General features: G+C 47.0%; 76 protein-coding genes, 2 tRNA genes and 4 pseudogenes. 42 read left to right on the forward strand and 40 right to left on the reverse strand.

Going from position 1 to position 88,106, the window contains the following annotated elements:
• Nucleotides 1–318, forward strand: a 318-nt coding sequence (locus tag BM082_RS15295) for an integrase core domain-containing protein (protein ID WP_139218797.1), incomplete at its 5' end; no start/stop codon positions are given.
• A 17-nt stretch (nt 319–335) separates the two neighbouring features.
• Here BM082_RS15295 and BM082_RS15300 read toward each other — a convergent pair.
• From BM082_RS15300 to BM082_RS15310, 3 genes are all read right to left on the reverse strand, one after another.
• Entirely contained in the window at nt 336–887 is a 552-nt protein-coding gene (locus BM082_RS15300; protein WP_017011271.1) for a glutathione peroxidase, read from the reverse strand.
• Between the two features lie 107 nt (nt 888–994).
• Nucleotides 995–2,872, reverse strand: a complete 1,878-nt coding sequence (locus tag BM082_RS15305) for a sensor domain-containing diguanylate cyclase (protein ID WP_074927586.1) — start codon at nt 2,870–2,872, stop codon at nt 995–997.
• Nucleotides 2,873–3,021: 149 nt separating this feature from the next.
• Nucleotides 3,022–5,202: a lipoxygenase family protein gene (locus BM082_RS15310; protein ID WP_074927588.1), complete on the reverse strand. Its 2,181-nt coding sequence runs from the start codon at nt 5,200–5,202 to the stop codon at nt 3,022–3,024.
• 499 nt (nt 5,203–5,701) lie between these two features.
• Here BM082_RS15310 and BM082_RS15315 point away from each other — a divergent pair, with 499 nt between their 5' ends.
• Nucleotides 5,702–6,283 carry a beta-class carbonic anhydrase gene (locus BM082_RS15315; RefSeq protein ID WP_017011268.1) on the forward strand — a complete coding sequence of 194 codons (582 nt, stop codon included), beginning with the start codon at nt 5,702–5,704 and terminating at the stop codon, nt 6,281–6,283.
• A gap of 228 nt (nt 6,284–6,511) precedes the next feature.
• On the opposite strand, the gene BM082_RS15320 is transcribed toward BM082_RS15315, so the two are convergent.
• Both BM082_RS15320 and ohr read right to left on the reverse strand, forming a co-directional pair.
• Nucleotides 6,512–6,898 (reverse strand): DoxX family protein, encoded by a 387-nt coding sequence (locus tag BM082_RS15320; RefSeq protein WP_017011267.1) that lies wholly within the window; start codon nt 6,896–6,898, stop codon nt 6,512–6,514.
• Between the two features lie 103 nt (nt 6,899–7,001).
• Entirely contained in the window at nt 7,002–7,424 is a 423-nt protein-coding gene (ohr, locus tag BM082_RS15325; protein WP_074927589.1) for an organic hydroperoxide reductase Ohr, read from the reverse strand.
• Between the two features lie 147 nt (nt 7,425–7,571).
• On the opposite strand from ohr, the gene ohrR reads away from it, so the two are divergent.
• Nucleotides 7,572–8,039 (forward strand): transcriptional regulator OhrR, encoded by a 468-nt coding sequence (ohrR, locus tag BM082_RS15330; RefSeq protein WP_017014534.1) that lies wholly within the window; start codon nt 7,572–7,574, stop codon nt 8,037–8,039.
• 105 nt (nt 8,040–8,144) lie between these two features.
• On the opposite strand, the gene BM082_RS15335 is transcribed toward ohrR, so the two are convergent.
• Complete coding sequence (locus tag BM082_RS15335) at nt 8,145–8,708, reverse strand: cysteine hydrolase family protein (RefSeq protein WP_074927591.1); 564 nt, start codon at nt 8,706–8,708, stop codon at nt 8,145–8,147.
• A 101-nt stretch (nt 8,709–8,809) separates the two neighbouring features.
• Between BM082_RS15335 and BM082_RS15340 the strand changes: the two genes are divergently transcribed.
• The 4 genes from BM082_RS15340 to BM082_RS15355 all read left to right on the forward strand — a co-directional run bounded on the left by BM082_RS15340 (nt 8,810) and on the right by BM082_RS15355 (nt 12,866).
• Nucleotides 8,810–9,733, forward strand: a complete 924-nt coding sequence (locus BM082_RS15340) for a GlxA family transcriptional regulator (protein ID WP_074927593.1) — start codon at nt 8,810–8,812, stop codon at nt 9,731–9,733.
• A gap of 235 nt (nt 9,734–9,968) precedes the next feature.
• On the forward strand, nt 9,969–10,898 hold the full coding sequence (locus BM082_RS15345) for a GGDEF domain-containing protein (RefSeq protein WP_074927595.1): 930 nt from the start codon (nt 9,969–9,971) through the stop codon (nt 10,896–10,898).
• A 1-nt stretch (nt 10,899) separates the two neighbouring features.
• Nucleotides 10,900–12,090 (forward strand): pepsin-like aspartic protease, encoded by a 1,191-nt coding sequence (locus BM082_RS15350; protein WP_074927596.1) that lies wholly within the window; start codon nt 10,900–10,902, stop codon nt 12,088–12,090.
• Nucleotides 12,090–12,866 (forward strand): avidin/streptavidin family protein, encoded by a 777-nt coding sequence (locus BM082_RS15355; RefSeq protein ID WP_074927598.1) that lies wholly within the window; start codon nt 12,090–12,092, stop codon nt 12,864–12,866. The genes BM082_RS15350 and BM082_RS15355 overlap by 1 nt, the downstream gene beginning before the upstream one ends.
• A 41-nt stretch (nt 12,867–12,907) precedes the next feature.
• Here the strand turns inward: BM082_RS15355 and BM082_RS15360 are convergent, their stop codons facing one another.
• Nucleotides 12,908–13,372, reverse strand: coding sequence for a MarR family winged helix-turn-helix transcriptional regulator (locus BM082_RS15360; protein ID WP_074927600.1), 465 nt, complete (start codon nt 13,370–13,372; stop codon nt 12,908–12,910).
• Between the two features lie 83 nt (nt 13,373–13,455).
• On the opposite strand from BM082_RS15360, the gene BM082_RS15365 reads away from it, so the two are divergent.
• On the forward strand, nt 13,456–14,607 hold the full coding sequence (locus tag BM082_RS15365) for an Acg family FMN-binding oxidoreductase (RefSeq protein ID WP_244276026.1): 1,152 nt from the start codon (nt 13,456–13,458) through the stop codon (nt 14,605–14,607).
• Nucleotides 14,608–14,759: 152 nt separating this feature from the next.
• Nucleotides 14,760–14,849, forward strand: a pseudogene (locus BM082_RS25345) (transposase); the annotation flags it as partial.
• A 154-nt stretch (nt 14,850–15,003) separates the two neighbouring features.
• Here BM082_RS25345 and BM082_RS15375 read toward each other — a convergent pair.
• On the reverse strand, nt 15,004–15,237 hold the full coding sequence (locus BM082_RS15375; protein ID WP_017016574.1) for a hypothetical protein: 234 nt from the start codon (nt 15,235–15,237) through the stop codon (nt 15,004–15,006).
• Complete coding sequence (locus BM082_RS15380) at nt 15,237–15,845, reverse strand: hypothetical protein (protein ID WP_017011256.1); 609 nt, start codon at nt 15,843–15,845, stop codon at nt 15,237–15,239. The genes BM082_RS15375 and BM082_RS15380 overlap by 1 nt, the downstream gene beginning before the upstream one ends.
• 312 nt (nt 15,846–16,157) lie before the next feature.
• On the opposite strand from BM082_RS15380, the pseudogene BM082_RS15385 reads away from it, so the two are divergent.
• A pseudogene (locus BM082_RS15385) lies at nt 16,158–16,607 on the forward strand (alpha-amylase family glycosyl hydrolase); the annotation flags it as partial.
• A gap of 202 nt (nt 16,608–16,809) precedes the next feature.
• Nucleotides 16,810–17,397: a cytochrome c oxidase assembly factor Coa1 family protein gene (locus tag BM082_RS15390; protein WP_074927604.1), complete on the forward strand. Its 588-nt coding sequence runs from the start codon at nt 16,810–16,812 to the stop codon at nt 17,395–17,397.
• A 58-nt stretch (nt 17,398–17,455) separates the two neighbouring features.
• Here BM082_RS15390 and BM082_RS15395 read toward each other — a convergent pair whose 3' ends face one another.
• Entirely contained in the window at nt 17,456–17,677 is a 222-nt protein-coding gene (locus BM082_RS15395) for a DUF7683 domain-containing protein (protein WP_074927606.1), read from the reverse strand.
• A 129-nt stretch (nt 17,678–17,806) separates the two neighbouring features.
• Between BM082_RS15395 and BM082_RS15400 the strand changes: the two are divergent.
• Nucleotides 17,807–18,130 (forward strand): annotated as a pseudogene (locus tag BM082_RS15400) (tyrosine-type recombinase/integrase); the annotation flags it as partial.
• An 11-nt stretch (nt 18,131–18,141) separates the two neighbouring features.
• On the opposite strand, the gene BM082_RS15405 reads toward BM082_RS15400, so the two are convergent.
• The 4 genes from BM082_RS15405 to BM082_RS15420 all read right to left on the reverse strand — a co-directional run bounded on the left by BM082_RS15405 (nt 18,142) and on the right by BM082_RS15420 (nt 22,547).
• Nucleotides 18,142–18,981: a hypothetical protein gene (locus BM082_RS15405; protein WP_139218798.1), complete on the reverse strand. Its 840-nt coding sequence runs from the start codon at nt 18,979–18,981 to the stop codon at nt 18,142–18,144.
• A gap of 158 nt (nt 18,982–19,139) precedes the next feature.
• Nucleotides 19,140–19,976 (reverse strand): hypothetical protein, encoded by an 837-nt coding sequence (locus BM082_RS15410; RefSeq protein ID WP_074927611.1) that lies wholly within the window; start codon nt 19,974–19,976, stop codon nt 19,140–19,142.
• 10 nt (nt 19,977–19,986) lie between these two features.
• On the reverse strand, nt 19,987–21,864 hold the full coding sequence (locus BM082_RS15415) for an ATP-binding protein (RefSeq protein ID WP_074927613.1): 1,878 nt from the start codon (nt 21,862–21,864) through the stop codon (nt 19,987–19,989).
• A gap of 503 nt (nt 21,865–22,367) precedes the next feature.
• Complete coding sequence (locus BM082_RS15420) at nt 22,368–22,547, reverse strand: hypothetical protein (protein ID WP_074927615.1); 180 nt, start codon at nt 22,545–22,547, stop codon at nt 22,368–22,370.
• Between the two features lie 903 nt (nt 22,548–23,450).
• Between BM082_RS15420 and BM082_RS15425 the strand changes: the two genes are divergently transcribed.
• The 6 genes from BM082_RS15425 to BM082_RS15450 all read left to right on the forward strand — a co-directional run bounded on the left by BM082_RS15425 (nt 23,451) and on the right by BM082_RS15450 (nt 28,639).
• Nucleotides 23,451–24,368 carry a hypothetical protein gene (locus BM082_RS15425; protein WP_074927617.1) on the forward strand — a complete coding sequence of 306 codons (918 nt, stop codon included), beginning with the start codon at nt 23,451–23,453 and terminating at the stop codon, nt 24,366–24,368.
• Nucleotides 24,369–24,455: 87 nt separating this feature from the next.
• On the forward strand, nt 24,456–24,698 hold the full coding sequence (locus tag BM082_RS15430) for a helix-turn-helix transcriptional regulator (protein ID WP_074927619.1): 243 nt from the start codon (nt 24,456–24,458) through the stop codon (nt 24,696–24,698).
• Nucleotides 24,691–24,954, forward strand: coding sequence for a hypothetical protein (locus BM082_RS15435; protein ID WP_074927621.1), 264 nt, complete (start codon nt 24,691–24,693; stop codon nt 24,952–24,954). The genes BM082_RS15430 and BM082_RS15435 overlap by 8 nt, the downstream gene beginning before the upstream one ends.
• Nucleotides 24,938–26,476, forward strand: a complete 1,539-nt coding sequence (locus BM082_RS15440) for a replication endonuclease (protein WP_074927623.1) — start codon at nt 24,938–24,940, stop codon at nt 26,474–26,476. The genes BM082_RS15435 and BM082_RS15440 overlap by 17 nt, the downstream gene beginning before the upstream one ends.
• Nucleotides 26,477–26,766: 290 nt before the next feature.
• Entirely contained in the window at nt 26,767–27,894 is a 1,128-nt protein-coding gene (locus tag BM082_RS15445; RefSeq protein ID WP_074927625.1) for an AAA family ATPase, read from the forward strand.
• Nucleotide 27,895: 1 nt separating this feature from the next.
• Nucleotides 27,896–28,639 carry a hypothetical protein gene (locus BM082_RS15450; protein WP_074927627.1) on the forward strand — a complete coding sequence of 248 codons (744 nt, stop codon included), beginning with the start codon at nt 27,896–27,898 and terminating at the stop codon, nt 28,637–28,639.
• A gap of 107 nt (nt 28,640–28,746) precedes the next feature.
• On the opposite strand, the gene BM082_RS15455 is transcribed toward BM082_RS15450, so the two are convergent.
• The 5 genes and pseudogenes from BM082_RS15455 to rpsU all read right to left on the reverse strand — a co-directional run bounded on the left by BM082_RS15455 (nt 28,747) and on the right by rpsU (nt 33,481).
• Nucleotides 28,747–28,822: transfer RNA gene (locus BM082_RS15455), tRNA-Ile, on the reverse strand.
• A 153-nt stretch (nt 28,823–28,975) separates the two neighbouring features.
• A pseudogene (gene rpoD, locus BM082_RS15460) lies at nt 28,976–30,817 on the reverse strand (RNA polymerase sigma factor RpoD); the annotation flags it as partial.
• 81 nt (nt 30,818–30,898) lie between these two features.
• Nucleotides 30,899–32,650 (reverse strand): DNA primase, encoded by a 1,752-nt coding sequence (gene dnaG / locus BM082_RS15465; RefSeq protein WP_017016525.1) that lies wholly within the window; start codon nt 32,648–32,650, stop codon nt 30,899–30,901.
• A 146-nt stretch (nt 32,651–32,796) separates the two neighbouring features.
• The gene (locus BM082_RS15470; protein ID WP_017016524.1) at nt 32,797–33,240 is read right to left on the reverse strand and encodes a GatB/YqeY domain-containing protein; all 444 of its coding nucleotides are present in this window, start codon (nt 33,238–33,240) and stop codon (nt 32,797–32,799) included.
• 25 nt (nt 33,241–33,265) lie between these two features.
• Nucleotides 33,266–33,481: a 30S ribosomal protein S21 gene (gene rpsU / locus BM082_RS15475; protein ID WP_002537656.1), complete on the reverse strand. Its 216-nt coding sequence runs from the start codon at nt 33,479–33,481 to the stop codon at nt 33,266–33,268.
• Between the two features lie 208 nt (nt 33,482–33,689).
• Here rpsU and tsaD point away from each other — a divergent pair, with 208 nt between their 5' ends.
• The gene (gene tsaD, locus BM082_RS15480) at nt 33,690–34,709 is read left to right on the forward strand and encodes a tRNA (adenosine(37)-N6)-threonylcarbamoyltransferase complex transferase subunit TsaD (protein WP_017014504.1); all 1,020 of its coding nucleotides are present in this window, start codon (nt 33,690–33,692) and stop codon (nt 34,707–34,709) included.
• A gap of 35 nt (nt 34,710–34,744) precedes the next feature.
• On the opposite strand, the gene plsY is transcribed toward tsaD, so the two are convergent.
• Entirely contained in the window at nt 34,745–35,380 is a 636-nt protein-coding gene (gene plsY / locus BM082_RS15485; protein ID WP_074927629.1) for a glycerol-3-phosphate 1-O-acyltransferase PlsY, read from the reverse strand.
• Nucleotides 35,381–35,561: 181 nt separating this feature from the next.
• Here plsY and folB point away from each other — a divergent pair, with 181 nt between their 5' ends.
• Genes folB through BM082_RS15500 form a run of 3 tightly spaced genes read left to right on the forward strand, consistent with a single transcriptional unit; the run spans nt 35,562 to nt 37,262 of the window.
• Nucleotides 35,562–35,921 carry a bifunctional dihydroneopterin aldolase/7,8-dihydroneopterin epimerase gene (gene folB / locus BM082_RS15490; protein ID WP_017011936.1) on the forward strand — a complete coding sequence of 120 codons (360 nt, stop codon included), beginning with the start codon at nt 35,562–35,564 and terminating at the stop codon, nt 35,919–35,921.
• Nucleotides 35,918–36,418 (forward strand): 2-amino-4-hydroxy-6-hydroxymethyldihydropteridine diphosphokinase, encoded by a 501-nt coding sequence (folK, locus tag BM082_RS15495; RefSeq protein ID WP_017011935.1) that lies wholly within the window; start codon nt 35,918–35,920, stop codon nt 36,416–36,418. Before folB ends, folK begins: the two co-directional genes overlap by 4 nt.
• A 40-nt stretch (nt 36,419–36,458) precedes the next feature.
• Nucleotides 36,459–37,262, forward strand: coding sequence for an undecaprenyl-diphosphate phosphatase (locus tag BM082_RS15500; protein ID WP_074927631.1), 804 nt, complete (start codon nt 36,459–36,461; stop codon nt 37,260–37,262).
• Nucleotides 37,263–37,379: 117 nt separating this feature from the next.
• Here BM082_RS15500 and BM082_RS15505 read toward each other — a convergent pair whose 3' ends face one another.
• Nucleotides 37,380–38,609 carry a multifunctional CCA addition/repair protein gene (locus BM082_RS15505; protein ID WP_074927633.1) on the reverse strand — a complete coding sequence of 410 codons (1,230 nt, stop codon included), beginning with the start codon at nt 38,607–38,609 and terminating at the stop codon, nt 37,380–37,382.
• A gap of 217 nt (nt 38,610–38,826) precedes the next feature.
• Between BM082_RS15505 and BM082_RS15510 the strand changes: the two genes are divergently transcribed.
• Nucleotides 38,827–41,196, forward strand: a complete 2,370-nt coding sequence (locus BM082_RS15510; protein WP_074927635.1) for an AAA family ATPase — start codon at nt 38,827–38,829, stop codon at nt 41,194–41,196.
• A 73-nt stretch (nt 41,197–41,269) separates the two neighbouring features.
• The gene (locus BM082_RS24985; protein WP_159435499.1) at nt 41,270–41,485 is read left to right on the forward strand and encodes a hypothetical protein; all 216 of its coding nucleotides are present in this window, start codon (nt 41,270–41,272) and stop codon (nt 41,483–41,485) included.
• Here BM082_RS24985 and BM082_RS15515 read toward each other — a convergent pair.
• The 3 genes from BM082_RS15515 to BM082_RS15525 all read right to left on the reverse strand — a co-directional run bounded on the left by BM082_RS15515 (nt 41,445) and on the right by BM082_RS15525 (nt 44,192).
• The gene (locus BM082_RS15515) at nt 41,445–42,059 is read right to left on the reverse strand and encodes a TIGR04211 family SH3 domain-containing protein (RefSeq protein WP_017011931.1); all 615 of its coding nucleotides are present in this window, start codon (nt 42,057–42,059) and stop codon (nt 41,445–41,447) included. The genes BM082_RS24985 and BM082_RS15515 overlap by 41 nt on opposite strands.
• Before the next feature lie 148 nt (nt 42,060–42,207).
• Complete coding sequence (locus BM082_RS15520) at nt 42,208–43,476, reverse strand: inorganic phosphate transporter (protein WP_017011930.1); 1,269 nt, start codon at nt 43,474–43,476, stop codon at nt 42,208–42,210.
• A 35-nt stretch (nt 43,477–43,511) separates the two neighbouring features.
• Complete coding sequence (locus tag BM082_RS15525) at nt 43,512–44,192, reverse strand: TIGR00153 family protein (protein ID WP_026024729.1); 681 nt, start codon at nt 44,190–44,192, stop codon at nt 43,512–43,514.
• 175 nt (nt 44,193–44,367) lie between these two features.
• On the opposite strand from BM082_RS15525, the gene BM082_RS15530 reads away from it, so the two are divergent.
• On the forward strand, nt 44,368–45,888 hold the full coding sequence (locus tag BM082_RS15530) for a CYTH and CHAD domain-containing protein (protein WP_074927637.1): 1,521 nt from the start codon (nt 44,368–44,370) through the stop codon (nt 45,886–45,888).
• Nucleotides 45,889–45,978: 90 nt separating this feature from the next.
• Here BM082_RS15530 and BM082_RS15535 read toward each other — a convergent pair whose 3' ends face one another.
• Complete coding sequence (locus BM082_RS15535) at nt 45,979–46,776, reverse strand: potassium channel family protein (protein ID WP_017011927.1); 798 nt, start codon at nt 46,774–46,776, stop codon at nt 45,979–45,981.
• A 119-nt stretch (nt 46,777–46,895) separates the two neighbouring features.
• Between BM082_RS15535 and BM082_RS15540 the strand changes: the two genes are divergently transcribed.
• Nucleotides 46,896–48,494, forward strand: a complete 1,599-nt coding sequence (locus tag BM082_RS15540; RefSeq protein WP_074927639.1) for a methyl-accepting chemotaxis protein — start codon at nt 46,896–46,898, stop codon at nt 48,492–48,494.
• A gap of 158 nt (nt 48,495–48,652) precedes the next feature.
• On the forward strand, nt 48,653–51,499 hold the full coding sequence (gene glnE / locus BM082_RS15545) for a bifunctional [glutamate--ammonia ligase]-adenylyl-L-tyrosine phosphorylase/[glutamate--ammonia-ligase] adenylyltransferase (RefSeq protein WP_074927641.1): 2,847 nt from the start codon (nt 48,653–48,655) through the stop codon (nt 51,497–51,499).
• A 167-nt stretch (nt 51,500–51,666) separates the two neighbouring features.
• Here the strand turns inward: glnE and lpxL are convergent, their stop codons facing one another.
• Complete coding sequence (gene lpxL, locus BM082_RS15550; protein ID WP_017008669.1) at nt 51,667–52,596, reverse strand: LpxL/LpxP family Kdo(2)-lipid IV(A) lauroyl/palmitoleoyl acyltransferase; 930 nt, start codon at nt 52,594–52,596, stop codon at nt 51,667–51,669.
• Nucleotides 52,597–52,802: 206 nt separating this feature from the next.
• On the opposite strand from lpxL, the gene hldE reads away from it, so the two are divergent.
• A complete protein-coding gene (hldE, locus tag BM082_RS15555) occupies nt 52,803–54,233 on the forward strand; it encodes a bifunctional D-glycero-beta-D-manno-heptose-7-phosphate kinase/D-glycero-beta-D-manno-heptose 1-phosphate adenylyltransferase HldE (protein WP_074927643.1) in 1,431 nt (476 codons plus the stop codon).
• Between the two features lie 156 nt (nt 54,234–54,389).
• On the opposite strand, the gene tolC is transcribed toward hldE, so the two are convergent.
• On the reverse strand, nt 54,390–55,709 hold the full coding sequence (gene tolC, locus BM082_RS15560; RefSeq protein ID WP_017008667.1) for an outer membrane channel protein TolC: 1,320 nt from the start codon (nt 55,707–55,709) through the stop codon (nt 54,390–54,392).
• 246 nt (nt 55,710–55,955) lie between these two features.
• Here tolC and nudF point away from each other — a divergent pair, with 246 nt between their 5' ends.
• The 8 genes from nudF (at nt 55,956) to idi (ending at nt 64,432) form a co-directional block, all read left to right on the forward strand.
• Entirely contained in the window at nt 55,956–56,585 is a 630-nt protein-coding gene (gene nudF, locus BM082_RS15565; protein WP_017008666.1) for an ADP-ribose diphosphatase, read from the forward strand.
• A 53-nt stretch (nt 56,586–56,638) separates the two neighbouring features.
• Nucleotides 56,639–57,067, forward strand: a complete 429-nt coding sequence (locus BM082_RS15570) for a DUF1249 domain-containing protein (RefSeq protein WP_017008665.1) — start codon at nt 56,639–56,641, stop codon at nt 57,065–57,067.
• Nucleotides 57,068–57,148: 81 nt separating this feature from the next.
• Nucleotides 57,149–57,973 carry a 3',5'-cyclic-AMP phosphodiesterase gene (cpdA, locus tag BM082_RS15575; protein ID WP_074927645.1) on the forward strand — a complete coding sequence of 275 codons (825 nt, stop codon included), beginning with the start codon at nt 57,149–57,151 and terminating at the stop codon, nt 57,971–57,973.
• A 2-nt stretch (nt 57,974–57,975) separates the two neighbouring features.
• Nucleotides 57,976–58,554 carry an esterase YqiA gene (yqiA, locus tag BM082_RS15580; protein ID WP_017008663.1) on the forward strand — a complete coding sequence of 193 codons (579 nt, stop codon included), beginning with the start codon at nt 57,976–57,978 and terminating at the stop codon, nt 58,552–58,554.
• 96 nt (nt 58,555–58,650) lie between these two features.
• Nucleotides 58,651–60,543 (forward strand): DNA topoisomerase IV subunit B, encoded by a 1,893-nt coding sequence (parE, locus tag BM082_RS15585; protein WP_026024461.1) that lies wholly within the window; start codon nt 58,651–58,653, stop codon nt 60,541–60,543.
• Nucleotides 60,544–60,569: 26 nt separating this feature from the next.
• Nucleotides 60,570–62,855, forward strand: a complete 2,286-nt coding sequence (gene parC / locus BM082_RS15590; protein WP_026024460.1) for a DNA topoisomerase IV subunit A — start codon at nt 60,570–60,572, stop codon at nt 62,853–62,855.
• Between the two features lie 182 nt (nt 62,856–63,037).
• Nucleotides 63,038–63,766, forward strand: coding sequence for a 1-acylglycerol-3-phosphate O-acyltransferase (locus tag BM082_RS15595; protein ID WP_074927648.1), 729 nt, complete (start codon nt 63,038–63,040; stop codon nt 63,764–63,766).
• A 129-nt stretch (nt 63,767–63,895) separates the two neighbouring features.
• Nucleotides 63,896–64,432 (forward strand): isopentenyl-diphosphate Delta-isomerase, encoded by a 537-nt coding sequence (idi, locus tag BM082_RS15600; protein ID WP_017008659.1) that lies wholly within the window; start codon nt 63,896–63,898, stop codon nt 64,430–64,432.
• Between the two features lie 77 nt (nt 64,433–64,509).
• Here idi and BM082_RS15605 read toward each other — a convergent pair whose 3' ends face one another.
• From BM082_RS15605 to arcA, 5 genes are all read right to left on the reverse strand, one after another.
• Nucleotides 64,510–64,899 (reverse strand): RidA family protein, encoded by a 390-nt coding sequence (locus tag BM082_RS15605; protein ID WP_017016354.1) that lies wholly within the window; start codon nt 64,897–64,899, stop codon nt 64,510–64,512.
• Between the two features lie 182 nt (nt 64,900–65,081).
• Nucleotides 65,082–65,549 carry an aspartate carbamoyltransferase regulatory subunit gene (pyrI, locus tag BM082_RS15610; protein ID WP_017008657.1) on the reverse strand — a complete coding sequence of 156 codons (468 nt, stop codon included), beginning with the start codon at nt 65,547–65,549 and terminating at the stop codon, nt 65,082–65,084.
• Between the two features lie 16 nt (nt 65,550–65,565).
• Nucleotides 65,566–66,495 (reverse strand): aspartate carbamoyltransferase, encoded by a 930-nt coding sequence (gene pyrB, locus BM082_RS15615; RefSeq protein ID WP_017008656.1) that lies wholly within the window; start codon nt 66,493–66,495, stop codon nt 65,566–65,568.
• Nucleotides 66,496–66,937: 442 nt separating this feature from the next.
• Nucleotides 66,938–67,942 (reverse strand): ornithine carbamoyltransferase, encoded by a 1,005-nt coding sequence (gene argF, locus BM082_RS15620; RefSeq protein ID WP_017016353.1) that lies wholly within the window; start codon nt 67,940–67,942, stop codon nt 66,938–66,940.
• Between the two features lie 232 nt (nt 67,943–68,174).
• The gene (gene arcA / locus BM082_RS15625) at nt 68,175–69,395 is read right to left on the reverse strand and encodes an arginine deiminase (protein WP_017008654.1); all 1,221 of its coding nucleotides are present in this window, start codon (nt 69,393–69,395) and stop codon (nt 68,175–68,177) included.
• Between the two features lie 602 nt (nt 69,396–69,997).
• On the opposite strand from arcA, the gene rraB reads away from it, so the two are divergent.
• Nucleotides 69,998–70,405 carry a ribonuclease E inhibitor RraB gene (gene rraB, locus BM082_RS15630; protein ID WP_017013203.1) on the forward strand — a complete coding sequence of 136 codons (408 nt, stop codon included), beginning with the start codon at nt 69,998–70,000 and terminating at the stop codon, nt 70,403–70,405.
• Between the two features lie 57 nt (nt 70,406–70,462).
• Here the strand turns inward: rraB and BM082_RS15635 are convergent, their stop codons facing one another.
• The gene (locus BM082_RS15635) at nt 70,463–71,374 is read right to left on the reverse strand and encodes a bifunctional helix-turn-helix transcriptional regulator/GNAT family N-acetyltransferase (RefSeq protein WP_017013202.1); all 912 of its coding nucleotides are present in this window, start codon (nt 71,372–71,374) and stop codon (nt 70,463–70,465) included.
• A gap of 342 nt (nt 71,375–71,716) precedes the next feature.
• Here BM082_RS15635 and BM082_RS15640 point away from each other — a divergent pair, with 342 nt between their 5' ends.
• Nucleotides 71,717–72,907 carry a YjgN family protein gene (locus BM082_RS15640; protein ID WP_074927650.1) on the forward strand — a complete coding sequence of 397 codons (1,191 nt, stop codon included), beginning with the start codon at nt 71,717–71,719 and terminating at the stop codon, nt 72,905–72,907.
• A complete protein-coding gene (locus tag BM082_RS15645; RefSeq protein WP_244276028.1) occupies nt 72,907–73,908 on the forward strand; it encodes a M48 family metallopeptidase in 1,002 nt (333 codons plus the stop codon). The genes BM082_RS15640 and BM082_RS15645 overlap by 1 nt, the downstream gene beginning before the upstream one ends.
• 103 nt (nt 73,909–74,011) lie before the next feature.
• Here BM082_RS15645 and BM082_RS15650 read toward each other — a convergent pair whose 3' ends face one another.
• The 6 genes from BM082_RS15650 to pepA form a co-directional block, all read right to left on the reverse strand.
• On the reverse strand, nt 74,012–74,413 hold the full coding sequence (locus BM082_RS15650) for a DUF2061 domain-containing protein (protein WP_017013199.1): 402 nt from the start codon (nt 74,411–74,413) through the stop codon (nt 74,012–74,014).
• A 91-nt stretch (nt 74,414–74,504) separates the two neighbouring features.
• Complete coding sequence (locus tag BM082_RS15655) at nt 74,505–76,811, reverse strand: bifunctional diguanylate cyclase/phosphodiesterase (protein ID WP_074927654.1); 2,307 nt, start codon at nt 76,809–76,811, stop codon at nt 74,505–74,507.
• Complete coding sequence (locus BM082_RS15660; protein ID WP_017013197.1) at nt 76,798–78,810, reverse strand: sensor histidine kinase; 2,013 nt, start codon at nt 78,808–78,810, stop codon at nt 76,798–76,800. The genes BM082_RS15655 and BM082_RS15660 overlap by 14 nt, the downstream gene beginning before the upstream one ends.
• A 258-nt stretch (nt 78,811–79,068) precedes the next feature.
• Complete coding sequence (locus BM082_RS15665; RefSeq protein WP_074927656.1) at nt 79,069–81,954, reverse strand: valine--tRNA ligase; 2,886 nt, start codon at nt 81,952–81,954, stop codon at nt 79,069–79,071.
• A gap of 86 nt (nt 81,955–82,040) precedes the next feature.
• Nucleotides 82,041–82,505, reverse strand: coding sequence for a DNA polymerase III subunit chi (locus BM082_RS15670; protein ID WP_017013195.1), 465 nt, complete (start codon nt 82,503–82,505; stop codon nt 82,041–82,043).
• 158 nt (nt 82,506–82,663) lie between these two features.
• Nucleotides 82,664–84,172, reverse strand: a complete 1,509-nt coding sequence (gene pepA, locus BM082_RS15675) for a leucyl aminopeptidase (RefSeq protein WP_017008644.1) — start codon at nt 84,170–84,172, stop codon at nt 82,664–82,666.
• Between the two features lie 193 nt (nt 84,173–84,365).
• On the opposite strand from pepA, the gene lptF reads away from it, so the two are divergent.
• The gene (gene lptF, locus BM082_RS15680; RefSeq protein ID WP_026024835.1) at nt 84,366–85,466 is read left to right on the forward strand and encodes an LPS export ABC transporter permease LptF; all 1,101 of its coding nucleotides are present in this window, start codon (nt 84,366–84,368) and stop codon (nt 85,464–85,466) included.
• Nucleotides 85,466–86,539, forward strand: coding sequence for an LPS export ABC transporter permease LptG (gene lptG, locus BM082_RS15685; protein ID WP_017008642.1), 1,074 nt, complete (start codon nt 85,466–85,468; stop codon nt 86,537–86,539). The genes lptF and lptG overlap by 1 nt, the downstream gene beginning before the upstream one ends.
• A 126-nt stretch (nt 86,540–86,665) precedes the next feature.
• Here the strand turns inward: lptG and BM082_RS15690 are convergent, their stop codons facing one another.
• Complete coding sequence (locus BM082_RS15690) at nt 86,666–87,145, reverse strand: RDD family protein (protein WP_017008641.1); 480 nt, start codon at nt 87,143–87,145, stop codon at nt 86,666–86,668.
• A gap of 186 nt (nt 87,146–87,331) precedes the next feature.
• Here BM082_RS15690 and BM082_RS15695 point away from each other — a divergent pair.
• Nucleotides 87,332–87,416: transfer RNA gene (locus BM082_RS15695), tRNA-Leu, on the forward strand.
• The last annotated feature ends 690 nt before the right edge of the window (nt 87,417–88,106 follow it).

The raw sequence follows: 88,106 nt of genomic DNA on the forward strand, positions 1-88,106 counted from the left end.
AAGCAGCTTCGTATGGATAACGGGCCCGAGCTTATATCTGAACAATTAACCGACTGGTGTAAAGCTCATGATATCGAGCTTATATATATCCAGCCTGGCAAACCTCAACAAAATGGATTTGTAGAGCGCTTTAATGGCTCATTCCGCCGGGAGTTCCTCAATGCCTATTTGTTTGAATCCATAGAACAGGTTAGAGATATGGCATGGGTGTGGATGTGTGATTATAACGAAGAACGTACCCACGAAAGCTTAGGAAACATCCCTCCGACCGAATACCGGAGGAAATTGGAAACCTCTAGCTATGCATTGTCTCGCTAAAGGGGAAGTGGACACTCTCACAGAACGTCGTTGAACTGTTTCTTAATCACAGACAACAGGTTGGGCGAAAGCGGCGACACCGAGCTTGGGAAGGTTGCCACCACATCGCCGTTTGGATTGATCAGGTATTTGTAAAAATTCCACCTTGGCTCGACACCCGCTTGACGTGTTATTTCAGCAAATACCGGGTTAGCGCCGTTACCTCGGACATTGCTTCTCGCCATCATCGGAAAGGTGACACCATAATCGAGGTAACACACCTTGGCGCTGGCTTCTTCACCACCTCGATCTTGATTAAAGTCATTCGACGGAAAGCCAATCACGGCGAAATCTTGGTCTTTGTATTGCTGATACAGGGTTTCGAGTTGATCAAACTGAGAAGTAAAACCGCACTGGCTTGCCGTGTTCACCACCAGCAAGGTCTTACCCTGAAACGCCTCACACAAGTTCACGGTATCCGTGGAATTCAACTTACGTTGTGAGCCTTTCAAAATATCAGGGCAACTCGCTGCGAAGGCGAGGTTGCTCATGCAAAGCCAGCCAATACCAATCATCATCATTGCTTTCATGTGTGTTCTCCGCCTTTGTCTGTGAGAGAAAACTTCAACAAGCAAACGCAGCGGCGCGCGAATGCGGTTGAGCGATAGATATTGATACTGGCAAAAACGAAAAGCGATCATAACGCCTCAGTATGCTGCAATGCATCCACACTCGCATAAGCGACGCGGTTGCGGCCTTCTCTTTTGGCTTGATACAAGGCGTGGTCAGCCTCTTGTAACAGTTGATCGAGATTCTGAGTGCTAGTCCATGTCGCCATGCCGACAGAAATGGTGACATTCACGAATTGGTTTTCGAAGAGGACATCCGTGTTCTCGACAGCCAACAGTAAGCGCTCAGTCATGGCTTTTGCTGCATCCTCTGACACGTTTTCCATGATCACGGCGAACTCTTCACCCCCCAGGCGTGAAAGCAAATCGGTTTTGCGTAACGACAGGCTAAGTGTTTTCCCAACTTCACGAAGAACGCTATCCCCACAGGCGTGGCTGAATGTGTCATTCACCTTTTTGAAATGATCAACATCAATCATCAGTAGGTAGACATTTGGGGCGGTGTTGCGCTTTGCTCGCTCAATAAAATGCTGAGCGCCTTCGAAGAAAGAGCGTCGATTAGGTAACCCTGTGAGCAAATCAGTTCGGGCTTCTTTTTCTGCCAGTGCTTTTGCTTCATAAAGCTGTTTTGTTTGCTCTTTGACCCTTTCTTCGAGCACGTGGGCGGCGTTTTCTAAGTGCTGACAGTGTTCCGCTTCAATGCGCTGCTTTTCTTGCTGCATGTGCTTGAATCGCAGGATCATGACTGAGGTCAGCAATAACACTTCCACTAAGCCTCCGAAGTAAATCAGCCATTCCGACAAGGGTGTATCGGCGATATAGCCTCTCAATCGCAATGACGCCAACGCCATCCCAATGACAAAAAATACCCAACTCCCGGTGAACAACAGGGCATGAGGCACCTTTTTTTTGTGTGCATAAATGCCAAGCGGTGCCAGAAGGAAAGCGCCAATTGCGGTGAAATCAATGATGACCCTCGACAGGTAAGGCTCCCCCAAGAGGTTAAGTATCACGCCAACAACATCAATCGCCACCACGGCAAGCAAGAGTTTATCAATACGTGGAAAATGCTCAGACACATTCAAAAATTGACGGACGAAGAGGAGTGCGATGATCTGGCAAAGATTGATTTGAAGCACAACCATCCATAATTCGTAGTGGTTTGGTGCGATGAAATAGCTCCATACCCCGCTGAAAGAGGCAAAGAGTGAGGCGGCTGAAAACGCGAACGCCGCGTAATAGAGAAATAAGCGGTCTTTCGTCGCGAAAAAGGCGAGTAAAGTCGCGATACCCATGGCGGTTTCCACACACAGTAAAATCATCAAGAGTGATAGTTCAATGTGTGATGAGCGATAAAAGGTATTTTCGTCCCAGATGCGCATCGAGTCGAACCGATGCATGGGGAAATCACTGCCTTGAAACAGACGATAGTAAACGTCAACGGTCGAATCAGGTGGAATGGCAACAGAAAACGCAGGCCTGTAAAAAGAGACTGGCCGCGTGTCGTTGGGTTGGTTATATGCAAAATGCTGATGTGTAAATGTGCCGTTCTCTCTCTTCTCTCCCTTCTCTCCCATCTCTCCCTGCACTCGCGTGTAAAGATCGATCGTCTCAACGGACGCGTCAACATATTCAACAATGACAGTTTTCTGAAAAGGTTCAGGGTTAAATAGCTGAAACGTTATCCAAGATGGAACGGTTGAAAACCCTCGGTTTACGACGCCTTTTTCGGGGTGTTGCCAGCGTTGAAGAGACACAGCATCATCAATGGTGAGTTGATGGGAGGGGTCTTCAACATAGTGATAGCGATCAACCGTCGAGGCGCCACTTTCCCACAGAGATAGATCAATGGCTGTATCGGCGTAAACAACACCTGCACCACCAAAAGCGATAAACAGGAAAATGAAAAAGGGTGATAATAAATTGCGAATCCGACGTCGCCACATGCATCTACATCCCTGCGGTGGTTTGGCTAAGCGTTCAAATGCCTTAGTCACTGCATCTAAATCGCACTGACCATCATGGCCATTTGGATCAACGTAGTGGAGATAGCATGCTGAACGTGGGTGCCCATTCAGCATGACATCTACAAGCACTAAATACTGATACTGTTGGGTATCAAAGAGGGCAATTGCATCATGTAAGGCATGGGTCTTGAAGCATTACGCTGATGAATGTCGATTTCAATTTTATTTAACCTCATGTGGAATGTGCTCAATATCGGCGCCACGCGTTTATCGGTGAAATAATGGATTCGTGGATCATCGGTATAGTGGCCCAAGGTATCGTATTGCACCCCCGCCAAGAGGTAAGCAAAAGAGGTTTGATACAGTGCGACATCCAGTGGTGGAAGCCAACTGACAACGTCTTCTTTGCGCAGTGGTTCACGGCTTCCTGGCATGGGTTTATACAAGGTGCCGGTAGCGCCTGGGATATACGACATGAGAGGGTATTGGGCAAAGTTCACCGAAGCATGCTGCGCACTGGCGGTATAAATGATTTGTGCCACAACACGGCAAAGGTAATCGAAGTCATCGATTTGAACTGGGTGCTTGTCATCCCCCGTGGCAGTGAGTCCCTCCAAGCCTTTTACCGCTGCACGTTTTGGATTAACCAGTTCGTTAACCCAAGCCTGCAATTCCACATCCTCTAAGACCATGTTGTTGCGTTCTTCCTTAGAACGGCCTTCGTAATAGAGGGACAGATAATCAACCACAAAGTCATGGATCGACGCCCAAAGATCCATCGTGTCTTCCCTAAAGGGGAATGACGGCAAGGCGTTTTTTTCGACACCGCGTTGACCAAAGATCTTATCTGGATATTGGTCATCAAACCGGCGTTTTTCATAAGCTTCAACCAGCACCTCACCTGTTTCTTGATGCGAGGTTGAAATCACCGAAGCCACCACACCGCCTGGCACCATTAAACTGGTGTAAGCGCCGTTATTGATGTTCAACGTAAATCGGAAGTGGGGCTTTAATAACACCATCAGTGGATGCGCTTGTGGTAATTGTCGATGCGAAGCCACAATAATCGGCTCAATCACTAAATGGCATGCCCCTAAATGCGCAATGGTTTCATGCTCAATCGTACATGCATTTTGAACCACCATTTTTGCAAGTAGCCACTTAGCGCCATCACAGTCATTGTTATTGGTGCAGTCATTTGGCGTGAAAATGGGCGTGGTGTCGGCATCAAAATGCTGCCCTAATTGAATAGCGATAGGTTGTAACGCGCCGTCAGTAGGAAAGCCACTGGGCGGTGACGCGCTCCAATAAAACAACGCAATGGGCGCTTCTGGGTAGCGGTGTAAACCATGCAGTGGCGCGCCCTTTTTACCTTCAAACATGGCGTAATCGCACACGTACAATAAACCTTTGTTTGCGGCTTCGGTCAGCGTCAACGTGATGTCACCACTGACGTTTTGCAGAATGTCATCAGTGACGGGCATTTTTTCTAGCAACTCTGACAACAAGCACACGTTCTCGCACGCCGCTTTTTCGGTTCTCACCCCCCTTAAATTGGTGGTGTTGAACCCTGCAATTTGCATATAGCCAAAGTACCAATCTTGCAGGCAAATGGGCTGTTCATCATCCGGCATCCACGCTTTACGTTCGATATCCATTGCTTGCGGTGTAGGCAGCGAGTTAAAGAGCAGCTCATAATCTTCCAGCCCTTTCGCTTGCAAGTAATCCTTTCCACGTTCCTCATTCAGCGTGTAATAAAGCGTATTTTTAAGAAAAGCAGTAAAGCCTTCAGACTCAAACTCTTTCGTGACTTTGCTGAGACCTTCCACGATATTGGCCAAATCTTTCGGGAGATGAGAAAGGCCTTTGAGCGCAGCCTCGATGGAATTAGGCACTTCTACTAATGCGTCTAACAGGGCTTTCGTTTGCTCGACATCATCGATCAAAGCCAACGGTGAACTTGATGATTTATGCGCTTTCAATGTGAGGTAGGCGTCATTGACCTTTTTGATGGTTGAGGAGACATCACTCGTTAAGTCGTCTTCTATCTCTCGTTCAAGCAAAGACAGGACAACATGGGTGAAGTTTTCCAGTAAGGGCAAAAATACCTTGGTCACTTTGGCTTCGTATTCAAGCGTAAACGCTTCACCTTCAGGCAGCCCGGCAGACAGAGAAAGTGGTTCAAGATAACTAAACATATAGTTGTATGACGCTTGTGAAACCGAGACCTGAAAGGCTCTATCTTGCATGTCTTTCTCAGACAGACCTTGAGGAAGTGATGGGATAATGGGGGTCTTCTTGCGGTGCATGTGCTTTCCTTGCCTACAGGCCTTTCTGATGCTTTCGCTGTGAGCATTTAGATAACGCAATGAGACATAGCGTTATCTAAATGATTCATTTGTGAGACAAAGAAACAATAACAAAAGCATCAATACAAGTTCGTACGCGGAAATTCAGGCGCACAACACAAACATCAATAATTGAGACAGATATTTAATTAAATTGTAAGAAACAGAATGTCATTACACATTGACCCTGGCGCAGGGAAGGCCGTTTTAATACGCGCGTTCTGAGAAAAAGAGCAGCACAACAAAAAAGAGCTGCACAACACTCAATGTCTTACCGGATGTCAGCGTAACGGCTCATAGAAGATCCAAACATGCTCGTCAAAAAGCAAAGCTTGTGATGATGGAAAGGAATCCTGCATTGTCGGTACAAAGCCATGCCTTTTAGTATCCCTAGAGCGAGGAAACGCTAAGTAATCAGCGTCTCCCGATATCAGAATCAGACTGAGAAAAGGGATTAACCATGAGTAATGTAAAGCAAGAAGTGGAGCTCGCAAACCGTGACTACGTTGAAAACTTTGGTGATAAAGGGCAATTACAAATTCCCCCTAGCCGACAGTTTGCGGTGTTAACATGCATGGATGCACGGTTAGATCCTGCGAAATTTGCCGGGTTTGCTGAAGGCGAGGCACATGTCATTCGTAATGCGGGTGGTCGCGCAAGTAGCGACGCGATCCGCTCACTGGTGTTGTCACATAAGTTGCTTGGCACACAAGAATGGTTTGTTGTGCACCATACGGATTGCGGCATGGAAAAGTTTGACCAACAGACGATGGCAACATTACTGGAAGAAAGCCTGCATACTGCCATTGCCGATCAAACCGGTTGGCACAATGTGACGCAAGAAGGCGGCACCATTGAAGGGCACTTTGTGAATTGGCTGACGATCAATGATCTTAAACACAGCGTTGTTGAAGACGTTCAACGCATTAAAGCAAGCCCAATGGTGCCTAAAGACATTCCCATTTACGGCTATGTTTTTGATTGCGAAACGGGCGAGTTGATTGAAGTTGAAGAGGCCACAAAAGCAGGTGTTGCGGCATAACCAGTAGTGCTTGATGTGCACCTTTGTGCCTATAAAGGCATGTGGTGTGTCAGTCCCTTGAGGCGCACTTAGGGCGCACTCAACAAAGGGGCATGATGTAAATCATGTCCCTTATTGTGTGTTGATACGCCATGAGATCGCGCTATTCGCTCTAGCATTAGGTCGCATGAGTATCAGGTTGTCATCGTGTCAGTATGCAAACCCAATGCCATCCCGTGATTACACTTTTTAAACCTGTTTATCGCGCTCAGCCAAAGCATGACCAGACAGCACCAATAAGCCAGCGAAAATCCCCAGGTTCTTCACGAAGTTCTGCATTTCATGCGCGCCTTCAATGCCTGAGTAGTTCCAGAAATCATGTAACGACACATTGATCACCAGTACAAGACCTGCCAGCAGTAGCGCTACCAGCCAAGTAAAGCGGTTTGCTATCAGCAAAAGCGCCGCACCTATTTGGAAAACACCCGCAAGCCCCAACAAAACAGGGGTGAACGGCATGTCATGCTTTTCCATCAACTGGATATGCATGTCCCACGATGCAAACTTCATGATGCCGGGAATCAAAAAGTACAAAGCCAGCAGGACGCGACCAGCGGTCAGCAATAGTGTGTTCATGTTCATCAATCCTTGAGGGTTAATCGTTGAGAGCGAATGTCTGAGAGCGAGTCTTAGAAAACGAGTCTTAGAGAGCTAGTCTTAAATAGCTAGTCTTAAATAGCTATAGCGGCGAACCGTTTACAGAGAGCGTAACGTCAATGTTGCCTTTTACAGCATTCGAGTATGGGCAAACCTGATGGGCTGTTTTCACTACTTGCTGTGCTTGCTCATCGTCGAGATCTAACGTGACAGCCAAGGCAACGGTCAGCGCAAAACCACCTGCGTCATTTGGGCCTATGCCCACTTCTGCCGTGACAGGTGCTTGAGAGAGTGTGATTTTCATTTCACGCGCAACGTGAAGAATAGCGTTAGAAAAACACGCAGAGTAACCCGCAGCAAACAGCTGCTCAGGGTTCGTCGCTTCACCTGTGCCGCCCATTTCTTTCGGGTAGCTCAGTGCAAGATCCAGCATGTTGTCGTCGGTGCTTACCTGACCGTTTCGTCCTGCAGAAGCGGTTGCTTTCGTTTTGTAGAGTGTCGTCATTGTCTCGCCCTTCCATCTGAAATCTTATCTTCATTTAAATTGTTAGCAATTAAATTGCGCGCAATTAACTTTGAAGGAGTATAAGTCGATCCTAAAATGAAATACAAGTATATTGTGCACAATCTATTTTTTCTAAGGTGTATTGAGATGGCGAGCTCAGTGGAAAAACGTAATGACCATCAGGCAGAAGCGCCTCAGCTTTTGCTTAAAAACCAAGTCTGCTTTTCGCTATACAGCGCATCGAATGCCATGATCCGCGCGTATCGCCCATTACTCAACGCGCTCGATCTGACCTACCCGCAATACCTCGCCATGATGGTGATTTGGGAAAAAGACGGAATTAACGTGAAAGATCTCGGGCATGATCTTCACCTCGACTCAGGCACACTGACACCGCTACTAAAACGCCTAGAAAGCAAAGGCTTTATTGACAGAAAACGCAGCAGTGAAGACGAACGCATTCGTTTGGTGTTTCTCACCGAGCAAGGGCATGCGTTAAAAGAAAAAGCGCGCTCCGTGCCTGGCGCCATTTTTTGTAAAAGCCAATTAGAGAGGGAAGAACTGCAACAACTCAAAGCCACGTGCGAAAGGTTATTGGCGAACTTGCAGTTGTAGCGGGGTGTAAGAAGGCCGAAAAGCACAGGGTTCGTCACTTTTACTTCCCCTGATGTTCCTTCATGAATGGGAGGGAAAGCCACTTCCCCTCCCAGACGTAACAGACTATTTCGCCAGCGCCAAGAGCGCCTGTGTGCTGTCGACATTGCAGTAGCCGAAACCTAATGCCGACATAAAGGCCGCATGCACCTGACTGGCAGGCACAGTGACGCCATTAAACACAAGATCAAGCGTGGCACAGGCATCATGCGCCACATGGCATTCATAGTTAGAATCAACCGCAGCACGCGTGACAGCGTCAACGCACATATGGCTCATTGCACCCACAATCACCAATGTATCCACGTTTAACTGCGCCAGGGTGTGTTGCAGTTCCGTTTCCCGAAAACTGTTGATGTGATGTTTTAAAATCACAGGTTCGTCATCTATGGGTGCCACACTGGCATGAATGTGTGCGCCGTCAGAGTGAGGCAAGAAGAAAGGCGCGTCATTCGACGGAAATTCATGTCTAACATGGATCACAGGCAACCCTTGCTGGCGAAATGCATCGAGTAATGTTGCCGCGTTGGCTGCTGCCGCTTCCGTGCCTGATAAAGCCCATTTAGCACCAGAGTAAGACGGGAAATAATCGTTTTGAAAATCAATCAATAGTAAGGCAGTCTTAGACATAACAGGTTCTCCATTTATCGGTTCGTGTTACCAGTAGAACCCATTATGTCGAGCCTTCACCCCGATTACCGATGGCGAAATTGCCATAAAACAAGGCAAAAATGACAACGTGTCTCCGCATTAGCATTGTTGATTACCCAGGCGCGCTGCAAAGCGCAGTGCATGGGTTGAAAGAAATCTTTCTGTTTGCCAATAACATTATGGCAGAGGAAGAGAGTGAACTGACGTTCTCAGTGTGCATTGTGCAACCTGATCACCTCGCGTCATCAATCCACAATGGCCAGGTCGTCATTTTGCCGCCGAGCGCAGAAGGAGACTATTACCTTCAACCCCATTCCTCGCTCCTTCAGTATTTACATCAAGCCCATCAAGAGGGCGCCATATTGTGCTCAGCATGTGCAGGGGCATTTCTTTTGGCGAGGGCAGGGGTGTTAGACGGGCGCGTTGTGACCACGCATTGGCAGTTGGCTGACAAATTCAGAGCCGCATTTCCCCATACGGCGCTAGAGAGTGAAAGCCTGCTGATCAATGGCGGCGATATCATTAGCGCGGGTGGCCTCATGTCATGGGTCGATTTAGGCCTAGAGATCGTCGCGCAGTATGCAAAGCCACATATCATGCGCAAGCTCGGAAAGTTTTTGATTGTTGATACTGGCAAACGTGAGCAACGGTATTACGAGAGTTTTCTGCCCAAATTTGATCATGGCAATAAAGCCATCTTACAGGTGCAGCACCATATTCAGGCGCATTATCACCAGCCCATGACCATCCCTCATTTAGCGAGCCAGGCATGCATGAGTGATCGAACATTCTTACGGCAATTCACACAAGCGACCACACTAAAACCGACACAATACCTTCAACGCGTCAGGGTACAAAAAGCGTGTGAACTGCTTGAAACCACCACGCAAAGCTTTGAGCACATCGCCCTCAGCGTTGGCTATGAAGATGCCAACAGCTTTCGTAAAGTCTTTCTCAAAGTCATTGGGTTATGCCCTTCCGCGTTCAGGGCGCGGTTTGTGTAAAGCGCCGCCAAGTAAACCTATAAACCTACCCCCGCCCACACCACCGCCACCACGATGAAAGATCCCTGCGAGTGTTCCAGCGAGTTTCCCCTTGGTCTTATCATCTAACTGATAAAGTCATGAATATGTTTGCGAGTGATATATCACTAGATGTTGTGTTTGATTGACTTTGCTTCCACTGTTTTTAACGTGTCGATATTCGTGTTAACAGATTGTTCATCAGCGAGGTCATCAAATGGAATTGAAGGACCGCTACTACACCGTTTTAGACGCCTTACCTGAGCATACATTTATCTTCTCGGAGTCTGGGGTATACATCGATGTTTACGGTGGGGAAGATAACGCCACAGGATTCGACTGCAAGCAGTTCATCGGTTCATCGCTGTATGACGTCGCTCCCGCTGAAATGGCTGAAACGTTTCATTCGTATATTAAAAAAGCGCTTGAAACGAATCAGGTACAACTCGCCTCGTATAAGTTCGATACCGATAACATGATCGAACTCCCTGACCATGTTATCGCGCCTGAACAGATTTGGTTTGAAGCCACCATTAAACCTATCCCACTGATTGAAAACGGTGAGCGCACCGTTGTGTGGATAGCGAAAAATATCACTGAGCGCCATCTCTTGGAAAAACGTCTCAAAGAGCTGTCTGAAACAGATGATCTTACAGGCATCGCCAACAGGCGCGCTTTTACCGAGGAGTTGCGAGGTGCACTGAAACGGTTTCAAACCGCCAATTCGCCTTTCTCTGTGCTTATGCTCGACATCGATCACTTCAAGCAAATTAATGATTCGTTAGGCCATTATTGTGGAGACGAGGCGATTCAGTTCACGGTTAACTTATTGAATAAAAAACTGACGGGGTCTGATTTTTTCGGGCGAATTGGCGGTGAAGAGTTCGCCATTATCCTTTGGGATTCAGGGATAGAATCGGCCTACCAAAAAGCAGAGGAACTAAGACGTTTGCTAGAAAGCAGTCGCTTCGTGGCAGAAGAGAAAAAAATAAAACTGACGGTGAGTGTCGGTGTCACCGAGGTTCGTGAATCAGACGACAACATAAAAAGTATCATGGCAAGAGCCGATACTGCGATGTACCACTCGAAGAAAACGGGCAGAAATAAAGTCAGTCGTTTCTTCTCAAGCCACGAAAAGAAAAACTGAGATGTTAAATAAAGAAACTGATGGTTTCTCCTTGCCATTACAACGAGGACCTTTCCAGAACAATGGCGCAACACCCTGGTTCTGCGAGTTGAATATGGGTACGCCGGGACAAACGTTAAAATTCTGTTTTGATACAGGGAGTAACTTTAACTGGGTGACGTCTAGCCTTTGCTCTGATGATGGTTGCCAACATTATGCGAATGGTCGCTTCATGTTTTCTGAATCATCAACCTTTGAATGGATTGATCAAACCGGGACAACGGTTGATTTCGGCCCGTGGGGGTGCATGGAAGCTGAAGAGGGCAGAGATAAACTTTGTATGCCTACTCAAAAGGCATTGGACACCTGTTTATTCATATCGTTGTACCTGTCTAAAAAATATTCAGGTACACAGTTTGATGAGCTGGACTGGGATGGCGGTATTGGGCTACCTAGCGGCGAAGTGTCTGAAATTCCTCTCGATAAGCTGTCTGGTGCTTTCAGGCTCGCACAATCTCACGCAGGGCAACCTATTCACTCCCACTTTTTTCTCGATCTTATGGAAAAAGGGTTCGTCAGTAAAAAGCGACCATTTATCAGTTTTTTAAGCGACATGAGCGAAGAGAAATCGGCGAGAGGAACCGTTAGCTTTGGATTGCTCGATGACGCGTATTCAACGTCGCTTGAGTACCTCTTTTTACCGTGGGCACGTTATCGGGAAGAAGTGCCTTACCTTTGGAGCGCCGAGAATGCCTCAATAAGCGTTGGCGATAACCTTATTGGGGAAGATCTCTATTTTACCTTGGACAGTGGCTCTTCTCAGTTCAAAGGAGACAAAACAGTACTGAAAAAGGTTTTTGAACAGACGACAGAGAGCAGTCCTGTGGTTTCGATTTCTCTGACCGACAGTGGGGGTGAGGAATATGGGTTGTTGGAAATCACCAGTGATGTATATCGATGCGACATTGAGGAAGGGCAGCACAAAGGGCAAGCGGTCTCACAGTTTCAGTCGCTGACGCAGGCGGAAGGCATGTTATTGGTGGGCTCTGTATTGATGGACCACTTGTACACGGTTTATGAATACGAAGAGCCATCAGACGGCCAATTGGCACCCAAAGGTGTGTGGATTTTTAATAAGCCTGATGGACCAAAAATTATCCAGACCAAGCAAAAAGAGCCCGCAAGTCTATTCAATACGCTAAAGGCGAAATAATGCATAAGCAATTAACGGGAATTTGGCACAATGATTTCCACTCTAAAATGGAACTCCTTGCGATAGAGAATAGGATCATTGGCCGATATAGCTCACACACTGGCTCGACAGGGGTTTATCAACTGGTAGGTCACTGCTCTGGTGAAGCCCCAACCAAGGAGATGGGGCAATCTGTCGCGCTCTCCATTTATTGGAAAAACATCGCTGAAGGTGAGAAAGATGAAAGCTGGCATTGGGTCGGCTCTATGGTTGGTCAACTTCAGCATGATGGAAAGCTAACGCTAACCAATGTGATCGTCGTTTCTGTGCCATTTGGAAACTATCAGCAAGGTAACTTCGTTGATAAGTTGGCGTTTAAAAAGTCCTCAACAGACGTTGATCTTGAGTCAGTAAAGAGTGGCTTACCTGAAGATCGCAACATTGAAGAACGCCCTGTCATTGGAAAGTGGGTCAGTCTCGATCAGCGCCAACTGCTTGATATTTTCCATGTGGAAGGGGCCTCCGGTGCAACGTCAGCATGTTTAGTGTGCGGGGATTCGGAAGTGATGCTTACTGGGTTTATAGACGTCGACGCCGAACCGGGAATGGCGCAAAGCTTATCGCTTTCGGGGTATGAATCAGATGAGCAGTCTGCTTTCTCTTTGTCAGGCATGCTTGAGCCTGGAAAAGATACGATGACCTTGTTTAGCTGGCATGCAGAGCAAACTTCCCCAGATGACAGTTTCATGCAGACACGCATGGACGCGACGTCCTTTCGCAGACTTACAACACGTTAAAATAAGTGGAAAATAAGTGGGACACACACATAACTGGTGTCCTATGAAAGATCCCTGTGAGTGTCTAACCAGTTTTTTAGCGTATCAGTGTGTTGCAGCATTTGGCGCATGTCTTCGCTATCCCACTGATCAAAGCATTGATCCATCACGGGAAGAAAACGCATGAAAGCGGCTTGCACTTTACTCAGCCCTTCCTCGTTGATTTTTATCCACTTCTTCCTGCCATCCGCGTCATCTTTTCGAATATCAACGAGCCCCTGATCCGCAAGTTTATTCACCACCTTGGTTAATCCCGGCTGGTTCATTTGCATCACCTGAGCAAGCTGGCTGATGGTTTGCTCGCGTTCAGGTTGGTGAGAAAAGTGGTTCAGTAGATTGAACTGTGATTGATTCAGCCCACAAGGCTCAAGCGCTTTACTCAGCCAAGCATCCGTAAGTTGATGAACGATACCTAATGAAATCATTAACTTAAAAGATAATGTTTGTTTTTCTGTCAGCATATGCATCAAACCTCTTGATATATATTCCAAGGAATGTATATTTATTCCATGGAATGTACTTTAACAGAACATGAAAAAAGGGGATAGCGATGAATAGACGGAACTTCATGAAAGTGATGGGAACGGGTGCAGTTGTGTTAGCGGCAGGACCTATGGTGGTGAGCCAAGTCTCGGGCGCAAGCAATGTGTCGTTCAGGCCGACACTGACCTACACCGACATACGCAAAACATTGATTAGCTATGCCATGCTATGCCCCAATCCACACAACATACAGCCATGGAAAGTTGCCTTCGAAGGCAAAGACACCCTGCTGCTTTTCGTGGACAGCGACAGGCTGCTGCCACAAACCGACCCTGTTCATCGTCAAATTCATATCGGTCAGGGCACATTCATCGAAAGCCTCCTTATTGCCGCCACGCACTTTGGGGTGAGGGCGAACGTTCACTATTTCCCTCAAGGCGAATACAGCAACCAAGCATTACAAGACAAACCGGTTGCCTCTATCACCCTCGAACGTGACGACAGCATTACGCCTGATCCCTTGTTCCCGTATTTGCTTACGCGACAATCCACCAAGACCGAATACACCCAGGAACTGCTCAGCGACACCGAATTAAACAAGATAGTGAGCACGGCATCTGGCAGCGATTACCGCATTGACCTAGTGCAAGACAATGAAGGGAAAGCCGCGATGCGAGGCTTCTTAAACCAAGCCATGTTCATCGAAGAACAAAATGCAGACAGAAGCTTAGAGACAATCGGCATGTTCCGCTTCAATGACAAAGAGTATGCACAGCATCGCGACGGTTTCGGGCTTGCTCAAAACGGCGTAACAGGCGCAAAGCGTTGGTTAGCTGAAACATTCTTTGTTTCTCGAGGAGCAGCTGAGAGCGACCCGGCGAGTTTTGGGAAAGAAGGCATCAAGTTGACCGAAGCGGTAACTCAAAGCACCCAGCACTTTGCCTTACTGATCAGCAAAGACAACACCCGCAAAACGCAGGTCGACATCGGGCGCTTATACAATCGCATCAACCTGCTGACCGCCACCATGGGCATCGCCCAACACCCCATGAGCCAAATCTTGCAAGAATACAAAGATATGCTGCCATTGCAGAAAGAATTTAAGCAGCGGTTCAATGTGTCAGAAACAGACACTGTGCAAATGGTATTCAGGCTCGGAAAAGCCCAACGAACGCCAGAGTCACCAAGGCGAGAAGTGAAGGATGTGCTGGTATCCTAAGTAGGACACACACTTTACGAAAAGCATAGGTTTGTCAGTTTCATTGTTCCGTGGGTTTATGCTCAAACATGACAGATGAAGATGAAGATGAAAGCTAAGTCATTGGGCGATAGTCTTTTCATATCGCCAATGCAAAACCATGTTGAGTTTCAATGACAAAAGCACGCGCCTCTCTTATCAGTGTCGACGCGACGCCCTATTACCACTGTGTGTCTCGTTGTGTTCGCCGTTCATTTTTATGTGAATTGAAGAATGTTGTTTGAGGGTGATTTGGCTGTTGTCTAAAAGTGTGTGTCTTATTAGTTCTCCAGAGAATAAGAAAAGGATATGGCAGCGTTAGCCGCTGCCGTTAGTTTTACCGAGTGCGCTCTTTACGCATTGCCATCTAGGTGTTTGTTATTCTTGCGTGGTAAGCGCAAGAAAGTTCCAATCTTCAGGAAAACACGCCTTTAAAGCTGTCTCTAATTCATCACTTGTTGCGTCATCAGTACTGAATTCTGCATCTGAATTCGTGATATTAAATTCAACATCCCAGTGTTTATCTTTTTTGATGGTCTCTGCAATAGCCTGACATTTTATCTCGGAAGGTATGTCTCTAGGGTTTGGTGGAATCACACTTACACTGGCCATTATTTATCCTCAGTTCTTTCTGAGTAAGAAACGACGTCAATCTTAACGTCACCGTCTTGTGCATCATTCAGAAGTTTCATCAGATTGGTGGAGCCCACCACAAGATTATCTAGCGCATTGTCACCACCAGCGGTTCCATCGAGAAGAATGCTTTGACAGAGTTTGGCGGCTGCGTTGTTACTGAAAAAAGTGTTTAACCCAATGAATTGAATTTCACTGGTAAATGAGTGATCTGAAATATTTGCCCTAATACTGCCAAAGCCATCGCAATTAAAGTCTTTGTCGTCTACTACGAGACCAACGTAAAAACCATACCCAAACTGAATGGCATCAGGTCCATCATGTCTAACCGGGTTGGCAAAGCTTTCAGAGACAGTGCAGCAGATGGTAAGAAACGTTTTATCACTGTCATAGGAGGCTGAGAACAAACTGCCGAAGCTTGCCGAAAAGCTATCCTCGTTTTCTACTTTCTGGGTAAACACAGACAGTGCACCTAAGTTAGTTTTCTGAAGGTTTTGGATTTTACTCCATGTTTCATCACCCAAATAGACTGCCGGTGCAGAGAAATTCTCGCTGTACTTGTCTGGAGTACAAAAAACTTTCGCCATGTTCATATCCTTGTGAAATTGAGGTGTCTTAAAATTGAAACAGCAAAAGTAGGTATAGCTAAATATTTATAACTGCCTTAAAAAAAGACCTGGAAGACTAGAAAAACGTGCATCTGATCTCTCTTTTCTCTGGCTTTGTTGGTGCCTCTCAGCGCGCTTTAAACAATAGGTCACATCTAACAAGTGGAGAATAAGTGGGACATATATGGACGCTTCTCGAACGTCAAACCTAAACGCACATGTCGTTTCGCATAGCGAGACGATATTGACCACTGTGTTTCTCGTTATGTCCGCCGTTCATTTTTAAGTGGATACGATGAAAAAGCGCTGGCTGCTGCTATGGCGTATGTTGATTTGAATCCAGTACGGACAGCGATAGCGGAAACTCCAGAAACGTCAGAACACACATCCGTCAAAGCGCGTATTGCGTCATTAAAGAAAACACGAGTGACGCCCTCTAACATGTTTCCCTTCGCAGGAAACCCGCGAGAAAACATGCCTGATGGCTTACCGTTTAGATTGATGGATTACCTAGAGCTTGTTGATTGGACAGGGCGACAAAGCCGAGACGATAAGCGTGGGCATATTGATGGGAAAGAACCGGAGATACTCAAACGTTTAGGGTTTGATTCAGCCCAATGGCTTGCTAACTATAAGCACGCAGAAAAGGGCAGCATGATTGGCACAGAATCGTCCATTAAGGTTGCCTTGCCGTTGCTAGGTCGCAAACGGCTGTGTGGGTTTCGGATACCCGCTGGCTAATACGAACTATCGGGACACACACTTCATCAAACCAAGGCCCCCATCTCTTGGTGTACACCTTACCATTGTATTTTGGAGTGAATCGCAACCACGGTAATCAGCGTAGAGCTGCAATGATAAACCCTGCTACCTTCCTTTTGAGATAAAGGTCAAAGCTCATTGGCTTTGAGTCGGAGAGTCCAAATAAGAGGAAGAAATAGCGGTGAGTGACAAGCAAGTTCCAGATGAAATTAGGGGCTGGAATTGGGGAGCGTTGCTCCTCAATATCATTTGGGGCATACGTTTTAGATGTTACAGAACCTTATGGGTGCTCTTCCCATTTTTTGGTGTTTTCTATCTGTTTGTTGTGGGTGCGAAAGGTAATGAGTGGGCATGGAAAAACAACGAGTGGGAGAGTGTCGAAGCGTTCAAGGCATCACAAAAAAGATGGTCGCGAGCGGCGCTTGCCTATATTGGTGTTCTCGTTTTGTTTTCCATTGTCTTCACCAACTTCCTGACTCATGAGTTTGATAACTCTCCTTCCACCGAGATAGCTCTAGCGACGCTTGAGAAAAGTGAATCCTTCAAAGCCAATATAGGTGTCCCCTATGATTACTCTTTGAAGCATGGAAAGCTTGGTGGTCCTGAATCAGAGGGCTTTGCTGAAATGGAGTATGCTATTGAAGGATTCAAAGGCGAAGGCATACTTTTCTTCAAAGCTAGCCATATTCTCCAGGACTGGACATTGGATTGTTTGACGATTCAGTATACTGACACACAAGAAACTGAGGCCGTTATACCTTGTGATTAGCTATTTGAAAATAGTGATAAAGCAATGGATAAGCTGCAAAAGGCATAAGTGCAGCTTTCTAATTTTGAACCTCACAGATAAAGATATCTCGTCCTTCACCGTTGAATGACTCTCCAACGATGCGCTCTATTTGTGCTAGTTGTTTATGGTTTACATCAGCACCGTCACCCTCTAAATGAAAACCAAATATTCGGTGAACGTCTTCAGGTGTGAGTGCGGTTAATGCGCATTCTTCGAGTAACTCTTCAGTCTTTTTGTCAAAAAATTCGAGTTCAAACATTCTACTTTTCAGCCTTTCTTTCGAAGAGCAATCAGGACACACGCTTTACGCTAGTTGCCGCCTCTATACCTTGAATCAAAAAGTGCTATTTGAGGTTGATTGTGTTGTTTTCTAAATGTGAGTGTCCCATTAGTTCACTTGAATAACGAAGCCTATAACGCGCTTACGAACTGGCGAGAGCAAAACCAAACATCGCGGTATCTGTTTGAAGGTAAAAACGGCGTACCACTGAAAGAAGTGAAAAAGCCGTGGGCGACAGTGTTGGATTTGGCGCAGATTCAAGGCTTTAACTTTCACGACCTCCGCCACCACTTCGCGAGCAAGCTAGTGATGGCGGGCGTTGACCTCAACACAGTTCGAGAGCTGCTAGGACATGCTGACCTTAAGATGACGCTAAGGTACGCACACTTAGCGCCGGAGCATAAGGCTGCTGCTGTTAATTTAATTGGGTGAACGTGATATGTCTAAGTTAGCTTGCCAATCAATAGGGCTAGCTTATTCTGAAATACAGATAGTTTTGATGGTCTTAAATTTATTCCACCTAAGGAGGGTAACAATGGCATTGAACCGGACAGGCTATGCTCGGACGAATAGTATTCTGAGTCGACAATTTTCTTTCCGCGTTTAGGATACAAAGCCCAAACAGCTTGTGTAGGAGACCTTCCTAGTTGTCCATTTTCATTTACGTAATGGATACCAAAAAAGTATTTATGAATTAACTCAGTCAGAGAATAATTTTCTACTGATGAAGATGGTGAATATCTTGAGTCGAATATCAAAAAGTCAACGCTCTTACTATCAATATTCTTTATCTCAATAAAGAAATCTGGGGATATATAAGAATTTACATTACTTTCATTTGCAGATAAAACAGCCACTGGATCACCATTTCTAGCATTTTTCATTCTCCAAATGTTAGGTTCATAATGCAGGGTGACTAAGGTCTTGTCTTTCCTTAATGTAAAGAAATTATTTGGAAGATTTATTGGCCTTTTAGATGGTTTTCCACCAAATGGTTTTTCTTTATAATTCCTCCATTCTTGAGATCGTATTTCAAATCCAATTGAAGATAGCGAATCGATTATCATTATCAAACAACAGAATTCATATATCTTAGTAAGGTGTCTAAGACCATTAAATAACTCACTATCATTAAATGTGACATCTCCTAAAGCATACCAGTCAAAAATAACACCAAATATCCTTCTGTAATGTATATTTCTTGATGCGAAAGGTGTGATTATAGGAGGGTGAAAGGATGGTATTTTTTTAACTCCCATTAAGCCAGAAAGCTTTCTGTACAATAATGTGGATCTTTTCTGTAATCCATCTAGCTTTCTAATTATCTCTGTTATTAATGGCTCTCGATATTTAGATATAATATTATCTAAACTTATATATTCAGAGTAATTATTTTTGATGCCACCTTCTGGGTTTTCTTTAGTGAGGATTTCCTTTATGGTTAAAAGTTTTTTTGTATTTGTGAAAGGTAGCTTAGTATTACAAGGTTCTCCTTAATGTTAGTGTTTTGCTTTATTTTTTCTACTGCACTATCAAAAATTTTTGCTGGTAAGTTGTTAATCCTAACTGTCTGTTCATTAATATCACAAAATATAATATTGGATTGGTTTTGACTCAACCAAATAAGGCCTTCAGGTGAGTCAGGAATCCCCCCTCTTTGTATTGCAATATTTCTTTCTGGAACAGATCTTATGTTTCTAGAGAAAAATGGCCACAATGATTCAATCGTTGATATACCTCTTTCAGCCTCACTTATTAATTTAGATATATTACACTCTTTAGATTGATCATCATTACCTGTACCTTTTAATGTTCTTGAAAAGCACAGGTTAATTACATCATCGAATTTTGATGACATGTATCCCAGCATTTCTTGGCAAAGAGCTTCGTTTTCCTTTGATGCAAGTACATCAATGTTTAATTTTTTACATATGCTTGAATTAGTAAACTCTATAGAGATTACAGTGTTCCCAGCATTATTGAAGAATATGTTGTCATATGCTGATTCATAATTTGAGAATGGTTTTTTGAATGTAGAAATCCAAGTGCTAGACGCATCATCTTTACTATCCAACCTTAGTTTTACTGGAATATCTCCAATGTTTAATATAGGAGAGCCTCGGTCTAAGTTTTTATCTTTAATGATAAAGGAGAATGATAAACTAGCGCTCTCTGGAATCTGGAATCGTTTACCAAAACAGAAGCCTGATTCTATAAGAGTTATGGCTTGAGAGGGGTAGCTCCTCCCCCCTTCTATGTGACAAATAAGATCAAACATTAGTTTATCTCTATGCTGGAAACTTATAGCTATACAGGTTTTGTTCACCAATCATAATTATATCTTTCAGTATTCCAGAACTTAGTTTCATACTGTGAATTTGAAGTATTTCATTCAGGTTGTTAAGGCGTCGACCATAAGCCTCTCCATATCCGGAAATCATTGGTAATACATATTGAGAAATGGCATGATCGAGCGATATGAAATCGTCGAAGTCAATGAGGATGCTATTTGAAACCTCGATGTAATCAAGTATTTTCTTTTTCTTTCTATGGCTAATTATATGTCTTTGCCCTAACTCTATGTTATTTTCAGATAAGCAGTTAGATACATTTTCTAATGCTATTTTTATATTTTCAGGAATTGATTCTCCGTTTGATGAAAACAAATCAATCCAGTCCTTGGCTGGATATTTAGGAAGGCGAATGTTTGAGTCTTTACTTACGGGTGTATTGTTAGTTACGCCATCAAAAAGTATTACAGCCGAACGATCTAGCATTCTAGGAGATAGAGGCTGTACTGTTTCATCTTGGTTGATTGTTCCAATAAACTTGACGTGATCAGGTACGGAAAGTAGTTCTATATCAGGGTGGCCTGTGAATATTTCTCTTTTTGATTCATTATCAGCCAAATCTAAAAATGAGCTAAAGTAGTGTTCAGGCGAACTTAAATTCATTTCATCTAATAGTAGAAGTACAGGTAATACTTTTTCTGAATCGTCGCTTTGAACACTGTTAAGTAAATCCCATAACCCTGTAGGTGCAGAATGGTAAGATCCACTCAGTCCATTGTAGTAACCAAGAATATCCTTCATTGATGTCCAAGATTTTGCAACTGGTATTGTGTGTTGTCTACTACCGAGCTGCATAGCTTTGCCTATTATTTTTACTAAACTAGTTTTTCCACTACCAGGGAGTCCTGATAAAATTGTAAATTGAGATTGAGCTAATGTGACTACTATATTTACTACCTGCTCTCGTGACAGGTTCCGGTCATACTTGCTCAGCGTGACCTCCATCGCATCTATATATTCCTGTCTTGCAGAATGTATAGAGTCCATGTTATTTACCCTCGATATTCCCTCTGACTCCTCTTCCTTAAATAAATTGCTAATAACATTATTTTTAATTGGTGAGGTCATTGCTTTAAATAAAGAGTGGACTCTAACATACTCTTCGGTTAGCTGAGTTGATGCACTAACTATAGTTTTTTCTAGGTCATCTTTTGTATTGTTTAATCCGATATTTAATGATGTTAGACCCGCATGCTCATCTGAGAGTTTTTTGTTTTTTTCAATTAGATCATTTAGGTTTTTGTATTGGTTGTATTCCTCTTTAAATTTAAATAGTTTTTCTTTTATTCTAGATACTTCTTGTTGTAGTTCCTCTTTCTCTTGTTCTAATTCTTTCCTTACTTTATCCTCTGCTTTTGCTCTATACTCTGCCTCCATTTCTGCTTGTTCTTTACGTTTGTCATCTGCTTCTTTACCTAGCTCTCTGATGGTGCTTCTTAGAGAGCTCTCTTTTATTTTAAGTTTTGTTATCTCGTCGTTTATAGTGTTTTCAACAATGTTGAATTTTTCAATTCTATACTTTGTGAAAAAATCTTCCTCGTTTTTATTTAAAAACTCATCTAACTGCTCTTTGCCTTGTTCTGAGTTTAATAGTTGATTGAATAGCTCTGTTCTTTCTTGCTGCCAATCTACTGATTTATTTAATAGAAATAGAGCTCTAGCTAATCTTGTTTTATTATGCTTTGATTTGCTTGCCATATTTACGCTAGATTTTAGTAACTCTAAACCTTTTGAGGTGAGGCCATTGAAAGGCTTTGCCTTTAGTAGTTCAGAGGCATAGTCCTTTAAAATTCTATCATCTTGCATGATATCCATTCTTACTCCACTCTTACTAAAGACTTTGTGTAAATCTTTAGGATTTTAAAGGAAGAGTCTAGGCTCATCTTGGATATTTACTTCTATAGTGAAATCATCTAAATCTACGCTGGAGATTTTATAAGAGTAATAATCTGAAGTGTTTATTCCATTTATTGGTGTTCGTGATGGTGATGTTAAATCAAGGAACTCTTCTTCAAATTCATTCTTGTAATATTTCCAACTTAAGGGGCCGAGTATTTGAGTGTTAGAATTACTATCTTCAAATGACAACATTATGTAATCAGTGGAAGGTTTATATCTAACTTGAATCGTGAATGAATTTATATCTGGAATTTTAGGTGTGTTTATTATTTCAAATAATTGATTGCCATTTAGCTTTTGTACTCTTAAGTAATCAACAACATACTCTTGCTTTCGTGTCGGATTATTACTTCTTTCTGACTCTATAAGAAGTAATTGACCATATTCAAATTTTTCTTTAAGATTTTTGAAGTTTCTAGTTACAAACGCTTTTTCACTCTCACAGTATAGGCTTTTTTGTTAATTGGACAAAACTCTGCCTCTCCGTTGTTATCGAATTTTTCAAATGAAATATCTAATAGACCAAACCAATCTTGTTCATCGTTACCTGACCAAGACTCTCCTAAAACACCAACAACAAATCTAGTACCTTCTGACATATTCTACTCTTAAATAATATCTATAGACTCATGCTGACAAAAATTGCCTTCATGAAATTTAATTTTAACAATTTTAACATTAACTAATGAAAAGATTTTACCTTCAGGATTTTAATCCAATTCATTCTGGGTAAGAACAATAATTGTAGAGTTTATTTTTGGTTTTATGTTTTTATGTGTGCTTGTGTTTTTTTTGGGTAGCTTTTGTTGCGTTTTTTTGGGGTTTTTGTTTTGATTTTTCGCTAGTGTTAAATGTTCTTTACTTTCTTTTTTATTTGGTATAGCTCAAGTGAGTTATATTTTTAACCTAATAAATTGCTTGATAGTATCTTCTGTAAATATAAATCACGAATTAGGTTGCTTTTTATTAGAGCCTGCTTTTAATCGTAGGACGTTATTATGGAGGGAATGGGTTAAATGTTGAAGTCGTAGTTTGTACTGCATGGTATCAAAACCTAAAGATCTAATTCCTCGGTCTATCAAGCCGTTAGGCTTACCAAAACCACCACTAAAAAACGTTCGGTCAGTTAACCGACGAAGCCGCATAAACACTAGGCTTCTAGCCGAGCATGCTTATAGCACTTCTCGGTTAGGTAGCCGACGAAGCGGCATGAACACTAGACTTCTAGCCGAGCGAGGTTTTAGCACACGTTCGGTTAGATAACCGACGAAGCCGAATGAACACTAGGCTTCTAGCCGAGCGTGGTTTTAGCACTTGTTCGGTTAGATAACCGACGAAGCCGCATAAACACAGGGCTTCTAGCCGAACACGGTTATAGCACTAGTTCGGTTAGGTAACCGACAGAGTCGCATAAACGTTCGGCTTCTAACCGAACGTATTGATCAAGCCTGTTCGGTTTGTTTAACCTATAGGTTAGAAAACAGGATAGGAAGTAGGCACGGATGCTGAAAAGACGCTTTTACCGCTTAGATGAAATCTCAGATGTAACGCCACTAACCAAAGGTGATTTGCTTTATGCGGTAGAGCAACGTCAACTTATGCTCTTCGCAAAGATAAACAGTAAAGGTTTGGCTTACTGTTATTCGAAAGTCATAGACGGATACAAGAAGACGCTTGGTGATATCTTTGATTACGATGGCGTTGTTGTGCTGTCAAAAAAGGATTCTCAACGCGCAAGCAATGAGCCGAAACTCGATTTGGATAAGGTTTTGATTGCGCAGCCTGAACTTGCTACAAACTGGCGTCTTGTGAGTGACGTTTTCCCGTCTGCGAAAACCAGTGGTTTTTTTGTTGCCAATGTTGCCCCCCTCTCCAAACTTCCTACAAAGCCATTCTTTGCAGTAGGTGAAGTTGTGGAAAGGCCTAGCGGGCTAGAAGAGGCGGTAAAAAAGGAGATTGAGAGAGATAACTCAGGAGAGGGATTTCTCGGCGCGTTAGAGGTGTTTAGTAAAGCTTTTGTTGGTATGAAAGAGAAACAGTTAGGCACTGTGCCCACTCGGGTCAATAAGGCTGATCTTCGGTTTGACCTTAGAGAGGTCAATAAAGTGTTTGGTTTAGAAACCACTAAAGACGGGCTTCAAAGCCAAAAAGTTGTTGATACGAGTGATGTAGAGACGCATCCCATCAAAATCATGATTAATCGTGTATTGCTTGGAAACGCTACCGTTGATACTCGAACTATTTGGAATGTGATTAAACGAGATCATCAGGCTGATACCCGAGAGATTGACTTAGACAGCTTAATCAGCGACATGAACAATGATGAAATTGAGTGGTTTGGGCAGGAAAACACGGTTAGAACCATGAAGTATAAAACCTTTAAAAACTATGTAACGACGGCTAAAAACAATCAAAACTAGAAACTGTCCCAGCTAGCGTCCCAACCAGAGTCCCAAGCCTATTGGGACGCTTACGGTATCTCCTAACCAACAAAGGGAGATACCAAAATGCAAACAGAACATACACAGAAACGCGCATACACAGAGCAAGAGACTTCCGCCTACATCGGCATGAGCCGTTCCTTTTTGCGTCAATCACGCATGGAAGGTCATCGACAGAACCGCACCGAAGCGCCGCCATTTATCAAAATCGGTCGTGCGGTGCGTTACCTCAAAGAAGACCTCGACCAATGGCTCGATAACCAACGTAAATACACCCAACTCGTATGTGACGGGGGTGTGCATGCTTAAGTTAAATCCATACCTAATTAGCATCATCAAAGCCATGCAAGACGGGCATTGGTTTGAGCTTTGTGCTGACTATCGCGTGAATAATACGGGTTACGTTGGCTCTAGAGGTTTCGACATTAAATTGAACCCTCGTACCGTGCTGAAACTGTATCGAGAAGGGCTGATCACCTACCGAACCATTTTCCCTTATGGCATTAAGCGAGATGTGTTTGAACTGACTCAGAAAGGGAGGACGATTGATGTCTCCAATTACTGAGGAAGAATACGAAACACTCGATCGATTCGACAGGCCGTTCGTGGAAGAACGGCTTTGCCGTTTGCCACCGAAAGCACAGCGCATTCTCTTTAAACGCTATATCGCCATTTCAGATGCTTTCACCCGAAACACTGACCTTCGTGAAACCGTTGATAGCCTTGTTTCGAAGCTGACCGTATCCCCTGAAAAGCTCAATCTCAATATTTCAGAAGATGAACTGCGTGAAGAAGCCGAAACGCTGGTTGATGCTGCGTTATCTATCCGTCGCACTTTGTATGGCGCAGAAGATGAAACCATCAATGCCCTACATGCGCTCTGCTTGAGCTTTGGCTTTGAGCCGCCAGATGAAGACAAATACACGTTAGAGGGAAGGCTAAGAAGGCTTTCTGATAAATCATGGTGGCTGCGTAAACTTCGCAAGGCATTGCGAAAGAACATTGAAACCGTGATGCGTCATTTGAATCAAGTTACCCGTGTAAGAGCTATTTACTGTTCAGATGAAACGCTTGAAGCCAGAACTGCACAAAAGTTTCATCAAGCGCAATACCTTGAAAAGACGATAGTCACCAATCAACTAGGCCAAAGCTTTAGCCTGTTGGAGCTATCTCAAAAGGGTGTGTCTGATCCGAAAATCCGCAAAATGGAATTGATGGTTCGTGCGCGTGGCTTTGAAGACCTAGCTAACGAGTTAGGCCATTCAGCGACGTTTTTAACGCTAACTTGCCCATCAAAGTATCACCGCAGCTACGCCACTACAGGCGATGAAAACCCAAAGTGGGGCGGTTACACACCCGCCGAAGCGCAAGCCTACCTTAACGACATTTGGAAGCTCATTCGCGCCAAGCTTCAACGTGAAGAGGTGCGTTTCTATGGTTTTCGCGTCGTAGAGCCTCAGCATGACGGCACACCGCATTGGCATTTATTGTTGTTTGTAGAGCCAAGGCACTATGACGTGTTGGTAGATACCATGCGTGAATACAATTTACGCGAAGATAGCGACGAAGCTGGCGCAGATCGCCACCGTTTCACCGAAGTGAAGATTGACCCTAATAAGGGTTCAGCAACGGGTTACATAGCTAAATACATTTCAAAGAACATCGACGGCGAAAACCTCGAATCAGGCGTTTATGGTGAAGACCCAAAATGCGCAGCGGCAAGGGTGGAAGCGTGGGCGGCCTGTTGGAGCATTCGCCAGTTTCAACAACTCGGCGGTTGTTCCGTCACCGTGTGGCGCGAACTGCGCCGCTTGAAAGAAATGATGGGCGAAACCAAGTTAGTCACAGACATTCATGAAGCCGCAGACAACGGTTGCTGGAAGTCCTACACGGCATTAATGGGCGGTGTGTTCTGTAAGCGCACTGAACAAGCCATAGCGCCACATTACGAACTCAGCGTGGATTACGCGACCGGAGAGGTTAAAAGCTCCATGTATAGCGAAGAGGAGCTTTTAAAGGTACTCAAAGGCATCTCAGCAGGCGGGAAAACCATCATCACCCGCGTCAATGAGTGGCATTTGTCCTAGTGGCAAATGTGCTTTTACTTGGAGTTCTGTGAATAACTGTATTTTGACAAGTAGGTTGTGATGGGGCTGAACCGAAAAAGTGACTCTCGACTTATACACAATATCGGATGTCGTTTGTGAGTCATATATATCGGGAGAGTCCCTTGGTATGTCACTTATATCTGGGTAAAATCAGAAAGCTTTTGTCCATAGGGGCAGCAATGAACACTTTGAATGGGTTGTTGATTTTAAAATCAATCATTGGTCATTGATGTATGCTATTTGAGTGAAAACACCATTGGAGAAATATAGTGATTAACTCAGTTTGGATTGATAATTTTAAGTCGTTAGTGGACTTTGAGCTTCCTTTGTCAAAGTTCAACTGTGTTGTAGGACTCAATGGTTCGGGAAAATCTACAATTTTACAGGCTATGGATTTCATTTCTCAGTTGATGTGTGGGGAAGTTGAAGAGTGGCTTAATGCTAGAAATTGGGATAGCTCCGATTTGAATTCAAAGCTTACAAAAAAAAGTAATATTGAGTTCAAGGTTGGCCTGAAAGTTGATGGGAAAGAACTGTCATGGCAGGGAAGTTTTAATCGTTCTTCTTTGAGTTGTACAAAAGAATCAATTTACTGTGGCGCAGATAAAATATTGTCAGTTGAAGATGGTAGCTACATCTATAGAGGAACGAAGCATAAGATAATTTTTGACTATCAGGGTTCAATATTATCTAGGTTGAAAGATAACCAACAAGGAACGGATCTAAAAAATTTAAAGGAAGTAATTCTGAACATTCGTTCGCTTGATCTCATTAGCCCAGAGCTTTTAAGAAGTCAAAATAGAAGTGCTGATGGGAAGCTAGGACTTGGAGGTGAAAAGTTATCCGCATTCATCCATGAATCGGGAACAGAAACTGCTGATAAGTTAAGAGAAGAATTAAAAAAGATTTACCCACAACTAGATGAAATTAGAACAAAATCTCTCAGATCTGGCTGGAAGCAGTTAGAAATCAACGAGAAATTCAATGACAGAAAAGTATCGTCAACAGCACGACATGTGAATGACGGAATGCTTCGCCTCATGGCTGTATTATTGCAATTGCAGATAGGGAAAGCGTTCTTACTCTTTGATGAAATTGAGAATGGAATTAATCCTGAGCTTATAGAGTATCTGATTGATCACTTAGTTAAATCGAATGATCAGATTATGGTTACAACTCATAGTCCTATGGTGCTGAACTTTATGGATGATGATGTAGCTAAAGACAGTGTCATATACCTCTATAAGGATGAGCAAGGGCAAACTAAGTCTAAGAGATTATTCGATATTCCTTCTATGGCAAAAAAGCTGGATTTTATGGGGCCTGGTGAAGTATTTATTGATACAGATTTGACCAAGCTTTGGATGGAGATAACGGATATGAGTTCGGAGTCTTAAAGTGTATTTTTTATTAAGTGGTGAGGGTAAAGGTGATATAGGAAGATGCGGCAACGGGGCATTGAGTTGTGATAGGGATAATTTTGACGAAGGACCTATGGCGCTCATTGTGGATCAGCTGGTTGATATCTTCCAAGGCTATGAAATGTCACACCTTGATGTGCGGCGAGTTTCTTATGTGTCAGAAGCTGAACTAGCAGAAAAAAAAATCCCAGCAGCAAGAAAAGCTATGTCTCTCCGAGGCAAGAAAAAACCTCAAGAAACGAAATATTATTTTGAGAATGCAAGGTCATTGTCGGAGTTAGCCAAGAACAAAAGTGAGGAAGTCGGAGATACGGTAATCGCCGTTCTGTTTAGGGATAGTGACGGAACTGCTTCATCGGGCAGAGGTGATTGGCAGAACAAGCGTGATTCAATGCTAGAGGGATTCAGGGCGCAGAACTTTGAGTTTGGCGTGGCTATGATTCCAAAACCAAAATCTGAGGCATGGCTATTGTGCGCATTGAAACCTCCTCATTATCAAAATTGCGACAATCTTGAAGAGCGTTCAGGAAATGATGACAGCCCTAACTCACTTAAAGGGGAGTTGCGCAATGTCCTCAATAACGAGGCTGGAACATTTGAAATCAAGCAACTGATTAATGACCGTTCAATTGATGTAAATCGAATTGTGATGCCTTCATTCGAGGCTTTCAAGGATAGCTTAAGATCTGCGATGGAAAATGCGAATACTTTAGCTCGTTAAGGCATTAGGCCACTATCAGATGTTGGAATCTGCTATAACGATGCTATAACAGCTATAAAAACGCGAAAGGCCTGAGTGGTTACTAACCCCTCAGGCCTTGCTGTATATGGTGGCCCCTCCCAGACTTGAACTGGGGACCAATCGATTATGAGTCGAGTGCTCTAACCACTGAGCTAAGGGGCCGTATAGGCGGTTGATTATAGGGGAACGCGGGTAGGGTGTCTAGACGCAACCATGCCCTAATCAGTATGGATTTTAGCCACTTAAACCGATTCTTGGATATGAAAAAGGCGAGCTGTGCTCGCCTTCTCATTTTTTACGTTCGAACCAGACGAATTACTCGTCAAGGAAGCTACGAAGCACTTCTGAGCGGCTTGGATGGCGCAGCTTACGCAGTGCCTTCGCTTCAATCTGACGGATACGCTCACGCGTTACGTCGAACTGTTTGCCCACTTCTTCTAACGTGTGGTCGGTGTTCATGTCGATACCAAAGCGCATACGCAGAACTTTCGCTTCACGTGGCGTTAGGCCAGCAAGTACTTCGCTGGTTGCCATGCGTAGATTGTTCATGGTTGCTGAATCCATTGGCAGTTCGAGGGTGGTATCCTCGATAAAGTCACCCAGATGCGAATCTTCATCATCACCGATTGGTGTTTCCATGGAGATTGGCTCTTTGGCGATCTTCAGTACCTTACGGATTTTGTCTTCTGGCATTTGCATGCGCTCTGCCAGTTCTTCTGGCAGTGGCTCACGACCCATCTCCTGAAGCATCTGACGAGAGATACGGTTCAGTTTGTTGATGGTTTCAATCATGTGAACAGGGATACGAATGGTACGTGCCTGGTCAGCGATTGAACGTGTGATTGCCTGACGGATCCACCACGTTGCGTACGTCGAGAATTTGTAACCACGGCGGTATTCGAACTTGTCGACCGCTTTCATTAGACCGATGTTACCTTCTTGGATCAGATCCAGGAACTGTAGACCACGGTTGGTGTACTTCTTCGCGATGGAGATTACGAGACGCAAGTTTGCTTCTACCATCTCTTTTTTCGCACGGCGTGCTTTTGCTTCACCGATAGACATACGACGGCTGATGTCTTTGATACGCTCAACGTTCAGGCCGGTTTCGTCTTCGATGATTTTCAGTTTTTGTACGCAGCGACGAAGATCTTCTTCGTATTGCTTCATACGTTCAGCAAACGGTTTGTCTGAAGACAGTGCTTTATCTAACCAGCTGTCTGACGATTCGTTACCTGCAAACAATTGTACGAAGGTTTTCTTCGGCATTTTTGCTTGGTCAACACATAGACGCATAACAAGACGCTCTTGCGTGCGTACGCGGTCCATGGTGTTGCGCATTTGGGTAACTAGACGGTCAAACTGTTTCGGGATTAGACGGAACTGTTTAAACGTTTCAGACAGCTCGGCAACTGAACCTGCTGTATCTGCATGGAAGCGACCATTCTTTTGAATTGCGGCTTGCATGTTTTCGTATGACACGCGAAGTTCGTTGAACTTCTCACGAGCAAGCTCCGGGTCGATGCCCGTATCTTCTTCCTCTTCGTCATCATCATCATCATTCTTGTCTTCATCGTCCAACTCTTCTTGGCTCAGTTCTGAACCAATGTGTGTTGCGGTTGGTGCGATGTCGTCTTGGCTTGGGTCAACAAAGCCAGAAATGATGTCTGTTAGGCGCAGCTCTTCTGCTTCAACTTTATCAAATTGGTCGAGCAGGTAGCTGATTGAGCCTGGGAATTCGGCGACTGAAACCTGTACTTGGTTAATACCGTCTTCGATGCGCTTGGCGATGTCAATTTCGCCTTCACGAGTAAGCAGTTCAACCGTACCCATTTCACGCATGTACATGCGCACTGGGTCAGTTGTACGACCTATCTCAGATTCAACGCTTGATAATGCTGCAGCTGCGGCTTCGACGGCATCTTCGTCGGCGACAGTTTCAGACATCATCAGCTCATCGGCATCAGGAGCGGTTTCCACTACCTGAATACCCATGTCGTTGATCATCTGAATAATATCTTCTATCTGATCGGAGTCGACAATGTCTTCTGGTAGGTGGTCATTAACTTCTGCATAGGTTAGATAGCCTTGCTCCTTACCTTTTGCGACAAGCAACTTTAGCTGTGACTGCGGATTTTGATCCATAGACGATATCCAACTTCGGGTCTGAGTGAAGAATTTAGTATGCGGGAGCGCAAACTTCCAATTCTAGCAAATTACAATAGTGCTGACTACTTTCTAGTCGGGACGGCTTTGGATTAATAGCCACAATTCCCGCTGTTCTTCGGCTGATAAGCCGACGCTTCGGTCTTTTGCTTGTAACTTGTCTATTTGTTGTGAGACACACTGCGCAAGAATCTTGTCCAGTGAATCTAAAAATACATCTAATGCATTGTACTCATTGATGGGAAGTTCCCAACTGGCCAACTTGGCTAACAATGCTTCTTGTTCGGTGCCGCGCCAAAATTCGAGCAGCTGTCCTGTAGTAATATTGGGACGCTGTATACAGAGTTCAAGCATGGTCGTAAATAATTTAAGACCTGGGATGTTGAGATCATCCATTCCGCCTAGCGGGGGAAGCGATTCTGCAAAACGTGGGTTTTGCAATAATAGGGTGATTACCTCACGCATTGGCGTGCGCTTCATCTCGGGTAATGGCTTGCGAGCCTGTGCTTTACCTTGTTGACTGATCAGCTTTTCGAGCTGCTGTTCGTCAGGTAATCCGAGCTTTTGTCCAAGCATATTACGGAGATAGAGTCTTAATGTGCCACCAGGCACTTTGTCTATCAGTGGTACGGCGAGCGTGGTTAATTTCGCTTTGCCTTCTTGGCTGCTGCTATCAACCTGCTCCATAAGGGTAGAAAACAAAAACTCTGAAAGCGACATTGCTGCGGCAAGATCGGCTTCAAAGGCGTCTTTTCCTATTTTTCGGACCATGGAGTCAGGGTCTTCGCCATCAGGCAAGAACATGAACTTGAGTTGGCGTCCGTCATTCAAATGCGGCAGGGCTTGCTCCATGGCACGCCATGCTGCTTCTCGTCCTGCGCGGTCTCCATCATAACAACAGATGACGTTGGAGGTTTGACGGAACAGGGTCTGCATGTGTTCGGCGGTGGTGGCTGTGCCCAATGAGGCGACGGCGTAATCCACACCAAACTGTGCGAGTGCGACCACATCCATATAGCCTTCAACAACCATGAGCTGTTTCGGTTCACGGTGCGCTTGTAGCGCTTCGTAAAGCCCGTATAGCTCACGCCCTTTATGGAATATAGGCGTTTCTGGTGAGTTGAGGTATTTGGGTGTGCCGTCATCTAACACGCGACCACCAAAGCCAATCACGCGACCGCGTCTGTCCCTGATGGGAAACATGACACGTCCACGGAATCGGTCATAACGTCGGCCATTGTCGTTTTCAATCAACATGCCGGTAGAGACCAGTGCTTTCTGGCTCTCGTTATCTTTACCAAAACGGGTTCGAACTTGATCCCATTCATCGGCAACAAAGCCAACACCAAACTTTTGTACGATTTCGCCAGAAAGCCCACGCCCTTTAAGATAGTCAATCGCGACATGTCCTGCTTCGGTGCGCAGGCTGCTTTGATAGAACTGGGCAATTTGCCCCATCATTTGGTAAAGGTCGCGTTTCTGATCGCTTCGTGCATACGGGCCTTTTGGGGCACCGCTGTCGTTTTCACGAGGGACGTCAACGCCGAGTTGAGAGGCGAGCTCTTCAATGGCTTCAACGAATTCAAGGCGATCGAACTCCATGATGAAGTCGATGGCATTGCCGTGCACGCCACAACCAAAACAATGATAGAACTGTTTTTCTTGGCTGACGGAAAAAGACGGTGTTTTTTCGTTATGGAAAGGGCAGCAGGCACCGTAGTTCTTGCCCTGCTTTTTGAGTTTCACACGTGCGTCTATTAGCTCGACTATGTCCAGTCGGGCGAGTAGATCGTCAATGAAAGCACGTGGGATTTTTCCTGCCATAACCTATTGTTTATGTGATGAGTTTGGGCGAGTCGGTTAATGCTAGCACATGCATAAGCATGGCGACATTTTACTACCGATAAGATACGAACAAGCCGCGCATTCCGCAATTGGATAGCACGGCTTGTTTGCAGGTTGGAAAAAATTTACGCCAGATTAGATTTAACCAATTGGCTAATTTTTCCCATGTCAGCACGGCCCTGAACTTGTGGTTTCAGGATGGCCATGATTTTGCCCATGTCTTGCATGGAGCTCGCACCAGAGGCTGCAATGGCTTCTTTAACCATTGCATCCACTTCGTCGTCGCTGAGTGGTTGTGGCATGAACTCGTCCAAAACAGAGATTTCAGCCAATTCCACATCAGCAAGGTCATCACGACCGGCTGACTGGTACTGAGAAACGGAATCGCGACGTTGCTTAACCATTTTGACTAAAACTGCCAACACTTCCTCGTCGTTCAGCGTTTTCTGACCGTCGATTTCTTGTTGTCTTACTGCAGAAATAACCAAACGAATGGTGCCAAGGCGAGGTTTATCTTTCGCCTTCATCGCTACAATTTGTTCGCTTTTAATGCGACTAATCAATTCCATTTCACAATTCCTGTATTAATCGTAATTAGTACAGGCGAACGCGGCGTGCGTTCTCACGAGCCAGCTTCTTCAGGTGACGCTTAACAGCGGCAGCCTTAGCGCGTTTGCGAACGGTAGTTGGCTTTTCGAAGTGCTCACGACGGCGAACTTCAGAAAGAATACCTGCTTTTTCACAAGAGCGCTTGAAGCGACGCAGTGCTACGTCGAATGGTTCGTTTTCACGTACTTTAACTACTGGCATATGCCTTTCACCTCAGGGGTTGTTCAGTAATCGCTGGAGACAAAATGACCAGCTTTGATTAAAAATGGTGCGGAATTCTAATCCGATACTGGGGCGCTTGTAAAGCATAACTGGTGAATTTGATCGGGCGCATGTAATATTGCGGCCTGTTTTTGAAACTGGCAGATCGATCGCGGATCGATCTGGGATCCAAGAGAGCTGAGGTGTTATGCGAATTCTGGGCATCGAGACATCGTGCGACGAGACTGGCGTTGCGATTTATGATGATGAAAAAGGGCTTTTAGCGCATCAGCTATATAGCCAAGTAAAGCTGCACGCGGACTACGGTGGCGTGGTACCGGAGCTGGCATCTCGCGATCATGTGAAGAAAACCATTCCTCTTATTAAAGCGACGCTCGCGGAAGCCGGTTTAACGCCGAGCGACCTTGATGGCGTGGCCTACACGGCGGGGCCTGGCTTGGTTGGCGCGCTGCTTGTGGGCGCAACCATTGGCCGTAGTCTTGCGTATGCGTGGAACCTGCCTGCCGTGGCTGTCCACCACATGGAAGGCCATTTGCTTGCGCCTATGTTGGAAGACACACCGCCTCCGTTCCCATTTATTGCACTGTTGGTGTCTGGCGGTCACACTTTGTTGGTTGAAGTGAAGGCCATTGGTGAGTATCAGATCTTGGGTGAATCCATTGATGATGCTGCGGGCGAAGCGTTTGATAAAACCGCGAAGCTGATGGGCTTGGATTACCCGGGTGGTCCATTGTTGTCGAAACTGGCTGAGAAAGGTGACAGCGCTCGCTTCACGTTCCCTCGCCCGATGACAACGGTTCCGGGCTTAGACTTTAGTTTCTCGGGCCTGAAAACCTTTACGGCCAATACCATCGCTGCGAACGATAATGACGATCAAACCCGAGCGGACATTGCGCGCGCATTTGAAGATGCCGTTGTGGATACGCTGGCAATCAAATGTAAGCGTGCGTTGAAACAGTGTCACATGAAACGTCTTGTGATTGCGGGTGGCGTGAGTGCTAACCGTCATTTACGCGTGAAGCTTGAAGCTTTGATGACGTCGCTCGGCGGTGAAGTGTATTACCCACGTACTGAATTTTGTACCGACAACGGTGCGATGATTGCGTACGCAGGTATGCAACGCCTGAAAAACGGCGAGCACAACGATTTGGGCGTGAAAGGTTTCCCACGTTGGCCGATTGACCAGTTGATGACGATTAAATCTTAAGAACTGAATCGGTTCTGGGAAAAGAAAAAGCGGACCTAGGTGCTAGGGCCGCTCTGCTCTTCCTTCTCTTCCCTGCGCTTTTTGTTCTTATGCCAAATCTTGGTCTCTTCCCCATTCAACAACCGACGAATGTTGTCTTGATGCCTGAAAATGATCAGACACGCCAACATGGCGACGGGCATTGTAAATTGCGGTTTTACGAGCCAGGTAAAGAAAGGGGCAATCAGTGCGGTCGCTAATGCGCCTGCCGATGAGAAGCCGGTGACTAACACGGCGACAAGCCAAGTGAGGAGCAAACCACCGGTGAGATCCAAGCCGATAGGGGCGATGGCACCCAGTGCAGTGGCGACACCTTTTCCGCCTCGGAAATGGAAGAAGATAGGGTAGATGTGGCCTAAGCAGGCTGCGATACCAATCAAGCCCAGCATGAACGGGTTGATGCCGATGAGGTAGGCGATCCAGACGGGGATCGTGCCTTTGAGCATGTCACACAAGAGCACCAATCCAGCGGCCAAACGGCCACCCAATCGAAAGACATTCGTTGCGCCAGGGTTGCCTGAGCCTTGGTCTCGTGGGTCGGGTAACCCATACAACCGACAGATCAGCACCGCACTGGATATTGAACCCAGTAGATAAGCGGCAACAATCATCAGCATTCCAAGTGCGGTCATTCCATCATCCAACTTTGAACAGTCGCTAGGGCGGCGAGAACTTGCTATAGTTCGCGCACAAAACACAAGGCCACCTGTTGTATCGGTGCATTGTGTATTAATAGTGTGGTTCGTTATGTGACTGTGAGCGATGTTACGTGCTTTTGCGCATAATGGGTATCCGACCTCTGAAAAAATTTAGATGAACATGGATTTAGTATTTATTGAGCAGCTTGAAGTCATTACCACCATTGGTGTGTACGACTGGGAGCAACAAATCAAACAGAAGCTCGTGTTTGATATTGAAATGGGTCATGACAACAAACCTGCTGCTAACAGTGATGACGTGGCTTTTGCGCTAGATTACGCCTCTGTGAGTAATGCCGTTATTCAGCACATTGAACAAGGCCGATTCTTGTTGGTTGAGCGTGTTGCAGAAGAAATTGCCTCGCTGATTCAGCAGCAATTTTCTGTTTCTTGGATTCGTGTAAAAGTCAGCAAACCGGGAGCTGTGCCACAAGCTCGCGCTGTTGGTGTAGTCATTGAGCGAGGCACACGGTGACACAAAGAGCAGGTACGCAGGTATTGGTGAGTGTTGGATCGAATATCGAACGCGAACGCCATATTGTTGAAGGGATTGCTGCACTGAAAGAACTCGATGCGAATTGTCGTAGTTCCCGTGTGTTTGAAGCTGTACCTGTGGGCTTTGAAGGCCCTAATTTTTATAACCTTGTCGTTGAACTTCATACCGATCTAACGCTGGAAGGCATTGTTGCAGCGCTTCGAGACATCGAATCGCGCTGGGGCCGTGAGCGTGATGCGGTGAAGTTTCGTGATCGTACATTAGACATTGACCTACTGACCTATGGCGACCGTGTTCAGGCTGAAGGGCCGACATTGCCACGTAAGGATGTCTATAAGTTTGCTTTCACACTCTGGCCTCTCGCTGAGTTGTGTCCTGAACAGGTGATTCCTGGCGACACGCAAACGTACGAACAAGCATGGAATGCATTCTCTGATGAGCAGCCCCTCTGGCCTGTGTCTGATTTTTCCGTGTAAGAAACCTTTTTCTTTTTTAACTTTTAAGTGATGACTAACTATGAGTATGTTTGAAGCCTTTGCGCTGGCTTTAATTCAGGGGCTGACGGAATTCCTTCCTGTTTCTAGCTCTGCACACCTTATTCTTCCGTCAGAAATTCTTGGTTGGCAAGATCAAGGCCTTGCCTTCGACGTGGCCGTACACGTCGGTACGCTTCTGGCGGTTGTGGGCTACTTCCGCAAAGAAGTGACGCAGTTACTTGGCGCTTTCTTCCGTTCTATTTTCAAAGGCGAACGCTCATCTGATGCGACCTTGGCGTGGATGATTGCACTGGCGACCATTCCTGCCTGTATCTTCGGTTTGTTCATGAAAGACATCATCGAGATGTATCTGCGTTCTGCGTGGGTGATCGCGGTGACCTGTATTGTGTTTGGTCTTCTGCTTTGGTGGGTGGACAACAATGCGAAATGTGAAATCGATGAATACAAAACCACGCCAAAATCTGCACTGCTGATTGGCTTGTCGCAAGCGCTGGCAATGATCCCGGGTACGTCACGCTCTGGTGCAACCATGACCATGGCGCTTTACTTGGGCTACACCCGTGAAGCGGCGGCACGTTTCTCGTTCCTGATGTCGATTCCCATCATTGTTCTGGCGGGTAGTTACCTTGGCCTTGGCCTCATGAAAAGCGATGTGCCTGTGATGTGGTCTCCGATCCTTGTGGGTGTGTTTGTGTCGTTCGTGAGCGCCTACATCTGTATTCACTGGTTCTTGAAACTGGTCACGACCATGGGCATGAAACCCTTCGTTATCTACCGCATTGTGCTGGGCGTAGGCTTGGCGGCGTTCCTTGCAACGCGATAAGCAGGTTAGGAAGAGCGGGAAAAGAAGGTCCTAGGAAGAAACGTTTCTAGAGCCTAGTAAAAGAAAAGCTGCCGATGGCAGCTTTTTTTGTGGGGTTGGTAATCTGTTCTTTAGAAGCTAGTTTCTAGCTTCTTCCAAATACTTCGCAACACTCACCACCCGTCTGCGCGTCAACTCTTCGCGAATGCCTTGGCCTGTAAAGCCTTCCGCCACGATGGGTTTTACCTCCACGCTGTTTGCGGCGTTAAACGCGCCAAGCAGCCAGTCGGCTTGGGGATACGGGCGATCTTCAAACCCTGTGCGCCCTTGGTGATCGGCTTGGCTGGCGACGGCCAGTTGGGTAACGCGTTCGGGTTTTCGCCACACATCATTGCGATCGAATATCTTGATGTAGGTGGAAGCTTTCAGCTCGCCTGCATTGTGCACGTTGGTGTGTTCAGCGCAGACCAGCAGTGCGGCATCGCGATAGGCGTTGGGGACGCGTACGCGGTCACACACGGCTTTTACGGGCACTTTGCCCGTTGATGTGTGCATTCTGTGGCTTGGCCACTCCGCTTGCGGCGTAAGGGCTTTGCCGAGGTCATGCAGTTGTGCGGCGAAGCGGATGCAGGTGTCGTCAGTGAGCGTTGCAGCTTGGCGCGCGACCATGAGGGTGTGAATGCCAGTGTCAATTTCTGGGTGCCATTGCTCGGGTTGCGGCACGCCAAACAGCGCGTCGATTTCAGGTAGCACCACCGCCAGTGCGCCGCAATCACGCAGCACACGTAAGAAAACATCTGGGCGCGGCGTCGACAGGGATTTCTCCCATTCAATCCAAACACGCTCTGGGGTGAGTACATCTAATTCGCCACTTTCGGCAATGGTGCGCATGAGTGACATGGTGTCATCAGCAACCGTAAAACCCAGATCGTGAAAACGGGCGGCGAAGCGTGCCACGCGCAACACGCGCAGTGGATCTTCCACAAAAGCTGGTGAAACATGACGCAGGATTTTATTGTCGAGGTCGGTTTTGCCGCCGTAAGGGTCAACCAAGGTGCCATCATCGGCTTGGGCGATGGCGTTAATGGTGAGGTCACGGCGCTGCAAGTCTTCTTCAAGCGTCACATCCGATGCGAAGTCGCACACAAAGCCGGTATAGCCTTGGCCTGATTTTCGTTCAGTGCGAGCCAGTGCGTACTCTTCATGGTTTTTAGGGTGCAAGAAAACGGGAAAGTCCGCCCCAACTTGTTGGTAGCCTGCTTTCAGCATGGTCTTGATGTCAGCGCCGACAACGACCCAATCTCTGTCTTTTACATCGAGCCCGAGCAATGTATCTCGTACTGCGCCACCCACAAGGAAGGTATTCACATTGTTATCCAGTTATTAAGCGATAATAAGATCATGATAAACCCTGCAGATTCACCAAACCACCCGTTATGCGTTCGACGTACAGCGCGATGTGTGTAAAAGGTGCGAACCTGCGCCCGAATAGTCGGTCATAGGATGTGTTCACCTTTACATGCATAAGGTGTCACGCTACTTTGGCGAGCTTAACGGACAGCATTGAGGACGTAGAGAACTTCCCATGTATCAAGACTTTTTCCGGCTTTCAGAGTCGCCATTCGCGATTGTGCCAAACCCAAAATTCTATTTCCTTAGCGAACGCCATAAAGAGGCGTTGAGCCATGTGCTCTCTGGCATAGAAGATGGTGGCGGTTTGGCGTTGCTGACAGGGGAAGTGGGTACGGGGAAAACCACGACCATGAAAGCCTTGCTTGAGCGCATGCCCGAGCAAAGCCAAGTGGCGACGATCCTCAACCCTAGTGTGTCCGTGCTGGAATTGATGCAAACCCTGTGTGATGAACTGGGGATTGAGTATGCGCGAGACGATGGCTTTAAGCCGCTGAACGACGCCATCTCTGCAAAATTGCATGACAACGATCAGCAAGGCATTCAAACCATTTTGCTGGTGGATGAAGCGCAGCATTTGATGCCGGATGTGTTGGAGCAACTGCGTTTGCTCACCAACATCGAAACCTCACAACGCAAGCTGCTTAAGGTGATCTTGATTGGTCAGCCTGAGCTGCAAGAAATGCTTCGCCAGCAGCACTTACGTCAGCTTGCCCAACGCATTACTGCCCGCTACCACTTAATGCCGCTGACGGCACAAGAAGTGCGTCAGTACATTTTGCACCGTCTGAGTTGTGCCGATCGGCTGGACCCATTGTTCGATGATGGCGCGTTTAAAGTCATTGCCCGTGATAGTGGCGGCATTCCAAGATTGATTAACCTCGTGTGTGACCAGTCGTTAAAAATGGCGCATCGAGATTCCAAGCAACGCATTACCGCGAAAATTGCCACCAAAGCCAGTAAGGAAGTGCTGAACTGGCAGAGTGTGTCGAGCCATGCTGAGCGCCATGGATTTATGCGTTACTGGCCGGTTTACCTTGGCGCGATTGGCGGGGCCGCGTTGTTGGCTGTGGCGATTCGTTGGGGGTTAGATGGCAATTCATCCCCTGCGCCGACGGTGGCAAATGTAAACACTGCGCCTAAGGAGCAAACAGAACGTGTGCCTGCCCCGACAGTGAAAGAGGTGCCAGCGCCCATTGTCGTGGATGTGGCCATCAAGAAATCGCCTGAGCGTGACGCGTCAACACCGAATGTTTCCTCTGGGCAGGCATCCGCGCCGCAAAGCCTTTCGAATCTGCCTGCCACGGTTGAAACAGTGGCGTTCGCAGAGTTAGCGAAACAAAGTTTGAGTGCAGGTTCTGCGATGCAAGCGCTCTATCGTTTGTGGGGTTTTGAAGCGGATGTGCTTGCGGCTGGTTGTTCGAGTGACGTGCGCGGTGAGCTTGCTTGTTATAAAGCCACCTTACCGTTAACCCAGTTGCTCAGCATCGACCGACCTGCGGTTCTGACCATGAATGGCCCTGTCGGGCAGCGTTGGTTTGCCGTGTTATATGGCATGGGTGATGGGCAGTTTGAGTTGCTATCTGGCGGACAACGCGTGATGGTGAGTGAGGCCTTTTTCAAACAAGCGTGGACGGGTGATGCGCTATTACTTTGGCGTCCACCGCAAGCGAACCCTGCCACCTTATCCATTGGTCAACGCAGTGAGCGCGTGCGCTGGCTGGATCAACGTTTGAACTTAGTGCTAGGAGAAACCGGTGTGGCTTCTGACCGCTTTGGGCCTAATCTTCGCGCTAAAGTCAGAGATTTCCAGCGCAGCAAAGGTTTGGATGCTGATGGCTATGCAGGGCCCATTACCTTGATGGTGCTGGACACGGTATTAACCCTGCCGGGGCCAACATTGGCGAGCAGCATCGAAGCGACGCAATCTGAGTCTGCGGCATTGGCGCAAGGTGACATCGTTGTGTTACCAATGACCAGTGACACCTCGCTGGCGCTTACGCCACTTCCTGAGTCTAAACCTGTTGTGGTTGCTATCACCAAGCCAGCACCGACGAGCAATGCTAGCCAAGCGGCAGAAAAAGCGAGTGCCTCCTCTGAACAGCCGGTGACGGAAGCGAATGCAGAGGTCACCACCATTACCGCATCGGGCAATGGAGCGAGTAACCCTGATGGTGATTTAAACCTAGAAGATCTGGATCTCTCATCGTTGTCACCTGAATTGGCGTTGAAGGTACAAAACGCGTTGGGCGGCGACCGCGCAAGAGGGTTGGATGCCAAGCTTGGACGCACCGATGGGAAGAGCAATGTTGTCTCGATCGCTGATATCTCATCACAAATGTTCGACCGCTTGCCGAAAATGGACTTCCAAACCCACATCTATGCGTCTGATGCACAACGCAGTTGGGTGAAGGTCAATGGGCGAGAGACGAAAGAAGGGCAGTTCGTCGCAGACGGCGTGTTGCTCCGTGGCATTGAGCCACAGCAAGTGGTGGTGCAGTTTGAAGACTCGCTGATCGCGATACCCGCGTTGACGAGTTGGTGATGAAGAGCAGAATTGAGGAAGAGCAGAATCGAGAAATAGAAGATTAGAGAAAGAGCAAAACAGAGAAAGAGCAGTGAAAGCGACAAAAAAGCGGGAGCTTGAACATGAAGATGTTCAACATTTCTCTGCTTTCTCTGCTTTCTCTGCTTTCTCTGCTTTCTCTGCTTTCTCTGCTCTCTCTGCTCTCTCTGCTCTTAATGATCAAAAAAGCCGCATCAGCGGCTTTTTTAGTCTTCAAAGGGAGATGCTTACGCCCAACCGTTATTACGCTTCTTACGACGTGGAATAAGGTGCGGAAGAATCAGACCAAACAGCAGACCTGCGCCAGCAACCATTGCGCCGTAGGTGAACCAACGCATCAGAAGGTCATCTTTTTGTGTATCAATGCGCGCGCGTAGTTCGCGAATTTCGCTTTGTGCGTCGATCAGTTTTTGGTTCAGCTCGCTGGTGTGCGTTTCGAGTTCTTTTAGCTGTGCATTACGCTGCTCAAGAGATTCAATCAAGCCTTTGGTTTTTGCTTCTGAATCGCCTTGTGCATTTGCTAGTGCTGATTTCACTTGCGTGAGTTCTTTCTCAAGCGCAGGCATACGCGTTTTTAGGCCCGGTTGGTTAGACACGTATTTACTTTCAACCCAACCTTTACGACCGCGCTCATCCAGCACTTGGGTGTAACCCGCGTTGCGGTTTCTATCTACAACGGTAACTTTCGTGCCCGCGTCGATACTGCCGAGAATACGGAACTGAGTACCCGGACCAGAATGCATGTAGGTGAATAGTTCATCGGAGATGTAGTTGTCCTGCGCATGGGCGGCTGGTACTACAAGCATCAAAATCACAGCCAGAGCAGAAAAAAGTTGCTTCACGGTTTATTCCTTTGGTTGGTCGCGAATATCTGTTTGTGTCAGATACTAAAAAATTTTACCCCTCAGGTACAACAAAAGGGAGGCATAACCTCCCTTTTTTGACCGAAGACTGACATCACCGCACAAAAACGTGACGGAAATGGACTTCTTATACGCCGAACGCTGCGCGCATCATGTAGAAGAAGACAACGGCAAGTAACGCGCCTGCTGGTAGGGTAACGACCCAAGATGCCACGATGTTACGCACAACACCGAGGTTCAATGCACCAATACCGCGAGCAAAACCAACCCCCAATACTGCACCCACCAATGTTTGTGTGGTTGAGATTGGCAGGCCAGTGCCTGATGCCAATACAACGGTAGACGCGGTGGCTAGCTGTGCGGCAAAACCACGGCTTGGTGTGAGTTCAGTGATGCCTGTACCCACGGTGGCCATTACCTTGTGACCGAGCGTTGCAAGGCCCACCACGATACCGATACCACCAAGAGGCAAAATCCACCAAGCGATGTGTGCTTTTTCGGTGATTGCGCCCATGTTCTCAACGGTAGACACGATAGCGGACAGTGGACCAATCGCGTTTGCTACGTCGTTTGAACCGTGTGCGAATGCCATGGCACACGCCGTGACAACCATGAGCAAACTGAATACGCGCTCTACACCTTCGTAGCCGTTCGCAGACGCCGCAGAGTTGTCTGCGTATTTGCGGGCGATATAGAAGTAGCCAAATAGCATGACCAAGGCTGAAACAGCAACAGACACCATCACGGCTTCACCCGTTGTTAGGTGCAGCCCCACATGCTTAAGGCCTTTCTTGATGGTCACCATCGCGATGATGAGCGCAGTCAGGAACATGTACACAGGGACAAAACGCTTTGCGTTGATCAGGGGGTTGTCGGTATCAAAAATCAGGCGCTGGGCACTGATGAAGATAATGTAAGCGAACAGACCTGAAATCAGCGGGGTAACAATCCAGCTACCTACAATGCCTTGCACTGAGCTCCAATCCACCGCTTCTGTGCCCACAGACACACACGCAAAACCGATGATGGCACCGATGATGGAGTGAGTAGTTGATACAGGCCAGCCCATGAAGGATGCCAGCAATAGCCATGTACCTGCTGCAAGAAGCGCAGACATCATGCCGTAAACGAGGATTTCGGGCTGATTCGCGTACAGCGACGTTTCAATAACACCTTTTCGGATCGTGTCGGTGACTTCACCGCCAGCTAAATATGCGCCAGCGAATTCGAAAATCATCGCAATGATAATGGCTTGTTTAACGGTCAGTGCTTTAGAGCCTACCGACGTACCCATGGCATTGGCAACGTCATTTGCACCAATACCAATTGCCATCATGAAACCAAAAGCCGCGGCCACCAAAATAATAATGGTGCCGTAATTCGCCAGGATTTCCATTGTTATACCTTGTTAATAATTCATTGATTGTTGCACTAAGAACGCGAAAGCATGAGCTCAAGACGCGAGCCAACACGTTGTGCTTGGTCAGCAATTTCACCGACCCATTCGAGAATTTTGTACAGGAACATGACGTCAACCGGGTTGTATTGGTGTTCGATGGACATCAGTTTCTGACGAAGAAGGATTTGCATCGAGTCAGTATCGTCTTCGATGGTATCCAGTTGATTGATCATTTCTTCGACCAGTGTGACTTCACGTCCTTTAAAGCCTGTTTCGAGTAGTTCGTCTAGCTCGTTTATGACACGACGCGCTTGATCGGCAGCATCGAGACACCTTTGCACATACGCAACAAAATCGGTGTAAATAGGAGAAGGCATCTGCAATTGACGACCAATAACACGGCCTGAGATGTCTTTAGCAAGGTTGGCGAGTTTGTCCTGCTGAGTAACAAGATCCAACATGTCGGTACGGTCTACAGGAAGGAACAGACCGCGAGGGAGTTTGAGGCGAATTTCTCGCTTCAGGTTATCAGCCTCTTTTTCGAGGGTGGAAATTTGGTGGCGAATTTCAGCTGCCTTTTCCCAATCCCCATTTTCACAGGCGTCAAAGAAAGGCACCAACTGTGAGCAACATTCGCTAACGCGGCTCATGTGGGTCTGAAGTGGTTTCAGCGGGCTTTTTGCAAATAGCCCCATAATTGTATTTACTGGCATAGCCGTATCTACCTTTATAGTCTGCGCAGAGACTAAATTTCAAACGATGATAAATCGAGCGGCGAATGTTAGCGCAATCACAATTGCAATGAAACTGGTTCAGATCAATGAAAGGTTCTTGCTCGTCTAAGCAATTGCCCATATCCTTGTTCTGCTATTGGTTATGGGTCCCTTTATGGAAACTGAGATAGAGTTAAAGTTTTTTGTCTCATCCGATTTTTCACGCCAAATTCGAGACAAAGTTGCCGATTTAAAGGTCTTGCAGCAACGCCAGCGAAACCTCGGCAACATCTATTACGACACCCCGGATTACTTGCTACGCCAGCATGATATCGGTCTTCGAGTCCGACGTTATGATGACGTGTATGTACAAACGCTGAAGACTGCAGGCCGTGTAGTGGCCGGTCTACATCAGCGTCCAGAGTATAATGCAGAACTTGATTCTCCGGCTCCCGATCTTTCCCTTATTCCCGCAGATGCTTGGCCTGATGGCTTCGATATAGAAGCGCTTGGTGCCAACATTAATCCTTTGTTCTCTACAGATTTTGAACGCCAACAATGGCTTGTGGCGATGCCAGACAGTAGCCAGGTTGAACTTGCGTTTGATAGCGGTGATGTCACGACTGAAAACGGTGGTTACGATCCGATTTGTGAAGTTGAGATCGAACTCAAATCTGGCCAGATTGATGCCTTGTTTGTGTTAGCGCGTGAGCTAGCAGAACAAGGGGGTTTACGTTTGGGTAACTTGAGTAAGGCTGCGCGTGGCTATCGATTAGCCACGGATTATCAAGGTGATAGCGTTAAAGCGTTAAGCTTGGTGCCGATTGATGGCATGCAGTCTACCGAGCAAGCGTTTGTTAAAGCGCTAGAACATGCACTGGAACATTGGCACTACCACGAGCAAATCTATGTTGAACGCCCTGAACAGGATGCGATTTTAGAGATTTGCAACGCCGTGGGGTTAGTGCGACAAGCACTTGCGCTCTATGGTGGTTTGATTCCACGTCGTGCGAGTGCGCTGTTGCGTCAAGAGCTTCAATGGCTGGAAGGCGAGCTGGATTGGGTGTTTGAAGCGCGTGCGATTACCCGTCTTCAAAGCGACAAGGGCTACTTCCTACGAAAATTGAACAGCCAGAAGCCACTGTTGGTGAAACTGGGCGAGCGTTATGAAGCCTTGCCAGAGCGCAGTGAAATGTTGGCGCTTTTCCATTCATCACGTTACTGCAATCTGTTGCTTGATCTTAGCCGTTGGATCCTGACGCGCGGTTGGCAGCCTTTTGTGGACGACAAAGTGCGCGATAAATTGGCTGAGCCAGTTCGTAGCTTCGCTAACCGTTCGCTAACGGTCTCGTGGGATGAGTTATTGAGCGTCTTCGCGCTTGAAAACGAATTGGATCGCTTTGGGTATCTGGATCAGTTGCCACGTTTGTTGCGTAACTTGCTGTCGGGCTGCTGTGTCGCGCTACTTTATGATGAAGAAGATCGCGAAACCTTCCGTCTGCCTTGGCTGGATTTGATGCAAGGCATCGAAGACATTCAACTGCTCGAACCTGTTCGTAAGCTTGCGAGCGAGTTTGATGAAGATGACTGTGCGCAGATTGAAAAATGGCTGACCCGTAAAGAGGAGTCTTTGCTTCATGCCATGATGCAAAGCCGCCAAATCGGTGTCGCGTTAACGCCATACTGGGAAGTGTAAGCATCACGCCTTAGCGTGCACGCTCTTTAATGCATGTGCGAAGCAAACACATACGTAGAAAATAGCGCCTTATTGGCGCTATTTTTTTATCTAGGGTTTGTCTGTATCAGGTGGAATCTGCTGCCCGCTTTTTGTCTCATCTAGCCGCGTTTCAATGGCGGCTAATCGGTGCAATATTTCTTCTTGCTGGGCGAGCAACAATTCAAGTGCTGCACGTCGGTGTTGCTCTCTTTCTTGTTCTTTTTGCTCGGGCTTGGTGACGTAAGAGGTCACCAAGCCTGTGATCGCACCAAAGATCCCCACACCACACATGATCACTATGATGGCGACGGCACGACCTGCTGGCGTCACAGGGTAATAATCGCCATAACCCACGGTGGAAATGGTCACGAACATCCACCAAATCGCATCGGTAAAGTTGTCGATATTGGCATCGGGTGAGTGGCTTTCAAACGCGAAAATCGAGGCAGATCCTGCCGATATCAGAACGGTCAGCAGCAATAAGATGCTGGCGAGCGTGGTCTCGCTTCGGTTTTCGTTCATGTAAGTGAACAGGGGTTGGCTGGCTTTGAGTAAGCGTAATACACGGAAAATCTGGAAGATGCGTGCAAAGCGGAGCGCTTCTATCACAGGAATACTGGCGAGAACATCGACCCAATGTTTTTTTAGATAAGTGACTTTGTTATCAGTTTTGAGAAGATGTATGGCGATTTGGAGCAGAAAAACCATACAAATTAAAGTGTCAATGCCTAGCAGTAGGGTATAAAGGGGATCATCGTTCGGTATCAATAAAATTGTGCTCACTACGCACAATGAAACGAAAGAGAGCAGCAAGCTCAGCAAACTCATTGGATTCAGATCTAAATTTTGCGCTTGGCTGTCTGCCACTGCTCAATTCCTTTTGTTGAACGCCGCTATAGAACGTGAATTTAGCACGCTTGCGCCATCTTCTGTATCACCATGCTGTCTCTCAGTGTGGAGGATTTGCACATCAAGGAGCCAAAAGAATGTCTCAGATGATTTTCAAGCCTTGGGAAAAGGCTGTCAGTAACATCAAACTCGTCCCTAAACTTATTCTGTTGATGGTTTTCAGCACGTTACTACTGACGGCAAAGCAGCTTTGGGATGCGAACGCGTTTCGTGAATCGGTTACTGAGATCACTGAAAGCCAAAGCCGCACCCAAGCGATTCGCAGTGCGGAATTAACCAAAGAGTTGCTGACATTACCCGAGGGCACGGCGTTACTTGAACGCGTATTGACCCGAGAAAATGCCACCGGTTCAGAGCAAGAATATGTCTACCTTGCGAATGCCCGTTCAGGTGAGGTGTTAGCGCACCCCAGCATTTCAGATTTTAAGGGGCTGAATCTGCGCTTAGAGAACGGCACAAACTTGGCTGAACAATTAAAGAGTACGCGCAGTGAGTTTGTTTACCACCTTGCGAATGACGATCGTCACGGCATCGCTATTCCTGTGTCGGGTACGGATTGGGTAGCCATTGCATCGCAGCCTGATTCTGCAGCAAGCCATTACTATGAGGCCTACCTGGTGCAAGTTGCGTGGCAGACCGCCTTGATGATTTTGGCATTCATGGTGATTTTGTTAGGTGGAAGCCGTTTGATGCTTCGCCAGATTCATTACCTCACAGAATGCATTCGCGGCATGTCTTGTAAAAACTTGAGCCAACCTGTGGTCATGAATTGTAAGGATGAGTTTGGTGAACTTGCTCGTGAGCTGGAATCAACACGTGCGCAATTGGCAAGTGTGATTAAAGCGCAACGTGATTCGTCTGAAGCGCTGTCAGGCATGACGGAAGTGATGACCATCAGCATGGATGAAACCCGTGAGTCTGCAAAAGAACAGTTCGGTGAAATTGACCTGCTGGCATCGGCCATGAGTGAAATGACCTCAACGGTTCAAAGTGTCGCGGGGCATGCCCGTGCGGCATCACAAGCGACGGAAAGCTCGCGTATGCAGGCGATCAGCGGTCAACACTATGTCAGCAATACCATTGGTACGATCAATAAGCTGTCTGACGACATTCGTGAATCTGCCAGCGCGGTGAACCAAGTTGAAGAACGTGTTGAGCGCATCAGCTCTGTGGTGGTGACTATCCAAGGTATTTCCGAGCAAACAAACCTACTTGCCTTGAATGCCGCCATTGAAGCGGCGCGCGCAGGTGAAGCAGGTCGAGGCTTTGCGGTGGTGGCAGATGAAGTGCGTAATCTCGCTCAAAACACGCAAAAAGCGACGGTCGAAATTCAAGACATGATCACCCAGCTGCAATCCTCAGCGCAGCAAGCCGTTGGCTTGATGGAGCAAAGCGTGATTGAAGCGGTTGAGAGTGTGGAATCGGTGAGTAAGGCGGGTGAAGAGCTTAACCTTATCGTTGAACAAATTGGCCAAATCAACGACATGAACTTCCACATTGCCTCTGCGGCGGAACAGCAAGCCTCAGTGGCGGATGAAATGAACCTGAATTTGACCAATGTGAGAGAGCTGGTGGAGGCGTCGGTTACTGTCGTCACTGAACTTGCGGAAACCTCCGGCAGCATGCAAAACAACGCAAACCAACTTGATCTAAAAATCAAAGAGTTCGCCGTGTAGTGAGCCTGCGTTGTGTGTATCTGAAGCACTCGAAACATTTTGCCTGAAGCATGGTAAAACATGTCTGAGTGTTTGAAGAAGCCCACCGATTGTGTGGGCTTTTTTATGGTACTGTGGTGAGTAACGTCTTGGACTCGTGGCTGATAGGAAAGGAATACATGTCACTGCCTTCTGAACTTAAACATCGCGCAACTCGCGCATTGGATGCGTTGTCTGAAACGCAAGCGGAAAACCTCGCACAATGGCAAGGTGAGCAGCGTGAATTGCTGAGCCGCACCTTAGCACTGAGTGACTTCATTTCTGAGTCGATGCTGCACGATGCAACCCTGTTGCCTTGGCTGAAAGATAACCTCGATTCTGGACCACGCCGAAAAGCGTATCGCCAGCGTTTAAAAGAAAGGCTGGATAGCCAGATTGATGAAAACGGTATCATGCGTGAACTGCGCCGTTTTCGCCGCCAGGAAATGGTGTGGCTTGCGTGGCATGATTTTAACGATGCGATGAGTCTTGATGATAGCCTCGCTCACCTGTCTAAACTGGCAGAGTCCATGATCATGGAAGCCTACGGTTGGCTTTACCGTTACTGCTGCAAAGAGTGGGGAACCCCTCGCGATGACGCAGGCAATGCGCAACCCATGTTGATCCTCGGCATGGGGAAATTGGGTGGCGGCGAGCTTAATTTCTCTTCTGACATCGATCTTATTTTTACCTATCCTGAGAACGGAGAAACGGAAGGCGCGCGCCGCAGTATCTCCAATGCACAGTTCTTTACCCGCCTCGGTCAGCGTTTGATCAAAGCGTTGGATCAACAAACCTTTGATGGCTTTTGTTATCGCGTAGACATGCGGCTGCGCCCCTTTGGTGACAGCGGGCCTTTGGTCATGAGTTTTGCCGCGCTTGAAGATTACTACCAAGAGCAAGGTCGAGACTGGGAACGCTACGCGATGATCAAAGCGCGGGTGATGGGCAAGGAGCAATTTGATTGCTACCAAACGTTACGCCAAATGCTGCGTCCGTTTGTGTTCCGCCGATATATCGATTTCAGTGCGATCCAATCACTGCGCCGCATGAAAGCCATGATCCGCAGCGAAGTACGTCGTCGTGGCTTGACCAACAACATCAAGCTTGGCGCGGGTGGGATTCGTGAAGTGGAGTTTATCGCGCAATCCTTCCAGTTGATCCGCGGCGGTCGCGATCCGTCTTTGCGTCAGCGTGGCCTGTTTATCACCTTAGATGCCATCAAGACCCTTAACATGTTGCCACCCGAAGATGTGGACACACTTGAGGCGTCATACCGCTATCTTCGTCGCACTGAAAACTTACTGCAGGGCATTGGCGACAAACAAACCCAAACCTTGCCAGATGACAGCTTGGATCAGTTGCGCCTTGCTATCGCGATGGGGGAATCCTGTTGGGACGATTTGCACACCAAGATCCTTGCGCACATGAAAGGTGTTCATGATGTGTTTGATGATCTGATTGGCGAGGAAGAAAACAGCGACGAAGCCAAAGTAGATGATGTTTTTGGGGAAGTGTGGGATGCCGCGCGTGACACAGAGCTTGTCGAGAAGATCCTTCAAGACATGAATGCCAAGTCGCCGACGGAAAAAGCCCATGCACTGCTGAGCTTTAAACAGGAGCTTGCCAAACGCACCCTTGGGCCGCGTGGCCGAGAAGTGCTTAACCGTTTGATGCCTGTCGTTCTGAGTCAGATCCTGGGTCGCGATGATGGATTCGCCGTGCTTGAGCGCGTGCTCACATTGTTGGTGAGCATTGCCACGCGTACCACGTATCTTGAGTTACTGGATGAGCACCACAGTGCCATTGCGCAGTTGGTGAGACTGTGCGGCGCAAGCCCGATGGTGGCAGAGCAACTGTCGACTTTCCCGATTTTGCTTGATGAGCTGTTGGATCTTCAACACCTTTATAATCCAACGCCGTTGGATCAATACCGCAATGAGTTGTTCGAATTTCTGGCTCGGATCCCCGAGGAGGACATGGAACAGCAAATGGAGATGATCCGTCAATATAAGCAAACCCAATTGCTACGTATTGCGGCAGCTGACATTGCGGATGTGCTGCCGGTGATGGAAGTGAGTGATCACCTGACTTACTTAGCCGAAGCGATCGTGGAAGCGGTGGTGAATCAGGCGTGGTATCAAATGGCAGAAAAATATGGCCAGCCTTCGCACCTTACGGATCGCAATGGTCGCGGCTTTGCTGTCATTGGTTATGGCAAAGTGGGCGGCATTGAACTGGGGTATAACTCGGATCTGGATGTGGTGTTCCTGCATGATTGTCCTGATAACGTGTATACCGATGGGCCTAAAGAAATTGATGGTCGTCAGTTCTATCTCCGTTTGGCGCAGCGCATTGTTCACCTGTTTTCGACGCGCACGGCCTCGGGCGTGTTGTATGACATCGACACACGCCTTCGTCCGTCGGGCGCATCCGGCATGTTGGTGACGACGATAGAATCTTTCCTTGAATATCAAAACACCGAAGCGTGGACGTGGGAACATCAAGCTTTGGTGCGTACGCGCATGATTTTCGGCGATGCGCTGTTGGCGAAAGGCTTTGCCGATGTACGCAAACAGGTGCTGACCAAGGAAAGGGATCGCGATTCTCTGCGCAAAGATGTGGCAGACATGCGCATCAAAATGCGCGATCACCTCGGCAGCAAAGAAAAAGACAAATTCCACATCAAGCAAGACCCTGGTGGTATCACGGATATTGAGTTTTTAACGCAATATCTGGTGCTCGCGAACAGTCATGATGAAGGAGCGCTCACTCGTTGGAGTGACAACGTCCGTATCCTTGAAGACATGGCGCAAGTGGGCATTCTCGGTACGGCACAAGCGCTCAAACTGCGCGATGCTTACACCACCATGCGTGATGAAATCCACCGTCTTAATCTGCTCGATGCGTCGGTTGAAATTGCAGATGACAGCTTTCTTGAAGAGCGCGAGGTTGTGCGGGATGCGTGGAAGGTGTGGATGGAGTAAAGAGGTACGAGAGGCGAGAAAGAGCAGTCTCGAGTAAGAGCAATATCAAAAAACGAAAAGCCAGCATAAATGCTGGCTTTTCTGTGTATGAGCGGCATCATTCTTCGAATCTCGAATCTCGAATCTCGAATCTCGAATCTCGAATCTCGAATCTCGAATCTCGAATCTCAATCGTACAACGACGGCTCGCCGTCTGGTCGACTCTTAAATCGGCGGTGCAACCACATGTATTGCTCCGGCGCGCGAAGGATCGAACGTTCTACAAATTTGTTGGTGTAGATGGCAGCGGCTTCTTCGTCATCATACGGGAAAGCCTCTAGCGGTGGATCTAAGGTCATGGTGTAACCGGTACCTTCGCGATCACGCGTGATGGTGAAGGTAAATACGGTGGCTTGACCTGCCGATGCCAGCAAATGCGTGCCCGTGGTGGTGCACGCTTTCTCAACGGCAAACAACGGTGCCCATGTGTAACGGTGACGGCCATAATCATGATCGGGTGCGTACCAGATTAATTCACCTTTACGCATTTCTTTGACCATGCGTTTTACGTCGCGGCGATCGATCGCGCCATTATCGCGGGTGCGTCCGCGGTATTGGAACCAATCGTAAACGGGGTTGGTGTTAGGGCGGTATACGCCGTAACCCGGGGTGTGCGTGCCAAACGCGCGTGCGCCCAATTCAAGGTTGAATGAGTGCACAGCAAGCACAAGCCCACCTTTCTTACTGGCTTTGAGTTGTTCTAAGCGTTCAAAACCCACGAATTTCATGTGCTTCTTAATGCGCCATTTCGGCCAAAACCATGCCATGCAGGTTTCAAAGAGTGCCATACCCATGTGCTCAAAGTTTTCTTTGAGCATGGCTTCGCGCTCGCCGCCCGTCATTTCTGGAAAGCACAGCTGCAAGTTGCGATCGGCAATCTTTTTGCGGCTTTTAAAGAACTTCATGATCACTAGGCCAATCTTGAAGCCTAAAAAGCGTTGCACGCGATACGGCAGCCAACTGATAAGAAACATCAAGCCAACCCCAATCCAAGTATGCAAGTACTTAGGGTGGAGGAAAGACCATTGGAATGTTGGTGCTTCGTGTTTGTTGCTCATGGCTGAATTGCGCTTCCTAAATAAAGCTCGATATTAAGAGCGTTAGTCTAACCGTAAATGTGTTTATACCCAAATAACCTCAAGTTGCAGAGTTCAGATTGTTTGGGTCTAAGTTGCAGGTTTCAATGTGCTTCTTTGTTGGGAAGCTGTTGCTTTGAATGCATTGTGGTAATATCGCACGCGTTCCTTTGTCCCTGGAGATAACAATGAAACTGACTTTGCCTGACTACCAGCAAGCCGATGTATTGGTTGTTGGTGACGTAATGCTTGACCGTTACTGGTACGGTCCTACAGGTCGTATCTCACCAGAAGCGCCTGTGCCTGTGGTGAAGATTAATCAAACAGAAGAGCGTCCTGGTGGTGCAGCTAACGTGGCAATGAACATTGCGGCGCTTGGTGGTAAAGCGAGATTGATTGGTCTCGTGGGTCAAGATGAGCAGGCAAGTGTGCTGAATGAAACCCTTAGCTCACTGAAAGTGGATTGTAACTTTGTTGGTTTGGCGGATTACCCAACCATCACCAAACTGCGTGTGATGAGCCGAAACCAGCAATTGATTCGCCTTGATTTCGAAGAAGGCTTCCACAATGTGGATGTTGCGCTAATCCTTGAGCGTATCGAAGCCTCGTTGCCGCACACCAAAGCGATGATCTTGTCTGATTACGCGAAAGGTGCGTTGGAAAACGTTCAGCCAATGATCCAGCTTGCACGTCGTGCAGGTATTCCTACTTTGGTTGATCCAAAAGGCGCTGACTTTGAACGTTACCGTGGTGCAACACTGTTGACGCCAAACATGAGCGAATTTGAAACCGTAGTGGGCGCATGCCCAACGGAAGAAAACATCATTGAGAAAGGCCTAGAGCTTATTCGTCAGTTTGAGTTTGAAGCGTTACTTGTTACGCGCAGTGAGCACGGCATGATGCTGCTTCAAGAAGGCCAAGAGCCATTGAGCCTGCCGACGCTGGCAAAAGAAGTGTATGACGTGACCGGTGCAGGCGATACCGTGATTTCTGTGTTGGCGTCATCGCTTGCTGCAGGTAAATCACTGGCTGATGCGTGTGCCCTTGCGAATGCTGCAGCGGGTGTTGTTGTTGGCAAACTGGGTACGTCTACGCTGTCGACCATCGAATTGACCGAAGCGGTACACGGAAGCCACCAATCTGGTTTTGGTGTGGTTGTTGAGAATCAACTGATTGCTGCCGTTCAAATGGCGAAAGCTCGTGGTGAAACCGTGGTCATGACCAACGGTTGTTTTGATATTCTGCATGCTGGCCATGTGGCTTACTTGAATGAAGCGGCGAAATTGGGCGATCGCCTAATTGTTGCCGTGAACACCGATGAATCTGTACGTGGCTTGAAAGGCCCGGGTCGTCCTGTTAACCCAACTGACCGCCGTATGGCTGTATTGGCCGGTTTGAGTGCGGTGGATTGGGTTGTGCCTTTCGCTGAAGAAACGCCTCAACGCTTGATCAGCGAAGTGCTGCCTAGCTTGCTGGTAAAAGGCGGTGACTATAAGCCCGAAGACATTGCGGGTGGTAAAGAAGTGATTGCTGCAGGCGGTAAAGTGCTTGTGTTGAACTTCGAAGATGGTTGCTCAACCACAGAGATCATTAACTCTATTTTGAGTGGTCATAACTGATTTGGCTTGGTACTGCTCTGGCTTTAGGGGCTCTTGATTGAGGGCCTCAAATTTGAGAGCGGTTAACTTGCAAAAGTGCGGTGAATCTTTGATTGGCCGCAGAATAAAAAAGGCACCCTAGGGTGCCTTTTTTGATCGCGTAAGATGAGTGACCGATTACTTCTTCGGTGGCACTAAACCTTGGTTGATCTCAACAAGGTCTTCTTCATTTAAGGTACCCACTGCTTGGCGCAGTTGCAGTACGCTTAGGATGTAATCGTAACGTGCATCTGACAAGCTACGGTTTGCATCGTAAAGACGACGTGTTGAATCGAGTACATCAACAATGGTACGTGTACCCACTTCAAAGCCGGCTTCTGTCGCTTCAAGTGCTGAACGTGCAGACACAACGGTTTGCTCAAACGCACGAAGAGAGCCAATGCTTGCATTGATGTTGTTGTAGAAGGCACGCACATCTTTCACTGTACTGCGGTAACGCGCTTCAAGTGCTTCTGACGCAGCAACATAGTTGAACTGCGCTTCTTTCACTTGGGCGGTGGTTCTACCACCAGTATAAAGAGGCATGTTGAAGTTAATGCCGCCAGTCAATTGGTTATTACTGAAATCCCCAGAAGAATCTGTTTCATTCGCTCGGTCTGTATACCCGTAACCCAAATCTAGCGTCAGCGATGGCATGTGACCTGATTCGGCCAAGCTAATACGCTCTTTTGATGCGTCACGTGTGATGCGCTGCGCGAGCAAGCTAAGGTTGGTTTCTTCTGCTTGTTTCACCAGCGCGTCTTGCGTTTGTTCTGGGCTGCTTGCCGAGAAGGTGCGGGTGTTCAACACGCTCAGGTCAGCATGGCTTTGGCCAGTGATTTCACGCAATTCTTCATAGCTGTTGGTAACAACGTTCTTGGCCTGAATTTCTTGAGCCAGTACTGAGTCATACTGAGCTTGCGCATCGTGCACGTCAGTAATGGCTGACAAACCGACCTCAAAGCGCTGCTTCGTTTGTTCTAGCTGACGGCCAACGGCGGCTTTTTCTGCGCGAACAAATACCAAATCATCGATGGCGCGCAAAACATCAAAATAAGCCGTTGAAACACGAAGGATCAGAGATTGTTGTGAGGCTGCATAGGTAGCGTCAGCTTGACGTGCCGTAATTTCGGCAAGGTCTAAGTTGATCCAGCTGTTTTGATCGAACAGTTCCTGACTAAAATCTATCCCAGCAGTTAATGTATTGGTGTCATTAACAAAGGTATCTTCACTGTTGCGAGAAAGGTTATAACCTGCACTCAAATTGATTTGAGGCAGCAACGTACCGCGGTTTGTGTCAACAGCAGCGAAAGCAGCATCTTTTGTCGCCGCAGCTTGCAGCAATTGAGGATCACTTTGTTTCGCTTGTTCATAAACCTGAATAAGGTCGTCTGCGCTAGCCAGGGGAGCGACGGTGCCAAGCGCAACCCCGATAAATAAGGGGAGCAATTTCTTCATAATAAGTAGTCCCTGAACTTGTCGTATTCTAATAAATTGCCAAAAGGGTATCCGACCCTAGTGTAAACCATGCAACCTTACTTGGAACTGACAATGTGATGGTTTATTGAGAAAAATTGATTGTAAAACAATCTGTCTTCGAATGGGATTCAAATAATTCTGCAATGTATAACAAAAAAGTAAAGGTTTCTGATTGCAGCTTCCCAGAAGGCGTAGTTATCATTTGCCCCCTTATACGGAGACAATATGGAAAAGTCCGTGCCACAGAAAATGCAGCCAAATCAGTTTGGACATGAAGACGTACAGATTGATAAAAGTGACCTTGTCTATAATGGTTACTTTAAGATGGTGAAATATCGCTTCCGCCACCGTTTGTTTGCAGGCGGGTGGAGTGACACTATCGAAAGAGAGTTGTTTGAACGTGGTCAGGCGGTTGCGATGCTCCCTTATGACCCTGTGACAGACAGTGTTGTTTTGGTTGAGCAAATCCGTATTGGCGCCATGGTTGCCAGTGATGAACCCTGGCAATTGGAAATCGTTGCAGGGATCATTGATAAAGACGAATCACCTGAAGACGTCGCGGTGCGTGAATCAGAAGAAGAAGCGGGGCTGCCCGTTCAAGAATTGACGCCGATTACGAGCTACCTTTCAACGTCGGGTGGGTGCTCAGAGCGCATTCATTTATACCTGGGTAAGGTGGATGCGTCGAAAGCGAAAGGCATTCACGGCTTGCCGGAAGAAGGTGAAGACATTTTGGTTCATGTCGTGCCAAGAGAAACGGCATACCAATGGGTGCAAAGTGGCAAGATTGAAAACGCCGCATCAATTATTGCGTTGCAGTGGTTGATGCTAAATGTTGAGACTTTGCGCGAGTAGGCACTTTTACTGCATTTACACTGCAGTATTAGCAAGATCACGTAGGATATAAGATGTTGAGACAAGGGTATCGGGTTGATTTGAACGCCCTGATGCGAATGTATGAGACCAATTATGCCAAGTTACTAAGGCTGATGCCGCGTCAGGATGATGTTGGTGAATTCTGCGTGTATGAAATACAAGGTAACGAATTTCAAGTCGATATCGTAGAATCAACGCGTTACACCACGTTGTTAGATATATGGCAGCGCGGAGATGTCCCTGAGTACCTCAGACCACGATTGGTTGTGCGTATGTATCACGATGCTCGGGTGGCTGACGTATGTACCAGTCAGAGTATTTCCCAAATTCAGCCGCGCTATGATTACCCCAACCCGCGTATGCTTCAGCAAGACGAGAAGCATCAAATTAACGCCTTTCTTTCTGATTGGTTGGGGCATTGTCTGAGAAACGGAATTACGAAACACGACGCAATATATTAAGCGCTGATCGCGTACTTCTTCGCAGTATGTCGTCAGTGTGATACACATTTAAGCTCATTTACGATCAGGATTTTCAAGACGTTGCGGATTTGCCATCTACCAAGCCAACACAGCCAAACCGTTCGGTTGTTGCAAATTACAGATACACACCTTTTTGCAGACCCGCACGGCAGTTTGTTAGGGATTAACACGGCTGCGAGTTACAAAGCGGTTGTGGAAGAGATCCAAGCACAAGACATTTCCTTTGACGCCATTATCGCGACGGGCGACTTGTCGCAAGATCACACCGCAGAATCGTACCAGCGTTTTGTTGATGGTATCGCGCATTGGTCGCAGCCTTGCTATTGGTTGCCGGGTAACCATGATTACCAACCTGAAATGAACGCCGTGCTTGAGCAATCCACCTTGGTGCGATGTGATCAAGTGTTACTGGGTGAACACTGGCAGATGATCATTTTAGACAGTCAGGTAAAAGGGGTGCCGCACGGTCGACTCACGAGCGAGCAATTGGCGTTGCTAGAGCAAGCGCTCACGTCTTATCCTGAACGACATACCCTTATTCTGCTTCATCACCATCCTTTGCCCGCGGGCAGCGCGTGGCTTGATCAGCATCAGCTTCATAACCAAGATGCCTTTTGGCTGCGCGTGGAAAAGCACAGCAACGTGAAAGGCGTGGTGTGTGGGCACATTCATCAAGCCTTGGACACTGAGCACGCAGGACGTCGAGTCATGGCCGCACCGTCGACATGTATTCAATTCCTCCCTGATTCAGATGATTTTGCGTTGGATTCGACCAATCCAGGGTGGCGCGAAATTTCCTTGCATCAAGATGGCACCATCTCCAGTGAAGTGGGTCGATTGAAAGGCATGGGCTTCCATCCTGATATGAATTCGGCAGGCTACTGATCATGCCGGTTTTGTTGATCTACATTCACGGGTTTAACAGCTCACCGCTTTCACTCAAAGCGCAGCAAATGCAGCAATGGTGCGAGATCCACCGCCCAGACATAAAACTGGAAGTTCCAAGGCTGGCTTGCTACCCTGCCGCCGCTGCAGCGCAACTCAATGCATTAGTTGATCGTTACAAAGGTGACTATCGCATCGGGTTAGTAGGTAGTTCTTTAGGTGGCTACCTTTCGGCGTGGCTAAATAGCCAACATGGATTCCCTGCAGTTGTGATCAACCCTGCGGTTAAGCCTTACGAATTGCTTGCTGATTACTTAGGTCCGCAGAAAAACCCCTATACTGGGGAGCAATACCTGCTGGAAACTCATCATATGGATGAACTGAAAGCATTGGATACTGAATCCATTACTCATCCCGAGTCAATGTGGCTGTTGCAGCAGGAAGGAGACGAAGTTCTCGACTATCGTCAGGCCGTCGCCAAATACCAGGGATGTAAGCAAACTGTTGAAGCTGGGGGCGATCATGCCTTTGTAGGCTTCGAAAGATACCCCGCTGAAATCATTCAATTCCTGGGACTGTGAGTGTTCCTCACAGATTGTCCTCGTTAGCTGTGTCATTATTTGACAAGGTAACGGGCCATCACAGACCATGTGAAAAATTTTAAAAGCCAATCATTTATGACAGAGCAAGTTTATAACGCGGGATCCATTGAAGTACTCAATGGTCTTGAGCCGGTTCGTCGTCGTCCCGGCATGTATACAGATACGACCCGTCCAAACCATCTTGGTCAGGAAGTCATCGATAACAGTGTCGACGAAGCGTTGGCAGGACATGCACGCAAAGTAGAAGTCATCCTTCATGCGGATCAATCCCTTGAAGTTATTGATGACGGCCGTGGTATGCCTGTCGATATTCACCCTGAAGAAGGGGTGTCAGGTGTCGAACTGATTCTCTGTAAACTGCATGCTGGTGGTAAGTTCTCCAACAACAACTACCAATTCAGTGGCGGTTTGCACGGTGTGGGTATTTCGGTAGTGAATGCGCTATCGAACCGCGTCGAAGTCTCTGTCAAACGCGATGGTCAGGTGTATGAAATTGCATTTGAGCATGGCGATAAAGTACAAGAGCTAACGGTTACTGGGACTTGTGGGCGCCGCGCCAAAGGTACGCGCGTGCATTTCTGGCCGGAAGCAAAGTACTTTGACTCTCCAAAATTCTCCGTTTCTCGTCTGAAAAACAACCTGAAAGCCAAAGCGGTACTTTGCCCAGGGCTTGAAATCGTCTTTACCGATAAAAACACCAATGAAACCATCAAGTGGTGTTATGAAAGTGGTTTGAAAGACTACTTGGCGGAAGGCGTGAAAGGGTATGAACTGCTGCCAGCAGAACCGTTTGTCGGTGAGTTTCGTGCGCCACATGAAGCGGCTGATTGGGCGATTATCTGGTTACCTGAAGGTGGTGAACTCATCACTGAAAGTTACGTTAACCTGATCCCGACAGCACAAGGCGGTACGCACGTTAATGGCTTACGCCAAGGCTTGCTGGATGCGATGCGTGAATTCTGTGAATTCCGCAACTTACTGCCGCGTGGCGTGAAGTTAACAGCTGATGATATTTGGGACCGATGTGCTTATGTATTGTCGGTGAAGATGCAAGACCCTCAATTCGCGGGTCAAACCAAAGAGCGTTTGTCATCGCGCCAATGTGCAGCCTTCGTGTCTGGCGTGGTCAAAGATTCGTTCAGCTTGTGGCTTAATGAACGCCCACAACTGGCAGAACAACTTGCAGAAGTGTGTATCGCGAATGCGCACAAACGTATGCGAGCAGCCAAGAAGGTGGTGCGTAAGAAAGTGGCCTCGGGCCCTGCATTGCCGGGTAAGTTGACTGACTGTTCCATGCAAGACTTAGCGCGTACTGAACTGTTTTTGGTCGAGGGTGACTCGGCAGGCGGTTCGGCGAAACAAGCGCGTGATCGTGAATTCCAAGCCATCATGCCGCTACGCGGTAAGATCCTAAATACGTGGGAAGTGTCTGCTGACCAAGTATTGGCGTCACAGGAAGTGCATGACATTTCCGTCGCATTGGGTATTGACCCTGACAGCGAAGATCTTTCAGGTTTGCGATACGGTAAAATTTGTATCCTCGCCGATGCGGACTCGGATGGTCTGCACATCGCCACCTTGCTGTGCGCCCTGTTTGTAAAACACTTTCATGCGTTGGTAAGAGCGGGTCACGTCTATGTGGCAATGCCGCCTCTGTATCGCATCGACTGCGGGAAAGAAGTGTTCTATGCGCTCGATGATGCAGAGAAGGCCGGTATTTTGGAAAGCCTTAGCCAAAAACGCGCCAAGATTGACGTTCAGCGATTCAAAGGTCTGGGTGAAATGAACCCGCTTCAGCTTCGCGAAACCACCATGGATCCGAACACGCGCCGTCTTGTTCAGTTGACCATTGACGATCAGGAAGAAACCGATCGCATGATGGACATGTTGCTGGGTAAAAAACGCGCTGAAGATCGTCGCCATTGGCTACAAGACAAAGGCGACATGGCTGAGTTAGCAGAAATTTAACTGGATTTTAGGGTCGGACGTTTTCAATGACTGATATTACTTATGACGGTGTCGAGCAACTTCCATTAAGGAAGTTCACCGAGGATGCATACCTCAACTACTCGATGTACGTCATCATGGACCGTGCTTTGCCATTTATTGGTGACGGTCTTAAGCCTGTGCAGCGTCGCATCATTTATGCGATGTCAGAGCTGGGCTTGTCGGCAACGGCAAAATACAAAAAATCTGCCCGTACTGTGGGTGACGTACTCGGTAAGTATCATCCACACGGTGATTCTGCGTGTTACGAAGCCATGGTATTGATGGCGCAGCCGTTCTCTTACCGCTACCCATTGGTTGATGGTCAAGGTAACTGGGGTGCGCCGGATGATCCGAAATCGTTCGCTGCGATGCGTTATACCGAATCGCGCCTTTCTCGCTTCTCGGAAGTGCTTTTGGGTGAAATCAGTCAAGGCACTGTCGATTGGCAGCCGAACTTTGACGGCACCATGAAAGAGCCGAAAACCATGCCAGCGCGTCTGCCACACATTCTGTTGAATGGCGTGACAGGTATTGCGGTTGGTATGGCGACTGACATTCCACCGCATAACGTGCGTGAAATTGCGAATGCCGTCATTGCACTTATCGACACGCCAAAGCTCGATTTGGATGGCGTGCTGGAATACGTTAAAGGCCCTGATTACCCGACGGAAGCCGAAATCATTACTCCGCATGTAGAGCTTAAAAAGCTGTACCGCAGTGGTAAAGGCTCTGTTCGCATGCGTGCTTGCTGGCACAAAGAGAACGGCGACATCGTGATCAGCGCGCTGCCTCATCAAGTGTCTGGCGCAAAACTGCTTGAGCAAATTGCGAACCAAATGCGCGCGAAGAAACTGCCGATGGTGGAAGATCTTCGTGATGAGTCGGATCATGAAAATCCGACGCGTATTGTTATCGTGCCGCGCTCTAACCGTGTGGACTGCGATCAGCTGATGAATCACTTGTTTGCGTCTACCGATCTAGAACGTAGCTACCGTGCAAACTTGAACATGATTGGCCTTGATGGACGTCCTCAAGTGAAAGGCCTTGTTCAAATCCTGTCTGAATGGATTGAATTCCGCCGCAGTACGGTACGTCGTCGTTTGCAATACCGCTTGGATAAAGTGCTGGCGCGCTTGCACATCCTTGATGGTTTGTTAGCGGCTTATCTCAACATCGATGAAGTCATTGAAATCATCCGCACGGAAGACAACCCGAAAGCGGAATTGATGCAGCGCTTCGATTTGAGTGAGCGACAAGCTGAAGCGATCCTTGAAATCAAACTCCGCCAGTTAGCCAAACTGGAAGAGATCAAGATCCGTGGTGAGCAAGACGAATTGAACAAGGAGCGCGAGCAGTTGGAAAAACTGTTGGGCTCAGATCGTCGCCTCAATACCTTACTGAAAAAAGAAATCACCGCCGATGCTGAAAAGTATGGCGATGATCGTCGCTCTCCATTGGTTGAGCGTGAAGAAGCAAAAGCAATGACTGAGCGCGACTTGATCCCAAGCGAGCCAATCACTGTTGTGCTGTCTGATAAAGGTTGGATCCGTCATGCGAAAGGCCATGATGTTGACCCAACAAGCTTGAGCTACAAATCCGGTGACGGCTATCTCGCGGCCGCGCGCGGCAAGAGTAGCCAACCTGCAGTCTTCGTGGGCACGGATGGTCGAAGCTATGCACTTGAGTCGCACAGCTTGCCATCAGCGCGAAGCCAGGGTGAACCGATCACAGGTCGCTTGAACATCACCGCAGGAACGACGATTCGTCATGTGTTGATGGGCGAGAATGACAACCTGATGTTGATGGCCTCTGATGCTGGTTATGGTTTTGTGTGTAAGCATGATGACCTGCTATCGAAAAACCGCAGCGGTAAAGCGTTGTTGAGTTTGCCGCAAGCTGCAGAAGTGATGCCGCCACAAAAAGTGTCTGACATTGAAAATGATGACATTGTGGCGATCACGAACGAAGGTCGTATGTTGGTCTTCCCAGTGAAAGAGTTGCCACAGCTAGGCAAAGGCAAAGGGAATAAGATCATCAATATTCCTGCAGCGCGCGCGAAAGCGCGTGAAGAGCTACTGGCGCAATTGTTTGTTGTTCCTCAAGGTTCAACGGTCACACTGCATGCTGGTAAGCGTAAATTGTCTCTGAAACCTGCAGATATGGATAACTTCCGTGGTGAACGTGGCCGTCGAGGCTCTATGCTGCCACGCGGCTTACAGCGTGTTACGGCGATTGAAATCACGGCGTCAGGCTCGACGCCAAGTGATGAGACCGAATCACCAGACGCATAATAAGGAAGCCCTCCACTCGGAGGGCTTTTTTTCATCGGTTAAATGTTAGCTAGCAGGTGAATTTTGCTGGCGGATACGTATACTACTCAGAGTTTTATTTAAGCGTACACGTGTACGCTCTAATTCGCCGACACGTCCATTCTGCTTTCTGTTCGGTGATGTATTGGTTTTAGGAGAAAAGAATGTATTTCATACTGCGACTTTTGGCTGTCGCGTTATTTGCGATTGTCATGCTCATCTTTGGTTGTGGTTACTGCCTCCTAAGCCCTAGAAACCCTAAAAACGTGTATACCATTGGACGCTGGTTCGGCAAAATGTCGGCGATTTTTGGCATCAAACTTGAATTGCGCCAATCAGAAGCCTCTAAAGCCGCTGGCACGTGTGTGTACATCGCTAACCACCAAAGTAATTGGGATTTGATCACCGTATCGAATGCGGTTCGCCCTGGTGCTGTGACAGTGGGTAAGAAGAGCCTGGCGTACATCCCTATCTTCGGCACCTTGTACTGGCTAACGGGTAACATTTTGATTGACCGTAATAATCGCAGCAAAGCGATGGGGACGATTGGTCAGGTTATCGATAAGATTAAAGAACGCGATGTGTCAGTGTGGCTGTTCCCTGAAGGTACGCGTTCACGCGGCCGCGGTTTATTACCATTTAAAACGGGTGCATTCCACGCAGCCATTGGCGCGGGCGTTCCAATCGTGCCTATTGTGTGTAGCTCAACAAGTCATTTGAAAGCTTCTCTTGGCAACAACGGTCATATCATTGTGGAAGTGATGGATCCGATTTCAATTGAAGGCTACAACAAAGACAACATACGCGAACTCTCGAAGCATTGTCATGCGGTGATGACAGAAAAACTGGCAGAGTTGGACGCTGAAGTGGCTGAGCTAAACAAGAAGTCTTGAGGTTAACGCGGAGTAGCAAAGTGCTACCTTGCGTAATAAACTTAAGGCATTGAACGAAGAAAAGGATACGCATTGCGTATCCTTTTTGTATTTTCTGATAATAAACGCGAGTAAAGAAGTAAGGCGAATATGCAGAAAAATCAGGTTGTTCTGGTCACTGAAAGTGGTCAGCAAACAGGTCTTGCTGACAAAATGGCGGCACATGAGCAAGGGCTACTCCACCTTGCGTTCTCTGTGATGATCTATCGCGAGACAGTAAGAGGGCGTGAGTATTTGCTGCAGCAGCGCGCACAAAGCAAATACCACAGCGGTGGCCTCTGGACGAACACCTGTTGTTCACACCCGATGCAGGGCGAAAGCTTTGAGAATGCCGCTACGCGTCGATTGAACGAAGAACTGGGTATCGTCGCGCCCTTGGTGTTCGAGATGGGCGTGTCATTTTGTTATCGCGCGGAGCTTGATAATAATCTGACAGAGCATGAACTTGATCAGATCATTTTGTGCAACGTCGATGAGGTGGAATTAGCCCCCAATCCAGAAGAGATCATGGATTGGCGCTGGTGGTCGCAGCAGGAAATACGTGCTGCAATGGCGCAATCACCGCAACAATTTACTGCGTGGTTTGAGGAAGTGGTTGGGCACATTGAAGGTCAATTGGCAGCGTGAGCAATGCGGCGTTATTGAGACGAGAAAAAAGCGGCCAAAGCCGCTTTTTTTGATCGTGCTATGTGCTCAGTTCGCGCTTATTTGCGTACTGCGATAGCTTCGATTTCGATGCCCACATCTTTCGGAAGACGTGCAACTTCTACGCAAGAACGTGCTGGGTAGTGAGCAACGCCATTTTCATCGAAAAACTTACCGTACACTTCGTTAACGGTGCCGAAATCGTTCAAGTCTTTAACGAACACGGTCATTTTTACAATGTCACTCACGGTGAGGCCTGATGACTCAACCACTGCTTTCACGTTCTCGAGAGACTGACGTGCCTGTACTGCGATGTCAGCAGATACTTCACCCGTTACTGGGTTTACTGGGATTTGACCCGAAGTCAGTACCATGTTGCCAAGATCTACACCTTGTACGTATGGACCAATCGCGGCAGGAGCGTGTTCAGTGTGAAGTACTTTAGTCATTACCTTTCCTTAATTTATACATAGCGGAAATTGAGCTGGCACTTAGTCTGCATCTTGCTTGCGTGCAGGTAAAGCCCGCGTGTTCACAAATTTAGGTTGTGCGTGCCGTTTTGTATGCCTCAGTGACAAGAAAAAAGCCGACGTTATTTGCCGACCCTTCTTTTGTTAGTGCACGCCGCGTATTAGTTGCTTTCAGTCATGATTTCACGCGAGAACACTTTCTCGCAGTACTTACATTTCAAATTCAAATCATCTGCTTTTTTCACGACGTTGAAGCTACTTTCAACGGCTTTTTCGTCATGGGTAATACAGTTGGTATTTGGGCAGCGGAACACACCAAGAATGACATCTGGCAATGTGAGTGGCAGCTTCGCAACCACTTCATAGTTCTCAATTTGGTTCACGGTAGCCTGCGGTGCATAAAGCGCAAGTTGCTTGGCTTGTTCTGCACTGATGAAGATGTTTTCAATCTTGATCAGGTCTTTCGCGCCCACGGCTGAAGAAGGAAGGTTAAAACCGACAGTCACGCGCTCGTTGGTTTTATGCAGCTTGAACAGCTTCATGACTTTAAAGCCGACATGCGCAGGAATGTGGTCGATGACGGTGCCGTTTTTAATGGCTTCAACCTGTAGTTTGTACTCTTTACCCATTGTGCTCACTCCTGCCTTATAGTTCTTCGTTAATCACAAGTGCCAGCAATGCTTGGCGCGCATACACCCCGTTTTCGGCCTGTTGGAAATAGTAGGCGTAGGGTGTTTTATCAACAGCGACGGTGATTTCATCAACGCGTGGCAGTGGGTGAAGCACTTTCAGGTTGTCGCGTGCTTTCTCAAGCTCTGGTGTGTCGAGAATAAAGGCTGCTTTAATGTGTGCGTATTCTGATTCGTCGAATCGCTCTTTCTGAACGCGCGTCATGTAGAGGATATCAAGTTCAGGAACCACTTCTTCGATGGTCGCGTGCAAGCTGTATTCAATGCCTGATTTTTCAAGTTCTTCCAAGATGTAATCTGGCATCGCTAAGGCTTCAGGCGCGATGAAATAGAAGCGATTGTTCTTGAATTTGGAGAGCGCTTGCGTGAGCGAGTGCACGGTGCGACCGTATTTCAAATCTCCGACCATCGCGATGTTCAGGTTATCCAGACGACCTTGTGTCTCATGGATACTGAACAAGTCCAGCAATGTTTGAGAAGGGTGCTGGTTTGCACCGTCGCCACCGTTAATCACGGGAACGCCTTTCGAGAATTCAGACGCCAAGCGTGCCGCGCCTTCTTTAGGATGGCGCATCACGAACGCATCAACGTACGAGGAGATGACTTGCACTGTGTCTGAGAGCGTTTCGCCTTTTTTGCCTGAAGAGGTGTTACCTCCGTCAGGAAAACCAATCACGGTGCCACCCAGGCGTTGAACTGCAGTTTCAAACGAGAGGCGTGTGCGGGTTGAGGCTTCAAAGAAGCAGCTTGCGACCACTTTATTTTTCAGCAGTGTAGGGTTTGGCTCTGCCTTCAACGTACCCGCCGTTTCGACAATAAGTTCCAATTCTTCGCGGGACAACTCCGGGATGGAGATAATGTGTTTATTGTACAGCGAGGTCGCCATGTCTTCTCTTCCCTCTATGGATGCTAACTAAGGTTGCTGACTAAGGTTTGCTAACTAAGGTTTGCTAAATTTTGGCTAAAAAAAAGCCTCCCGATCAGGAGGCTTTTTCTAAAAATACGGGAAAAACAAAATAGGATACCGATGCCATGTAATGGCAGGTTTTAGCGGTGTTCTTTTGTGCTAAATTTGGCATTCCGATTCATTTTTTCGACAAATTGCTGAGAATTATACGCCCATTTTCGGTCGGCGCAAGAGGTGGAAAGCGTGTGAAGAAGGGGAGGCGTATCGTCGCTTTTACGCCTTCTTTATCGACTTTGCCTGAGCGAGTTCGGAGAATAATTGATGTAACGACAGCGTGTTAGACACAAAAAAAGCACGCATTCTCTGCGTGCTTTGTTTATATCAAAGCGGACTGAGCGCTTTGTTACAGAGCGCCATTGGATTAGCTACCGAGCGTGGCAACCATCACGGCTTTGATGGTGTGCATACGGTTTTCGGCTTCATCAAAGACGATCGAAAAGTCAGACTCGAACACGTCTTCGGTCACTTCTAACCCTTTCATGCCGTACTTTTCAGCCACTTCTGCACCAAGGGTGGTTTCGTCATTGTGGAAGGCAGGCAAACAATGCATGAATTTCACATGCGGGTTGCCTGTTTTCTTCACCATGTCCATGTTTACCTGGTAAGGCGTCATGACTGCAACACGTTCATCCCAGGCTTCTTTCGACTCGCCCATAGAGACCCACACATCGGTATAGAGGAAATCACAGCCTTTCACGCCTTCTTCAACGTTTTCTGTCAAAGTGATTTGCGCGCCGGTTTCCTTGGCGATGGCTTTGCACTGTTCGACCAAGGTGTCTTCAGGCCAGAACTGTTTGGGGGCAACAAGGCGGATGTCCATGCCCATTTTGGCTGCACCAACCATCAGGGAGTTCCCCATGTTGTTGCGTGCGTCGCCCAAATAGGCAAAGGCCATTTCGTGCAATTGTTTGCCGCGGCCGTGTTCTTGCATCGTGAGGAAGTCGGCAAGAATCTGGGTTGGATGGAATTCGTCAGTCAGGCCATTCCACACAGGCACACCTGCATATTTACCCAATTCTTCAACAATGGCTTGCCCATGACCGCGATACTCGATGCCATCGTACATGCGACCAAGTACGCGAGCTGTGTCTTTCATCGATTCTTTATGGCCGATTTGCGAGCCTGAAGGGCCGATATAAGACACTTGAGCACCTTGATCAAACGCGGCGACCTCAAAGGCACAGCGCGTGCGGGTAGAGGCTTTTTCAAAGATCAGGGCGATGTTTTTACCCTTTAGTTTTTGCTGCTCATATCCGTTGTATTTTGCTTTTTTGAGATCGGCAGACAAAGACAACAGGTGTTCAATCTCGCGAGGAGTGAAATCCAGAAGTTTGAGAAAATTCCGGTTGCGCAGATTAAAAGCCATGATGAGATCCCTTTCAAAGTTCTTTGTACTTCTAAACAGCGGCTTAGTTACCACTGTAGACACTAAGCACGATTTTTACGCAGTTGCGCACATAAATGCAACAATTTTGAATAAATATTTATAAATCTCGCGTCAATATTCGTATTAGGGCTATCTTCGTGCGACAAAAAAGCCACCGAAAGGTGGCTTTTGTCAGTCGTGTGGCGGTTTGTTAATGGCCGATAATGCGTGATTACAAGCCTTCGCGCTCAATCGGGCAGCTCATACAGCGCGCGCCGCCGCGGCCTCTTCCTAATTGGTCGCCGGGGATCGGCAGTACTTTGATGCCTGCTTTGTCGTATTTTTCGTTGGTGTAGACATTGCCTTCGTAACCAATGACAACGCCTGGGCGAACGGTGAGTACGTTATTGGCATCATTCCATTGTTCGCGTTCTGCTTCGAAGCTATCCCCCCCTGTGGTGATGATATTGAGCTGGGGTATGTTTAGTGCCTTTTCGATGGCATGAAGGAAGTAATCCACTTCCGTGACTTTCACATCGCCTTTTCCCGCATCGGCTAAACGCCAGCATTGCAGGTCTTTACGCATCACTTCTGGATAAACAGAGAAGGTATCAAGATCCATGTGGGTCATGACTGTGTCTAAGTGCATGCAAGAGCGGTGTTTCGGCAGATTAATCGCAATCACTTCTTTTGCTTGCCCATGTTTGAACAGGCTGCGCGCCAAGGCTTCAACACCTTGAGGTGTTGTGCGTTCAGACATGCCGACAAGCACGGCACCGTTACCGATCACCAGCACATCACCACCTTCGACCATGGCATTGTCATAGTCACGTTGCTCTTCGCCGAGATAGGTGTGGAAGCTTGAGGATGCGAAGGTAGGGTGCCAGCGATAAATGGCGCGTAGATGATTGGTTTCACGCTGACGTGCAGGCTTCGCCATTGGATTCAGTGATACGCCACCATAAACCCAGCATGACGTATCACGCGTGAATAAGTGGTTAGGAAGTGGGTCGATAATAAAATCGGTGCGCTCATGCATCGCTTGCATCATAGAAGGTGATTGCAAGGGGAAGTCAATGTAGCTCAATCCCCCTAAAAGAATGTGCGCCAATTCTTCATCACTGAGGGTTTGCAAATAACCTCGCACATCTTGTGCAAACTGATAACCCAGTCGGTATTCGCCCACTTGCATGTCAAGTAGCCAGTTTTTGGCTTCTGGAATGGCCAAGGTTTCAGCCAGCAAGTCGTGTAACAGGAGGACTTCTACGCCTTCACCACGGAGTGTTTTTGCGAATTCGTCATGTTCTTCGCCGGCACGTTCTACGGCCAACACATCATCAAATAACAAATCTTTGTAGTTTGATGGCGTAAGGTGGTTTAGCGCGCGCTCTGGACGATGAAGCATCACACGCTTCAACTTTCCAACTTCTGAACCCACATATAGCTGACTCATGATCGTTTCTCTCTTGAATTTTTATTTACCCCATCTTGCGTTATGTCTGCGTTTGTCTTTTGTTCTGTGAAGAGAAATTGGCTTTCTCTCAGATCCTGATAGCAAACGGTGACATTGAACGTTTTGATGGGAAAAAATGGAGATTGAGCGACAGAATTCCAAAAGAGGGGCGTAATTTGGCAAAGACGCCTGAATACATGTCGTAAATCCATTTACCTTTATGAAAGCGAATACGATGAAACGGCGTCTTTACGGTGCGTGTTACTGCATCTGCGTAAAGGGCTTATCATGTCCGTTTTCTATCCTGTGTGCGTACTTATGCGAAATGTTTGCACACTATTCCATAATCGAGCCATTTATTAGAGCAAGATACCGCTAACGCTAGGGTTATTTAGCATCTTGTCTTGTTATTACTCTGTTCTCAAATAATGACAACCTTGTTCCTTAAGGTCAATTTTACTTTTAATTAGCACGTAAAGGTGTGATTTATTGCTGTGGTAAAGACAGGATTTAGGGGCGCAAAATTGACGTGAAATCGTCATGGAAAAGCGCATCAATCCGTGCCATAGTTCCCCCGTATTTTCTCAGTCTGGAGTTATCCAATGTCTTACGCTGACATTATTGAAGAACAAAAAGCCGAAACACGCGAAATCATTGCTGCACTGCTAGATGACGGCAGCGATCCAGATGCGCTTTACACCATTGAGCACCACTTGTCTGCGGACAGCTTTGCTGAATTGGAAACGGCTGCAGTGGAAGCGTTTAAGTTGGGTTTTGAAGTGTTTGAAGCGGAAGAGCTTGAGCTTGAAGACGGCAGCACAGTTGTTTGCTTTGACGCGGTAATGGAAACTGCATTGGACGCTGAGCGTATCGACGAGCAAGTAGAAAAGCTCGTCGCTCTGGCAGAAAAAAACAAGATCGATTATGACGGTTGGGGCACGTACTTTGAGTCTGATGAAGAAGATGACGAAGAAGAAGGTGATCTCGAGGAAGAAGAAGACGCGAAGTAATTCACCGTTGTTCAGAAAAAAGCCGGCTTGCCGGCTTTTTTTGTCGCTAAAAAATGCTTACTTCAGTGTTTTCAGCATGCAGACTTCACAATCGCTGTGCCCTGTGTTTCCCAATGGGCCATCGAGTTGTTTAAAGCCCATCGACGCATAGAGACCGATAGCTTCTTTGAGGCAGGCGGTTGTTTCAAGGTAGCAGGCGTCATAGCCCTGTTCTCGCGCAAATTTGAGTGCATGGGCCACCATTCTTCGTGCGAAGCCTTTGCCGCGGAGCACTGGGCGAAAATACATTTTCTGAAGCTCGCAGGTATTTTCTTGTCCGAGCAAAGGGGCGATACCGCCTCCGCCTAATATTTTCCCATCCTTCTCAACCACCCAGTAAGCCGCATTGTCTGCTTTGTAGCTTTCACTGAGCGTGTCCAGCGTTGGATCTGCCACGCTGTAGCCTTTGTCTTCGGTGAGACCATATTCGGCAGACACTTTACGAATTACCGCAGCAATGGCGGCGTTGTCTGCGGGCTCTAACAAGCGAAAGGTAAACCCTTTTTGTTTTTCGCTTTGTTCCATTGCGCGGTTATATCGCGAAAGGGAAGAAGATAGGACATCAATTTCATCGCTGTCTAACTGCTCTAGGTACAAGGCAATTTCTTGGTTTATGCCTTCGTGGTGTGCATTTAAGCGTGTTCGTCCTGTGTCGGTGAGCTGATAGCTTGGTTGTGTGTGGGCAGATTTGACGTGATAGGCGATGTTGTTATTGTTGATTAAGATCGCCAAGGTGCGGTTGGCATTCGCGACATCAATATTAAGGCGAGAAGCCAATTGATCGGCGTTGAGGTTTTTTTGTTCTAACTCAATCAGAACATGGCATTGGATGGTGGTGAGACCGCTGGTGCCGTAGATATTGTCCAGCAGCCCTCTATGCCTTAGCAATTGACGCACTAACTGTCGAATTTCAATGGGTCCGGTGTTCATCCTTAATCCTCTCATGTCCTTAAAAATACTGCCTTTATGATTGTGCCTGAAAATGGGGCAATTGCACCTGTCGCGTTTACCTTATTCTTGAAAAGCTTAGAAAGAAAACGCCCCAACTTCGATGCTCTTCTTTTGACTGAGCGCGATGAGACGCCTTGAAATCTGCGCGTTGGTGACACGTGGAAATAAGTTGTACGGCTGTTGCAATACAAAGAGTCGTTTAGTTCGCAGTTGGCGAGGTCTGGACTGCGTAATGCCTTGATGGTAATTAGAATGTGATATTAAAAATAATTAAACCCGATGCATTCGGGCAGGACAAGGTGTTGGCAAGGAGTGCCTATTATGGAAAACAAAATGACGTTTCACGGCTCGGGCCGTGAGTACTTCGGGATATGGATAGTCAATATTCTTCTGAGCGTGTTAACGCTCGGGATCTATTCAGCGTGGGCGAAAGTGCGCACTAAGCGCTATTTCTATGGAAATACAGAACTGGCCGGTGATCGCTTCGAATATCACGCAACGCCGATTCAAATTCTGATTGGACGTATCGTTGCGACCATTGCCGTCATCATCTGGTTTGCTGTTGGGCAGTTCTTTCCTATCGCCTCAATGTTCCTTTTGGTCTTCGGGCTGCTGGTGATGCCATGGTTGCTCCGAAACAATGCTCGGTTTAATGCAAAGATGACCAGCTTTAGAAACGTGAGACTCAATTTCACGGGCACACTGTTAGGCGCTTATGGCAACATTTTGGGACGGGGCGCTGTTTTCTGTTTCATCATTTTTGTTGTTGCCATGATTGCGTCAGCGCAAATAAGTGTGGGTGTCACGATAGGCACGATCTTGGTGGGTATAGCGGTACTGTTTGTTACCTATGCGTGGATCATTAAAGGCATCTCGAGTTATTTCGCCAACGGTTATGGTTACGGCAAGCTGAAATTTAAGGCTGAGCTTTCAACGGGCTTTTTTGTCCGCACCTATTTATGGGCCATTTTGATCGGGGCAATCACCATGATAGCGGTGAGTATTGCGTCGGCGTTGGTGACAGGGATTTTCGTCGTGTTCAGTGACCCGTCGTCTTGGGCGGGGATGGATGGCTTTCCTGACAATTTCGACCCTGATAACTTAACGCTCGATAACCTGTTCGCGTTTGCCGGTGTCTTCGTGATGCTCATGGTCGGCTACGGTTTGTTTTTCGCGGCCATGTTGGTGGTAACGGCATTTATTGCATGCCGAACCCGTAACCATGTGTTTAACCAAATGCAGATTGAAGGCATGCCTGACTATCGTTTGGGGTCGAACATGGACACGACGAGTTATGCCTTATTGATCATCACCAACTTCTTCTTGCAGGTCTTTACCTTGGGTCTTGCTCGACCATGGGTGAAGGTGAGAACCGCCCGCTATGTGTTATCCGTTACCACTGTGCATGGTGATTTGAATGAGTTGACCGCATTTGACGATCAATTAGATGCCAATTCATCCATTGGTGATGAAGTCTCTCAAGCCTTTGATTTGGAAATCGGGATCGGGTAATGACGGAAGGATATGCTTATCCCCCGCAGCAATCGAGCCGAATGCGTGCGACCTTGATGGTATTGGGTGAGACACGTGCTGTGTTGCAATACGAAGACCATCGTATTGATTGCCGCTTAGAAGAGATCACATGCACTGAGAAGGTGGGGAATATTCCCATTAAACTTCGCTTTCCTGATGGTGATCTTTTCATTCCTGACAATGAAAGTGCATTGCCTGCTTACTTTCTGCAATCCCAAAAAAGCGGATTATCGTGGCTTGAAAGTAGCAAGTTGGCGATCCTCTCTTGCGTGTTCATTGCCGTTTTGCTCATTGGAGCATTCTTCTACGTTGGGTTGCCCAGTATGAGCAAAGGGATTGTGACTCTTTTGCCTGAGGAAGTGCCTGTAGCTGTTGGTGAACATGTGCTTTCACAGCTAGACGAGCGCTTGCTGAAACCGTCAGAGCTTCCCATTGAGCAGCGAACGCATATTCAGGCAGAGTTTGATCGACTCGTGGCTGATTTACCGCCTATGCCAGTGCCTCCTCGCTTGGTTTTTCGTTCTTGGGAGCGAGGGCCGAATGCGTTTGCATTGAGTGATGGGACGGTGATCCTGATGGATTCTTTAGTCGCGATAGCTGATAGCGATCGCCAACTGAATGCGATTCTGCTTCATGAGCTTGGGCACGTTTACTATCAGCACGTGATGACATCACTCGTGCAATCTACCTTGGTATCGGTGTCTGTCGCGGTGATCACCGGGGAAAGCACGGGCGTGATTGATACTTTAACGGGTCTGGGAGTGCTGTTTGTCACTGCGGGATATTCGCGTGAAAATGAAGAAGAGTCTGATGCCTTTTCGGCAACACATTTAATGGCAAAGTATGGTGACACCACTGCGCTTGCTGAGATGTTTGAGAAACTTAGTGCGGCCCACGGCGCTGAAATGTCGATGGAGTGGTTGAGTTCCCATCCTGATACTAACACGCGTATAGAAGCGGCAAAGCAGTTCAATCCGTAGGGAAGTATACGCGCAGGTGCCGTATATCACTGTAATGAAAAAGCAGCCAGAAGGCTGCTTTTTCATTAATGGGTAACCTGGTTGGTCGGGAACGGATTGTGCGCTACGCGATCATTGAATCATGGTGACAATACCAAGTATTCAGTGTTGCTCTTTTTTGCCATACCTTCTCATGGAAATAGTACGCCATGGTGTTGATACAAGGTTCAATCATTGCCATGAGACTGCCCACCAATATGTCTCCTGTTAGCAAATACACGACGGTAAACGCGACACTGAAGTGAACAGCAGCAAAGCTCGCGGTTTTACGGCCTGGGTTACCGCGCAGTGCATTTTTCAACATCTTGCTCTCCCACGCTTTTTCATGGAAGTAAAAGGCAACGGTGTTGACCATAGGCTCTACCATGGCAATCAAGCTACCCAGCAGAATATCGCCCGTCAGGACAAACGCGACAGTGAACGCAACGGTAAAGTGAATCACAGCAAAACTTACGGTTTTTTTCATAATCAGTTCCTCATCGGTATGAGCTGATTATTACGAACGATTATCAATTAGGTAAGTTGGTATGCTTTATCTATTCGATAGACAATAACTATCAATTACTCTGAGAAACGGATGCATGATTAATTACTGGTTGGGTATGGTGGTACTTTTTCTCATTGAAAGCTGACATGAGATCGCCAATAAGCAGGGGCTTATAGAAGTAGTACCCTTGCGCCATATCTAAACCTGCCTCTCGTGCCGCATTCACTTGCTCTTCTGTCTCCAGTCCTTCAATGAGCACTTTTTTCCCCATGCCACTGAGCATGTTGACCATGCCTCCTAATAACCGATCGGCGCGCTCACATTTGCTGAGCTCCCACGTAAATATACGATCAATTTTTATTACCGACACAGGGAGTTCGAGCAGATAGCCAAAGGAGGAGTATCCACTGCCAAAGTCATCCAAATGCAAACACCATTGCTGCGTATGGAGTTCAGCCATTTTCTTTCTAGAGCCTTCTCCTTGCACCATACAACCTTCGGTGATTTCTAGAGAGATACGCTTTTTGTCAATTTGATAGGTTGCCAGCATTTGATTTAAAAACGGAATAAGTTCTCTTCGATTAAATGAAAGCGGGGAGATGTTGATGGCAATCTCTGGAAATTCAGGGTTTTCGGCCATGATCTGACACACGGAGCGAAAAACAAACATGTCCAGCTCAAAACTCAGTCCAGCAGCTTCTGCAATGGGAACAAATACGGCGGGGGAAACATGCCCCAGTTCTTGGTGATGCCAACGCACTAAGGCCTCTGCGCCTATGATGGAGCCATCATGAATACACACTTTAGGCTGAAACATCATGTAGAGCTTTTCGTCAGTCAGATCTTGGCGAAGCTTATTGATGATGAGCAGTCTTTCATTGCAGTTTTTTTCCATGAGGCTATCAAAGGTTAGCGTTTCTCCTCTTCGCTGAATTTTGGCTTGCTTTAAGGCCATTTCGGCACGACATAGCGCTTTTTCAATACAGTTATCATCTTCATTTAATACGATTTTATGCAAGCCAGCACTGACACCGAGGCGAATGGAGCCAACTTCCTGCAGAGACAACGTTGTCTCTTGGATTGATTGAAGTGTATCTAGGAGTGCGGGTTCATCAATAGGGGTAGCAATTGCAAATGAGTCACTGTGAAGGCGAGCAATAACGCTGTTACTAGGAAGACTTTGTTTTAAAACATTGGCGAAAGCGCGCAAGACTTTGCTACCAAAATCAAACCCCAGAGATTCGGTGATTTGGTGGAAATCATCAATATCGATCACTGAGAGGGTGAGCGCGCCTTCTTTTTCCAACAGCGAAGGCGCATAGTTATCGACAAACCCTAGGCGACTCGCGAGGCCTGTGACTTCATCGACGAATGCCGCATCCAATAATTGGCTGATGTACTTGGTGTTCTCAAGCCCTAACGAGGCGTTTTGAATAAATACGGAAAGCAGTTCTGGGTCGATATTGTTGATAGCATCTTCTTTGTCGCTATGGATGTAAATGACGGCTCTCCATTGGCTTGGCGTACTGAGGTACAATGCGACATCATTACCTCGAATAATATTGCGTGATTCTTTAAGTGATTGATGAATAACGCTGAGAGATGCATCATCGAGTGGAAGTTGTTCTAATTTTTTACCAAAAGCATTGAGGTATTTCTGGCTAGCAGCAACAACAATACTTTCATTTTCTTCTGATTTAGATTGGTAGTAGATTTTGGCCAATTCTTTGGGTGGGTTCATTGGACGGGTAGAAACACAGAATATCCCTTCTGAGTGAATATCAAAGAGCACATTGATCTGTTCAAGAACGCCTTCAGAAAAGCGGGCAAGTGAACGCTCTTGAAATTGATCCGCGCTAGACTCAATGATTTTCCTTAAACCATCGCGACTTTTTTCAATCGATATTAGATTTTTGTATGACCGAATGGCGGTGCAGATGGTGCTAAAGAGTTTATTGCGTGTCAGTTCATTTTTTGTTTTATAGTCGTTGATCTCAAAGCGTTCAATGATGGCTTCTTCAGGCGCGTATCCCGGTTGGCCTGTGCGTAATACGATTTGCGTGGTTTTGTTATTGAGCTCATTGCGTATGATATTGGCAAGGACAAGCCCTGCATCTTCTTTTTCCATGACCACATCGAGCAGCACCACAGCAGTGTCCGGATGTTGCTGAAGGAGTGCTTTACCTTCTTCGCCAGAATAAGCATGTAGAAAACTGAGTGGGTAGCCCATGACGCTGATATTGCGCAGTGCGAGCGTTGTTGCCTGATGCATTGATTCTTCATCATCGATCACTGCAATTTTCCAGGTTTTTCCAGTCTCTGGGCGGCAAGATGGTGTTGATGGCGTATCGATTATATTGATTTTAAATGCACTCATACGTCACCTCATTTTGTGTGATTACCATCGGTAGCCGTATTTCAAAAACAGCACCATTATCACTACTGACTGATATCTCTCCTTGAAGCGTATTTACGATCAAGTTGTAGACAATGTGCATGCCCATCCCTGAGCCTCCTTTACCAAGTCGTGTTGTATAAAAAGGCTCGAAAATGCGCTTTTGAGCCTTTTCATCTAATCCTTTTCCTGTGTCGTGATATACGATGCTTACATGGTCATTGATTCGTCTAACGGTGAGCGTGATTTCTCCCGAGCTTTGATCTTCAAAACCATGAATGATGGAGTTATTAAAGAGGTTGGTGAACACTTGGCCTATGGGGCCTGGGTAGCTCACCATTGGAATGTTTTCATCAATATCGGCAACGTAAGTGATAGGGCGGTTTTTGATCAAATGATGGAGCGTGCTGTAAACCTCACGCATCAGTGCGCCGAGTTCAAAATCACGCAGTTGCTCACTGGTCTGATCGTTCGCGACTTGCTTGAAGCTATTAATGAGATCGGAGGCTTGCCTGAGAGAACGGTTGAGCACGTGAAATGACTCATTACTGACATCACCAAAATTATCGAGGTGTGTGCGTTCTATCTCTCCTGAATGAAGCTTGAGCATAAATTTACGATGTTCATCTTCTAGCGTACTTGCCATCGTGACGGAGATGCCCAGAGGGGTATTAATTTCGTGGGAAACCCCTGCCACTAAGCTGCCTAGAGACGACATCTTTTCGGTTTCGATGAGTTTTGATTGCGCAGACTTGAGGTTCTCTAGTGCATTGGTTAGATCGATTTTGTCTTGCTTAAGTACATTTTTCTGCTTCGCGTTTTCTTCTCTCAGGCTATCAATCTCTGAGAGTTCATACTGAAAGGTTTTCAGGCTTTGTGTGATGCGCCCGAGCTCATTGTCTTCTGCTGCATCAAATTCAATGTCTCTTTGGCCCATTCTTAGAGAGTTGATGGCTTTGTCTACTTTCTTCAGAGGGGTAAACAATGAGCGCCGGAAGAAAAGAATGATAGTAGCAAGCACGGTTGCTGAAATTAAAATGACGATGGAGAGAATATATACAGCGATGGTTGCTGCGTGATTTAGGCGCTCTGACTCTTTGAGCAACAAGTTATCTGAATGATCAGCCATCTTGTTGAGAATGGCCTTCATGCGTGGATATTCATTGTGACCGTAGTAATCAACGGCTCTAAATGCGCTTAGCTGAGCACCATTGTCGAACACTTGAAATAGCTCTGTTGCCGTTGTAAGAAAGTGGTTAAATTGGCGTTTGGCTGAATCCAATTGCGCTAGGCGTGACGCGTTTTTTTCCAAAGGGATGAGTCTATGGATGTAATGATTAAACTCATCTGCATCTGTGAAGAACTGGGCTTTTGCGTCGGTATCGCCCGAAAGAAAACGCTTGAAATCAGCTTGTACGTCAGTCACTTCATCAAGGAGTTCTGCGTAGTATTCAATCGTTACTTGGTATGTGTTTCCGCCAGGGGCATCATGTTTTTTTGCTTCTGTGAGCACATCCTCAAGCATTGTCAGGAGCAACGCTTGTAATGGCTCAGAGATTGTTTGAATCCGCAGTTTAGCTTGTTGTTCAGCCAAAGGATCAAACGCATCAAAAATACGAGAATTGGCGAAGAGCACAAGGTTTTTTTGAAGCACATCAACTTTGGCTATGTCCTCGCTAATGGCGGCATTATTCGTGGCAACGACTTGGCTTTTGTATTCAGAGAAAGCGTCATAATTCTGCTTAAAGTCTGCGCGCTCCTCAATTTCACCGTTGGTGTACTCCATCAAGTTGATCATCATTTCACCCAACTCATCAACCATATGAATGGTAGCGATGGCATTGGGGAGCGCTTTGTTCAATAAGTCATCCGTACTGGCTCGTGTTTGTACAGCAACCCAGATAGTGACGGACGAAATGGTGAACATAAGAACGGTCAAAGAGAGCAATGCAAAGTTCATTTTTTGTGCAATTGAGTTCATTTTATAACGTACTTTTTGCAGGATTTCGTACGATAAAAGGTAGCAACTGATAGAGCTCTCAATATAAATGTGCTTTTCTATTGCGGCTAATGTCACGTAAATGAAAATATAAAGGTTGGAGGTATCTGAGTTGTGTAATTAGAGAACTATCACTAATGATTTGTTTCTAAAGATAATTAAGAGAGGTATGGGTAAAAAAACGGCCCCAACAAGTGAGGCCGTGATATTTGGTGTTATTACAGCAAAAGTCTGGAAGTTTTACAGTCCAGCGATAGTTGCTTTTTGTTCTTCCAATTTCACTAATGTTTCTTTGTAGCCATCAAGCTTCGCGCGCTCAGCGTCAACAACCGCTTCTGGTGCTTTAGCAACAAAGCCTTGGTTGCCTAACTTACCAGCAATACGCTTGATCTCGCCTTCGGTTTTCGCGATTTCTTTGTCTAGACGAGCAAGCTCTGCATCTTTGTCGATAAGGCCTGCCATTGGGATCATCAGCGTAGACTTACCAACCAGTGCAGTTGCACACGCTGGCGTTTCTTCGTCTGCAGTCAGTACACGAACGCCTTCAAGCTTAGCCAGTGATGCCAAGACTTTGGTGTTTGCTTCTAGACGCGCCACGTCTTTCTCGTCTGCGGCTTTCAGCATCACATCAAGCGCTTTGCTTGGTGCGATGTCGTACTCTGCACGCAGGTTACGGATAGACGTAATAAACGCTTTCACCCACTCGATGTCAGCCAGTGCATTGGCATCGAACTGTGCTTCATCGTATTGAGGCAATGCTTGTAGCATGATGGTTTCATCAAAGTCAGCCGCATCAATACCTTCAACCAATGGCTTAACGCTCTGCCAGATAGATTCGGTGATATATGGCAATACTGGGTGAGCAAGACGAAGCGTCTTCTCAAGCACAGTGATCAGCGTGTAGCGGGTTGCTTGCTGCTGTGCTTCCGTGCCTTTCCAAAGAACAGGTTTGGTCAGCTCTAAGTACCAGTCACAGAATTGATTCCAGATGAATTCGTACAGCGTGTTTGCTGCCATATCCAAACGGAAGTTCTCGATGTGTGCGTTGAAATCTTTTGCTGCCAGCTGGAATTGAGATTCAATCCATTTGTCTGCCAATGAGAATTCCATCGCGGCGCGCTGCTCTTGAGACAAAGAGGTGCCACAATCTTGGTCTTCTGCGTTCATCAGTACGTAACGGCTTGCGTTCCATAGCTTGTTACAGAAGTTGCGGTAACCTTCAAGGCGTTTCATGTCCCAGTTGATGTCACGGCCGGTTGATGCCATGGCGGCTAGGGTGAAACGCAGTGCGTCTGTACCGTAAGGTTCGATACCGCCTTCAAACGCTTTACGGGTGTTCTTTTCAATCTTGGCTGCAAGCTGAGGCTGCATCATGTTGCCACAACGCTTCTCAACCAGAGATTCCAGATCAATACCGTCAATCATGTCGATTGGGTCAAGTACGTTGCCCTTTGATTTCGACATCTTGTCGCCGTTCTCATCACGGATAAGACCGGTAACGTAAACGGTTTTGAATGGCACTTGTGGCTTGCCGTCTTCGTCTTTACAGAAATGCATGGTCATCATGATCATGCGCGCAACCCAGAAGAAGATGATGTCAAAACCAGTAACCAACACGTCAGACGGGTGGAAGGTTTTCAGATCTGGGGTCTGCTCAGGCCAGCCTTGTGTACCGAAGGTCCAAAGCGCAGAGGAAAACCAGGTATCCAGTACATCGTCGTCTTGGCGAAGCACAACCACAGGGGCAAGGTTGTTTTGCTCACGCACTTCTTCTTCGCTGCGACCAACATAAACGTTACCGTCGTTGTCATACCATGCAGGAATGCGGTGACCCCACCAAAGTTGGCGAGAGATACACCAATCTTGAATGTCACGCATCCAAGAGAAGTACATGTTTTCGTATTGTTTAGGCACGAATTGAATGTCGCCATTCTCAACAGCTTCAACGGCAGGTTTCGCCAGCGTTGCAGCACGCACGTACCATTGGTCAGTCAGCATTGGCTCAATGACCACACCACCACGGTCGCCGTAAGGCACAGTGAGATCGTGATCTTTGATTTCTTCAAGCAGACCGAGTGTGTCGAATTCAGCAACGATTGCTTTACGTGCAGCGAAACGTTCCATGCCACGGTAAGCTTCTGGAAGCTCCGAGTTGTATGCTTCGCTTGCTTCGCCGTTGGTGTTGAACACTTCAGCGCTGTCACGGATGTCAGCATTGAAGGTCAGGATGTTGATCATTGGCAACTGGTGGCGTTTGCCGACTTCATAGTCATTGAAGTCGTGCGCAGGGGTGATCTTCACACAACCTGTGCCTTTTTCCATGTCTGCGTGCTCATCGCCCACGATAGGGATGCGACGATTCACGATTGGCAGCATGATTTCTTTGCCGATCAGCGCTTTGTAGCGCGGGTCTTCAGGGTTTACAGCAACACCTGTGTCGCCCAGCATGGTTTCTGGACGTGTGGTTGCAACAACAATGTAGTCTTTGCCGTCTGCTGTTTTTACGCCGTCAGCCAGTGGGTAACGGAAATGCCACATGTGGCCTTTCACGTCTTTATTTTCGACTTCTAGGTCAGAAATTGCAGTGTGCAGTTTCGGGTCCCAGTTAACCAGACGCTTACCACGGTAGATAAGATCTTCTTGGAAAAGACGAACAAACACTTCTTGAACGGCGTTAGACAGGCCGTCATCCATGGTGAATCGTTCACGATCCCAGTCGACAGATGCGCCAAGACGACGAAGCTGCTTGGTGATGGTGCCACCGGATTCGCCTTTCCACTCCCAAATCTTGTCGATGAACGCCTCACGACCGTAATCGTGTTTTGTTTTGCCTTCTTCTGCGGCAATTTTGCGTTCAACAACCATTTGTGTCGCGATACCAGCGTGGTCAGTACCCACTTGCCACAAGGTGTTTTTACCTTTCATGCGCTCACAGCGGATCAAGGTATCCATAATGGTATCTTGGAACGCGTGGCCCATGTGAAGGCTACCAGTGACATTTGGTGGTGGGATCATGATGCTGTATGCATCTTTTGATGTGTCACCGTGAGGCTTAAAGTAACCAGCCTCTTCCCAGCGCTGGTAAAGCGCCGTTTCAATTGATGTTGGGTTGTATGTCTTTTCCATAGCGCTCTTGATGGCTCAGTGTGATGTAACCCTTTTTCGTCGATTTCCTTCGTTGCCAATCAGTCAGTGTTTGGCAAAAAAGTGCGTCAATTACTTGAGGTATCGGACATTTCGTTCATGGCGAGGGTTCGCATTTGTCGCCCCGCCATGCGATAAATTTTGTAGCGCTCTCTTGCTTGTTGCTTGAGAGCTTCTTCGCAAGGCACGAAGTCTACCACTTGTGCAAAGGAAGGCGCAAAAGTTGCTGCTTCTTCGGCCAAGTTTATCAGGACATTTCGGTGTCCTGAAGGCCTAACACCCGCCCAACCAATTTCGACTTGCGCACCACCTCGTGGCCCTTCGCCCACTAAGTTATGGGGAACGAATTGATCAGGAGAAAGTTGCCAAAGCTGCTCATCGACCTTTTCGGCTTGAGGCTTGTCATTGGCCGAAATGTAAACCTTCATGCCTTGCTGGCTATAAAGGGCGGAAAGCTGGCAGACTTTATCCAACATACTCTGCTGAGGCTGAGTGTCGGATTCATCTAAAAGATAAAAGGTTGCCAGTGCCATTTCATTGTCCTTTATAGCGCGTGTTTTCTTGGCTCAGTGTGCGGTGAGATTGCTTTAAAAGCCATCGCTTTGTGTAATCCTTTCGACCAAACCAGATCTTAAAAACCGAGACATGAAAAAAGGAGGCCTTGGCCTCCTTTTCTGTTCAGCGGTATTTGTTATTCCACTGTCTCTAGGCCTGAACGGTTCAGAAGGAACTGGACAAGCAATGGGACAGGGCGACCGGTTGCACCTTTGTTTGCGCCACCACGGAAGGAGGTACCAGCAACATCAAGGTGTGCCCAATTGTATTTCTTCGCAAAGCGGGACAAGAAACAGCCGGCTACGATTGTGCCACCACCAGGGCTACCAATATTCGCCATATCAGCAAATGGGCTCTTCAGCTGCTCTTGGTACTCTTCTGTCATCGGCAGGCGCCATGCTCGATCACCCGCTTGCTCAGACGCATTCACGATTTCGTGTGCCAGTGGGTTGTGGTTAGAGATCAAGCCACTGATGTGATGGCTCAATGCCACGATACACGCGCCGGTTAGGGTTGCTACGTCAACCACGCATTCTGGTTCGTAACGCTCGACATATGTCAACGCATCACACAGTACCAAACGGCCTTCAGCATCGGTATTCAATACTTCAACGGTTTGACCTGACATGGTGGTGACGATGTCGCCTGGGCGGTATGCATTGCCGTCAGGCATGTTTTCACACCCTGCAAGCACGCCGACAACGTTGATCGGTAAATCAAGTTTCGCGAGCGACTTCATGGTGCCAAAGACAGAGGCTGCACCACACATGTCGTACTTCATTTCGTCCATGTTTGCTGGTGGCTTCAATGAGATACCGCCGGCATCAAAGGTCAAACCTTTACCGACCAGAACGATAGGTTTCGCATCTGGATCTGGGTGGCCTTTGTATTCCATGATCGACATGAATGATTCGTTCTTCGAGCCTTGGCCTACGGCCAGGTAAGACGTCATGCCAAGCTCTTTCATCTCTTGCTCACCAATGATTTTGGTGGTGACTTTTTCAAAGTCATCGGCAAGGCGACGTGCTTGAGAAGCAAGGTAAGCTGGGTTGGCGACGTTTGGCGGCATGTTGCCAAGGTCTTTACAGGCGTTCACACCAGAAGCAACCGCAAGGCCGTGCGCAATGGCGCGCTCGCCAAGGTTCAATTCGCGACGTGTTGGTACATTGAAGACCAATTTGCGAAGTGGACGGCGTGTTTCTGGTTTAACACTTTTGAATTGATTAAAGGTGTAGAGGCTGTCTTTGGTGCTTTCAACGGCCTGGCGGACTTTCCAGTATGTGTCGCGACCTTTAACGTGCAGTTCAGTCAGGAAGCAAACGGCTTCCATTGAGCCTGTTTCGTTAAGGGTGTTGATGGTGTTTTTGATGATTTCTTTATATTGACGTTCACCAAGCTCACGCTCTTTACCACAACCTACCAACAGTACGCGTTCAGACAACACGTTAGGCACATGGTGCAAGAGCAGCATTTGGCCTGGCTTGCCTTCAAGATCACCACGACGCAGCAGGCTGCTAATGTATCCATCGCTGATCTTGTCGAGTTGTTCCGCAACCGGAGACAGACGGCGTGGTTCAAATACACCGACTACGATACAAGCACTGCGCTGCTTTTCGGGACTTCCGCTTTTTACACTGAACTCCATGCGTACTCCTACATCCTAAAGACAAGTGGGGCTAAATGTTGGATAATGCCCGCTTTATCGGAACTCGAATCCATGTTCGAGGTAAATTGAAACAAGCAGGTCAACACTTGGCCGAAAGATTAAAAAACAACTGATTTACCGAAAAACTATAGCGATTCGAGTAAAAAAACAAGTTTTCTAAAGGTAAAACGCCGTGATTATTGTTCGGTATTTGATCCGAGAGACAGTGAAAACGCAACTTGCGGTACTGTTTGTACTATTTCTGGTCTTTTTTAGTCAGAAATTTATCCGAGTGCTAGCAAATGCAACAGATGGTTCAATTCCGGGTAATGAAGTCCTGACATTAGTAGGACTTTATATGCCCTCGATGGCCATGTTAATGCTGCCCTTGAGTCTATATATAGGTATTTTGATCACTTTTGGCCGTCTGTACGCCGAAAGTGAAATCACCGTCATGAATGCGACAGGGATCGGAAATAAGTTTTTGATCCGCGCTGCGCTGTATCTTGCGCTTTTGACGGGGGCTGTTGCTGCCTTTAATGCGCTTTGGTTAACGCCATGGGCAAATGATAAAGAGATCAAGGTGATGGAAAGCCTTGAGTCTGAAAGCGGCCTTGAGTTGCTCGTGAAAGGCCAAATTCAATCCTCTCCTGATGGAGAAGCGGTCGTGTATGTGGGTGATATCACTGGCAGTGGTAAAGATTTACATAAAGTGTTTATCGCACAACCTGTTCCTCGCGGAACAATGCGACCGAATGTCGTTGTGGCAGAAAAAGGCTTTGTGACTGAGTTGCCTGATGGCCGTCAGGTGCTAGATCTCAACACCGGGACACGATATGAAGGTGTGCCGACACGTTTGGACTACACCGTCACCGAATATGAAAATTATCAGGTGTTGATTGGTCAACGTGAGGTAAGGCAAAAACACCGAGACTGGGATGCCGTACCGACACAGCAATTATTAAATGAACCGTCAGAACGTGCGCAAGCTGAACTGCAATGGCGTATTTCACTGGTACTGTGTATTCCATTAATGACCATGATTGTAGTGCCGTTGTCTTCGGTGAACCCACGTCAGGGGCGGTTTGCAAAACTGTTTCCTGCGGTGTTGCTCTATCTCGCTTACTTCTTAGCGATCAGTGCTGCGAAATCGGCGATAGAGGAGGGGAACCTTGCACCTGAAATCGGGCTTTGGAGCGTCAATATCATTGCCTTGCTCGTGGCATTTATTCTCATAAGCTGGGATAGCTTACCGATGCGCAAGCTAAAATATCGACTGCGGAGAGCAGCCTAATGTTTAAAATTCTCGATCTCTACATCGGGCGAACCATTATCGCGACGACGACCTTGTGTCTCGCGACCTTGGTGGGGCTTTCTGCCATTATCAAATTCGTTGAGCAGCTACGTTCTGTGGGCGATGGTATTTTTACCATGATGACCGCGGTGCAATATGTCTTGTTGAGTATGCCGCGTGATATCGAGATGTTTTTCCCTATGGCGGTGTTGCTGGGGGCGTTGATTGGTCTTGGAACATTGGCGTCCAGTTCTGAACTTGTGGTGATGCAAGCCTCTGGCTTTTCAAAGCTAGATATTGGCCTTTCCGTTTTGAAGACGGCAATGCCACTGATGCTGATCGTATTGGCGCTTGGTCAATGGGGTGCACCTGATGCGCAAAAAGCCGCACGTGAACTAAGAGCTTTTGCGAAGTCGGGCGGTAACGTCATGTCGGTGCGAAGTGGTGTGTGGGCGAAAGATGGCGGTGACTTTATCTACATCGCACGTACTGATCAGAAAGAATCGTTAACGGGCGTTAACATCTGGAAGTTTGATGACGAACAGAACCTAAAAGAAATGGTGTTCGCGCAAAGCGGCGATTTTCTGGATAAAGATAGTTGGCTGTTGAACAACGTGACGATCACGCATTTTAGCGGTGCCGTTAAAATCGATGAGACGAAAAAAGATGAGTTAGCTTGGCGTACCACACTGACGCCAGAGAAGCTTTCTATCGTAACGGTGAAGCCTGAAGAGTTATCACTATCAGGTGTCTATAGCTATGTAGAGTATTTGAAAGCGTCTGAACAAGATGCTTCCCGTTATGAACTCGCCTTGTGGCGTAAAGTGCTCCAACCGCTTTCTATTGGTGTAATGATGCTGCTGGCCTTGAGTTTTGTCTTTGGTCCACTTCGTTCTGTGACCATGGGGGCGAGGGTGTTGTCTGGCGTGATCTTTGGTTTCGGTTTCTATATCTCGAATGAGGTGTTTGGACCACTGACCTTGGTTTACCAGTTACCTCCGTTCTTTGGCGCGGTTGCGCCTAGTTTGGCATTCATCGGTGTGACCTTGTACCTGTTGAATAGAAAGCTATAAGCTAGCGACGTCTCGTATCAGCGAGTTCGAGAGACATCGAATATACAAAGAGGGAGCACATGTGCTCCCTCTTTTACGTTTGTATGATGGGGTCTTTTGATGGAACGCTACCCCATACTTGAGGCTCTATTTTTCAATTTTAATCACTTGGCTGTGAGAGAAGTGATCTTGAAACGCTCGGTTGTTTCGATCAAATAGCGTAAGAAGATTGCCAATCCCCAAGCAAGACGTAGCCATTCGAATCAGAGACTGCGTAAAAGTGATGTTTCCGCCAAATTCGCTCACGACTCTCAGTTTCCATGCTTTCATGCCAACTGTCTGTCCGGCGCGCGTCCAGAAGAAGGCATAGAAAAGAGCGGCAACAGCAAACACGTAAACGGTGAAGAGTGGACTAACGAAAGGATCCCTGGCGAGGTAATCACTGACATCGACATAACCTTCAATAGAAAACCCAAACTGTACCGCAAGAGCAATGCCGCCCACGACAATACCGATAGCCAGCATCTCGACAGCTGCAAGCACTAACAAGTCATATAACCACGCGCCCATGCGCCTAAAAAAGCCCGCACCTTTCGGTACGCTAAAAGAAACAGAAGATTGAGACATGCCTTTGTCCAAAAAGTGAGTATGGGTAGAGTTTACCAGCGTTAGCCATGTTGTTGAATGTGTAAAAATGCCTCTACTCTAATTGGATGCATTTATAGCAAGGTGGTGAAAAAAGAAACGGTTGAACGAAAATAATGAATTAGGGGCTTGCGTCGTTGTTCGGCTTGCGTATAATTGGCCGCACTTGCCCGAGTGGTGAAATTGGTATACACGACGGATTCAAAATCCGTTTCCGAAAGGAGTGTCGGTTCAAGTCCGACCTCGGGCACCAAATTCCGAGAAAGCCCTAGTCGAAAGACTAGGGCTTTTTTCGTTATACGCTTTCAGAAAAACAAATCTCCCTTCTATATACCTGAGCTTTGATATTCATATATATCTACTTTGAACGTGTATGCATGTCGGTTTTCATAAACCTGCTCGGTGACACGTTAAGAACTTCTGCATATGTCTCTATGCTCACAAAGTGTATCTTTTCACGCTGTTCATCTTTCTTTATGTGGAAAGGGTGAATAGAGACACTTTTTCTTCTCTATATAGAAAGATGTACCACAGGGTGACGTTTAAGGTGCAATCTGTCATTACTGTAGGAATGTGTTCAAACCTTGTCCTATCTGGGATTGGCGATCTCTATATATAGAAAAGAAACACCGTTGGTTTGTGCCTTATTTCCATGCTTAATAGTGGCTGAGGGGGTTTATGGTGTGCCACATGCAGTAAATGCGGTGAGAAAAGCCGATTTTTCGCTCAATAAGTATGCTAAAAAGTGGTTTTTGTGCAAAACTCGAACGCTTGACCCTGTTTTATTAAGTTTTTTGAAATTAGCTATTGCCAAGCAGTTCGAAGTCTCTATAATGCGGCCCATCGACACGGAACACGGCGAGTTAAGCCGGTGACCAAGTCAACGTTCTTTAACAATTTGACCTATACAATCTGTGTGGGCACTCGTACTTGATAGACATAA

The organism is Enterovibrio norvegicus DSM 15893 (assembly GCF_900115495.1).
GTDB lineage: Bacteria > Pseudomonadota > Gammaproteobacteria > Enterobacterales > Vibrionaceae > Enterovibrio > Enterovibrio norvegicus.

Bases quoted from the DNA above. Each gene is read 5' to 3' on its own strand.
- BM082_RS15655 (WP_074927654.1), bottom strand. From the start codon at position 76,811: ATGAGTGCATTTAAAATCAATATAATCGATACGCCATCAACACCATCT.
- hldE (WP_074927643.1), top strand. From the start codon at position 52,803: ATGAAACTGACTTTGCCTGACTACCAGCAAGCCGATGTATTGGTTGTT.
- BM082_RS15660 (WP_017013197.1), bottom strand. From the start codon at position 78,810: ATGAACTCAATTGCACAAAAAATGAACTTTGCATTGCTCTCTTTGACC.
- tsaD (WP_017014504.1), top strand. From the start codon at position 33,690: ATGCGAATTCTGGGCATCGAGACATCGTGCGACGAGACTGGCGTTGCG.
- plsY (WP_074927629.1), bottom strand. From the start codon at position 35,380: ATGACCGCACTTGGAATGCTGATGATTGTTGCCGCTTATCTACTGGGT.
- BM082_RS15635 (WP_017013202.1), bottom strand. From the start codon at position 71,374: ATGAACACCGGACCCATTGAAATTCGACAGTTAGTGCGTCAATTGCTA.
- tolC (WP_017008667.1), bottom strand. From the start codon at position 55,709: ATGAAGAAATTGCTCCCCTTATTTATCGGGGTTGCGCTTGGCACCGTC.
- arcA (WP_017008654.1), bottom strand. From the start codon at position 69,395: ATGAGTCAGCTATATGTGGGTTCAGAAGTTGGAAAGTTGAAGCGTGTG.
- BM082_RS15425 (WP_074927617.1), top strand. From the start codon at position 23,451: ATGCTGAAAAGACGCTTTTACCGCTTAGATGAAATCTCAGATGTAACG.
- folB (WP_017011936.1), top strand. From the start codon at position 35,562: ATGAACATGGATTTAGTATTTATTGAGCAGCTTGAAGTCATTACCACC.
- BM082_RS15395 (WP_074927606.1), bottom strand. From the start codon at position 17,677: ATGTTTGAACTCGAATTTTTTGACAAAAAGACTGAAGAGTTACTCGAA.
- BM082_RS15415 (WP_074927613.1), bottom strand. From the start codon at position 21,864: ATGGATATCATGCAAGATGATAGAATTTTAAAGGACTATGCCTCTGAA.
- BM082_RS15305 (WP_074927586.1), bottom strand. From the start codon at position 2,872: ATGTGGCGACGTCGGATTCGCAATTTATTATCACCCTTTTTCATTTTC.
- BM082_RS15530 (WP_074927637.1), top strand. From the start codon at position 44,368: ATGGAAACTGAGATAGAGTTAAAGTTTTTTGTCTCATCCGATTTTTCA.
- yqiA (WP_017008663.1), top strand. From the start codon at position 57,976: ATGCCGGTTTTGTTGATCTACATTCACGGGTTTAACAGCTCACCGCTT.
- BM082_RS15340 (WP_074927593.1), top strand. From the start codon at position 8,810: ATGACAACGTGTCTCCGCATTAGCATTGTTGATTACCCAGGCGCGCTG.
- BM082_RS15310 (WP_074927588.1), bottom strand. From the start codon at position 5,202: ATGCACCGCAAGAAGACCCCCATTATCCCATCACTTCCTCAAGGTCTG.
- idi (WP_017008659.1), top strand. From the start codon at position 63,896: ATGCAGAAAAATCAGGTTGTTCTGGTCACTGAAAGTGGTCAGCAAACA.
- lpxL (WP_017008669.1), bottom strand. From the start codon at position 52,596: ATGAGCAACAAACACGAAGCACCAACATTCCAATGGTCTTTCCTCCAC.
- BM082_RS15420 (WP_074927615.1), bottom strand. From the start codon at position 22,547: ATGTCAGAAGGTACTAGATTTGTTGTTGGTGTTTTAGGAGAGTCTTGG.
- glnE (WP_074927641.1), top strand. From the start codon at position 48,653: ATGTCACTGCCTTCTGAACTTAAACATCGCGCAACTCGCGCATTGGAT.
- BM082_RS15345 (WP_074927595.1), top strand. From the start codon at position 9,969: ATGGAATTGAAGGACCGCTACTACACCGTTTTAGACGCCTTACCTGAG.
- rpsU (WP_002537656.1), bottom strand. From the start codon at position 33,481: ATGCCAGTAGTTAAAGTACGTGAAAACGAACCATTCGACGTAGCACTG.
- parE (WP_026024461.1), top strand. From the start codon at position 58,651: ATGACAGAGCAAGTTTATAACGCGGGATCCATTGAAGTACTCAATGGT.
- BM082_RS15430 (WP_074927619.1), top strand. From the start codon at position 24,456: ATGCAAACAGAACATACACAGAAACGCGCATACACAGAGCAAGAGACT.
- BM082_RS15440 (WP_074927623.1), top strand. From the start codon at position 24,938: ATGTCTCCAATTACTGAGGAAGAATACGAAACACTCGATCGATTCGAC.
- BM082_RS15380 (WP_017011256.1), bottom strand. From the start codon at position 15,845: ATGGCGAAAGTTTTTTGTACTCCAGACAAGTACAGCGAGAATTTCTCT.
- BM082_RS15355 (WP_074927598.1), top strand. From the start codon at position 12,090: ATGCATAAGCAATTAACGGGAATTTGGCACAATGATTTCCACTCTAAA.
- nudF (WP_017008666.1), top strand. From the start codon at position 55,956: ATGGAAAAGTCCGTGCCACAGAAAATGCAGCCAAATCAGTTTGGACAT.
- BM082_RS15540 (WP_074927639.1), top strand. From the start codon at position 46,896: ATGTCTCAGATGATTTTCAAGCCTTGGGAAAAGGCTGTCAGTAACATC.
- pepA (WP_017008644.1), bottom strand. From the start codon at position 84,172: ATGGAGTTCAGTGTAAAAAGCGGAAGTCCCGAAAAGCAGCGCAGTGCT.
- rraB (WP_017013203.1), top strand. From the start codon at position 69,998: ATGTCTTACGCTGACATTATTGAAGAACAAAAAGCCGAAACACGCGAA.
- parC (WP_026024460.1), top strand. From the start codon at position 60,570: ATGACTGATATTACTTATGACGGTGTCGAGCAACTTCCATTAAGGAAG.
- BM082_RS15470 (WP_017016524.1), bottom strand. From the start codon at position 33,240: ATGGAATTGATTAGTCGCATTAAAAGCGAACAAATTGTAGCGATGAAG.
- BM082_RS15605 (WP_017016354.1), bottom strand. From the start codon at position 64,899: ATGACTAAAGTACTTCACACTGAACACGCTCCTGCCGCGATTGGTCCA.
- pyrB (WP_017008656.1), bottom strand. From the start codon at position 66,495: ATGGCGACCTCGCTGTACAATAAACACATTATCTCCATCCCGGAGTTG.
- BM082_RS15360 (WP_074927600.1), bottom strand. From the start codon at position 13,372: ATGCATATGCTGACAGAAAAACAAACATTATCTTTTAAGTTAATGATT.
- BM082_RS15570 (WP_017008665.1), top strand. From the start codon at position 56,639: ATGTTGAGACAAGGGTATCGGGTTGATTTGAACGCCCTGATGCGAATG.
- ohr (WP_074927589.1), bottom strand. From the start codon at position 7,424: ATGACGACACTCTACAAAACGAAAGCAACCGCTTCTGCAGGACGAAAC.
- dnaG (WP_017016525.1), bottom strand. From the start codon at position 32,650: ATGGCAGGAAAAATCCCACGTGCTTTCATTGACGATCTACTCGCCCGA.
- BM082_RS15595 (WP_074927648.1), top strand. From the start codon at position 63,038: ATGTATTTCATACTGCGACTTTTGGCTGTCGCGTTATTTGCGATTGTC.
- BM082_RS15510 (WP_074927635.1), top strand. From the start codon at position 38,827: ATGTATCAAGACTTTTTCCGGCTTTCAGAGTCGCCATTCGCGATTGTG.
- BM082_RS15520 (WP_017011930.1), bottom strand. From the start codon at position 43,476: ATGGAAATCCTGGCGAATTACGGCACCATTATTATTTTGGTGGCCGCG.
- BM082_RS15350 (WP_074927596.1), top strand. From the start codon at position 10,900: ATGTTAAATAAAGAAACTGATGGTTTCTCCTTGCCATTACAACGAGGA.
- lptG (WP_017008642.1), top strand. From the start codon at position 85,466: ATGTTTAAAATTCTCGATCTCTACATCGGGCGAACCATTATCGCGACG.
- BM082_RS15670 (WP_017013195.1), bottom strand. From the start codon at position 82,505: ATGGCACTGGCAACCTTTTATCTTTTAGATGAATCCGACACTCAGCCT.
- BM082_RS15690 (WP_017008641.1), bottom strand. From the start codon at position 87,145: ATGTCTCAATCTTCTGTTTCTTTTAGCGTACCGAAAGGTGCGGGCTTT.
- BM082_RS15640 (WP_074927650.1), top strand. From the start codon at position 71,717: ATGGAAAACAAAATGACGTTTCACGGCTCGGGCCGTGAGTACTTCGGG.
- BM082_RS15500 (WP_074927631.1), top strand. From the start codon at position 36,459: ATGAGTATGTTTGAAGCCTTTGCGCTGGCTTTAATTCAGGGGCTGACG.
- BM082_RS15410 (WP_074927611.1), bottom strand. From the start codon at position 19,976: ATGTTTGATCTTATTTGTCACATAGAAGGGGGGAGGAGCTACCCCTCT.
- BM082_RS15650 (WP_017013199.1), bottom strand. From the start codon at position 74,413: ATGAAAAAAACCGTAAGTTTTGCTGTGATTCACTTTACCGTTGCGTTC.
- pyrI (WP_017008657.1), bottom strand. From the start codon at position 65,549: ATGGGTAAAGAGTACAAACTACAGGTTGAAGCCATTAAAAACGGCACC.
- BM082_RS15320 (WP_017011267.1), bottom strand. From the start codon at position 6,898: ATGAACACACTATTGCTGACCGCTGGTCGCGTCCTGCTGGCTTTGTAC.
- BM082_RS15300 (WP_017011271.1), bottom strand. From the start codon at position 887: ATGAAAGCAATGATGATGATTGGTATTGGCTGGCTTTGCATGAGCAAC.
- BM082_RS15365 (WP_244276026.1), top strand. From the start codon at position 13,456: ATGAATAGACGGAACTTCATGAAAGTGATGGGAACGGGTGCAGTTGTG.
- BM082_RS15435 (WP_074927621.1), top strand. From the start codon at position 24,691: ATGCTTAAGTTAAATCCATACCTAATTAGCATCATCAAAGCCATGCAA.
- BM082_RS15335 (WP_074927591.1), bottom strand. From the start codon at position 8,708: ATGTCTAAGACTGCCTTACTATTGATTGATTTTCAAAACGATTATTTC.
- BM082_RS15315 (WP_017011268.1), top strand. From the start codon at position 5,702: ATGAGTAATGTAAAGCAAGAAGTGGAGCTCGCAAACCGTGACTACGTT.
- argF (WP_017016353.1), bottom strand. From the start codon at position 67,942: ATGGCTTTTAATCTGCGCAACCGGAATTTTCTCAAACTTCTGGATTTC.
- BM082_RS15645 (WP_244276028.1), top strand. From the start codon at position 72,907: ATGACGGAAGGATATGCTTATCCCCCGCAGCAATCGAGCCGAATGCGT.
- BM082_RS15525 (WP_026024729.1), bottom strand. From the start codon at position 44,192: ATGCCAGTAAATACAATTATGGGGCTATTTGCAAAAAGCCCGCTGAAA.
- ohrR (WP_017014534.1), top strand. From the start codon at position 7,572: ATGGCGAGCTCAGTGGAAAAACGTAATGACCATCAGGCAGAAGCGCCT.
- BM082_RS15375 (WP_017016574.1), bottom strand. From the start codon at position 15,237: ATGGCCAGTGTAAGTGTGATTCCACCAAACCCTAGAGACATACCTTCC.
- BM082_RS15665 (WP_074927656.1), bottom strand. From the start codon at position 81,954: ATGGAAAAGACATACAACCCAACATCAATTGAAACGGCGCTTTACCAG.